68 protein-coding genes and 1 riboswitch are annotated in these 93,865 nt (G+C 66.6%); of the genes, 29 read left to right on the forward strand and 39 right to left on the reverse strand.

The genetic code is table 11. The features are described from left to right. Window positions 1-156 precede the first annotated feature (156 nt). Window positions 157-3,684 carry a two-component regulator propeller domain-containing protein gene (locus AC07UW_RS18890; RefSeq protein ID WP_495212653.1) on the reverse strand — a complete coding sequence of 1,176 codons (3,528 nt, stop codon included), beginning with the start codon at window positions 3,682-3,684 and terminating at the stop codon, window positions 157-159. A gap of 96 nt (window positions 3,685-3,780) precedes the next feature. Continuing rightward, window positions 3,781-7,326 carry a sensor histidine kinase gene (locus AC07UW_RS18895; RefSeq protein ID WP_495212654.1) on the reverse strand — a complete coding sequence of 1,182 codons (3,546 nt, stop codon included), beginning with the start codon at window positions 7,324-7,326 and terminating at the stop codon, window positions 3,781-3,783. A gap of 164 nt (window positions 7,327-7,490) precedes the next feature. Here AC07UW_RS18895 and AC07UW_RS18900 point away from each other — a divergent pair, with 164 nt between their 5' ends. Genes AC07UW_RS18900 through AC07UW_RS18910 form a run of 3 tightly spaced genes read left to right on the forward strand, consistent with a single transcriptional unit; the run spans window position 7,491 to window position 9,280 of the window. Next, window positions 7,491-8,135 carry a YceI family protein gene (locus tag AC07UW_RS18900; protein ID WP_223496183.1) on the forward strand — a complete coding sequence of 215 codons (645 nt, stop codon included), beginning with the start codon at window positions 7,491-7,493 and terminating at the stop codon, window positions 8,133-8,135. Beyond that, the gene (locus tag AC07UW_RS18905) at window positions 8,132-8,704 is read left to right on the forward strand and encodes a cytochrome b (protein ID WP_223496184.1); all 573 of its coding nucleotides are present in this window, start codon (window positions 8,132-8,134) and stop codon (window positions 8,702-8,704) included. Before AC07UW_RS18900 ends, AC07UW_RS18905 begins: the two co-directional genes overlap by 4 nt. Window positions 8,705-8,707: 3 nt before the next feature. Then, on the forward strand, window positions 8,708-9,280 hold the full coding sequence (locus AC07UW_RS18910) for a YceI family protein (RefSeq protein ID WP_223496185.1): 573 nt from the start codon (window positions 8,708-8,710) through the stop codon (window positions 9,278-9,280). A 96-nt stretch (window positions 9,281-9,376) separates the two neighbouring features. Here AC07UW_RS18910 and AC07UW_RS18915 read toward each other — a convergent pair whose 3' ends face one another. Beyond that, on the reverse strand, window positions 9,377-9,607 hold the full coding sequence (locus tag AC07UW_RS18915) for a glutaredoxin family protein (RefSeq protein WP_223496186.1): 231 nt from the start codon (window positions 9,605-9,607) through the stop codon (window positions 9,377-9,379). 101 nt (window positions 9,608-9,708) lie between these two features. On the opposite strand from AC07UW_RS18915, the gene AC07UW_RS18920 reads away from it, so the two are divergent. Continuing rightward, window positions 9,709-11,091, forward strand: a complete 1,383-nt coding sequence (locus AC07UW_RS18920) for an L-serine ammonia-lyase (protein ID WP_100460060.1) — start codon at window positions 9,709-9,711, stop codon at window positions 11,089-11,091. A gap of 137 nt (window positions 11,092-11,228) precedes the next feature. Then, the gene (locus AC07UW_RS18925) at window positions 11,229-12,224 is read left to right on the forward strand and encodes an alpha/beta fold hydrolase (RefSeq protein WP_495212655.1); all 996 of its coding nucleotides are present in this window, start codon (window positions 11,229-11,231) and stop codon (window positions 12,222-12,224) included. A gap of 88 nt (window positions 12,225-12,312) precedes the next feature. Here AC07UW_RS18925 and AC07UW_RS18930 read toward each other — a convergent pair whose 3' ends face one another. The 3 genes from AC07UW_RS18930 to metX are packed head-to-tail and all read right to left on the reverse strand — an operon-like array spanning window position 12,313 to window position 15,640. Beyond that, on the reverse strand, window positions 12,313-13,380 hold the full coding sequence (locus AC07UW_RS18930) for a homoserine dehydrogenase family protein (protein ID WP_495212656.1): 1,068 nt from the start codon (window positions 13,378-13,380) through the stop codon (window positions 12,313-12,315). Next, entirely contained in the window at window positions 13,377-14,612 is a 1,236-nt protein-coding gene (locus tag AC07UW_RS18935; RefSeq protein ID WP_495212657.1) for an O-succinylhomoserine (thiol)-lyase, read from the reverse strand. The genes AC07UW_RS18930 and AC07UW_RS18935 overlap by 4 nt, the downstream gene beginning before the upstream one ends. Further along, window positions 14,609-15,640, reverse strand: a complete 1,032-nt coding sequence (gene metX / locus AC07UW_RS18940) for a homoserine O-succinyltransferase MetX (protein WP_176019906.1) — start codon at window positions 15,638-15,640, stop codon at window positions 14,609-14,611. The genes AC07UW_RS18935 and metX overlap by 4 nt, the downstream gene beginning before the upstream one ends. Before the next feature lie 76 nt (window positions 15,641-15,716). Next, window positions 15,717-15,835, reverse strand: a riboswitch (SAM riboswitch). A 137-nt stretch (window positions 15,836-15,972) separates the two neighbouring features. On the opposite strand from metX, the gene AC07UW_RS18945 reads away from it, so the two are divergent. The 4 genes from AC07UW_RS18945 (at window position 15,973) to AC07UW_RS18960 (ending at window position 21,358) form a co-directional block, all read left to right on the forward strand. Beyond that, window positions 15,973-16,857: a M23 family metallopeptidase gene (locus AC07UW_RS18945; RefSeq protein ID WP_428704342.1), complete on the forward strand. Its 885-nt coding sequence runs from the start codon at window positions 15,973-15,975 to the stop codon at window positions 16,855-16,857. Between the two features lie 74 nt (window positions 16,858-16,931). Beyond that, window positions 16,932-18,536 (forward strand): peptide chain release factor 3, encoded by a 1,605-nt coding sequence (locus AC07UW_RS18950; protein ID WP_089236493.1) that lies wholly within the window; start codon window positions 16,932-16,934, stop codon window positions 18,534-18,536. A 96-nt stretch (window positions 18,537-18,632) separates the two neighbouring features. Further along, on the forward strand, window positions 18,633-19,271 hold the full coding sequence (gene trhA, locus AC07UW_RS18955; RefSeq protein ID WP_312107132.1) for a PAQR family membrane homeostasis protein TrhA: 639 nt from the start codon (window positions 18,633-18,635) through the stop codon (window positions 19,269-19,271). A gap of 113 nt (window positions 19,272-19,384) precedes the next feature. Then, the gene (locus AC07UW_RS18960) at window positions 19,385-21,358 is read left to right on the forward strand and encodes an AsmA family protein (RefSeq protein WP_495212658.1); all 1,974 of its coding nucleotides are present in this window, start codon (window positions 19,385-19,387) and stop codon (window positions 21,356-21,358) included. 506 nt (window positions 21,359-21,864) lie between these two features. Here AC07UW_RS18960 and AC07UW_RS18965 read toward each other — a convergent pair. The 3 genes from AC07UW_RS18965 to mtgA form a co-directional block, all read right to left on the reverse strand. Then, window positions 21,865-22,296, reverse strand: coding sequence for a CBS domain-containing protein (locus AC07UW_RS18965; RefSeq protein WP_223496196.1), 432 nt, complete (start codon window positions 22,294-22,296; stop codon window positions 21,865-21,867). Continuing rightward, a complete protein-coding gene (locus AC07UW_RS18970) occupies window positions 22,256-23,275 on the reverse strand; it encodes a glycosyltransferase family 2 protein (protein WP_223496197.1) in 1,020 nt (339 codons plus the stop codon). Before AC07UW_RS18970 ends, AC07UW_RS18965 begins: the two co-directional genes overlap by 41 nt. 105 nt (window positions 23,276-23,380) lie before the next feature. After that, on the reverse strand, window positions 23,381-24,130 hold the full coding sequence (gene mtgA / locus AC07UW_RS18975; protein WP_223496198.1) for a monofunctional biosynthetic peptidoglycan transglycosylase: 750 nt from the start codon (window positions 24,128-24,130) through the stop codon (window positions 23,381-23,383). A 77-nt stretch (window positions 24,131-24,207) separates the two neighbouring features. On the opposite strand from mtgA, the gene hslO reads away from it, so the two are divergent. The 3 genes from hslO to AC07UW_RS18990 all read left to right on the forward strand — a co-directional run bounded on the left by hslO (window position 24,208) and on the right by AC07UW_RS18990 (window position 29,211). Next, window positions 24,208-25,101: an Hsp33 family molecular chaperone HslO gene (gene hslO / locus AC07UW_RS18980; protein WP_495212659.1), complete on the forward strand. Its 894-nt coding sequence runs from the start codon at window positions 24,208-24,210 to the stop codon at window positions 25,099-25,101. A 120-nt stretch (window positions 25,102-25,221) separates the two neighbouring features. Next, the gene (locus AC07UW_RS18985) at window positions 25,222-26,076 is read left to right on the forward strand and encodes an XOO1806 family protein (RefSeq protein WP_032952038.1); all 855 of its coding nucleotides are present in this window, start codon (window positions 25,222-25,224) and stop codon (window positions 26,074-26,076) included. A 375-nt stretch (window positions 26,077-26,451) separates the two neighbouring features. Beyond that, complete coding sequence (locus AC07UW_RS18990; RefSeq protein ID WP_495212660.1) at window positions 26,452-29,211, forward strand: TonB-dependent receptor; 2,760 nt, start codon at window positions 26,452-26,454, stop codon at window positions 29,209-29,211. Window positions 29,212-29,351: 140 nt separating this feature from the next. Here the strand turns inward: AC07UW_RS18990 and AC07UW_RS18995 are convergent, their stop codons facing one another. Then, window positions 29,352-29,954, reverse strand: coding sequence for a TetR/AcrR family transcriptional regulator (locus AC07UW_RS18995; protein WP_025877807.1), 603 nt, complete (start codon window positions 29,952-29,954; stop codon window positions 29,352-29,354). Between the two features lie 142 nt (window positions 29,955-30,096). On the opposite strand from AC07UW_RS18995, the gene AC07UW_RS19000 reads away from it, so the two are divergent. The 3 genes from AC07UW_RS19000 (at window position 30,097) to AC07UW_RS19010 (ending at window position 34,028) form a co-directional block, all read left to right on the forward strand. Next, entirely contained in the window at window positions 30,097-31,014 is a 918-nt protein-coding gene (locus tag AC07UW_RS19000; protein WP_033831779.1) for an alpha/beta fold hydrolase, read from the forward strand. Then, window positions 31,011-33,488: an acyl-CoA dehydrogenase gene (locus AC07UW_RS19005; RefSeq protein WP_495212661.1), complete on the forward strand. Its 2,478-nt coding sequence runs from the start codon at window positions 31,011-31,013 to the stop codon at window positions 33,486-33,488. Before AC07UW_RS19000 ends, AC07UW_RS19005 begins: the two co-directional genes overlap by 4 nt. Before the next feature lie 72 nt (window positions 33,489-33,560). Further along, complete coding sequence (locus AC07UW_RS19010) at window positions 33,561-34,028, forward strand: hotdog fold domain-containing protein (RefSeq protein ID WP_025877801.1); 468 nt, start codon at window positions 33,561-33,563, stop codon at window positions 34,026-34,028. Between the two features lie 498 nt (window positions 34,029-34,526). Here AC07UW_RS19010 and AC07UW_RS19015 read toward each other — a convergent pair whose 3' ends face one another. Together AC07UW_RS19015 and AC07UW_RS19020 are read right to left on the reverse strand one after the other, a co-directional pair. Continuing rightward, window positions 34,527-34,877, reverse strand: a complete 351-nt coding sequence (locus AC07UW_RS19015) for a DUF1304 domain-containing protein (RefSeq protein WP_495212662.1) — start codon at window positions 34,875-34,877, stop codon at window positions 34,527-34,529. Window positions 34,878-34,953: 76 nt separating this feature from the next. Continuing rightward, window positions 34,954-36,282 carry an NTP/NDP exchange transporter gene (locus tag AC07UW_RS19020; protein WP_495212663.1) on the reverse strand — a complete coding sequence of 443 codons (1,329 nt, stop codon included), beginning with the start codon at window positions 36,280-36,282 and terminating at the stop codon, window positions 34,954-34,956. Between the two features lie 287 nt (window positions 36,283-36,569). On the opposite strand from AC07UW_RS19020, the gene AC07UW_RS19025 reads away from it, so the two are divergent. Further along, complete coding sequence (locus AC07UW_RS19025; protein WP_025877795.1) at window positions 36,570-37,970, forward strand: serine hydrolase domain-containing protein; 1,401 nt, start codon at window positions 36,570-36,572, stop codon at window positions 37,968-37,970. A 112-nt stretch (window positions 37,971-38,082) separates the two neighbouring features. Here the strand turns inward: AC07UW_RS19025 and AC07UW_RS19030 are convergent, their stop codons facing one another. Continuing rightward, entirely contained in the window at window positions 38,083-38,841 is a 759-nt protein-coding gene (locus tag AC07UW_RS19030; RefSeq protein ID WP_495212664.1) for an SDR family NAD(P)-dependent oxidoreductase, read from the reverse strand. A 112-nt stretch (window positions 38,842-38,953) separates the two neighbouring features. On the opposite strand from AC07UW_RS19030, the gene AC07UW_RS19035 reads away from it, so the two are divergent. After that, window positions 38,954-39,874, forward strand: a complete 921-nt coding sequence (locus AC07UW_RS19035) for a LysR family transcriptional regulator (RefSeq protein ID WP_495212665.1) — start codon at window positions 38,954-38,956, stop codon at window positions 39,872-39,874. 63 nt (window positions 39,875-39,937) lie between these two features. Here AC07UW_RS19035 and AC07UW_RS19040 read toward each other — a convergent pair whose 3' ends face one another. The 7 genes from AC07UW_RS19040 to AC07UW_RS19070 all read right to left on the reverse strand — a co-directional run bounded on the left by AC07UW_RS19040 (window position 39,938) and on the right by AC07UW_RS19070 (window position 48,741). Beyond that, the gene (locus AC07UW_RS19040) at window positions 39,938-40,465 is read right to left on the reverse strand and encodes a hypothetical protein (protein WP_025877789.1); all 528 of its coding nucleotides are present in this window, start codon (window positions 40,463-40,465) and stop codon (window positions 39,938-39,940) included. Between the two features lie 776 nt (window positions 40,466-41,241). Continuing rightward, complete coding sequence (gene gcvH, locus AC07UW_RS19045) at window positions 41,242-41,637, reverse strand: glycine cleavage system protein GcvH (RefSeq protein ID WP_025877788.1); 396 nt, start codon at window positions 41,635-41,637, stop codon at window positions 41,242-41,244. A 94-nt stretch (window positions 41,638-41,731) separates the two neighbouring features. Continuing rightward, window positions 41,732-42,844 carry a glycine cleavage system aminomethyltransferase GcvT gene (gene gcvT, locus AC07UW_RS19050; protein WP_025877786.1) on the reverse strand — a complete coding sequence of 371 codons (1,113 nt, stop codon included), beginning with the start codon at window positions 42,842-42,844 and terminating at the stop codon, window positions 41,732-41,734. A gap of 642 nt (window positions 42,845-43,486) precedes the next feature. Continuing rightward, complete coding sequence (locus AC07UW_RS19055) at window positions 43,487-43,921, reverse strand: NfeD family protein (RefSeq protein WP_495212666.1); 435 nt, start codon at window positions 43,919-43,921, stop codon at window positions 43,487-43,489. A gap of 1 nt (window position 43,922) precedes the next feature. Beyond that, entirely contained in the window at window positions 43,923-44,882 is a 960-nt protein-coding gene (locus AC07UW_RS19060; protein WP_025877782.1) for an SPFH domain-containing protein, read from the reverse strand. A 121-nt stretch (window positions 44,883-45,003) separates the two neighbouring features. After that, window positions 45,004-45,747 carry a FadR/GntR family transcriptional regulator gene (locus AC07UW_RS19065; RefSeq protein WP_025877780.1) on the reverse strand — a complete coding sequence of 248 codons (744 nt, stop codon included), beginning with the start codon at window positions 45,745-45,747 and terminating at the stop codon, window positions 45,004-45,006. A gap of 102 nt (window positions 45,748-45,849) precedes the next feature. Further along, a complete protein-coding gene (locus tag AC07UW_RS19070; protein ID WP_336031242.1) occupies window positions 45,850-48,741 on the reverse strand; it encodes a TonB-dependent receptor in 2,892 nt (963 codons plus the stop codon). 330 nt (window positions 48,742-49,071) lie between these two features. On the opposite strand from AC07UW_RS19070, the gene AC07UW_RS19075 reads away from it, so the two are divergent. Genes AC07UW_RS19075 through AC07UW_RS19095 form a run of 5 tightly spaced genes read left to right on the forward strand, consistent with a single transcriptional unit; the run spans window position 49,072 to window position 55,968 of the window. Next, window positions 49,072-50,424 (forward strand): polysaccharide lyase 6 family protein, encoded by a 1,353-nt coding sequence (locus AC07UW_RS19075; RefSeq protein ID WP_238379112.1) that lies wholly within the window; start codon window positions 49,072-49,074, stop codon window positions 50,422-50,424. Then, window positions 50,421-52,670, forward strand: a complete 2,250-nt coding sequence (locus AC07UW_RS19080; RefSeq protein WP_495212667.1) for an oligoalginate lyase — start codon at window positions 50,421-50,423, stop codon at window positions 52,668-52,670. The genes AC07UW_RS19075 and AC07UW_RS19080 overlap by 4 nt, the downstream gene beginning before the upstream one ends. Next, window positions 52,667-53,971 carry an MFS transporter gene (locus tag AC07UW_RS19085; RefSeq protein WP_495212668.1) on the forward strand — a complete coding sequence of 435 codons (1,305 nt, stop codon included), beginning with the start codon at window positions 52,667-52,669 and terminating at the stop codon, window positions 53,969-53,971. The genes AC07UW_RS19080 and AC07UW_RS19085 overlap by 4 nt, the downstream gene beginning before the upstream one ends. A gap of 45 nt (window positions 53,972-54,016) precedes the next feature. Then, window positions 54,017-54,769: an SDR family NAD(P)-dependent oxidoreductase gene (locus AC07UW_RS19090; RefSeq protein ID WP_093818692.1), complete on the forward strand. Its 753-nt coding sequence runs from the start codon at window positions 54,017-54,019 to the stop codon at window positions 54,767-54,769. 14 nt (window positions 54,770-54,783) lie between these two features. Beyond that, window positions 54,784-55,968 (forward strand): GDSL-type esterase/lipase family protein, encoded by a 1,185-nt coding sequence (locus AC07UW_RS19095; RefSeq protein WP_495212669.1) that lies wholly within the window; start codon window positions 54,784-54,786, stop codon window positions 55,966-55,968. 33 nt (window positions 55,969-56,001) lie between these two features. Here AC07UW_RS19095 and AC07UW_RS19100 read toward each other — a convergent pair whose 3' ends face one another. The 5 genes from AC07UW_RS19100 to nudE all read right to left on the reverse strand — a co-directional run bounded on the left by AC07UW_RS19100 (window position 56,002) and on the right by nudE (window position 58,938). Continuing rightward, window positions 56,002-56,304, reverse strand: coding sequence for an Mpo1-like protein (locus AC07UW_RS19100; RefSeq protein WP_223496219.1), 303 nt, complete (start codon window positions 56,302-56,304; stop codon window positions 56,002-56,004). Window positions 56,305-56,400: 96 nt separating this feature from the next. Next, window positions 56,401-56,727, reverse strand: a complete 327-nt coding sequence (locus AC07UW_RS19105; RefSeq protein ID WP_495212670.1) for a YnfA family protein — start codon at window positions 56,725-56,727, stop codon at window positions 56,401-56,403. Next, window positions 56,724-57,560 carry a nucleoside triphosphate pyrophosphohydrolase gene (gene mazG, locus AC07UW_RS19110; protein ID WP_336031282.1) on the reverse strand — a complete coding sequence of 279 codons (837 nt, stop codon included), beginning with the start codon at window positions 57,558-57,560 and terminating at the stop codon, window positions 56,724-56,726. Before mazG ends, AC07UW_RS19105 begins: the two co-directional genes overlap by 4 nt. A gap of 14 nt (window positions 57,561-57,574) precedes the next feature. Beyond that, window positions 57,575-58,378, reverse strand: coding sequence for a 3'(2'),5'-bisphosphate nucleotidase CysQ (gene cysQ / locus AC07UW_RS19115; RefSeq protein WP_312109840.1), 804 nt, complete (start codon window positions 58,376-58,378; stop codon window positions 57,575-57,577). Further along, window positions 58,375-58,938, reverse strand: a complete 564-nt coding sequence (nudE, locus tag AC07UW_RS19120) for an ADP compounds hydrolase NudE (protein ID WP_025877762.1) — start codon at window positions 58,936-58,938, stop codon at window positions 58,375-58,377. Before nudE ends, cysQ begins: the two co-directional genes overlap by 4 nt. A 77-nt stretch (window positions 58,939-59,015) precedes the next feature. Here nudE and bioA point away from each other — a divergent pair, with 77 nt between their 5' ends. After that, on the forward strand, window positions 59,016-60,407 hold the full coding sequence (gene bioA / locus AC07UW_RS19125) for an adenosylmethionine--8-amino-7-oxononanoate transaminase (RefSeq protein ID WP_313249666.1): 1,392 nt from the start codon (window positions 59,016-59,018) through the stop codon (window positions 60,405-60,407). Next, the gene (locus AC07UW_RS19130) at window positions 60,398-61,135 is read left to right on the forward strand and encodes a 16S rRNA (uracil(1498)-N(3))-methyltransferase (protein ID WP_495212671.1); all 738 of its coding nucleotides are present in this window, start codon (window positions 60,398-60,400) and stop codon (window positions 61,133-61,135) included. The genes bioA and AC07UW_RS19130 overlap by 10 nt, the downstream gene beginning before the upstream one ends. 152 nt (window positions 61,136-61,287) lie before the next feature. Here AC07UW_RS19130 and AC07UW_RS19135 read toward each other — a convergent pair whose 3' ends face one another. From AC07UW_RS19135 to pilG, 7 genes are all read right to left on the reverse strand, one after another. Continuing rightward, entirely contained in the window at window positions 61,288-61,752 is a 465-nt protein-coding gene (locus tag AC07UW_RS19135; RefSeq protein WP_312109829.1) for a chemotaxis protein CheW, read from the reverse strand. Then, window positions 61,749-63,080: a chemotaxis protein CheB gene (locus AC07UW_RS19140; protein WP_313249662.1), complete on the reverse strand. Its 1,332-nt coding sequence runs from the start codon at window positions 63,078-63,080 to the stop codon at window positions 61,749-61,751. Before AC07UW_RS19140 ends, AC07UW_RS19135 begins: the two co-directional genes overlap by 4 nt. Continuing rightward, entirely contained in the window at window positions 63,067-69,726 is a 6,660-nt protein-coding gene (locus AC07UW_RS19145; RefSeq protein WP_495212672.1) for an Hpt domain-containing protein, read from the reverse strand. Before AC07UW_RS19145 ends, AC07UW_RS19140 begins: the two co-directional genes overlap by 14 nt. Before the next feature lie 100 nt (window positions 69,727-69,826). Next, window positions 69,827-71,863, reverse strand: coding sequence for a methyl-accepting chemotaxis protein (locus tag AC07UW_RS19150; RefSeq protein ID WP_059064855.1), 2,037 nt, complete (start codon window positions 71,861-71,863; stop codon window positions 69,827-69,829). A gap of 41 nt (window positions 71,864-71,904) precedes the next feature. Beyond that, window positions 71,905-72,435, reverse strand: coding sequence for a chemotaxis protein CheW (locus tag AC07UW_RS19155; protein ID WP_223496227.1), 531 nt, complete (start codon window positions 72,433-72,435; stop codon window positions 71,905-71,907). Then, window positions 72,435-72,797, reverse strand: coding sequence for a response regulator (locus AC07UW_RS19160; RefSeq protein ID WP_025877749.1), 363 nt, complete (start codon window positions 72,795-72,797; stop codon window positions 72,435-72,437). Before AC07UW_RS19160 ends, AC07UW_RS19155 begins: the two co-directional genes overlap by 1 nt. 18 nt (window positions 72,798-72,815) lie before the next feature. Then, window positions 72,816-73,217: a twitching motility response regulator PilG gene (gene pilG, locus AC07UW_RS19165; RefSeq protein ID WP_005418455.1), complete on the reverse strand. Its 402-nt coding sequence runs from the start codon at window positions 73,215-73,217 to the stop codon at window positions 72,816-72,818. Window positions 73,218-73,457: 240 nt separating this feature from the next. On the opposite strand from pilG, the gene gshB reads away from it, so the two are divergent. Together gshB and AC07UW_RS19175 are read left to right on the forward strand one after the other, a co-directional pair. After that, window positions 73,458-74,405 carry a glutathione synthase gene (gene gshB, locus AC07UW_RS19170; RefSeq protein WP_049466293.1) on the forward strand — a complete coding sequence of 316 codons (948 nt, stop codon included), beginning with the start codon at window positions 73,458-73,460 and terminating at the stop codon, window positions 74,403-74,405. Continuing rightward, window positions 74,405-75,289 (forward strand): energy transducer TonB family protein, encoded by an 885-nt coding sequence (locus AC07UW_RS19175; RefSeq protein WP_312787528.1) that lies wholly within the window; start codon window positions 74,405-74,407, stop codon window positions 75,287-75,289. The genes gshB and AC07UW_RS19175 overlap by 1 nt, the downstream gene beginning before the upstream one ends. Before the next feature lie 531 nt (window positions 75,290-75,820). Here the strand turns inward: AC07UW_RS19175 and tsaB are convergent. The 4 genes from tsaB to mrcB form a co-directional block, all read right to left on the reverse strand. After that, window positions 75,821-76,534, reverse strand: coding sequence for a tRNA (adenosine(37)-N6)-threonylcarbamoyltransferase complex dimerization subunit type 1 TsaB (gene tsaB, locus AC07UW_RS19180; protein ID WP_495212673.1), 714 nt, complete (start codon window positions 76,532-76,534; stop codon window positions 75,821-75,823). A gap of 9 nt (window positions 76,535-76,543) precedes the next feature. Then, window positions 76,544-78,592: a DNA repair helicase YoaA gene (gene yoaA / locus AC07UW_RS19185; RefSeq protein ID WP_263930324.1), complete on the reverse strand. Its 2,049-nt coding sequence runs from the start codon at window positions 78,590-78,592 to the stop codon at window positions 76,544-76,546. Window positions 78,593-79,164: 572 nt separating this feature from the next. Beyond that, window positions 79,165-79,701 (reverse strand): hypothetical protein, encoded by a 537-nt coding sequence (locus AC07UW_RS19190; protein ID WP_080150494.1) that lies wholly within the window; start codon window positions 79,699-79,701, stop codon window positions 79,165-79,167. Next, complete coding sequence (mrcB, locus tag AC07UW_RS19195; RefSeq protein ID WP_223496232.1) at window positions 79,698-82,139, reverse strand: penicillin-binding protein 1B; 2,442 nt, start codon at window positions 82,137-82,139, stop codon at window positions 79,698-79,700. The genes AC07UW_RS19190 and mrcB overlap by 4 nt, the downstream gene beginning before the upstream one ends. Before the next feature lie 95 nt (window positions 82,140-82,234). Between mrcB and AC07UW_RS19200 the strand changes: the two genes are divergently transcribed. Beyond that, window positions 82,235-84,334 (forward strand): glycosyltransferase, encoded by a 2,100-nt coding sequence (locus AC07UW_RS19200; protein ID WP_223496233.1) that lies wholly within the window; start codon window positions 82,235-82,237, stop codon window positions 84,332-84,334. Here the strand turns inward: AC07UW_RS19200 and AC07UW_RS19205 are convergent. After that, window positions 84,331-85,896 (reverse strand): hypothetical protein, encoded by a 1,566-nt coding sequence (locus AC07UW_RS19205; protein WP_313251814.1) that lies wholly within the window; start codon window positions 85,894-85,896, stop codon window positions 84,331-84,333. The genes AC07UW_RS19200 and AC07UW_RS19205 overlap by 4 nt on opposite strands. Window positions 85,897-85,926: 30 nt before the next feature. Further along, window positions 85,927-88,083: a bifunctional (p)ppGpp synthetase/guanosine-3',5'-bis(diphosphate) 3'-pyrophosphohydrolase gene (locus tag AC07UW_RS19210; protein WP_223496236.1), complete on the reverse strand. Its 2,157-nt coding sequence runs from the start codon at window positions 88,081-88,083 to the stop codon at window positions 85,927-85,929. 130 nt (window positions 88,084-88,213) lie between these two features. Here AC07UW_RS19210 and AC07UW_RS19215 point away from each other — a divergent pair, with 130 nt between their 5' ends. Then, complete coding sequence (locus AC07UW_RS19215; protein ID WP_223496237.1) at window positions 88,214-88,750, forward strand: hypothetical protein; 537 nt, start codon at window positions 88,214-88,216, stop codon at window positions 88,748-88,750. 138 nt (window positions 88,751-88,888) lie between these two features. Here the strand turns inward: AC07UW_RS19215 and hrpA are convergent, their stop codons facing one another. Then, window positions 88,889-92,974, reverse strand: a complete 4,086-nt coding sequence (gene hrpA, locus AC07UW_RS19220) for an ATP-dependent RNA helicase HrpA (RefSeq protein ID WP_495212674.1) — start codon at window positions 92,972-92,974, stop codon at window positions 88,889-88,891. An 86-nt stretch (window positions 92,975-93,060) separates the two neighbouring features. Between hrpA and AC07UW_RS19225 the strand changes: the two genes are divergently transcribed. Further along, the gene (locus AC07UW_RS19225; RefSeq protein WP_025879374.1) at window positions 93,061-93,609 is read left to right on the forward strand and encodes a Dps family protein; all 549 of its coding nucleotides are present in this window, start codon (window positions 93,061-93,063) and stop codon (window positions 93,607-93,609) included. Window positions 93,610-93,865 lie beyond the last annotated feature (256 nt).

The following is a 93,865-nucleotide window of genomic DNA, read 5'->3' on the forward strand; positions in this document are numbered from 1 at the left end:
CGCATGGATGCGGCGACCGAGCTTACATGGACGTACTTGCAGCGTCCCCCGCCACCGGACCCACCCCGCCATCCCACGGAATGCCAGCTTTTGCTTTTGCTTTTGCTTTTGCTTTGCCGTCGATTCGGCGGGTGCAGGGCGCAGCCCTGCCGATCCCTACCTCCCCAGCACGCGGGCGATCGCTTCCACCAGCAGCTCACCGGTCACCGGTTTGCGCAGGAAACCACCGATGCCGGCTGCTTCCACCTGCTGCTGCAGGTCAGGGTCGGTGCGTGCGGTCACCGCCAGCAGCGGCAGCGTGTAACCCTGGTTGCGCAGATGCTGGGCCAGTTCGAAACCGCTCAGGCCCGGCAGATCCAGATCGAGCAGGCCGACATCGAAATCACCCGCGCTGATTTCACGCAGCGCGGCCAGTGCGTGGGCCGCGTGGACCACCTCATGGCCACGGGTGGTCAGCAGCCCACACATCACATCGGCCACGGTCGCATCGTCCTCCACCAGCAACACCCGCAGCGGCGGCATGTTGACCACAGCAGCGGCGGCATCACTGTCGGCACCACCTTCGCCGGCGGCAACCTGCTGCAGCGGCAACGGCAGGCTGACACCGAAGCAGGTACCGCTGCCCAGCTGGCTTTCCACCCGGATCCGGCCCTGCATGGCCAGTGCCAGCTCGCGGCAGATCGCCAGGCCCAGGCCACTGCCACCGTACTGCGCGGCAGTGCGCGCGCCGTCAGCCTGCTCGAAGCGCCGGAACAACCGTTGCTGCTGCTCCTGGCTGATGCCTGGACCGGTATCGCGCACCTCGAAATGCAATCCACGCGGCCCTTCCTCGCAACGCGCGTGCAGCGTGATGCTGCCGCGGCTGGTGAACTTGACCGCGTTGGACAGCAGGTTGAGCAGGATCTGCCGCACCCGCATCGCATCGCCGGTCGCCTGCAGCCCTGCAGGCAACTGGTTGTCGAGGACGAACCGCAGGCCCTTCTGTGCAGCCAGCGGCCCCATCAGCGCAGCCAGATCCTGCAGCAGGCGATTGAGCGCGAACGCATTGGACTGCAGCTCCAGGCGCCCCGATTCGATCCGCGCCAGGTCCAGTGCATCGTTGACCAGATGCAGCAGGTGCTCACCCGCGTGCCGGATCGACTGGGTGTAACCGCGCTGCTGCGGATCCAGCGGCGAGGCCAGCAGCAGTTCACTCATGCCCAGCACACCGGTCATCGGCGTGCGGATCTCATGGCCGAGATTGGCCAGGAAGCGTGTCTTGGCCGCCGACGCGTGTTCGGCCAGATCCTGCTTGTGCAGGGCGAGCTGGTAGGCGTGCTGGCGCTGCAGCCGGCGCCGATACAACCAGGCGAACCAGCTGGTCAGCAGCAGTGCGATGGAGGCCAGCACCAGCAGGCCGGACAAGCTGCGCCACCACGGCGGCTGCACATGGAATTCCAGGGTCTGCACCCGCGACCACACGTGGTCGGCCGAGCGCGCCTGCACTTCCAGCCGGTAGGCGCCGGGTGGCAGGCGCGAGAACAGGCGCTCGCCTGCCGGGCCCACCTCGACCCAATCCGGGTCGTAGCCTGCCAACCGGTAGCGGTAGGTGTTGGAAGCCGAATCGGCGAAGGACAACAGGCGCGCGACGATACGCAGGTCGCGGTCACCATCGGCGATCTGCAGCGGCGTGTCATGGGTCAGGTCCAGCAACTGCTCGTTGCGGCGTACCTCCACCCGCTCGATCACCAGCGGCGCACGCCGGGTGGACGGTCGAACCTGTTCGGGATCGAACACCACCACACCGGCGGGGGTACCTGCCACCATGCGCCCCGCCGAGGAGGCGATCAGGGTGTGTTCGCGGAACTCCTGGCTGGGCAGCCCATCGTGCACCCCGTACAGGCGTACGCTCTCGCCATCGGCACTCACCCGCACCAGGCCACGGGCACTGGTGGCCCACGCCACGCCCTGCGCGTCGACCACCAGGCCGGTAGCGGAAATCGCCGGATAGCCCTGCTCGGCGCCCACTACCGCCTGCCTTTCCAGCCGGCCCTGGCTCCAGAGATACCGCGACAGGCGACCATCCTCGGACAACCAGACCTGGCCGTCCTTGCCCACGTGCAGGGCGTACACCGCAGTGGCCGGCGCACCGGGCACCGGCTGGAAGCGCTGCGCATCCGGTTGCCATTGCAGCAGGCCCCGGCTGCTGGCCAGCCAGATCCGGTCCTGCGGGCCGCATTCCACGTCAAGATTGAGCTGACCGGCCTGCAGACCGTCCTGGCCGTTTTCCAGCCGCCGGCGCACGTGCCCGTCCAGATCACGCTGCTGCAGCCCCGATGACAGCATCAACCACAGGCTGTCGCCATCGCAGGTCATCATCGCCTCGATGTTGCCTTCCATGGTCGCGTCCGCGCCCGAGTCCCGCCCCCAGCGCCGCAGCTCGCCACGACGCGGGTCGTAGCGCATCAGGGCGTCGGTCGAGCCCACCCACACCTGGCCCTGCCGGTCTTCGCGCACCGAGGTCAGCCAGTGCATGCCGTTGACGAAGGTGCGGTGCTGCTCGATCACGCCCGTGCGCGGATTGAAGCGGTCCAGCGCGCCATGGCTGCCGACCGTCCACACCCCGCCATTGCTGGAGGGGCTGGTACCGAGCACATAGGAATTGCGCAGCGAGGACGGATCATCCTCCAGCCGCGAAAACACCGAGAACTGCCACCAGCGCGGAAGCAGGTGCCACAGGCCGGCATTGGTACTGGCCAGCCAGATGCCGCCTTCGCGGTCCTCATAGGCGCCGGTCCAGTTCGGCCGCACCAGGCCACGGGCGATGGCGCTGTACAGCGGCACGGTCTGGTAGCGGCCATCGATGCCGCGGCCCAGGCCGCTGCGCGTATCCAGCCAGTGCCCGCCCTGCTCGTCGCGCAGCATCATGCCCAGCACCTGGTCGCCGGCCGGCAATGTCCAGGGAACGGATTCGAAACGGCCATCCGGGCGCCGCACCGTGGCCCCGGCCAGCGTGCTGATCCAGAGGCTGCCGTCGGGTTCTGCGGTCAGTCCATTGATCAGCAGGCTGGGCACCAGGTCGCCGCCGATGCGTTCGAAATCGGTACCGGTCCAGCGCGCCACGCCATGCTTGGTGCCGACCCACAGGCTGCCATCGGCAAGCGTGGCCAGGTAGGGCACCGACGCGGCCGGCAGACTGCGCGGGTTGTTCGCTTCGGGCAGGAACCGCTGCAGACGGTCATTGCTGTCCAGCCGGTACAGGCCGCCCTCGTGGGTGCCGAACCAGATCGCGCCATCCGGTGTCGCAGCCAGGCTCCAGACGGTGTTGCTGCCCATCAGCGGCTGGCTGCTGCGGTCGTAGAAGCGCAGCTGGCGGCGATCGGCCGACATCCGCACCAGGCCGGCATTTTCAGTGCCGATCCACAGCTCGTTGCGGGCATCGACCAGCACGCTCCAGATGCGGTTGTCGCGCAGGCCGTCCTCGGAACGCCAGATGCGGTAGTTGCGCCCGTCGTAGCGGGCCAGGCCATCGTTGGTGGCAATCCACAGGTAGCCGTAGCGGTCCTCGGCCATGCGGTTGACGGTGTTGGACGGCAGCCCATCGAACACGGTGACCTGGCGCGGCGAAGGTGGCACCGGCTGCGCGGCAGCGGGCGCCAGGCAGCACAGCAGCATCAGCAGCGTCACTGCCCGCAGATACACCACCGATGGCCTCCTCACGCTGCTGTTGATGATGCCCACGCCGTGGGCGTCGGCATGGTAAACCGAAAGTTGCGCGATTCACGCCGCAGGATGCCGCACTCAGCTGATGATTTGGCGTTTACTGCGCGCCTGGGCAATCGCCGCCACCAGCAGATCGCCGGTCACCGGCTTGCGCAGGAAACCATCGAATCCGGCCGCAAGCACCTGCGCCTCGGCATAGGCATCCGAGCGCGCGGTAACGGCCACCAACGGCAGTTCGTAGCCCAGCGCGCGCAGCTGGCGGGCGATGGCGGTGCCGTCGAGTGCAGGCAGGTCGAGGTCGAGCAGGCCGACATCGAAGCCCTCGGTGGAAATCTCCGACAGCGCGCCCAGGCCATGCAGCACGTGCACCACCTCATGGCCCCGGCTGCGCAGCAGGCCGGCAATGACCTCGGCAACGGTTGCATCATCCTCGACCAGCAGGATCCGCAGTGCAGGCAGCGTCGGCAACGCCACCTCGCCATCGCTGGAGGCCTGCTGCCTGCTCCATGGCAGCGGCAGCCGTACGGCGAAACGTGCACCACGCCCCGGCTGGCTGTCGACATCGATGCGGCCGCCCATCGCCACCGCCAGCTCCTGGCAGATCGCCAGGCCCAGCCCACTGCCGCCATAGCGCGAGGCGGTACGCGGGCCATCGGCCTGTTCGAAGCGGTGGAACAGGCGCTGCTGCTGCTCGGCATTGATGCCCGGCCCGCTGTCGCTGACCTCGAAGGTCACCATGCCGCCGTTCTCGCCCAGGCGCGCCGCCAGACCGACATGGCCGCGCTCGGTGAACTTGATCGCATTGCCCAGCAGGTTCAGGAGTATCTGGCGGACGCGCATCTCATCGCCACTGATGCAGATCGGGCCTGGCAGGTCCCCCTCACGCTGGAAGGCCAGCCTGCGCTGCTGCGCCATCGGCTGCATCAGCGCCTGCACCTGGTCCAGCAGTCCGCCCAGGTCGAACGGCCGGATGTCCAGTTCCAGTCGGCCGGCCTCGATCCGTGCCAGGTCCAACGCGTCATTGACCAGGCGCAGCAGATGGCTGCCGGCCTGCTGGATCGAGCCGGCATAGCTGCGCTGCACCGGGTCAAGTTCGGTGGCAAGCAGCAGTTCGCTCATGCCCAGTACGCCGGTCATCGGCGTGCGAACCTCATGGCCAAGGGTCGCCAGGAAGCGGCTCTTGGCCTGCGATGCCTGCTCGGCGATCTGCTGCTTGTGCACCGTCAACTGCCACTGCTGCCGCCGCCGCAACCGCCTGCGGATCAACCACAGCAGTGCCAACAGCAACAGCGAGCCAAGCATCACATAGCCGAAGATCGCCATGCTGCTGCGCCACCAGGGGGGCAATACCTTTATGTGCAGCTGCTGCGAGGGCGTCCACGGGCCACTGGCCGATGCGGCCTGCACCTCGATCGAATAGGCCCCGGGTGGCAGCCGCGACAACGTGCGTTGGCCATCCCCGCCCTGTTCGACCCAGTTCTGGTCGTATCCCTCCACCCGGAACCGATAGCGGTTGCCCTGCGGGCTGGCGTAGGACAGCAGCCGCGCATCGATCTGCAGATCACGGTCATCGGGCCCCAGCAACAGCAGACCGGAGGTCGGCAGGGGCTGCCAGCCGCGCGCATCATCGCGACGGACGCGAACCTGCGCGATCACCAGTTGCGACGGTGGCAGTTCGGCGTCGGCGGCATTCGGATCGAAGCCCACCATACCGGTCTGGGTAACGGCCAGTACCCGGCCATCGGCAGCGATCGCCGGCGGGCGTCCGGTGAACTCGGCATCGAGCAGGCCGTCGCGCTCGTTGAAGATCTGCAGGCGACGCTGTTTCGGATCCCAGCGCAGCAGGCCACGGGGCGTCGTCGCCCACAACTGCCCGTTGCCGGCCAGGGCCAGCCCTCCCATGCTGACCGGCGGCACGCCGGCACTGGCATCGACGCGCTGGATAAGGCGCAGGCTGAGGCCATCCCACTGGTAACGCTCAAACGCGCCCTGGCGTGCGATCCACATCTGCCGGGGATCGATCCATACCAGATCGTAGATGGGCCCCTTGGAAACGCCAGGTACTGCTTCGAAGCGCTCCCCCTGTTCGCGCCAGATGCCCATCTCCCCGACCACCCAGGCCCGCCCGGCAGCATCGAAGCGGATCTGCTCGACCGGCGCATCGGTGCTGCCTCGCAGCGTAGCCCCGTCGAAACTGCGCAACAGGCGGCCATCGGCACTTCGCTGTTGCAGGCCCAGGTTCATTACCGAGACCCATACCGTGCCATCGGGCGCCTGCCGCATCAGGTCGATCCGCTGCCGAAGATCGGCGCCGCCGCCAATGCGCCAGTCGCGCAGCACACCGGTGGCCGGATCGTAGACGCTGATGCGCCCCGCGCGGCCGAGCCAGAGCCTGCCGTCGGGACGCGGCAGTACCGACCACACCGCGCCGCTGCCCAGTTCGCGGTCGCTGGCCAGCAGGCTCAACGTCCCCTGTGCATCGATCTGGTAAACGCCATGGGCAGATCCGACGTAGTAGCTGCGACCGTCGCTGGCAGCACTCAACAGGTACTGGCTGTCCAGCGGCTTGCCGTCGAACTGGTACCAGGTCGAAAAGCGTCGCCAGTCGGGCGGCAGGTAAGCCAGACCCTGGGTCAACAGTGCTACCCAGAGCCCGCCCTCATGGTCCTGCAGCAGGTCGAGCACGCCACTATGGCCGGTCAGGAAGCCACTGCCACGGTCCCCTTCCAGCCTGCGCAACACCTCGCCGTCACCACGCAGCAGGCCATCGGAGGTTCCCGCCCAGTAGCCTCCGTGGCTGTCGGCCAGGACCAGTGCCGAGCGCAGGCGGGCACTGTCGGACCAGGCCGGTCGCGTCACCCGATCCTGTGCGTCGATGCGGTACAGGCCGTCGTTCTGTGTACCGACCCAGATCGCGCCATCGGCATCGCGGCTCAGCCGCAGCACACTGACCGCTTTCAGTTCCCGCGGTGCCACGGCCTCGAAGAGGTGGCCGTTCCAACGCGCCACACCGGCTTCGGTTCCCACCCACAGCCGTCCCTGCGCGTCGACCAGGCTGCTGAAGATCGTGTTGCTCGGCAGTCCGCCGGGCTGTGCCGGATCATGCTGGAAATGGCGCAACGAGCCGTCTTCGCCGAAGCGGCAGACCCCATGGCTGCTGCTGCCGATCCACAGCGCGTTCTCGGCATAGGCCAAGGTCCAGAACTGCCCTTGGCAGCCTTCGGTGACGGACTCGAAGGTCTTGAAGCGCTCGCGGTCGGCATCCAGGCGGGCCAGTCCCTTGCCGTTGATGCCAACCCACACCCGGTCGAGCGGGTCGATCAGCAGGGTTTCGATCTCGTTGCCGGGCAGTGAATCCGGTTGTGCCGGGTCGTGCTGCCAGACCCGCAGCTCCCCACCGTCATAGCGGGCCAGGCCGCCGTCGGTGGCGGCCCACACGCGGCCCTGTCGGTCTTCGGCCAGCGCCACCACCATGCGCGAGGGCAATCCCTCGGCCGCGCCGAAACGGCGCAGGCGCGGTGTTTCACCGGCCATGTCCAAGGTCGCCGCTGCAGCCGAAAGCGCCAACAGCACCAGACCTGCTCCTGCAATGCCTTGGCACCACCGGCGCCAGCCGCTCGTCATCCTGAACCCCCTGTCCTGTGCCGATTGTCACACAGGGCTGCAGCCATCGCTGCAACAGCCTGTTTCCGGCCACATCGGCACCACGAACTGTTGCAGCCGTGCACACAGCGTTGCGCAGGGGCTGTGGGTATGATCGAACGGTCTTTTTCCCGGAGCCCCCGCCGATGCGCCACTGCCTGGCCCTGCTGCCGATGCTGCTTGCCATCGCCCCCGCCTGGGCGGGCAACGATGCCTACCGCATCGATCCGGTGCACACCCGGGTGCTGTTCGCGATCGACCATGCCGGCTACTCGCAGGCGCTGGGCACGATCTCCGGAAGCCAGGGCCAACTGCACTTCGATAGCGACAACTGGCGCGAGGCGACGCTGGACGTCGAGATTCCGGTAGCGCGATTGGACCTTGGCGATGCCAAGTGGAACCAGGCCACGCTGGCGCGCAGCCTGCTCGATGGCGACCGCTTCCCCACCGCCCGCTTCGTCTCCCGCCATGTCGAACCGATCGACGCCCGCCATGCACGCGTGCTGGGCACCCTGACCCTGCGCGGGGTCAGCCAGGAGGTCGCGCTGGAAGTGACGTTGAACCAGATCAAACGCTACCCGCTGCCACCGTTCCGGCGTACTGCGGGGTTTTCCGCTACGACGACGCTGAGCCGGCGCGCCTTCGGCATCACCGCCTGGCCTGGCGTGATCGGCGATGCGGTGCAGGTGCGGATCGAGGCTGAAGCCACCCTCGACCGCAGCGACGCTCCGGGAACTCCCATGCCTCAACCCCACTCCGACAGCCAGACGGCCACCAAGGACCCTTCATGACCGCCAAGAACACCCCCGCCGCCTGGGGGAGTGTCAGCCAGACCCTGCACTGGCTGATCGCACTGCTGATCCTCGCCCTGGGCATCGTCGGCCTGACCATGGGCGAGCTGCCCAAGACGCCCAAGTATTTCTGGGTCTATACCGCGCACAAGTCGATCGGCATCACCGTGCTGGCACTGGTGGTGCTGCGCCTGGGCTGGCGCCTGTATGCCGGTGCCCCCAAGCCGGTACCCGGCGTGCCCAGCTGGCAGGAGCGCATCGCCAGCGCCACCCATGTGCTGCTGTACGTGCTGATGTTCGCCATCCCGTTGTCGGGCTGGCTGTACGACTCGGCCAGTGGCCTGCGCCCGTTCCGCTGGTTCGGGCTGGTCGACGTGCCCAAGCTGAGCGGACCGGATCCGCAGGTCGTGGCGGTTTCCCATGCCCTGCACGAATACGGCTTCTGGCTGTTGATCGCGGTGGTGCTGGCCCATGCCGGCGCTGCCTTCTACCACCACATGTTCCAGCGCGATGCCACCCTGTCCCGGATGCTGCCGCGTGGCTGGCTTGCCCCTCCCCAGAAGGACTGACCGATGAACCTGAAACTGACCACCCCGGCCGCCGTGGCTGCCGCCCTTGCCGGCATGCTCGCCACCGCACCGGTGCTCGCCGCCGATTACACCCAGGCACCTGGTGCCGGTTCGTTCCTCGCCTTTGCCACCAAATACGATGGTGAAGTGTTCACCGGCAGCTTCCCGGGCTTTGCCACCAAGCTCAGCTTCGACCCGGCCAATCCCTCCGCAGGTTCGCTGGACGTGGTTATTCCCCTGGCCGGCGCCAAGAGCGGCAACAGCGACCGCGACTCGACCCTGAAGGAAGCGGACTTCTTCAACGTCGGCAAGTTCGCTACCGCGCGCTACACCGCAAAGGGCTTCCGCGCGCTCGGCAACGACCAGTTCGCCGCCGATGGCACGCTGGAACTGCGCGGCGTGAGCAAGCCGGTCACCTTCACCTTCACCTGGAAGCCCGGCGCGCAGCCGGTGTTGACCGGCAAGGCCACGGTCAAGCGCCTGGACTTCGGTGTCGGCGGCGGCGACTGGGCCGATACCAAGACCATCCCGGACGAAACCGCGATCAGCACGATCGTGAAGTTCGACGCGAAATGAGCAACGGGCCGGGGCACGGCCCCGGCCACCTCCTGTAGTGCCGACCGCAGGTCGGCCACTACATGGATCCAGGCAGCCGCCGGCCAGCGGCCGGCACTACCGCTCGGTGGCCAGCCAGGCCTGCACCGTGGCCGCATCGAACGGCCAGTCCAGCTCCCGCCCACCGCGCTCATCGCGCAGCACCGGCACCCGTGCCCCATAGCGCGCCTCCAGCGCCGGCTGGTCATCGAGGAACACCGATTCGAACTCGGGCGCCCGTGCCTTGGCCAGCTCGGCCAGGGCCATGTCACACAGATGGCAGTCGTCACGCTGGAACAGGGTCAACACCGGGGTTTGCTCCCTTGGCGGAAATGCTGCGCCGCAGTCATGGAAGTGCGGCGTGAACCGCTAGAATAGCGGTCTCTCCCGGTACCCGCAGTACGGCAACCATGGCTGTCAGCACGTTCGACGTTTTCAAGATCGGCATTGGCCCGAGCTCCTCGCACACCGTCGGGCCGATGAGGGCCGCCGAGCGCTTCATCCATCGCTGGCTGCTCGACCCGGGCAAGCTTGGAGAGGTCGCGCGCATCCGTGCCGATGTGTACGGCTCGCTGGCGCTGACCGGTCGCGGCCACGGCACCGACAAGGCGATCCTGCTTGGCCTGGAAGGGCAGCGCCCGAACCTGATCGACCCGGACATCATCCCGTCCACGCTGGAACGCATCCGCAGCAGCAAGCGGATCATGCTGATGGGCCAGCACGAGATCGCCTTCGACGAAAAGCGCGACCTCGGCCTGAACAAGCGGCAGAAGCTGCCCTACCACACCAACGGCATGCGCTTCACCGCGTACAACGCCGATGACGAAGTGCTGGCCACCCGCGACTACTATTCGGTCGGCGGTGGCTTCGTGGTCAACCAGGACGACGCGGCCGATGACCGTATCGTGCCTGACGAAACGCCGTTGCCCTACCCGTTCAAGAGCGGCGACGAGCTGCTGGCGCAGACCGCCCGCAGCGGCCTGAGCATCGCCCAGTTGATGTTCGAGAACGAGAAATGCTGGCGCAGCGAAGATGAGATCCGCGACAACCTGCGCGAGATCTGGAGCGCGATGCAGGCCTGCGTGGCGCGCGGCATCCGTGAGGAAGGCGTGCTGCCGGGTGGCCTGAAAGTGGGCCGCCGCGCACCGGCGCTGTACCGCGAGTTGTCGTCGAAGCCGGAAGCGGCGATGCGCGACCCGCTGACCACGCTGGACTGGGTCAACCTGTACGCGCTGGCCGTGAACGAAGAAAACGCCGCCGGTGGCCGCGTGGTCACCGCACCCACCAACGGCGCGGCGGGCGTACTGCCGGCGGTGCTGCACTACTTCGACCGCTTCTGCCCGGGCGCGAACGAACAGCGGGTGTTCGACTTCCTGCTGACCTCGGCGGCGATCGGCATCCTGTACAAGGAAAACGCCTCGATCTCCGGCGCCGAAGTGGGCTGCCAGGGCGAGGTCGGCGTAGCCTGTTCGATGGCCGCCGGTGGCCTGGTCGCGGCGCTGGGCGGCAACCCTAGCCAGATTGAGAACGCGGCGGAAATCGGCATGGAGCACAACCTGGGCCTGACCTGCGATCCGATCGGCGGCCTGGTGCAGATTCCGTGCATCGAGCGCAACGCGATGGGTGCGGTGAAGGCGATCAACGCCTCGCGCATGGCCATGCGCGGCGACGGCAAGCACAAGGTGTCGCTGGACAAGGTCATCAAGACCATGCGTGATACCGGTCGCGACATGCAGGACAAGTACAAGGAAACCAGCCGCGGCGGGCTGGCGGTGAACGTCATCGAGTGCTGATGATTGGCGCAGCCAGGCATGGCCTGGCTCTACTGCAGGGCCGGGCATCGACCTGGCTCTGCAGAGTGCTTCCTTATCGGACAACACCGTCCCCGCTTTCCGGTTAGGCTCAGACATCCCCTGCCCCGGAATGTCCCATGCGCGTGATCGCTGCTGCCTTGCTTGCCTGCGTTCCGTTGTCCGCTCTCGCTGCGCCAGCCTACGGGCCGCGGCTGGAGGGGTTCGATTACGGCTATCCGGTGAAGACCTTTGCGCTGGAATCGCAGCGCCAGGCGTTGGAAATGGCCTATCTGGATGTCGCGCCGAAGAAGAAGCCGATCGGCGTGGTGGTGCTGCTGCATGGCAAGAACTTCTGCGCAGCGACCTGGAAGGAGACGATCAAACCGCTGGTGGCGGCAGGCTACCGGGTGATCGCGCCGGACCAGGTGGGCTTCTGCAAATCGAGCAAGCCCGAGCGCTACCAGTATTCCTTCGGGCAGCTGGCCGACAATACCCATGCGCTGCTGCAGCAGCTGCAACTGGGTGACGTGCCGGTGCATGTGGTCGGGCATTCGATGGGTGGCATGCTGGCCATCCGCTACGCGCTGATGTATCCGCAGGACATGCGCAGTCTTTCGCTGGTCAATCCGATCGGGCTGGAAGACTGGAAGGCGCTGGGCGTGCCCTGGCGCAGCGTGGACGCGTGGTATGCCGGCGAAATGAACATCAGCTATGACAGCATCCGCCGCTACCAGCTGGATGTGTACTACGACGGCAAGTGGAAGCCGGCGTATGAACCGTGGGCGCGCATGCAGTCGGGCATGTACGAAGGCGCGGGCAAGCAGCAGGTGGCCTGGAGCCAGGCGCTGACGTCGGACATGGTGTTCAACCAACCCGTCGTCTACGAACTGAAGAACCTGCAGGTGCCGACCACCTTGTTCATCGGCCAGAAGGACCGCACGGCGATCGGCCGTGACCAGGCATCGCCCGAACTGAAGGCAACGCTGGGCAACTACCCGGCACTGGGCAAATCGGCAGCGGCGGCGATACCCGGCTCAACCCTGGTCGAGTTCGCAGCACTGGGCCATTCGCCGCAGGTGCAGGACCCGAAGCAGTTCAATGCGGCGTTGTTGAAGGTGCTCAAAGCGCGTTGAGGTTCCATAACCGCCGGGCGTGGTCCGGCGCTACACACGCCCTCGGTAGAGCCAGGCCATGCCTGGCTGCAGTGCGTCGATCAGCCGCTTACCCCACGATCCGCAGCACGTCATCCAGCAGCGCGGCTGCGGTCACTTCCGCGCCAGCGCCCGGTCCCTGGATCAACAGCGGCTGTGAGCGATAGCGATCGCTGTGGATGGCCACGCGGTTGTCGGTGCCCGCGCCCTGCGCCAGCGGATGGTCGGCAGCCAGCTCACGCAGGCCCACCTGCGCGCCCTCGCCATCGACGCGCCCGACAAAACGCAGCACCCGACCGTTGTCGCGCGCCTGCTGCCAACGCGCCTGCAGCGGTGCATCCAGCTGCTCCAGCGCATTCACTGCATCTTCCAGCGGCAGCGCAGCCAGCGCATCCGGCACCAGTGAGTCGACCTGCACCTGCGACGCGTCCAGCGCCAATCCGCTGCTGCGGGCCAGGATCAACAGCTTGCGGCGCACATCCTCGCCGGAAAGATCCAGCCGCGGGTCCGGCTCGGTGTAGCCGGCCGCCAGCGCTTCACGCACCGCCGCCGAGAACGGCGACTGGCCGTCATAGCGATTGAACAGCCACGCCAGTGAGCCGGAAAGCACGCCCTCGATGACATGGATGTGGTCGCCACCGGCAACCAGCGCGCGCAGGCTGCTGAGCAACGGCAGGCCGGCGCCGACGGTGGCGCTGTCGCCGTAACGCGCACCGCTATCGGCGCAACGATCGGCAATGGCCTGCGCGCGCGACAGCTGCGCACCGCGGCCAAGCTTGTTGGCGGTCACCACGTGCACACCGCGCGCCAACCACTGCACGTGGCGCGCCGCTACATCTTCGCTGGCGGTGGCATCGACCACCACGTCACCACGCTCCAGCCCTTCAGCGCTGGCCCACGGTGGCGAACTCTGCCCATCACGCGGCGCACGGCGTGCCAGTTCCAGCGGCAACGCCAGATCCCGGTCGATCGCCAGCGCCGTGCGTGAATTGGCCAGCCACTGCACGCTGGGCAGTTCCAGCCCACGCGCCTGCAGCGCCTGGTAGCGCTGTACGAAGGCCGAACCGACGGTGCCGGTTCCGAGCAATGCCAGGCGGCCGGTCCCCAGCAGCGGAATCTCGACAGGCAAAGCGCTCATGCGTCTGCCACCTGTTTGCCGCGCGCCACTGCATCGATCACCGCCTCGGCGCGCGCCAGAGCGCTGGCCAGATCGGCCAGCAGGTCGCGCTCGCCCTCGATACCGACCGACAGCCGCAGCAGGCCTTCGCTGATGCCCGCAGCGGCACGTGCTTCGGCGGTCATCGCCGCGTGGGTCATGGTTGCCGGGTGCGCGATCAGGCTCTCCACCCCACCCAGCGATTCGGCCAGCGTGAAGTAACGCAGGCCATCGACAAACGCACGTACAGCAGCGTGCGGATCATCGCCGGCACAGCTGGCCAGTTCGAAGGACAGCATCGCGCCGAAACCACTCTGCTGCCGGGCGGCAACGGCATGGCCCGGATGATCGGCCAGGCCCGGGTAGTAGACCTTGGCCACCGCAGGATGCGCATCAAGCAACGCTACGATCGCGGCAGTGTTTTCCTGGTGCGCGCGCAGGCGTGCATCCAGCGTACGCAGGCCGCGCAGGGTCAGGAACGCATCGAACGGCGACCCGGTAAGGCCCAGTGCATTGCCCCACCACACCAGCTGTTCGTGCACAGCGGGATCGCGGGCAATCACCGCACCGCCGACCACGTCGCTGTGGCCATTGATGTACTTGGTGGTGGAGTGCAGCACCAGGTCCGCACCGAACGACAGGGGTTGCTGCAATGCCGGCGACAGGAACGTGTTGTCGACCACCACCAACGCACCAGCTTTGTGCGCCGCGTCGATCACGAAACGCAGGTCAGTAATGCGCAGCAGCGGGTTGGACGGGGTTTCCACCAGTACCAGCTTCGGCTGCGTGGACAGGGCCTGGGCCAGCGCGCGCGGGTCGGTCAGGTCGGCGGTGACCAGTTCAAAATGTCCCTTCTTCGCCAGCGCGTTGAACAGGCGCCAGCTGCCGCCGTACGCGTCGTGTGGCACCACCAGGGTGTCGCCGGGCTGCAGCAGTGCGTTCAGCACCAGGTTGATCGCGCCCATGCCGGTGGCGGTCACCACACCGCCAGCGCCGCCTTCCAGTTCTGCCAGCGCTTCACCCAGCAGGTCGCGTGTGGGATTGCCACTGCGGGTGTAGTCGTACTGGCGCTTGTTGCCGAAGCCTTCAAAGCTGAAGTTCGACGACAGCACGATCGGCGGAGTGACCGCGCCGTGGGCGGTATCCCGATCGATGCCGGCGCGGACGGCGGCGGTGGTGCGACAACAGGACGGTTCAGCGGCGTGCAGGCTCATGCGGACTCTCCAGAAGTGCGGAAGGCGGTGGCGAGGATCGCGTCGATGCGATCGGTTTCTTTCAGGAAGGCGTCGTGACCGTAGGGCGAGCGCAGCACGCGCAGGCTGCCGCGTGGGCCCAGTCCCTCGACCAGGCCGACCAGGTCGGCAAGCGGAACCAGGCGGTCGCCTTCAACGGCAACCACCACGGTCGGCGGCAGGATCGCGCTCGGGTCCACGCGATGCAGGTCGATCGACTCGGACAGGCGCAGGTAGGCATTGACCGGCGTGCGCGCGACGTACTGCGCACCAGCCGCGTCGAGATAGTCTTCGGCCGCGACACGGACGCGGCCATTGACCACCTCCGGTGCTGCGTCGAAGCGTTCGCCGAATTCTTCCGGTGTGCGGTAGCTGAGCATGGCGAACTGGCGGGCCAGCGCCAGGCCGTGGTCTTCGCCACACTGCAGCTGGCCCAGCGCCACGGCACGGCGCTGCAGCGCACGCCAGGCAGCTGCATACGGATGCGGGCGATGTGCGCCGCTGACCAGCACCAGCTGGCGTACCCGGGCACGATGCCGGATCGCGAACTGCTGGCCGACCAGCGCACCATACGAATAGCCGACGAATGCCTTCAGCGCGCGAATGCCGAGGTGGTCCAACAGCAGTGCCAACGCATCGGCCTGGTCTGCGGTATCGATCGGCACATCCAGCGCACCGTCGGCACCGATGAAATCGAACGCGAGCACACGCAGCTGCTGCGGATCCAGTGCGCGGCCACTGCCGACCAGGCCTTCGGCCCAGCCCTTCTCGGTGAACTGCGCATTGGAGGCCACATGGCGGTGCGCGGAAATGCCGCCGGCCAGCACCACCACCGGTGCGTTGACCGGACCGACCCACTCATAGCGCAGGCGCACCGGGCAGGGGCCGGCATGACGCATCGACAGCACGGCGGCGAACTCGCCGCGCTCGGCGTGCACGCGGTCATCGACCGGCACGCTGACGGGGACAAAGGGTTCGGGACGAAGCACGGTGCTGGTGGCGAAGCTCATGGCGGGTTCCGGTAGGGAAATCGGCCATCGAGCCTTCGCGGGGCTCGCGTTCGAAGTGCACGTTGGGTGCAGGTTCGAACCATCTTTCGGTGGACGCCACGGTCCCCGCAGGATTTGGCACCTACGCAGGCGCTTTCGCGTCTGCGGGCTGCCCCGGCTTCAAAGGGCCTGTCCCTCTGCCGGTCTCGATGGTGGAGCCACGATGCCAGTCCTTTTCGGGCATGTCAATCCCTTCATGCGGATAAAGAGATGGATTAATGCGAAGCCCCCACCCTTCCCCCGTCCCGACAGCTTGCGTAGAGTCCCGTCGGTCCATGCCGCTGGAGCCTCCGATGCGCCGCCTGCCCCTGTCCTGCCTCCTGCTGCCCCTGTTGGCGAGCGCCTCCGCGAACGCTGCCGACTGGCGCCAGGGCTGGGGACTGGTGCCAACGACTGCAGCTGCGCCCAGTGCCGAGGCGGCGCCGCAAGCGGCGCCGATGGCCCACCTCCGCCTGCAGTCGCTGGGCAACCAGTGGCAGGCGCGGATCGATAATCCGCTGTCCGGCCCGGTGCAGATCGAGCTGCGCGCGGCCCCCGGCACACAGGTCGAGGGCCTGCCGCTGCAGTCACTGGTGCAGGCCACCGGCAGCCTGGTAGTGGGCCATCTTCCCTCTCCTGCCAACGGCAAGGCACTGGATCTTCGTCTGCAGTCGGTGCCGGGCAATCCGGCCGCGCGCGCCGAAGACGTCGCCTATCGCCTGCCGTTCGAGGCTGCCCAGCTGCGCGTGGACCAGGCGCCGCAGGGCCGGTTCAGCCACGATGACGAGGAGAACCGCGACGCCATCGACTTTGCCCTGTCCGAAGCAACGCAGGTCCTGGCCGCCCGCGAGGGTACGGTGATGCAGGTACAGGACGGTTTCCGCGGCAATGGCCTGGACCGTGAACGCGATGCCGGGCGCGCCAACTTCGTTCGCATCCTGCACAGCGACGGCAGCATGGCGATGTACGCCCACCTGCAGGCCGGCGGCATGCGCGTGCGTCCCGGCCAGGCCGTGCAGGCTGGGCAGCCGATCGGCCTGTCCGGCAACAGCGGCTACAGCACCGCCCCGCACCTGCACTTCGTGGTGCAGCTCAACCGGGGCATGGGCCTGCGTTCGGTGCCGGTGCGCATCCTCGCCCCACAGGGCGAGTTGCACTTCGCCCGCGAGGGCAGCGGCGACGCCAGCGCCGGGCGCTGACCCGCCAACGCCGGCAGGCCGGTATAATCGGGCGCTTATCTCTTTGAAAAGCGCCCCGTGCGGGCGCCACTGCCATGTCCGAAGTCGCCACCGAAGCGTCGCGTCGCCGCACGTTCGCCATCATTTCCCACCCTGACGCCGGCAAGACCACGCTGACCGAAAAGCTGCTGCTGTTCGGAGGCGCGATCCAGATGGCCGGCTCGGTGAAGGGCCGCAAGGCTGCCCGCCACGCCACCTCGGACTGGATGGCGCTGGAAAAGGAGCGCGGCATCTCCGTCACCTCCTCGGTGATGCAGTTCCCGTACGAAGGCAAGATCATCAACCTGCTCGACACCCCGGGCCACGCCGACTTCGGCGAGGACACCTACCGCGTGCTGACCGCGGTGGACTCGGCGCTGATGGTGATCGACGTGGCCAAGGGCGTGGAAGAGCGCACCATCAAGCTGATGGAAGTGTGCCGCCTGCGCGACACCCCGATCATGACCTTCATCAACAAGCTCGATCGCGAGGGCAAGGAGCCGATCGACCTGCTGGATGAGGTTGAAAGCGTGCTCGGCATCCAGTGCGCACCGGTCACCTGGCCGATCGGCATGGGCCAGCGCCTGAAGGGCGTGGTCCACCTGATCACCGGCGAAGTGCACCTGTACGAACAGGGCCGCAACTTCACCCGTCAGGATTCGACCATCTTCCCGTCGATCGATTCGCCCGGGTTGGCCGAGAAGATCGGCGAGCGCATGCTGGCCGACCTGCGCGACGAACTGGAACTGGTGCAGGGTGCCAGCCACCCGTTCGACCTGCAGGCCTACCGGGCCGGCAAGCAGACCCCGGTATTCTTCGGTTCGGGCGTGAACAACTTCGGCGTGCAGCCGCTGCTGGACTTCTTCGTCGAGCACGCACCGTCGCCGCAGGCGCGCTCCACCACCGGCCGAGAAGTCGCCCCGCAGGAGCCGAAGCTGACCGGCTTCGTGTTCAAGATCCAGGCCAACATGGATCCGCAGCACCGTGACCGCGTGGCGTTCATGCGCGTCTGCTCGGGCCGGTTCACTGCCGGCATGAAGACCCTGCACGTGCGTACCGGCAAGGACATGAAGCTGGCCAATGCGCTGACCTTCATGGCCAGCGACCGTGAAATCGCCGCCGAGGCGTGGCCGGGCGATGTCATCGGCATCCACAACCACGGCACCATTTCCATCGGCGACACCTTCACCGAAGGCGAGGCGATCACCTTCACCGGCATCCCCAACTTCGCCCCGGAACTGTTCCGTCGCGCCCGCCTGCGCGATCCGCTCAAGCTCAAGCAGCTGCAGAAGGGCCTGGCACAGTTGTCCGAGGAAGGCGCGACCCAATTCTTCCGTCCGTTGACCAGCAACGACCTGATCCTGGGTGCGGTGGGCGTGCTGCAGTTCGATGTGGCTGCCTACCGGCTGAAGGACGAATACGGCGTGGAAGCCACCTTCGAGCAGGTCAGCGTGACCACGGCGCGCTGGGTCCACTGCAGCAACGAGAAGAAGCTGGAGGAGTTCCGCGAGAAGAACGCGCTGAACCTGGCCCTCGACGCGGCCGGCCACCTGGTCTACCTGGCGCCGACCCGGGTCAACCTGCAGCTGGCGCAGGAACGTGCGCCGGACGTGCGTTTCTCGGCAACCCGCGAAGCCGCGCATACGGTCACCGGCAACTGATTGCAGCGACCATACGGTGGCGGGGGTGCACGCGCCCGCCATCGCGGCGATGATAGGGGGGTGCAGGTCCCCCTCCCTGCAGACGATGCCCATGCCATGTCCACGACTTCCGCTGTTTCGATCCGTGAAGAAATTGCCAGCGCCCTGACCCACGGGCTGGGCGCGGTGCTTGCCCTGGCCGCCAGCGCGGTGTTGATCACCCTGGCTGCGATCTACGGCGATGGCTGGCAGCTGGCCAGCGCGATCGTGTTCGGCATCGCCCTGCTGCTGCTGTACACCGCCTCCACGCTGTACCACGCCATCCAGCACCCGCAGGCCAAGGGCCGCCTGAAGGTGTTCGACCATTGCGCGATCTATGTGCTGATCGCCGGTACCTATACCCCGTTCACCCTGATCGGCCTGCGCGGCCCCTGGGGCTGGGGCATGTTCACCGCGATCTGGGCGCTGGCGCTCGGCGGCGTGGTGTTCAAGCTGTTCTACACCGGCCGCTTCAAGCTGTTGTCCACGGTGATCTACATCGCCATGGGCTGGCTGGTGGTGGTGGCAATCAAGCCGATGTGGGCCTCGATCGATGGTGGCACCCTGGCTTGGCTGTTCGGCGGCGGCCTGTCCTATACGCTGGGCACGTACTTTTACCACCGCGAATCCATCCCCTATTCGCACGCGATCTGGCATCTGTTCGTGATCGGTGGCAGCGTCTGCCACTTCGTCGCCGTGACCCGACAGGTGCTGTGATCCCGTATTGAGGGTAACGCCAGGCCCCTGGCCGGCGAGCAGGCACCGGCTCTGCACACGATGCATATGATCGCTTCGCGCCCCGTCCACCCCGACGGGGCAACCATGGCGGTGTGAATGCTGCCTCTGCTCCTGCTGATTCCAAGGCGTCGCGCTGGCGTCTGCGTCGCCCCGGTCCCCGCGGGCAGCGCTGGCTCGCCGTGCTGGTGTTCCTGTTCGCAGCACTGCTGGTCCTCATCGCCCTGTGGGACTGGAACTGGTTCAAGGGCCCGGTCGAACGTGCGGTGCAGGCGCGTACCGGGCGCGCCCTGCACATCGGCAACCTGGATGTCGAACTCGGCCGTACCACCACCGTGCGCGCCGATACCCTCACCTTCGCCAATGCGCCCTGGGCGAAACAGCCGAACATGGCCAGCGCAGACCGGGTTGAGATCGACGTGCGGGTGTGGCCCCTGCTGCGCGGCAACGTGCAACTGCCCGAGATCCGCCTGACCCGCCCTGACGTGCTGCTCGAGACGGCTCCACGCAAGGGCGACCCGGGCAACTGGAACTTCCTCGGCGAGAGCAGGGGCGGCACCACACCGCAGCTCAAGCGCCTGCACATCGACGATGGTCGCCTGCAGTTCCTCGACGCACTCGGCCGCACCGACATCCTGGTGAACGTGCGTAGCGGGCAACCGAAACAGGCCGACGCTGCACCACCGTTGCTGGTGGCCGGCAAGGGCCGCTGGCGGGGCAATCCCTTCATCCTGAGCGGCGGCACCGAATCGCCGCTGGAGCTGACCGACAGCGCCCATCCTTTCCGCATCCATCTGGATGGCCGCGCTGGCGCGACCCATGCCGTCGCCACTGGCACCCTGACCAACCCGTTCCAGCTGCAGGTGTTCGACCTGCAGTTCGCGCTGAGCGGGCAAGACCTGGCCGATCTGTATCCATTGCTGGGCATCGCCATTCCGCCCTCCCCGCCCTACGCACTGGATGGCCGGCTGAAGCGTGATCACCAGGTGTGGCGTTACGAGCGCTTCACCGGAAAGGTCGGCGACAGTGACCTGGGCGGCGATGTGCAGTTCGATGTCTCCAGGGAACGCCCCCGGATGACCGCGAACCTGGTGTCGCGCCGCCTCGATTTCGATGACCTTGCAGGCTTCGTCGGTGCCCCCCCGAAGACCGGTGGCGGCGAGACCGCCAATGCAGAACAGCGGGCCGAGGCCGCACGTGTGGCCGCCAGCGCAAAGGTGTTGCCGGCCACGCCGTATAACCTCGGCAAGCTTCGCGCGATGGATGCCGACGTACGCTGGAAGGCCCAGCGCATCAATGCGCCGAAGCTGCCGCTGGACGACATGGATGCACACCTGCTGTTGGATGATGGTGTACTGCGGCTGGACCCGCTGAACTTCGGCGTTGCTGGCGGCGACATCCGCAGCACGATCCGCATGGACGCACGTCGCCCGCAGATCGCAACCTCGTTGAAAGCCAGCGTGCGCGGCGTGCAGCTGGGCCAGTTGTTCCCCGATGCCAAGCTGGCCGAGCAGGCCAAGGGGGGGATCAGCGGCGCCATTGATCTGACCGGCAACGGCAACTCGATCGCGGCGATGCTCGGCAGCAGCAGCGGCAACGTGGCGTTGGGCATGGGCCGCGGCCATGTCGGCAACCTGCTGATGGAAGTGGCGGGGCTGGACATCACCGAGTCGCTGAAATTCCTGTTTACCGGCGACAAACAGATTCCGCTGCGATGCGCCTTCGCCGACTTCGGCGTGCGCGAGGGCCTGATGCATACCCGGTCGATGGCAGTGGACACCACCGACACGATCATCCTCGGCGAGGGCGATGTCAGCCTGCGCGATGAAACGCTGGACCTGCTGCTGAAGCCACGACCGAAGGACAGGAGCATCCTGGTGCTGCGCTCGCCGCTGCGCATCGGCGGCACCTTCAAGGACCCGTCGTTCCGCCCGGACTTCAAGGCTCTGGGTATCCGGGGTGCGGTGGCGTTGACGCTGGGCAGCATCGCGCCGCCGGCGGCACTGCTGGCCACCATCGAACTGGGGCCGGGCAAGGATGCCGACTGCGGTGGGCACTACGCGAAGTAGAGCGGGCGTTCGGCGCCTTGAATTTCAATGCGGCAAGCCGGAGCAAGGCAACAGGCAGGACACGCCGTAAACCCGTCCTTGGGGGCTCGGTCGGCGCATCCATGCGCCTCACGGTCCTGCCTGCCGCCTTGCTCCGGCTTCGGACAGTTTCCCGCGCGCGCGAAACGAGAGCAGGAATTCAAAGTCAAAAGAAAAGAAAAAAGCAGAATCCAAAGCTGTGCCAACCGAGGTTGGCATCTACCAACGGCGGATTGTCGGGATGAAAGCCACCGCGCTCGCAGGAACGTGTCCTGAGGCGGAGGGTATGGCCGTGCAGGACCGTTGGCGCCATGGATGGCGCCATCGAGCCCCCAGGGATGGGTTTACGGCGTGTCCTGCACGGCCATACCCTCCGCATCCCCGCACATCAGGCAGGCGCCGCTTTGCTTTTGCACTTGCCGTTGCCGTTGCCGTTGCTCCGGCTTCGAAAAGCGGGCCGGCGGGCCGCAGGCCCGCCAGCGACAAACTCACCCCGCCACGATGTACTGCTGCAGCTGATCCAGCTCGCGCCGCTGCGCGTCGATCACCGACTTCACCAGGTCACCGATGGAAATCACCCCCAGTACCTGCCCGCCCTCGACCACCGGCAGATGGCGGATGCGGTAATCGGTCACCAGTTGCAGGCAGTGTTCCACCTGCTCAGCGGGACTCACTGTCACTACTTTCGCGGTCATGATCTCCGACACAGCGGTATCGCGCGACGAACGATCGTGTAGCACGATCTTGCGTGCGTAATCACGCTCGGACAGGATCCCGACCAGCCGGGGTCCGTCCATCACCAGCACTGCACCGATGCCCTTCTGCGCCATCAGCCGGATCGCATCGATCACCGCCGCGCCAGGCGCGACCGCATGCACTTCAGGGGACTTGCCGTCCAACAGTTGCCGTACCGACGTCATCTGCCTGCCCTCCCAGGGTGGGTTGCAGGTCCGAGTCTGCCACGGAAGGGGCCAACCATGCGTCAACCAGGTACAACGGCCGTTGCTTGGACTCCTCGTAGAGACGCCCCAGGTACTCGCCGATAAGCCCAAGCGCGATCAACTGCACGCCCCCGAGGAACAGGATCACCGCCATCATGGTCGGCCACCCGGCCACCCGGTCGCCGTACATGGCCGCCTTGGCGATCACCCAGATGGCAAATACGAAGGCCACGCCCGCTGTGGCCAGCCCCATGTAGGTGGCCGCCCGCAGCGGGACCGTCGAAAAACCGGTAATACCTTCCAGTGCGAAGTTCCACAGCCGCCACAAGCTGAACTTGCTGGTGCCGGCCAAGCGGGCGTGCCGGTGATACGGCACCGCCACGCGGCGGAAACCAACCCAGCTGAAGAGCCCCTTCATGAACCGGTGGCGTTCGCGCATCTCGCGCAGTGCGCTCAGCGCGCGCGGCGACAACAAACGGAAATCGCCGGTATCGGCCGGAATGGGCGTGCGCGAAAGGCGGCCTATAACCCGGTAGAACATCGACGCGGTCGCACGCTTGCTCCAGCTTTCACCGTCGCGCACCAGGCGGGTGCCGTAGACGTTGTCGTAGCCCTCCCGCCAACGCTCGACGAACTGCGGCACCAGTTCCGGCGGGTCCTGGCCATCGGCGTCGAGGATCATCGCCGCGCCTTCGCGCACCTGGTCCAGGCCGGCGGTCAGCGCGGCCTCCTTGCCGAAGTTGCGCGACAGCTTCAGGGCCGATACCCGCGGGTCAGTCTGGGCCAGCGACGTGATCAACGACCAGGTCGTGTCACTGCTGCCATCATCCACGTACAGGATGTGCCCATCGATTCCGACCAGGCCATCCAGTACCGCGCACAGCCGCGGATGCAGCTGGGGCAGTGCCAGTTCCTCGTTGTGCGCGGCGATGACGAAAGTAAGGCGTTCGCGAGTCATCGCGCGATTGTACGTGGTTGACGGGCGCGCAGCCCGTCAGTCAACGGTTCCAGGCACCTGCTTGCCGTACGAATACCGAGGTACCACCAGCACCGCTCGTGCCCCTCAGTCTTCCGCCAGATACCCCGCTCCACCCAGCTGCCTTGCCTGGCGCTGGATCCACGACGCACGCCGCTGCACGTAGGGGCCTGGCTTGGCCGCGTTGTAGCGGCGCGGCGCCGGCAGCACGGCCGCCAGACGTGCACTCTCCGCAGGGCTCAGCCGCGCGGCGTCCTTGCCCCAGAATGTCTGCGCCGCCGCCTGTGCGCCATACACGCCGTCGCCGAACTCGGCGATGTTGGCGTACATCTCCAGGATCCGCTGCTTCGGCCAGAAGGCTTCGATCAGCACCGTGTACCAGACCTCCAGGCCCTTGCGGATCCAGCTGCGGCCCTGCCACAGGAACAGGTTCTTGGCCACCTGCTGGCTGATCGTGCTGGCACCGCGCAGGCGTCCGCCCCGCGCGTTGTGGTCGCGCGCCTTTTCAATGGCCTGCAGGTCGAATCCGCTATGGTCAGGGAAGCGCTGGTCCTCGGCGGCCACCAGCGAGATGGGCAGGCTCGGCGCCATCTGGTCAAGGTCCCGCCACTGGTAGTGCAGCCGGTAGGACCAGTCACCTTCACCCAGTGCCTCGCCGAAACGCCAGACCATCACCGTGGACAGCGGCGGATCGATGAAACGCAGCACCAGCACCTGCAGGCAGCTGAAAGCCACGAACAGCACCGGCAGCCACAGCAGCCGCTTCCAGCGCCAGCGCCTGCGCGGCGCCGTGTCGGCGGCGGCCACTACCTTGTCCTGCTCTCCCCCTGCCCCCATTACTGGTGCATCCTTCTTATGCCTGGTTGTCGGCGCATTATCCGGCAACCATCCCTGTTTCCGCGCGATGTGAGCCGATGACCGCCCAATCCGATTCCCTTATCCGTTTCCTGCTCCCCGACGCCGGTGTCCGTGGCGTCCACGTGCGCCTGCAGACCACCTGGCAGGACATCCAGTCCCACGGCGAGTATCCGGACAGTGCAACCGAGCTGCTCGGCGAGGCCTGCGTGGCGTCGGCGCTGTTCACCGGCCACACCAAGGTGGACGGCCGCCTGTCGATCCAGCTGCGCAGCAATACCGCGCTGCGCACCCTGTTCGCCGAATGCACCGCCGCCGGCACCCTGCGCGGCATCGTCCAGTTGGCCGAGGGCGGTGACGCCCCCCGCGACCTGACCGATCTGGGCCAGGATGCCCTGCTGGCCATCACCATCGAGAATCCGGGCCTGGATCCGCGCGAACCGCAGCGCTACCAGAGCCTGGTCGCGCTGACCGCGCCGGAACTGGATGAAGCGTTCGAGGACTACTTCCGCCAGTCCGAGCAGTTGCCGACGCGGCTGCTGCTGGCCGCCGGCCGCGACGGTGCTGCCGGCCTGCTGCTGCAGAAGCTGCCGGGCGATGAAGGCGACGACGATGGCTGGTCCCGTGCCAGCGCGCTGTTCGACACCCTGGGCAAGGCGGAGCTGCTTGCTACCCCGGCCGAGGAACTGCTGCACCGCTTGTTCCACGAGGAAAAAGCGGAGCTGGTGGGTGACAAGGCCCTGTCCTTCGCCTGCTCCTGTTCGCGTGAACGGGTCGCCTCGATGCTGGTCTCGCTGGGCGAGGAGGAGGCCCGTGCGGCTGCCGAAGACACCGGCGCATTGGACGTGCGTTGCGAATTCTGCGGACAGGAGTATCACTTTCCGTTGACGGAGTTCGGCATACTGTTCCACGGTGCCCAGGGGGCTGTACCGGCACCTGAACGTCTTCAGTAAAAACGAATGAGTCTTGTATCTGGGGAGGAACAAGGCTTGTTAAGAATTCATAAACACCCTAGGATCGAGTTCCCGCCCCAGCGGGAACTTTCACTGTCCGTCACTGTCTGAACTGGTCCGATGCGTACCTTCCTGCGTCTACCGCTGGCCCTGCTGATCGCTCTTGGCGCGATCACGGGCGTGCATGCGCAGAGCAAGGACACCCGCACCGTCATTCCGGTCTGGAACAAGGGCAGTGGCAAGGTCGAGGCCCTGCTGTACCTGGAACCGACCGGCGAGCAGGCCGTGGGCGCACGTTGGCATTTCGGCCGCAATTCGCTCGATGCTGCGTTCGGCCTGTCTTCGGGCGACTCGCTCGGCCTGCTTTGCAACAGCAGCAGCGGCTCCAGCATCAGCGGACTGGCCAGCCATTGCATGCTGGCCAGCCTGGGCGACGACGATGATGCCATCGGCTCCAACCGGCGCCTGACCGGTACCGCCGCGCTCAACCGTGGCACCGGCCGCCTGGGAATCACTGCCGGCACCGGCCGCGAGACCCTGCCCGCCTGGCTGGCCACGCCCAGCAAGACCCCGTCGCTGCGCGCCGAACAGAATGACCTGACCGTGTTCGCGCAGAAGAACATCGGTCGCGAAGGCTTTGTCTCCATCGCCGGCACCTATGCCAAGGCACGCCTGGTACCACTGGCTGACGCCTCACCGGCCATCGTTGACCGCTGGGACAGCAAGAGCCTGAGCCTGGGCGCCGGCTACGGCAATTTCAGCGGCAGCATCATCGGCCGCGTGGTGGACGTTCCCGGCAAGCCCGGCAAGTGGGAAGGCCTGGGCATCGGCCTGACCTGGCGCACCCCGTGGTCCGGTCAGCTCACCGTCGGCGCGGAAAACGTCATCAGCCGCGGCAAGAACCCGTTCTCCCCGCGCAACGAAAGCAACGATGACGGCACCGTGCCGTACGTGCGCTACGAGCAGGATCTGTAGTCGCTCATCGACTGCCAACAAACTGTGTTGAACATCGGGCGCCCAGGGGCGCCCGAATTGTTTCTGGACGCATCTGTCAAGTGCGAAAAGCACCTATCCGTTACAAACGGATACATCACGACATGCATCAACTGAAACTTTTTTGTGCGTTGAGGGCAGGCAGGCGCGGTTGCGTCCCTTCCCACATCCAGATAACTCCTTGAAATAAAAGAAATCAGAGCGCATTCATGTGTAACCACAGCGTGAATTAACGCAGCTTTAATTTTTGGCTGGGGGCCGTTACTATCGATTCAGCCTCGCGATTTTGGAGCCTTCTTTTTTGGCACCGCCGCGCAGGCACTACCCCAGCCAAGATTTCTTGGAGAGAGAGAGCCAATGAATTTCCAGTCCAACAAGCTGCGTGACGCTGTCGTCGTCGCGCTGATCGCCGGTGCGGCGACGTCCGTAACGGCCCAGGCGCAGGAAGCGACCAACCTGGATCGCATCTCGGTGACCGGTTCGCGCATCAAGAGCACCGACATCGAAACCTCGCAGCCGGTCCTGAGCCTGACCCGCGCCGACATCGAAAAGCAGGGTGTGACCTCGGTCGCCGACATCCTGCAGCGCGTCGCCGCCAACGGTGCCGCCCTGAACCGCACCTTCAACAACGGTGGCGACGGCTCTGCGGGTATCAGCCTGCGCAACCTGGGCAGCGCCCGCACCTTGGTGCTCGTCAATGGCCGTCGCTGGACCACCGGCCTGGACGGCAGCGTCGACCTGAACACCATCCCGACCGCGATGGTCGAGCGCATCGACGTCCTGAAGGACGGCGCATCGACCATCTACGGGTCGGACGCCATCGCCGGCGTGGTGAACATCATCACCAAGAAGGACTTCGACGGCGCCGAAGCGAACTTCTACAAGGGCCAGTACAGCGCTGGCGACGGCGAGCGTGAAGCGGCCGACTTCACCATCGGCACCACCACCGACCGCTCGTCGCTGACCCTGGGCGCTTCCTATGTCAAGGAAGATTCCGTCGGCGCCGGCGACCGAAAGATCTCTGCTGGCGGGCCCCCGTTCTTCGGCGGTCAGAGCAGCACCGGTCTGCCGGGCTCTTACATCCGTGACGGCAGGCGCTATGTCATCATCAATGGCGTCGAAACCCCTTTCAACAGCCAGATTCATGGCTACAACAGTTCGCCGGACAACTACCTGCTGACCCCGCAGGAACGTACCTCGTTGTTCGCTACCGGCTCGTACAACATCACCGATAACATCACCTTCCGTACCGAGGCGATGTACAACGAGCGCAAGTCCGAGCAGTTGTTGGCGGCCATGCCTGTGACCGGGCAGACGCTCAGTGCTGACAGCCTGTACAACCCGTACGGCGTAGATCTGACTGGCGTCAACCGTCGCTTCAATGAAAGCGGTGGCCGCTCGTTCAACCAGAACGTGAAGAACTGGCACTTCTACGGCGGCTTCGAAGGCTTCTTCGAATTTGCCGACCGCAATTTCGACTGGGATGTCGGTTACCGCTACGACAAGACCGATCAGAACGATCTGACCTACGGTCTGTTCAACAAGACCAACTTGGCCAACGCCTATGGCCCATCGGAACTGCGCAACGGCGTTCCTGTGTGCGTCAGCGCCCCGGGCGGCGATGTAATTCCTGGCTGCGTACCGGTCAATCCGCTCGGCCCGGAAGGCTCGATCTCGCAGGGTGCGATCGATTACACCTCCTTCACCGCGCATGACTCCTCCAATCTGGTATCAAAGGGCTACTACGCCAACATCTCCGGCGAGATCGTGCAGCTGCCCGCCGGTGCCTTGGCCTTCGCAGCAGGGTATGAGTACCGCAGCGAAAGCGGCCAGTTCGATCCGGATGCGTTCATTGCATCGGGCCTGAGCACCGGCAACGGCGCCAAGCCCACCAAGGGCAGCTATTCGCTGGACGAAATGTTCTTGGAACTGTCGATCCCAGTACTTGCTGATCTGCCGGGCGCCAAGCTGCTCGACTTCAGCGTGGCCACCCGTTACTCGAAGTACAGCAATTTCGGCAACACCACCAACAACAAGTTCGGTTTCCGCTGGAAGCCGATCGACGACCTGATGATCCGCGGCAACTACTCGGAAGGCTTCCGCGCACCGAGCATCAGCAACATGTACGCCGGTGATTCCGATTCGTACGAGACCTACGCTGATCCCTGTGCCCTGGCCAACAACCCGACCGGTGCTACGCTCGCGCTGTGCCAGGCTCAGGGTGTGCCGGCCAACTTCGTGCAGCCCAACAGCGTGGACTCCAACGAAGTCGCGCAGCCAGGTGCCTTCCAGACCAACGAGCCGTTCACCTGGGCCTCCAACCCGGATCTGAAGCCGGAAACCTCGACCAGCAAGACGCTGGGCGTGGTGTTCAGCCCGAGCTTCGTGCAGGGCCTGAACGTCACCCTGGACTGGTGGCAGATCAAGGTTGAGGACGCGATTACCCGTCCTGCGATCGGCGACATCATGGACCGCTGCTACAGGGGCAACGCTTCCGAGCAGGCGGCCTACTGCGGCCTGATCACGCGTGACCCGAACTACGGCACCACGGAAGAGAACTACACCATCACCAATGTGCGCATGCCGCTGCAGAACCTGGCGTCGTACAAGGTGGAAGGCTGGGACCTGGGTATCGCCTACCGTCTGCCGGAGACCTCGTTCGGCCAGTTCACCATCAGCTGGGACAGCACCTACCTCAGCAAGTGGGAAACCAAGGCAACCAAGGATTCGGCTGCCGTGGGCTACCAGGGTCGCTATCTTGATCAGGATCCGTACTGGCGCATCCGTTCCAACCTGTATGTTGACTGGAGCTTCGGCGACTTCGGCGTGAACTGGGGCATGCGTTACAAGTCGGGTATCACAGAAGAGTGCGATCTGGGCTCGCTGCAGAGCTACTGCTCGGATCCGGACGGCAGCGAAAACCGCCTTCCGACCACCGTCTACCACGACGTTCAAGTGCGCTACAACACGCCGTGGAAGGGCACGATCATGCTGGGTCTGAACAACGCGTTCGACAAGCAGCCGCCGGTTTCCTACCAGGTCTCGTACAACATGTTCGACCCGCAGTACGACCTGCCGGGCCGCTACATGTACATGCAGTACAAGCAGAAGTTCTGATCGATCCACTGATCAGCTGATGCAGCAACGGCCCCGAAAGGGGCCGTTGTTTTTTGTACGTTCGCTGCTGGCGTCAACGCCAACGAAAAAAAGGCCGCGGCACTGCCGCGGCCTTTCAGCATCCAGCGATGAAGAACGCCTCAGCCGTTCGGAATCAACGTATCGATCAGATGCTCGACATACGCTTCGAAATCCTCGCGCGCCTGCTTGGGCTGCTGCAGCTGCAGCGACAACTGCAGGAAGCCCACATACGCTGCATACGCAAGGCGTGCGCGATGGCGTGCATCTGTCGAGCTCAGGCCCGCCTGGCGGAACGAAGCGATCAGGTAATCAAGCCGTCGCTGTGACACACGGTCGATCACCGGCCGCACCATCGGATGGTCCAGCGCCTTCAGCAGCTCGCTGTAGATGATGTGCGGCTGCACTTCGTGCGCCACCATCTGGAACAGCTGGCGCAGGCGCACGCGCGGATCCGGCACGTCTTCCAGGCTGCCGAACACCTGTTCCTGCTCGAACAGTTCCCAGCGTTCCAGTGCGGCCTGCAGCAGCGCATCACGCGAAGGAAAATGCCAGTAGAAACTGCCCTTGGTCACGCCAAGGCGGCGCGCCAGCGGCTCCACCGCGACGGCGCTAACACCTTGCTCGGCAATCAGATCGAGGGCCGCCTGGGCCCAGTCTTCGGCACTCAGGCGGCTGTTGCGGCCGGCACGCGGTTCGCCGGCGGAAGCGTCAGGTTGATTCATTTGCTGATTTAACCATACGCCGGGGTTCGTTGCAGTACGCGGTTGCGGCCGAAACCGTCGGCAGCCGGGCCGGGAGGCATTCCCGCCGCGCACCATACCGTGCAGTATTGACTTCCTGCCGAAGCAATCCATACTAGCGAGTATGGTTATGTCCCCTACTCCCGCTGCGTTCCATGACCTGCGCCTGGAGGCTGCCCACGGCGCCTCGCTGGCTGCAACCGCCAGCACCTCGGGCCGTCGCGGGCGCGTATTGTTCGCGCATGGGTTTGGCCAGACCCGCCATGCCTGGACGACCACGGCCAAGGCATTGTCCGCTGCCGGCCTGCAGACCCTGGCTTACGACGCCCGGGGTCACGGCGATTCCGACTGGAATGCGGCCGATCTGGCCTACCACGGTGAGCAGTTCGCCGATGACCTGATCGTGCTGGCCGGCGAACAACCGCGGCCGCCGGTGCTGGTGGCTGCCTCGATGGGCGGCCTGTTCGGCCTGCTGGCCGAATCACGCTGGCCGGGCCTGTTCTCGGCCATGGTGCTGGTGGATATCACCCCGCGCTGGGACACCGCTGGCGTCGAGCGCATCCTCGCCTTCATGACCGCGCATCCGGAAGGATTCGCCTCGCTGTCGCAGGCTGCCGATGTGATCTCGGCCTATGTGCCGCATCGCCCGCGCAAGTCCGAAGACTCACTGCGCGCCCTGCTGCGCGAAGATGGCCACGGTCGCTGGCGCTGGCACTGGGACCCGCGCCTAGTGGCCGAACTGGCACGTGACAGCGAGCAGCACCAGGACGCACTGGCCGAAGCCGCGCGCCAGGTGAAGTGCCCCCTGCTGCTGGTCAGCGGTGGCCGCAGCGATCTGGTCACCCCGCAGACGGTGGCCGAATTCCTGGCATTGGCGCCACACGCGCGCCACGTACAGTTGCCGCAGGCCACGCACATGGTCGCCGGTGATGACAACGACGCCTTTACCGCTACTGTGTTGGACTATCTGGACGTGTTGCCCGCAGCGGATGCTGCAGCTTCGTCCGCCATAAACGAGCACGTCACCGGAGCACGCTCATGAGCCTCGTCATTCCCTTCCTCGCCCTGCTGCTGGCAGGCGCGTTCGTCGCCTACCACCGCATGCGCCTGCTGACCTGGACGCTGATCAGCGTGGCCCTGCTGTTGGCCTGCTGGTTCATCCCCTACGTCAACCAGACCGCCACGATCGTCGCCGCCGCGATACTGGCCGTGATCGTCGTGCCGCTGCTGCTGCCGTTCATCCGCAAGCCGCTGCTGACCGGCCCGATGATGAAGGTGTTCCGCAAGGTGCTGCCGCCGCTGTCGCAGACCGAGCGCATCGCCTTGGAAACCGGCTCGGTCGGCTTCGAAGGCGAACTGTTCACCGGTGATCCGGACTGGAACATCCTGCTGAACTACCCCAAGCCGCAGCTGACCGCTGAAGAACAGGCCTTCCTCGATGGCCCGGTCGAACAGCTGTGCACGATGGTCAACGACTGGGAAATCACCCACGTCCATGCCGACCTGCCGCCGGAACTGTGGGCCTTCATCAAGAAGAACAAGTTCTTCGGCATGATCATTCCGAAGGAATACGGCGGCTTGGGCTTCTCCGCGCTGGCCCACCACAAGGTGATCCAGAAGCTGGCCTCGGTGTCTTCGGTGGTCAGTTCCACCGTCGGCGTGCCCAACTCGCTGGGCCCGGGTGAACTGCTGGTGCATTACGGCACCCAGGAACAGAAGGACCAGTACCTGCCGCGTCTGGCCGATGGCCGTGAAGTGCCCTGCTTCGGCCTGACCGGTCCGTTCGCCGGCTCCGACGCGACTTCGATTCCCGACTACGGCATCGTCTGCAAGGGCGAGTGGAACGGCGAGCAGGTGCTCGGCGTCAAGCTGACCTTCGACAAGCGTTACATCACCCTGGCGCCGGTCGCCTCGCTGATCGGCCTGGCCTTCCGCATGTACGATCCGGATGGCCTGATCGGCCAGACCCGCGACATCGGCATCACCCTGGGCCTGCTGCCGCGCGAGACCGCCGGCGTTGAAATCGGCCGTCGCCACTTCCCGCTGAACTCGACGTTCCAGAACGGCCCGATCCGCGGCAAGGACGTGTTCATTCCGCTGACCCAGCTGATCGGTGGCGCTGCGATGGCCGGCAAGGGCTGGAACATGCTCAACGAGTGCCTGGCCGTGGGCCGCTCGATCACCCTGCCCTCCACTGCCAGCGGCGGTGCCAAGGCTGGTGCCGCGGTCACCGGTGCCTATGCGCGCATCCGCAAGCAGTTCGGCCTGTCGGTCGGCCGCTTCGAAGGCGTGGAAGAAGCGCTGGCCCGCATCGGTGGCAAGGCGTACAAGATCAGCGCGCTGTCGCAGGCCACCGCCGCTGCTGTGGACCGCGGTGACGTGCCGTCGGTGCCGTCGGCGATCGCCAAGTACCACTGCACCAACATGAGCCGCGAAGTGATCTCGGACATGATGGACGTGATCGGCGGCAAGGGCATCATCCTGGGGCCGCGCAACTTCGCCGGCCGCAGCTGGCAGGCCGCGCCGATCGCCATCACGGTGGAAGGCGCCAACATCATGACCCGCAGCCTGCTGATCTTCGGCCAGGGTGCGATCCTCTGCCACCCGTGGGTGCTGAAGGAAATGAAGGCCGCGCAGGACCCGGACACCCGTGCCGGCCTGCAGGACTTCGACCGCAGCCTGTTCGGCCACATCCGCTACGGCATCTCCAACGCCGTTCGTTCGTTCTGGTTCGGCCTGACCGGCGCACGCTTCGGCGCTGCCCCGGGTGATGCCTATACCCGCCGTTACTTCCGCAAGCTGGACCGTTACTCGGCCAACCTGGCGCTGATGGCCGACATCTCGATGATGACGCTCGGCGGCAAGCTGAAGTTCAAGGAATCGCTGTCCGGCCGTCTGGGCGACGTGCTGAGCCATGTCTACATGACCAGCGCCATGCTCAAGCGCTACCACGACGAAGGCGCGCCGCAGGCCGACCAGCCGCTGCTGGCCTGGGCCTTCCATGACAGCGTGCACAAGATCGAGGAATCGCTGTCGGCTGCCCTGCGCAACTTCCCGATCCGTCCGATCGGCTGGCTGATGTGGGCACTGATCTTCCCGCTGGGCCGTCGTGCCGAGGCCCCCGGCGACCGCCTGAGCCGTCGCGTGGCTGCGCTGCTGATGGCCCCGAACGAAGCCCGCGACCGCCTCGCCAGCGGCGTGTTCCTGACCCCGTGCGAGAACAACCCGGGTGGCCGCATCAACAGCTACCTGAGCAAGGCGATCATGGCCGAGCCGGTGGAGCGCAAGTTCCTGAAGGCGCTGAAGAGCAAGGGCATCGAGGCGCTGGACTTCAACAGCCAGCTCGACGAGGCCGTGGCCGAAGGCGTGATCACCCAGGACGAGCGCAGCCTGCTGGAAGAGCTGCGTACGCTGACCCTGGACACCATCACCGTGGACGACTTCGACACCCACGAACTGCGCGCGGCCAGCTACTACGACCGCCAGAACAAGGACCCGCACTCGCAGGCGGCCTGATCGCCCGCGACACGCGTTGCCTCGACGGCGGGCCTGGCCCGCCGTCGCTTTGTCCGCCAACCGGGAAACGCCATGTCCACGCCCCTGCTTTCGCTCTACCACCGCCTGCAGCGCTGGCCTGCCGGCACTTGGCTGTTCTCGCGCGCGGTGTGCTTCAAGGCCCCCTATTTCGCCAGCATCGCCCCGCGCATCACGCGCCTGGAGAACGGCCGCTGCGAGGGCACGCTGGCCGACCGCCGCAAGGTGCGCAACCACATCGGCACGGTGCACGCGATCGCGATGTGCAACCTGGCCGAACTGACCGCCGGGCTGATGGTCGATGCGTCGCTGCCCAAGGGCATGCGCTGGATCCCGAAGGGCATGCAGGTGCAGTACCTGGCCAAGGCGCGCGGCACGCTGCAGGCGACGGCATTGCCGGCGCAGCCGATCGTGGTGGCGACCGAAGGCTATGCGTTGCCGGTGACGGTGAGTGTGCGCGACCGCGCGGGGACGGAGGTGTTCAGCGCGGTCATCGACATGTGGGTGTCGCCGGCGAAGTGATGTTGCCGCGAACGGCGCAGCCCCTCGTGGGTGGACGGCGAAAGCGGTTTATCGGTTGGGCCGGAGGGGTGGGATGCCCAGGGGACGCCGTGAATACGTCCCTGTAGGCTCGGGCGCGCCATCCATGGCGCTTACGCCCCTGCGCATCCCACCCCTCCGGCCTCTGACAGATCTCTGCGGCGTCCACCCACGCAAGAGAAAAAGAAGAGCAAAAGCAAAAAAGCGGCCCGGAGGCCGCTTTTTTCATGCGCGCAGAACCCACGAGCGCAGCGACCCGCTGTTGCTCTTGATCTTCTTTTCTTCTCCGTGGGCTGGCCGCGCACGGAACCTGTCAGGGGTGGGACGGGTGGGCCGTGCAGGGGCGTTGGCGCCATGGATGGCGCCATCGAGCTTACAAGGACGTACTTGCAGCGTCCCCTGCACGGCCCACCCGTCCCACCAAACATATGAACTGCTCTACGCGACCCACCCACGAGGGGCTGTGCCGTTGGCCGGAAATCACGCCAGTGCGCGAAACACCAACGCCAGGATCGCCGGCACCGCCTGGATCATGAAAATGCGCCGGCTCACGCTGTACGCGCCATAGCACCCCGCCACCACCACGCACACCAGCGAGAACGTCACCAGCACCGGCTGCGCCAGCATCAGCCCCACCACGATGCCCGCCGCCAGGAAGCCGTTGTACAGGCCTTGGTTGGCCGCCAGCACGCGCGTGGTCTCCGCCTTCTCCGGTGAATTGCGGAACGTCTTCAGGCCCAGCGGACGGGTCCACAGGAACATCTCCAGCACCAGGAAATGAACGTGCAGCAGGGCGACCAGCAGGGTCAGGACGAGCGCGATCCAGTACATGTGCGGTTCCTTGGACAGGGATGGAGAATGGGGTCAGATCCCTTCCCCTGCGGGACAGGGATCCGCCCCCGGAAAATCAACGGTCGCGCGGCAGCTTCTTCTCTTCGCGAAGCACGCCGAACGCCGCCAGTGTCATCAACCCGGCGACGGCTACACCACCGATAAACACCACGTGCGAACCGAACAACGACAGCCCCTTGTGCAACCAGGCGAAGCTCAGGTCGGCGCCGCGGTACACCACCGTGTCGATCGCCGCGCCGGCCTTGTAGCGCCACTGCCGGTCTACGCGGGTGTAGATGGTTTCGCGGGCAGGCTTGGCCAGGGCGAACTCGCTGGCGCGGGTCATCACCTGCACCACCGCCACCATCAGCGGCATCGGCGATGCGGCCAGCACCGAGAAGCCGAGCAGGATCGCGAAGCCCGGGATCAGCAGCGCTGGGGCGATACCGTGGCGCGACAGCAGCCAGCGGGTCAGCCCGAGCTGCATCAACAATGCCAGCGCATTCACCGCCAGGTCGATGCGCGAGAAGAAGGCTGTGGCAGCGCCTGCATCAGTGAACGAGGCACGCACGATGGTGGCCTGCTGGTTGTACAGCAACGTGCCCACCCCCACGCCGAACAGCACCATGATCGCCAGCCAGCGCAGCATGGGTTCGCGCGCGATCAGCTTCAGGCCATCAAGCACGCTGCCGCCCATCGGCTGCTCACCCGACACCAAACGCTGCTCACGCTCGCGCAGCACCGCCCAGTACCGAAGCCGCCAGATGCACAACAGGCAGATCATCAAGAAGCCAGTCGATACCAGCATCAGGTTGGCGATGCCCACCCGCTGCACCAGCACACTGGTGATGAACGGGCCGAGGAAGGCGCCAATGGTGCCGGCCGCACCGATGTAGCCGTAGTACGCCCGCGCCTGCGCGTTGGAGAACACATCGGCCATGAAGCTCCAGAACACCGCGACTGCAAACAGGTTGAAGACGCTGATCCAGAAGAAGAAGGCCATGCCGCGCCCGGGCACGTCGCTGTCGAACAGTGCATAGAAGCCCAGCAGGGTGGCGATGAAGAAGCCGTACACCGCCGGCAGGAACACCCGCCGCGGGAAGCGGCTGACCAGCCAGCCATAGACCGGCTGCAGCACCAGCATGATCACGAACACGCAGGAGAACAGGAACTGCAGGACGAAGTCCTTCAGGGCGATGCCATGGCTGGCGAACCAGGCGATCAACGCCGCCGGGAACACCGTCTCCAGGTCGGCCGAAGCAGCCATCGCCTCGCGCACCGGCCGCAGCACGTAGTAGCCGCTGAGCAGGCAGAAGAAGTACAGGAACGACCACCACAGCGCCGGCGACTCGCGCAGCGCGGCCACCAGGCCCTTGAGTGCCCTGCTTTCACGCGCCGCGCTCACGCGGCTCCCCTCGCCCGCAAACGGCGGTTGGACAGCGGCATGGCGGGCTCCGGGGGCAGTGAAGCGCGTACGTTATCCAATGCACTGCAACATCGCCAGCGCAGGCGGCGCCGATGGCTGCAACGCAGTGTCACGGACCGGCCCGACGGACACCTTGTGATACACGCTTTTCTGGCGTCAAAAATCCAACTTTTTCAACGAGATGCGCATTCATCTTCGCTTTGTTTGTGCACAGGCGAAAAGCGGCGCTAGAATCATCCCCAGCAGTCGCGCACGGGTTCCAACCGATGAAAAAGAACAGCCTGCGTCGTCCGATCCGTTCGGCGGCCACCGGTTTGCTGGGCATGTTGATGCCCCTTGCCTTGTCCACCACCGCGCAGACCCCGCCGGCGTTGCCGCCGATGCCGACCAACATCGAAACCGCTGCCGGTGGCGCGGTCGCCCACACCCAGCCTGCCGCCTACCGCACCGGGCTGGTGCCGCAGGTGCAGTTGCCCGCCGCCGGTTTCAACGTCGCCAACATCGAATCGATGGCGCAGCAGCTCACCTATGGCGAGCGCGTGCCGGGCATGGCAGTGGCCATCGTGCAGGGCGGCCGCGTGCTCAGCGCGCGCGGCTACGGTGTCACCGATGTCAACAACCCGTTGCCGGTCGACGCCCACACCGTGTTCCGCCTGGCATCGCTGTCCAAGGCGTTCGCCGGCACCATGGCTGGCCTGCTGGTCAACGATGGCACCCTGCGCTGGGACAGCAAGGTCACCGACTACGTGCCGGGCTTCCGCCTGAACTCGCCGGAGGCCACCGACCGCCTGACCGTGGCCGATGTACTCAGCCACCGCGTCGGCCTGCCGTACAACGCCTATGACCGCGACATCGAAGGCAATGCCGAGTACTACGCGCTGACCCAGAAGCTGGCCAACACCAGCCTGAAGTGCCTGCCGGGCGACTGCTACGCCTACCAGAACGTGGCCTTCAGCCTGATCGGCGACGTCGTGTATGCCGCCTCCGGCAGCTTCTACGAGCAGTCGGTCGAACGCCGCATCTTCAAGCCGCTGGGCATGAACGATGCCAGCCTCGGCCTGGCCGGCATCCAGGCCAGCTCGCGCTGGGCGCGCCCGCACGTGCGCAGCCGCAACGGCTGGGTGTCGCTGACGCCGAAGCCGACCTATTACCGGGTCGCCCCTGCTGCTGGCGTCAACGCCAGTGCCAGTGACATGGCGCAGTGGCTGCTGGCCCATACCGGCCACCGCCCGGACGTGCTGCCAGCGCCGCTGCTGGCCACGCTGCACTCCAGCCTGATCAACACACCGGGCGAGATGCGTTCGGGCTGGCGCCGCGAACGCCTGCATTCGGCCGGCTACGCGCTGGGCTGGCGCACCTTCGACTACGCCGGTCACGATGTCGTGTTCCATGCCGGCGCGGTGCAGGGCTACCGCGGCCTGGTTGCACTGGTGCCCGAGCGCGACCTCGGCATCGCCATCATGTGGAACGGCGAAAGCGGCCTGCCCAGCGGCCTGCTGCCGACCGTGCTCGACGCAGCCCTCGGCCTGCCGTCGCAGCGTTGGCTGGACGTGGACACCGACTTCGGCAGCGACAACCTGATGGCCGAGGGCGCCACCCCGGCACAGCAGGACAAGCGCAAGGGCAAGGGCGCTTCGGGCAACCGCGCGGTGGCTTCGCCGCGCTGAGCTGAGCTGGCGAGCTGGACCGTAAACAGAAGGGCGGCCCTCGGGTCGCCCTTTTCGTATGCGCTTGCGCGTCCTCCACGTGGCGCCACGCCCTGACGAATCGTGCCGGAGGCTAGTGGGCGAAGTAGTGCATTCCCCCATCCACCGGAATCACCGCCCCGGTGATGTACCCCGCCAACGGCGACGCCAAGAAGGCAACAAGGTGCGCCACCTCCTCCGGTTCGCCGAAACGCCCCATCGGAATGTTGCGGGCGATGAACTCACGTCGGCTCTCTTCCGTGGGATGCAGCCGATCCAGGATCTGCGCGCTGTTGATCCGCCCCGGCGCGATCGAATTGACGGTGATGCCCTCGCCCGCCACGTCGCAGGATAATCCCTTGCTCCACAGATGCAGCGCCGCCTTCGCCGGGCTCGCGGCATTCACCGCACGCGGCTCCATCGACCCGCTGAGGTTGATCACACGCCCCCAGCCATTGGCCCGCATCGACGGCAGCAAGGCCTGCGTCAGCCGTCGTGCCGCCGAGAAGTTCAGTGCCATCGCCTCGTCCCACACCTCGTCTGCTGCGGCCACCCCGGCCAACCGTGCGCCACCGGCCGCGTTGACCAGGATGTCCACGTGCTGCAGCGCCTGCAGCGAAGCGCTGGCGATGCACTGCACATCGTCGGCGTCGGTCAGATCGCCCATCAACACGACGGGTGCCGGTCCACCCGCCGCCTCGATTGCGGCCGCCACCGATTGCAACGGCGCCTGCCGCCGCGCGGTGATCGCCACGCGCACACCCTGCCTCGCCAGTACCCGCGCAACACCTGCGCCGATGCCACTGCCTGCGCCGGTGACCAGCGCGGTACGTCCTTCAAGATCCAGTTTCATGTGTTGCCCTGCCAGGTTCTGCCGGCCCATCTGGCCGTGCGGACATGCTCTTTGAACACCCTCGATTGATAAACTCCGGCGAGGTTTCAACATTCAGAACCCGGGGTGTCAGATGAACCTGTTGGAGAGCATGCAGGTCTATGTGCTGGCCGTGGAAAAGGGCAGCCTCAGTGCCGCGGCATCGGCACTGGACATCTCCGCGACGATGGCCGGCAAGCACCTGCGCGCCCTGGAAGAACGGCTGGGCATGCAGTTGTTGAACCGCACGACCCGTCGGCAGCACATGACCGCTTTCGGTGAGGCCTACTTCGGCCGCTGCAAAGAGATCCTGCGCCTGGTGGAGGAAACCGATGCGCAGGCCCAGCATCACCACCTGGCACCGGCGGGCACGCTGCGGATCAGTGCACCGGTGATCTTCGGCACCCATGCGCTGGTGCCGGCACTGTCGACCTACATGGACCGCCACCCCGAGGTCAGTGTCGAACTGGTCCTGACCGATCGCGTGGTCGAACTGGCCGATGAGGGATTCGAGGCCGCCATCCGCATCGGCACGCTTGCCGACGCCACGCATCTGGTGGCGCGCCCGCTCAGCCCCTACCGGCTGACCCTGTGTGCATCACCGGCCTATCTCGCACGGCATGGCACGCCGCACAACGCGCAGGAGCTGCAGCAGCATCAATGCCTGTCGCTGGATCCGGCTGCGCTGTCGCACTGGCTGGGCAACGAAGCGGCATTGCCAGCGCCGCCTTCGGGACGGTTGCAGATCAACAACGGCGAAGCGTTGCGACTGGCCGCGCTGCAAGGCCAGGGCATCATCCTGCAGTCGAGCCTGCTGCTGGCAGCAGACATCGATGCGGGTAGCCTGGTCCCGTTGCTGCCGGAACATGGCCGGCACGGTCGGCCCATGCACGTGGTCTATGCGCACGACCGCTATCACTCGACCCGGCTGCGCAGCTTCGTGGATTTCCTGGTCGAGCGGTTTCCCTGTGAAGCAGCTGACCATCGCAGCTGGCCAGGCGCAGACGGCCCATAAAAAAACCCCCTCCCCGCTGGGCAGTCGGGGAAGGGGTCTCAGGGTACGGCTATCGGGAAGTACTTAGATCAGCGGTGCCGGAGTTGCCGGAAGGGCCACCGGAGCGGCCTTCTTCTTGCGGGCGGCCGGCTTGCGCTTGGCAACCTTCTTGGCAGCCTTCTTCGGGGCAGCCTTCTTGGTCGCCTTCTTCGCAGTCTTCTTCACTGCCTTCTTGGCGGTCTTCTTTGTCGCCTTCTTCACTGCCTTCTTGGCGACCTTCTTGGCCGGCTTGCGGGCAGTGGTCTTCTTGGCGGCTTTCTTGGCAGTCTTCTTGGTGGCCTTCTTGGCTACCTTCTTGACGGCCTTCTTCGCGGTCTTCTTGACGGCCTTCTTGGCAGCGGACTTCTTGGCTACCTTCTTGGCCGCCTTCTTCACTGTCTTCTTCGCCGTGGCCTTCTTGGCGACCTTCTTGGCAGCCTTCTTCACTGCCTTCTTGGCGGTCGCCTTCTTCGCGACCTTCTTCACTGCCTTCTTGGCAGCGGCCTTCTTGGCGACTTTCTTCACCGCTTTCTTGGCGGCGGGCTTTTTCTTCGCAGCTTTCTTGGTTGCCATGGTGATGGCTCCTCGTCAGTGATAGGGAGTTGAAACGCCCAGGTGGATCAAACCCGCCCATGCTGCGTGCGGGGACCGCCGGCGCGTCGGGCGCGCCGTTACGGATGCGGTGATGCCCGCCACTATCGGCGGAGCAGGCATCGGAACAAGGGTCGCCTTGCATTTCTCCGGGGGAAGCGGAGCCATGTCCACCGTCTTGAGGATCGCGGTGGTCTTCGAGGGGCTGCTTCGCATCGGACGATTGATTCTGCGCACTCGGTTTGGCAGGCAAGGTCTGCTGAGGCGAAACCTAATCACGGTTTTTTTTACTGTCAACAACCCCCGCGAAAAATTTTCACATCCGCCGCGTCCCGGAAGCCCTTCCCGCGCCTGCCGATGTTCCTCCGCGAGCGCCGGCAAACACTGCATCGCTCATCGTCGCTGCCATCAACTGCGCACGAACAGCGAAGAAAAAACACTTGAAATAAGCACTCTGCGTCATGTAGGGGCCTGAAGCGGAACGCTACGCGGCGGCGCAGCCATGCATGGCAACGCACGCGCCAACGCCACCACAACGGACCTGCAACAAGGCCAAAAACTTTTCACATCCGGGCGCGCCGCCGCGGGGGTGGAAACGCGGATTTGCGCAAAACTGCGCACGCCTTTTGGCCGCGCTCAACACCGACTGATGCCATGGCGATGGCATGCGGCGAACCGGCCGGCATAAGTTCGAAGTCTCCTCCAAAACGAAAACGGCCACCCGAGGGTGGCCGTTTTCGTACCGGGGAAACGACGACTCAGTGCTCTTCGTCTTCCAGGCCTTCGGCGTACGCGTCCGGGTCCAGCAGCTCGTTGAGCTCGTCGCTGTTGGAAACTTCGACGACGAACATCCAGCCATCGCCGTAGGCGTCTTCGTTGATGGTTTCCGGCTTGTCGGCCAGTGCCGAGTTGACCTCGACGATGGTGCCGCTGATCGGGCTGTAGACGTCGGAGGCGGCCTTCACCGACTCGACGACCGCGATCTGCTCGTTGGCCTTGGCGGTCGCGCCGACTTCGGGCAGCTCGACGTAGACCAGGTCACCCAGCAGGCCCTGGGCGTGGTCGGAAATACCGACGGTCACGCGGCCATTGCCTTCGACACGGGCCCACTCATGGGACTTGAGGAACTTGAGGTCGCCGGGGATCTCGCTCATGGGACTGCTCCAGAGATATGCAGGGGGTGGAAAAAACGGGGCTAGTGTAACCAACCGGCCGCCACTGCTGGCAGTGACGACCGGCATGTTTGGATCAGGCGTCGCCAAGCACGCCGGGCTGGGCCTGGCCTTCGCGCACGAACGGGAACTTGACCACCCGCACCGGCACCTGACGGCCGCGGATGTCGACGGTGACCTGGCCGAGTTCACCGGCCGGCACGCGCGCGAATGCGATGCCCTTGGCCAGGGTCGGCGAGAAGGTGCCGGACAGGATCTCGCCCTGGCCGCCGGCAGTGGTGACCGCCTGGCCATGGCGCAGCACGCCCTTCTCATCCATCACCAGGCCGATCATCTGACGTGCGTTGCCAGCCGCTTTCTGCGCCTCCAACACGTCGCGGCCGATGAAGTCGCGGCCCTCGTCCAGCGACACCGTCCAGGCCAGCGCCGCTTCGTAGGGGCTGATCGCTTCGTCCATGTCCTGGCCGTACAGATTCATGCCGGCTTCCAGGCGCAGGGTATCGCGCGCGCCGAGACCTGCCGGCTTCACGCCGGCAGCAAGCAGGCGGTTCCAGAACGCGACCACGGCATCCTGCGGCAGCAGGATCTCGAAACCGTCTTCGCCGGTGTAGCCGGTGCGGGCGACGAACAGTTCAACGCCGTCGTCGGACTGCACCTGCAGCGCGGCGAAACGGCCGAGCTTGCCAAGCGACTCACGGTCGGCTTCGCGGGCCAGGCCGATGACGATGTCGCGCGCCTGCGGACCCTGCACAGCGAGGATCGCCAGGTCTGGACGCTGTTCGACCGAGACGTTGAACGGCGCAGCCTGCTCGCGCAGCCACGCCAGATCCTTCTCGCGGGTGGAGGCGTTGACCACCATGCGGAAGAAGTCCTCGCCCAGGTAATAGACGATCAGGTCGTCGATGACGCCGCCCTGCGGATTCAGCATGCACGAGTACAACGCCTTGCCGGTGGCCTTGAGCTTGTCGACCGAGTTGGCCAGCAGGCGGCGCAGGAACGGCTTGACCTGGTCGCCGCGCAGGTCGACCACGGTCATGTGGCTGACGTCGAACACGCCCGACTCACGACGCACCAGGTGGTGCTCGTCCAGCTGCGAGCCGTAGTGGATGGGCATGTCCCAACCCCCGAAATCGACCATCTTGGCGCCAAGGGCGCGGTGGGTATCGTTGAGCAGCGTCTTCTGGGTCATGACCGGGTCCGGCAGCAGAGGAAACAAGAACGCGCATTATCCCAGATCGGTCGGCCGCAGGTCGCGCCGCAGCGCAGCGGGGAGATGTTGGCCGGCCTGCGGCCGGCGGGCGCTTTCTACAAGCCAGGGCGCAAAGCGCAAAGCCGAAGCGTGTCGGCTCTGGGTTCTCTCGGCTTGGTCGGAGCAGCGTGGGTACGCGGGGGACGCCGTAAACCCATCCCTGGGGGCTTGGCCGCCGCATCCATGCGGCGGACACCCCCGCGCGCCCACGCTGCCCCTCCCTTCCGGAGTTCCCGATGACGGGACGGAAGGCAAGAGCGGTTGTGGGTGTCGACACATATATGGAGAGAAGGGTCGGAGCCCTTTCCTGCGGAAAGGGATCCGCCCCCGGGCACACAGAGCGCAGCGACCGGCGTTTGCTTCCCGCTTTTGATTTCTTTTCCGTGCTCTGGACGCGCACGGAAACTATCAGGGGTCGGGCGGGCTGGGTTCGCGGGGGTGTCCGCGGCATGGATGCCGCGGCCAAGCCCCCAGGGATGGGTTCACGGCGTCCCCCGCGAACCCAACCCGCCCGACCCAACAAACAGACCCCGACGCATCAAGCGGCCAATCCACGAGGGGCTGCGCCGTTGGCTGGAAAACCTAGGCGACCGCCTCGACCACCAGCGCACTGCCCTGCACCGCCACCACCCGCACCAGCGTGCCGGCCGGCAGCTCCGGCCCACTCACCTGCCACGACGCGTCGTCGATGCTGACCCTGCCCTGCCCGGCAACGATGGCCTGCGGCAAGGGCACCACCCGCCCGACCAGTTGTTCAGCGCGGCGGTTCAGCAGCGGCGCGTCGCTCTGCCGCGCACGCGGCTTGCCCCAGTGCCGGTAGCACTGGATGGACAACACGCTCAGCACCACGAAAGCGACCACCTGCCACAGCACCGGGATATCGGCGAACACCGCTACCAGCGCGAACACCGCCGCCGCACCGATGCCGATCCACAGCATGAACGCGCCGGGCGCCAGCGCTTCGGCGGCGAACAGCAGCAAGGCCAACGCGCCCCAGGCAACGACTTCCCAGCGCATGTCAGCCTCCGATCGGTGGCGGCCGCTTTGCCGGCGGCCGGGTTTCCTGGTTGGACAGGGCCTGCTTGGCCAGCTCGGCCACGCCGGCGATCGAACCAATCACTCCGCTGGCCTCCATCGGCATCAGCACCAGCTTCTGGTTCGGCGACGTGGCCAGTTCCTTGAACGCTTCCACATACTTCTGGGCGATGAAGTAGTTGATCGCCTGGACGTCGCCGTCGGCGATCGCCGCCGACACCACCTGGGTCGCCTTGGCTTCGGCTTCGGCAAGACGCTCGCGTGCCTCGGCGTCGCGGAATGCGGCCTCGCGCCGCCCCTCCGCCTCCAGCACCGTAGCCTGCTTCTCGCCTTCGGCACGCAGGATCTCAGACTGCCGCGAACCTTCCGCCTCGAGGATCTGCGCGCGCTTCTCGCGCTCGGCCTTCATCTGCCGTGCCATCGCATCGAGCAGGTCGCGCGGCGGCTGGATGTCGCGGATCTCGATGCGGTTGACCTTCACGCCCCACGGGTTGGTCGCATGATCGACCACGCTGAGCAGCTTGGCGTTGATCACCTCGCGCTGGCTGAGCGATTCATCCAGGTCCATCGAGCCGATCACGGTACGGATGTTGGTCTGCACCAGGGCGATCATCGCCACTTCCAGCACCGATACCTCGTAGGCGGCCTTGGCCGCGTCCAGTACCTGGAAGAACACCACGCCATCGACGCGCACGGCCGCGTTGTCCTTGGTGATCACTTCCTGGCCGGGCACGTCCAGCACCTGCTCCATCATGTTCACCTTGCGCCCCACCCCGTAGACGATCGGGATCAGGAAATGCAGGCCGGGCGACATGGTGTGGGTGTAACGGCCGAACCGCTCGACGGTCCATTCATAGCCCTGTGGCACCATCCGCACTGCCTTGAACAGGATGACCACGGCCACGAAGGCCAGCACCGCGCTGAAGAACATGGTCGGGAACATCGCGCTTTCCTTATGGGAGACGTCCGGAGCCCAGCATAGCGCGTGGATGCAGGCGATGCGGGTACCGCACGTTCCAGCCGAAAGCAGCCGAGCGTGGCCCGGCGCTGCAGGATGAACCCGCTCAGATCCGGGTTGTGGCCAGGAAGCGCTCGCGGTCCTGCTGGGTCTGCCGGCGGATCTCGGCCAGCGCCTGGCTTTCGGTCGCCTCCAGCATCGCCTCGAACAGGCGCTGGAAGTGATGGCGCATCGCATTGCGTGCAGCGACGGGATCGCGCGCGCGCAGCCCCTCGAAGATCGCCATGTGCTCGTCGGCGCGGCTGGCACCATCGTCATGGCACACCCGTGCGTAGACCTCGGTCACCCGCGGCAGCTCGCTGCGCATGCGCCAGATCTGCTGCACGAAATACTCGACCACCGGGTTGCCCGAGAGGCGGGCGATGGCCAGGTGGAAGCGACGGTCGTAGTCGCCGGCCTCTTCATCGGTAAGGTCACGCCGGCACAGCGCTTCAGCCAGCACCTGCAGCTCGGCGATGCCGGCCTCATCGATATTGCTTGCCGCCAGCGCTGCGGCTTCCGCCTCGAATACGGCACGCGCCGCGGTCAGGTCGAAGGCGCTGATATCGGGCAACCCGCCGGCAGCCTGGGCCGGGCGCGGCTTCACATAGACGCCCGAACCGATACGGATCGCGATCCAGCCCTGCGCTTCCAGGGCGATTTCCGCCTCACGGATGGTGACCCGGCTGACGCCGAAGCGTTCGGCAAGTTCACGTTCGCCCGGCAGGCGCGAACCCGACGGATATTCGCCATCCTCGATCAGCTTGCGGAGCTTGGCGGCGATGGTCTGGTAGAGACGGTTGGCGGACATGCGGCTGACCCTTGGCGGTTCCCTCCGGGCCCGTCCCCGGCCACCGGGCACGGTGCGGGTCCGGTTGGAGCGACGGCGCGACCATTGGCCGCGCCGCCCTGTTCAGAACTTGTATCGTACACCGAAATACGCGCGCCGCCCGTAGCTCACCACCTCGCGGAAATTCCCGTAAAGCGGCTGGTACGCCACGCGTGGCTCGTCGGTCAGGTTCATCAGTTCCAGCGACAGCGACAGCTGCTTGTTCACCCGGTAACGCAGGCGCAGGTCGACGCTGGTGTTGTCATCGTAGTAGCGGTTCTGCTGCGCCGTGTTGCCGGTGAAGTCCTGGTAATAGTGCGAACGGAACTTGCCGATGGCCTGGATGTTGAAGCGGCCCACATCCCAGTAGAGGGAACCGGACAGCACATGCCGCGAGAAGCCGCTCAGGCCGGCCGGCGGAACGATGGCCGGAATGATCGATCCATCGGCGGCCAACTGCTCGCCCAACCGCGAATCCTGGGTCTGGTAGTCGGCGTCGGCATAGTTGTAGCTGACCTTGAAGCCAAGGCCATCGAACGGCTTGGGCAGGTACGAGAACCGGTGGGTGGCACTGAGCTCGATACCGGTCAGGGTGCTGTCTTCATCGGTGGTCACCTGCTGGCGCACCGGTACGGTCACCGTCTGTCCGTTGAGGGTGTAGGTCTCCGGCACCAGCGCGGTGGCGGTGCCGCCGTTGAACTGCTTCCAGTACACCGCACCGGCCAGCAGCGTATCCGGGTTCGCATACCACTCAAGCGAGACATCGCCGTTCCAGGACATAAGCGGCTGCGCAGCAGGATTGCCGCTGGCACTGATGTCGTCCAGCGCGTCGGCCAGGCCGGTATAGGTGGCATCGCTGCTGACATTGATGGTTCGCCCGGCACCGAGTGCGGCGATATCCGGGCGTGACATCGCCCGGTACGCGCCCACCCGCAGCAACAGGTCCGGCTTCAGCTCGAACGCGGCATTCAGGCTTGGCAGCAGCTTGTCGTTGCCCGCCTTGAACACCTGGGTGGTGAAATCACCAGTGGGTTGCAGGCGGATCGTGCCGTCGCCGTTGTCGATGACCGCCAGGTCGGTGCGCACGCCTTCCGAACGCACGTCGGTCTTGACCCAGCGCAGGCCGACATTGCCGGTGACCGGCAGGCCGAACAGCGTGCTGCTGAATTCACCCATCAGGTACAGCGCGCGGGTTTTCTCGGTCACATCGACGTTGTTCGGGTCCTGGAAGTCCGGGTCCAGGCCACTGTCGCTGGTGCCGCGGAAGGACTCGTAGAGGCAGCTCGGATCGAAGTACGCCCACGAGGAGATCGTATTGCCGCTGGCCGCATCCATGAAATCGTCCTGCGGGAACGGTGCACGGCAGGCACGGTTGGCGGCAATGATCTTCGCCTTGTCGGCCGCTACGCGCTGGTCGTAGTCGGTCACCAGGGTGTTGTCGCGCAGGCGGTAGTCGGCCTGGCTGGCGCGCACGCCGCCCTTGATGCGGGTGAAGAAACCGGACTCGGGCATGAAGCTGGCATCGAAGCGGCCGGCCTTGATCTTGTGGTCGTTCTCGGTCGCGCTGGAGGTCACCCGCGCCGCGCCGGTGTAGGCATCCCAGTTGTTCGGGTCGAAGTTCGGCGCCAGCGCCACGCTCGGCACCTCGCCATGCCAGTCCCAGTCGTAGTCGACATAGCCGGTGGCGCCGCTGCTGATGCCCGGCACGATGGCATTGTTGACGTCGCGCTGGTTGGCGCGCAGCCGGGTCATGCGCTCGCTGTCCAGGCGATTGGTATGCGAATAGGAAAGATCGGTGGACAGCTCCCAGGCCGGGCTGGGGCGCAGGATCAGATTGAGGCCACCGCCGGTGTATTCCTCGCCGCGCCAGTAGCGGTTGGAGGTCGAATCGATGGAAGTGCTGCCATGCAGGTGGCGGACGATGCCATCCTCGTCCACCTCGCGCTGGGTGATGCCGCGTCGTGCATTGGACAGGCTCAGGTCGCTGCGGTCCTCGTCCCAGTTGCGCTCGGTATGTTCGAAATCGAGGTTGACCTCGACCACGTCGTTGGGCCGCCATTGGATCGCCGCGAATTCGCTCTGGCGGTCATTGCGTTCCTGCTTCAGGCGATAGATGCGGCTGCTCGGCACCAGGTAGTACGGCGCGCCGTTGGCGATGGCCTGGGCGCTGACCTCATTGCAGTTGGCATTGGCCACGTTCTGCCTGCCATCGCAGGCATACCAGGTGGAGCCGCTGGTGATGCTCTCCTCCGGATCGGTGCCCTCCAGCCGCTGGATGCCCAGCGAGATGCCGAGCTTCTGGCCGTTGCCGAATTCGAACTGGTCGATGTAGCTGGCGGTACCGCGATAGCCGATGCCATCGTCGTCGCGGTACTTCTTGTCATACTCGGCCCAGCTGCCGCGCAGATCGATCTGCGCCGAGCGCTTGCCGTACTCCAGCGGCTTGACCGTTTCCAGCCCGATGGTGCCGGCGACACCGCCTTCGATGATGTCGGCACGCTGGGTCTTGTAGATCGCCACCGTATTGATCAGCTCGGCCGGGAACATGTTGAAGTTCACCGAGCGGTCGCCGCTGCCGTTGGTGATCTCGCGGCCGTTGAAATTGGTGCTGCTGAGGAAGGCGCCGAGACCACGGATCGAGATTTCCGATGCGCCGGTCTTGTCGCGGGTCGAGGCGGCACCGGTCAGCGTTTCGATCGCATCGGCCAGTGATGGCGCGGGCAGGTCGCCGATGTCATCGGCCGACAACACATCGGCGATCACCGTGTCGTCGCGCTTCTTGTTGATCGAGCTCTGCATCGATTCGCGGATGCCGGTGACCTGGACCTGGTCCAGGGTGGTGGCGTCCTGCCCGGAACCGCTGCCGGCAGACTGCGCCTGCACGGCCGGTGAAGCCGCCAGCGCAGCGAGCAGTGCCACGATCAGCGGTGTGGGTGACAACGGTGTACGACGTACAACTCCGGCTGGTTGCCGCATGGTTTTCCTCCTCCCAAAGGATCGCCCGGACGGTAGGCGTGGGACGCAGCTTCGACACGCCGACACAGAAATGTCAACCAACTGGACTGGATTTTTCGTAATACCTTTGATTCAGACCGGTTGCCCGGCATTTCATGTGCTGATGCAGCATGACTTTGCGCGCAACGTGGCTTACAACACAGCTACCAAGTGGTATGCACACCCACTCCGAAACCGCGGCATCGCCGTCTCTGGAAGGACTTCATGCGCATTCAACCGACTTCGCACCGCCTTTCGAAACCCACCCTTGGATATTGCCTGGCAATTGGACTGGCAACCTGCCTGACCAGTTTGCCGGCGAATGCTGCAAGCTGGCTGGTCCATGATGCCGCCGAGTTCGCCACCGCCGCTGCCGCCCTGCAACCCGGCGATGAAATCGTGCTGGCCGATGGCACCTGGACCGATGCGCGCCTGCTGCTGAAGGGCCAGGGCACCGCCGCCGCCCCGATCGTGCTGCGCGCGCAGACGCCGGGCAAGGTGATCCTCAGCGGGGGGTCGGACCTGCGCCTGGCCGGCAGCTACCTGCAGGTCTCCAACCTGGTATTCCGCAACGGCTACACCCCGGGCGACGCCGTGGTGGCGTTCCGCGAGTCGAGCAAGGCAGTGGCCAGCCACAGCCGCGTCACCGGCCTGGTCATCGATGACTACAGCAACCCCGATGGCAGCGACCAGGACTACTGGGTGTCGCTGTACGGCAGCAACAACCGCCTCGACCACAGCCAGCTGCGCGGCAAGACCAACGCTGGCCCGACGGTGGTGGTGGTGCGCGATGCCACCCAGGGCCTGGACAACCAGCACCGCATCGACCACAACTGGTTCGGCCCGCGGCCAGCGCTGGGCGTCAATGGCGGAGAGACGATCCGCGTCGGCACCAGCGACACCTCGCTGAGCGATTCCAACAGCACGGTGGAGAACAACTGGTTCGAGGGCTGCGATGGCGAGACCGAGATCGTCTCCAACAAGTCCGGCGGCAATACCTTCCGCGGCAACGTGTTCTATCGTTCGGCCGGCGCGCTGACCCTGCGCCATGGCAACGGCAACCGGGTGGTCGACAACCTCTTCCTCGGCGACGACAAGGCCGGCACCGGCGGCGTGCGCATCATCAATGCCGACCAGACCGTCAGCAACAACTACTTCGAACGGCTGGCCGGCTCCAGCAACCGCTCGGCACTGGCGGTGATGGATGCACAGGCCAATCCGCCGTTGTCCGGCTACGCGCCGGTGGTCAACGCGACCATCAGCCGCAACACCTTCGTCGACGTGGCGAAGATCAGCTTCGGTGTGGGCCATGACGAAACCAAGGGCATCGTGGTCGCCGCCAGCAACAGCCACTTCAGCGGCAACCTGATCGTCAACCGCACCAGCAAGAATCCACCGAATGCGGCCAGTTCGCTGGCCGGCATCGCCTTCAGCAACAACGTGCAGTCGCCGCAGGCCAGCAGCGTATTCCCGGGCGGGGTGAGCAGCGCCAGCATTACCCTGCAGCAGGCCGCCAGCAGCCTGTGGGTGCCGGCAACGCCCCTGCCCACCATCGGCGCCGATCCGGCGCTGGCAATGACCCCGCGCGAACAGACGGGGGTGGACTGGTATCCCAAGGTGGGCGAGGTTGCCCTGTCACGCACCAGCACCGGAGTTGATCGATGAGGTTGCAGCCGCTGTCCCTTTGTTCCCAACGTCTGGCGCTCGCCCTTGCCCTGGCCGCTCCCTTCGCCCTGTTGCCGACGGCACCGCTGCATGCGGCACCTGCTGCAGCTGCGCGACAAGGCGATACCGCGCCGGTACTGGTGACCGCCGCACAGTGGCAGCAGATGGCCAGCGAAGGCAGCCGGTATCCGTGGTTCGCCAAGGAACAGGCGCGTACGCAGAAATCGCTGCAGAAGATGATGAAGGCCGGCATCGACGTGCCGGTGCCGAAGGACAAGGGCGGCGGCCGCACCCATGAGCAGCACAAGCGCAACTACCAGGCACTGCTGGCCGCCGGCACCCTGTATCGGCTGACCGGCGACAAGGCCTATGTCGCCTATTCGCGCGACATGCTGCTGCAGTACGCCAAGCTCTACCCGACCCTCGGCCCGCATCCGGAAGGACGCGGACAGATTCCCGGCCGGGTGTTCTGGCAGGTGCTCAACGATTCGGTCTGGCTGGTCAACGCCATCCAGGGCTACGACGCGATCCGCGATGCCCTGTCGCCGCAGGATCGGCAGATCATCGAGTCGCAGGTGTTCCGGCCGATGGCCGAGTTCCTGGCCAGCGAGCCGAAGAACTACGACCAGATCCACAACCACGCGACCTGGGCGGTGGCCGCCACCGGCATGACCGGCTACGTGCTGCGTGATCGGGAGTTGGTGGAGAAATCGCTGCGCGGCAGCCGCAAGGATGACCAGTTCGGTTTCCTGCGGCAGATCGACCTGCTGTTCTCGCCCGATGGTTATTACGAGGAAGGCCCCTACTACCAGCGCTATGCGCTGGCGCCGTTCCTGCTGTTTGCCAACGCGATCGAACGCAACGAGCCGCAGCGGAAGATCTTCGCGCGCCGCGACGGCGTGCTGCTGAAGGCGGTGGACGTACTGGTACAGACCAGCTACGACGGCCTGTTCTTCCCGATCAACGATGCGATCCTGGACAAGGGCATCGATACCGAAGAGCTGGTGGCTGGTATCGGCATCGCCTATGCGCAGGCCGGCGATGACCGTCTGCTGTCGGTCGCGCAGCAGCAGAAACGCCTGCTGCTGTCGCCGGAAGGGCTGCAGGTAGCGCAGGCGTTGGCAGCCAACAAAGCCAAACCGTTCGACTACCGGCCGATGCTGCTGCGCGACGGTCCGGACGGTGAACGCGGCGGTCTGGCGATCCTGCGCATGGGCGGCGAACGCGGCCAGGCGCTGGTGCAGAAGGACACCATGCAGGGCATGGGCCACGGCCACTTCGACAAGCTCAACTGGCTGTTCTACGACAATGGCAACGCCGTGGTGACCGACTACGGCGCGGCGCGCTTCCTCAACGTGGAAGCCAAGCGTGGTGGCATCTATCTTGCCGAAAACCGCAGCTGGGCCAAGCAGACCGTGGCCCACAACACGCTGGTGGTGAACGAGCAGAGCCACTTCAAGGGCGACTGGAAGCGCGGTGAGGAACTCGCCCCGCAGGTGCGCTTCTTCCAGGTCGACGCAGATACCCAGATCGCCTCGGCGACGATGCGCGATGCCTATCCGGGCGTGGTGTTCACCCGCACCCAGGCACTGCTGCGCCACCCCGAACTGGGCCTGCCGGTGGTGCTGGACCTGCTGCAGGTGCACGGCGACAAGGCTGCACGCTACGACCTGCCACTGCACTTCAACGGCCATATCGTCACCACCGGTTTCGAGGCGGAGCATTTCCCCACCCAGCGCCCGGTGCTCGGCAGCGACAACGGCTACCAGCACCTGTGGCTGGACGCACGCAGCAAGGCCGGCAGTGAGCCGCGCACGCTGGCGTGGCTGCTCGACGGACGCTTCTACACCTACCGCTTCGGCAGCAGCGCGCCGGCGCAGGCGTTGCTGGTGGAGAGCGGTGCCAATGATCCCGAGTTCAACCTGCGCCGTGAACCGGCGCTGCTGCAGCGCGTGGAAGGACAGAAGGATGTGACCTTCTTCAGCGTGCTGGAGCCGCATGGCGAGTACAACGGCACCGCCGAGTACGTGCATGGTGCCGACAGCCGCATCAAGCAGATCATCCGCACCCGCGGCAATGATGCCGAGGTGCTCGAGGTGCGCCTGGCCAGCGGCGCCCGCATCGCACTCGGCGTGGCCGACGACAGCGACGCGAAGGGCGAACACAGCGTGACGGTGGATGGCCATGTCTACCGCTGGAGCGGCAGCCATGCGCGCATGGACCGCAGCAAGGGTGATGCACAATGAACGGCCCCTCGGCCGTGGCCACGCTGCGCAAGGTGCCGGTGCGCTCGGCCGTGCGCTGGCTGATCGTCGGCCTGATCGCGGTGGCCACGGTGATCAACTACATCGACCGCAATGCACTGGCGGTGATGTGGCCGGAGATCGCCAGGGAAGTCGGCGCGACCAAGGACGATTACGCACTGCTGGTCACCGTGTTCATGCTCTTCTATGCCGCCGGCCAGTTCCTGTTCGGGCGCCTGTTCGACATGATCGGGACGCGGCTGGGGTTCGCGTTGTCGATCAGTGTGTGGTCGATCTCGATCGCGCTGCATTCGGTCACCCATTCCATGCTCTCCTTCAGCGTGGTGCGGGCGATGCTGGGCATCAGCGAAGCCGGTGCCTGGCCCGGCGCGGTGAAAGCCAACGCCGAGTGGTTCCCCGCGCGTGAGCGTGCCCTCGCGCAGGGCATCTTCAACGCGGGCGCGTCCATCGGTGCCATCGTTTCGGCGCCGGCCATCGCCGGCCTGTACCTGTGGCTGGGCTGGCGCGGCACCTTCGTGCTGGTCGGTGCACTTGGCTTCCTGTGGCTGCTGCCTTGGCTGTTCGTCTATCGCGCCGGCCCGGACAAGCATCCGTGGGTGAGTGACGCCGAACGACGCCTGATCATGGAAGACCAGGCTGGCCAGCAACGCGTGGATGCACCGAAGGTCAGCGTGCGTTCGCTGCTGGTCCACCGGCAGAGCTGGGGCATGCTCGCCTGCCGTTTCCTGCTCGATCCGATCTGGTGGCTGTTCGTATCGTGGCTGCCGATCTATCTGGCCGAGACCTTCGGCTTCGACATCAAGCAGATCGGCCTGTTCGCCTGGGTGCCCTTCGTCGGCGCCATGCTGGGCAGCCTGAGCGGCGGCTGGCTGTCGGGGCGCCTGATCAATGCCGGCCAGAGCGTGGACCGTGCGCGCAAGCTGTCGATTTCGCTGGGCTGCGTGATCATGGCACCGGCCCTGCTGGGCGCGGTACTGGCCAACCAGCCGCTGTTTGCGGTGCTGGCGATTGCAGCAGTGCTGTTCGGTTTCCAGATCGCCATCGGCAACATCCAGACCCTGCCCGGCGATCTGTTCGACGGCCGCTCGGTGGGCACGCTGGCCGGTCTCGGCGGCCTGGCCGCCGTAGCCGGAACGTTGATCACCACCTGGCTGGTGCCAGTGCTGACCCGCCATTCCTATGCACCGATCTTCATCCTCGTTGCCGCACTGGTGCCGCTGTCGCTGGCCGCACTGTGGTGGTGGACCGGACCGATCCACAAGCTCGACCGCACCGACGGTTGAGCCCCCATTCCCTCGCATTCCCCCGCAAACCAAGGAGTTTCCCGCATGTCGTTCCAGGACAAGGTGGCCATCGTCACCGGTGGTGGCCGTGATATCGGCCGTGCCGTCTCGATCAAGCTGGCTGCGGCCGGTGCACGCGTCTGCCTCAACTACGCCAACGACGAAGCCAGCGCGCAGGAAACGCTGGCGCTGATCAAGGCGGCCGGTGGCCAGGCTATCGCCCACCGCGCCGACGTCACCGATCCCGCCGCCGTGGCCGGCCTGGTCGCGGCGACGCAGGCTGCATTCGGCCAGCGCATCGACGTGCTGGTGAACGTGGCCGGCGGCATGGTCGAGCGTCGTCCGCTGGCCGACATCGATCCGGCGTTCTTCCACAAGGTCATCGACCTCAACCTGACCTCCACCTACCTGACCACCCACGCCGTGGTACCGCACATGGGCGAAGGCGCGGCGATCGTGAACTTCGCCTCGCAGGCCGGTCGCGATGGCGGCGGCCCCGGCGCGGCGATCTACGCCACCGCCAAAGCGGGCGTGATGACCTTCACCCGGGCCATGGCCAAGGAGCTGGGGCCGAAGGGTATCCGCGTCAACGCACTGTGCTGCGGCATGATCGCCACCCGCTTCCATGACGAATTCACCAAACCGGAAGTGCGTACGGCGGTGGCCGGCGCGACGCCGCTGCGTCGCCAGGGCCTGCCGGACGAAGCCGCCGATGCGGCGGTCTACCTGGCGTCGGCAGCGGCAGCGTTCATCACCGGTGCCAATCTGGACGTCAACGGCGGCACCTACTTCTCCTGACCGGACCGAAGCCCATGCAGCGCTGGATCACCCTGCTTTCCCTGGCCATCGGCACCGCCGTGGCCGCCCCCGTGGCGCTGGCCGCACCGGTCTGGGTCACCGCCTGGACCGCTTCGCCCGCGCCTGACCGCAAGGATGGCAGCGCTGACGCGCCCGTGCAGTTCGCCGCGCAGACCGTGCGCCAGGACATTCGCCTGGGTAGCAGGGGCGATGCGCTGCGACTGCGCATCAGCAACGAACTGGGCACCACGCCGCTGCATGTGGAAGACGTACGGGTGCGCCTGAAGGATGGCAAGGCGGCAGCGCTGCCGGTCACCGTCGATGGACGCACGTCCATCGACGTACCGGTGGGCGCAGCGCTGCTCAGTGATGCACTGCCCTTGCGGGTTGCCGCCCTGCAGGAGATCAGCGTGACCGCGTACTTCCCGCAGCCCACCCGCCCCGCGGTGCGCCGTACGGTGGTGCGGGTGGCCGACGGAAAGCAGGACGCGGTGGCCGACAGCGTGCGCGTGGGCTACCAGCAGAACGTGTTCTCTGCGGTACTGGTGCAGCGCGCGGACCGGCCGCAGGTGATCGTGGCCCTGGGTGATTCCATCACCGAGGGCGCGACGGCTTCGCGTGGCTCGTTCAACCAATGGCCCGAGCGCTTGGGCCAGCGCCTGCAGCAGGCGTGCCCTGACCGCTTCGTGGTGCTCAACCAGGGCATCAGCGGCAACAAGCTGCTGGACCACGGCCGCAGCCACAGCGCGCTGTCGCGGCTGGATCGCGACGTGATCGCAGTGGCCGACGCCGACCAGGTGATCCTGTTCGAAGGCATCAATGACATCCGCCACGGTGGCGGCGCACAGCCGCTGTCGGGACGCAGCGCGGCAGACATGCTGCTGGGCTACCGCCAGGTGGCCACCCGGCTGCATGCACATGGCATCCGCGCTCATCTCGGCACATTGACGCCCTTCGGCGATTCGGAGCGCTACGAGCCGGTATCGGCCGCCACCCGGACCGCGATCAACCAGTGGGCGCGTGGCCAGGACACCGGCTTCGATGGCGTGGTGGATTTCGATGCGGCGCTGCGTGATCCGAAACAGCCGGAATCATTGCCGGCGGACATCACCCGCGATCATCTGCACCCGAACGACGAGGGCTACCGGCGCATGGCCGACGCGATCAACCTGGCGGCGCTGGGCTGCAACGCGCGTTGAGTCGTACGGCGCCGGCCGGCGCGCACGGCGAGATCACCACTTCACCCTGCCACGCAGGATGTCGGCGAACATCACCCAGTCACCGATGAACGAATACAGTGGATGACGAAATGTTGCAGGGCGGTTCTTCTCGAAGAAGAAGTGACCGACCCAGGCAAAGCCGTAGCCGCAGGCCAATGCCGCCAACAGCAGCAGCGGCTGCCCTCGCAGCACGGCGATGGTGACCAGCAGCAGTACGCCGCAGCTGCCGATGAAGTGCAGCCGACGCGAGACCGTGTTGCGGTGCTCGCTGAGGTAGAACGGGTAGAACTCGCGGAAGCTGGCGAAGCGGGACATGCGCGTGCTCCGTTCGTTGAGGGTGGTACCGAGCCATGCCTGGCTGCTGTTGCCACAACAGCGGCCAAGCATTGCTCGACTCTACACCTGCCCGGCTTACCCCGGTTGCCGCGGCCCGAACATGATCACTGCCATGCCGACCAGGCAAAGCGCAGCCCCCAGCATGTCCCAGCGGCTGGGACGAATGCCGTCGACCAGCCACAGCCAGAACAGCGCCGTGCCGATGTACACGCCACCGTACGCTGCGTACACGCGTCCGCTGGCGGTCGGGTGCAGGGTCAGCAGCCAGGCGAACAACGCCAGGCTGGCCGCCGCCGGCAACAGCAGCCAGATGCTGCCGCCCTTGCGCAGCCACAGCCACGGCAGGTAGCAGCCGATGATCTCGGCCAGCGCGGTCAGCAGGAACAGACCGAGCGTTTTCACGCCTTTTCCGTGGTCTTGGCGTGCTGCCAGAGCGCTTCCTGCGCATCCAGATCGAGTGCGGCCAGCGAATCGCCTTGTGCCTCGGCCTGCGCCTCCATCGAACGGAAGCGACGTTCGAACTTCTGGTTGGCCCCACGCAGCGCCGCGCCCAGATCGATGTCCGCATGCCGCGCCAGGTTGGCGCACACAAACAGCAGGTCACCCAGTTCCTCCTGCAGGCGCGCCTTGTTGCCGGCGATATCGCCGCGCTCAAACTCTTCGCGCAGTTCCTGCAGTTCCTCGGCCGCCTTGTCCAGTACCGGCAGCGGACCGGGCCAATCGAACCCCACCTTGGCCGCGCGCGACTGCAGCTTCACCGCCCGCTGCCATTCCGGCAGGCCACGGGAGATCCCGGCCAGTGCCGAGGTGTCCTGATCGCCCTTTGCCGCGCGTTCGGCGCGCTTGATCGCGTCCCAGTTGCGCATCACGCCGTCCGCATCGTCGACGCTGACATCGGCGAACACATGCGGGTGCCGCCGCTGCATCTTGTCGCTGATCGCGCGCGCGACCTCGGCGAAGGCAAACGCGCCCTGCTCTTCGGCCATGCGCGCATGGAACACGACCTGCAGCAGCAGGTCGCCCAGTTCATCGCAGAGGTCGTCGAGGTCGCCGCGATCAATCGCGTCGGCCACTTCGTAGGCTTCTTCGATCGTATAGGGGGCGATGGTGGCGAAGTTCTGTTCCAGGTCCCAGGGACAGCCCCCCTGCGGGTCACGCAGGCGCGCCATGATGGCCAGCAGGCGCTCCAGCTCCGCGCTGGCAGTGCCGGTGGCAGGGGTGTCGTGCGTGCTCATGCGTTTCTCCTGGATCAATCGGACAACCAGTCCCGCCACGGCAGGCTGGTATCGCCCAACGCCATGAAATTACCGTTCAACAGCGTCGGCCGGCGGTTGTAGCGGAACGGCTTGCCGGTCCCGACCGAGAGCACCGCGCCACCGGCCGCGTGCAGCACGCACTGGCCAGCAGCGGTATCCCATTCGGAGGTCGGGCCCAGCCGCGGATAGACATCCAGTCCGCCTTCGGCGATCCGGCAGAATTTCAGCGAAGAGCCCTGCACCACGGTCTCGATGTCGCCCATACGGGCCAGCAAGGCATTGGTCTCCGCTGAACGATGCGAGCGGCTGGCGGCGACGCGAAGGGGCGCAGTCGCGGGTGTACGGGTACGCAGCACGGTGTCATGTACACCCTGCCGGCGATACGCCAGCTCGCCCCGCATCGCGTGCCAGACAATGCCGGTGACCGGCGACTGGACCACGCCGAAGGCCGGGGCGCCCTGGTAGATCAGCGCGATGTTGACGCTGAACTCGCCATTGCGCTTGACGAAATCGCGGGTGCCATCAAGCGGGTCGACCAGCCAGTACGCGCCCCAGTGCTGACGCTGCTCCCAGGGCACCAGCGGCGACTCTTCCGACAGGATCGGCAGGTCCGGGGTCAGCTGGCGCAGCCCCTGCTGGATCACCCGGTCGGCAGCCAGGTCAGCAGCGGTGACCGGGCTGTCGTCGTCCTTGAGTGTCACATCGAAACCGTTGCTGTAGACCTGCATGATCGCCTGCCCGGCTTCCTGGGCGATGGCGATCGCGGTTTCGCGCAGTTCCGTGGTCAGCTTGATCATCGTGCTCCCTGCAGCCACTGGCGGGCGATGAACAGCGCCGCCAGCGAACGCCCTTCGGAAAAGTCCTCGCGCAGCATCAACTGGTCCAGATCGGCCAGCTTCCACGGCACCACTTCCAGTTCCTCCGGCTCGTCGCCGGCCAGCTTCTCCGGATACAGGTCGCGCGCGACCACCAGCCAGGACTGATGGCTCATGTATGTCGGCGCCAGGGTCATCGCGCGCAGCACGTCGACCCGCCGAGCGCCATAGCCGGCCTCTTCCTTCAGCTCACGGTCGGCGGCCTGCTCCGGCGTTTCGCCGGCATCGATCCGGCCCTTCACCAGGCCAAGCTCGTAGCGGTGCATGCCGGCCGCGTATTCACGTACCAGCAGCACGGTTTCTTCATCCAGCATCGGCACCACCACCACCGCGCCATGGCCACGGCTGACCAGGCGCTCGAAGCGGCGGCGTTCACCATTTGAGAACTCCAGGTCCAGGTGCTGGCGCTGGAAGGGCCCGTTCTCCTCGTCGGTGATCCGATGGATGATCGGCAGAGGACGCCTGGCGCGGTCATCGTTCATGCGGAATCTCCGTGGCAGCCGGCGCGTGCGCCGAGGCCGATAGAATGTGCAGGCAGCAACATGTTCATGAGCCCGAAATGCTAGCAGACCCAACCCCCTCTCCGCTGGTCCAGCACTGGCGGCAACGCGACCTCAAGGTCCTGTGGCACCCGTGCACGCAGATGCGAGAGCATCCGGACACGTTGCCGCTGGTGCCGATCGCCCGCGGCGAAGGTGCCTGGCTGATCGATCACGACGGCAACCGCTACCTGGATGCGGTCAGCAGCTGGTGGACCAACCTGTTCGGCCATGCCGAGCCGCGCATCGGCGGTGCCATCGCCGCCCAGGCCGGACAGCTGGAACAGGTGATGCTGGCCGGTTTCGGCCACGAGCCCGCGATCACCCTGGCTGAGCGCCTGTTGGCCCTCGCGCCGCGCCAGCCCGGCCGCGCGCCACTGGCCAAGGTGTTCTACGCCGACAACGGTTCGGCCGGCGTCGAAGTGGCGCTGAAGATGGCCTTCCAGTATTTCCAGAACCGCGGTGAGACCCGGCGCACGCGCTTCGTCTCGCTGGAAAACGGCTACCACGGCGAGACGCTGGGCGCCCTCGCACTGGCCGACATTCCGCTGTACCGCCGGGTCTATGCACCGCTGCTGGCCGAGGGCCTGTTTGCGCCCTCGCCCGACGCCTACCTGGCCGAGCCCGGTCAGAGTGCGGCCGACCGCGCACGCCAGGCCGCCGATGGCCTGGCCACGCTGTTCGACCAGCATCCGGGCGAGATCTGCGCCGTGATCCTGGAGCCACGGCTGCAGTGTGCCGGTGGCATGCGCATGCACGATCCGGCCTATCTGCAGCGCGTACGTGAACTGTGCGATGCCCATGGTGCGTTCCTGATCGCCGACGAGATCGCCACCGGCTTCGGCCGCACCGGCACGATGTTCGCCTGCGAGCAGGCCGGGGTGATGCCGGACCTGCTGTGCCTGTCCAAGGGCCTGACCGGTGGCTTCCTGCCCTTGGCTGCGGTGCTGGCCACGCAGGCGCTGTACGACGCCTTCCTTGATGATTCGCGCGAACGTGCCTTCCTGCATTCGCACAGCTACACCGGCAACCCGCTGGCCTGTGCGGCGGCGCTGGCCACGCTGGACATCTTCGGCGCGGACGATGTGATCGCGCGCAATCGCGGCATCGCCTCGGTGATGGGCACCTTGGCCGCGCCATTCGCCGACCATCCGCACGTGGCCGATGTGCGCCAGGCCGGGATGGTGGTGGCCTTCGAACTGACCCGCAACGGCGACAAGCGCACGCCCTTCGATCCGGCCCTGCGGCTGGGGCTGCACGCCTACAAGGCGGCGCTGAAGCGCGGCGTAGTGCTGCGCCCGCTGGGCAACGTGCTGTACTGGATGCCACCGTACTGCGTGGACGACGAACAACTGGAGCTGCTGGCGCATACCACGCTGGCGGCCATCGACGAGGCGATTGCATGCGCGTGACCCGCTGCCCCATCGACCTGGCGCTGCACAGCGGCCAGACCGTGACCCTGCCGGAAGAGACGGCCAATCACCTGGTACGGGTGATGCGCCTGCGCGAGGGTGACACCTGCGTGCTGTTCAACGGCGATGGCCATGACTACACCGCGACGCTGACCATGGCCGGCAAACGCGAGGTACAGGTACGCATCGACGCGGTGCAGCCGATCGCCAACGAATCGCCGCTGACCATCACCCTGCTGCAGGGCATTGCACGCGGCGAAAAGATGGACCTGATCCTGCAGAAAGCCACCGAACTGGGGGTGAGCGCCATCGTGCCGGTGAATGCCGAGCGCACCGAAGTGAAGCTGGATGCAGCACGTGCGGAAAAACGCGTGGCGCACTGGAACAACGTCGTACAGTCGGCCTGCGGGCAGTCCGGTCGTGCGCGCATTCCACAGGTAGGAGCGCCGCAGTCGCTGGCACAGGCCAGCGCGACACTGCCAGCCGATACGTTGCGGTTGACCCTGGATCCGCTGGGAGCGCACCGGTTGTCGACACTGCAGACGGCACCGGCCGGCGGCGTGGTGATCGCCATCGGGCCGGAAGGCGGCTGGTCACCGCGTGACCGTGAGCAGTTGGCCGCCGCAGGCTTCCAGGGCCTGCAGTTGGGCCCCCGCATCCTGCGCACGGAAACCGCAGGCCTGGCTGCGATCGCGGCGTTGCAGGCAAGGCTGGGTGATCTGGGGTAAGCGACGGATCGCGCGACCACTGCGTTGACCGTTTACCGGGCATGGCCCGGGGCCAAGGCGTGCGCCTGACGACCTGGTAGTGCCGGCCGCTGGCCGGCATCGTCATGATCCCGCGGATGCCGGCCAGCGCCCGGCACTACCGATGGCGGGATTCAGGGCGTCAGCGAATCCAGCGCAGCTTCCAGCGCGTCGAGATTCGGCAACAGCGCGCTCTGTTCACCCAGCAGCACGCGCATGTGCACGATGTCGGGCAGAGTTTCTTCGGACGCGTCGGCCAGCAGGCCGTCGCGCGGAACCGAAATCAGCTGCGGGAAACTCTGCGTCAACAGTGCGTAGTAAGGGCGCTGTGCATTGCCGTTGAGGGTCTTGAGCACCACCACCTTGTTGTGGCCGGCCACCGTCTCTTCGCCCAAGCCGGAGAGCCGTGCGAACGACACCAGGGGCACCTGCCAGCCGTGCCAACCGATCTCACCCACCAGCCAGCGCGGCGCGTCGGCGACCGCCTGCACCGGCACCCGCGACATCATCTCGGCCACGGTCGCATTGGGCAGCAGAACCCGTTCGGCACCGGCCGAGATCAGGACGCCGCGGATCTCATCATTGCTGGCGTAACTCATGCGGCATCTCCGTCATCATCCAGGCCCCAGCGCGCGGCGATCACCTGTGCCAGTTCCTGCGGTTCACCGGCCACCATGCCGGCAGCGACCACGGCCGTCGCCGCAGCCGGGTCGTAGCAGCCTTCGCCCACCTGCCCGGCTACCCAGGCGCCGGCGGCGGCGAGGTCCAACGCCGGGCCCACATGGGCCAGGTCAGCACCACTGAGCAGCACCAGCGCGCTGTGCTCGGCCGACAACGCGGCAATCGAGATGCCCTGCGCTTCGCTCTGGAAATACAGGCCATCGGCAGCAGCGTGCACCCCGATGTCATCGGCCAGCACGTGCACTTCGCCAGCGGTGGCGCGCTGGCCGGCTTCGGCCAACTGCACGGGCAGCGGCGATACGCGCGCCATCTGCTTGACCAGGTTGCCGTAGCGGCCGCCGTCCAGGCGCATGTGCACCAGCACCGGCACGGCCAGCCCGCTGGGGAGCGCCGCGAGCAGGCGGCGCAACGCATCGGGACCGCCGATACCGGCCAGTACCAGCAGCGCACCGGCGCGACTGCCTGCCGGCGCGGTGGCGTCCAGATCGACCAGTGAAAGATGCTCGGTGTCGAATGCCGGTTCCGGCGCGGCGACCGTCGCAGCAGCGCGCGGCTCTGCTGGCGCATCGCTGGCCTCGTCGACCAGCGACCAGGCCGTGTGGTCGGTGAATACCGACGGCGCAGCTGCCGGTACCGGTGGCGGTTCCGGTGCTGCTTCCACAGGCGCTGCCGTTTCCGGCAGCACCGGCTGCAGCGCTGCCAGTGCCTGCTCCAGCGCTATCGGCTCATGCAGATGTGCCGGCGGCGAATAGAGGCCATCCGCCGGCACGTCGTCGGCCCAGGAACGGGCCTGTTCCAGGTGCGGCTGCAGCGCGGTTTCCTTCGGCACTGGAGGCGTCGACGGGCGGCCTGGCTCAAGCTGCAATGTCGGTTCGTCCTCGGCCCCCGGCGGCAGCACCTGCTGGTGGCCGTGCAATTTAGCGGCCAGGTGACGGCCCCAGCGCTGCGCTTCCCAGCCGTCGCGACGTGCGGCCAGTTCAGCCTCGTCGAACACAAGCGTCAATCCGGGCGCCGACAGCGCTGGCTCCAGACGCTCCAGTGCATCTTCAATCGCCGCTTCCAGCGCAATCACCACGAACTGCGGGCGTGCATCATGCAGCGCCTGCGGCTCGAGCGACATGGGATCGTCTTCCAGCACGATCTGCACATCGGCATGGGCCAACGCCTCGCGCAGGCGCTCACGCGCCGCGCCCGGGCGGGCCAGCAGGGCTACGGCCGGAACCGGATCGAGGTCACTCACGGACACGGGCAATCCCCAGCAAGTCGTACACGTTGCGCATCAGGTCCAGCTCCTGGTACGGCTTGCCCAGGTAGCGCTGCACACCGATTTCGAAGGCGCGCTGGCGATGCTTGTCGCCGCTGCGCGAGGTGATCATCACGATCGGCACGTCCTTGTAGCGCGGGTCGGCACGCATCGCGGTGGCCAGCTCGTAGCCGTCCATCCGCGGCATTTCGATGTCCAGCAGCATCAGGTCCGGCACGCGTTCTTCCAGCTGTTCCAAGGCTTCGACGCCATCGCGGGCGACGCTCACCTCGAAGTTGTGACGCTCCAGGATGCGGCCGGTGACCTTGCGCATGGTCAGCGAATCGTCCACCACCATCACCAAGGGCACCTGCCGTTCCTGGCGCGGTGCATTGATCAGCACTGGCGCGGTCGGGTTGGCCAGGAAGCGGCGCACCAGCGGGGCCACGTCCAGGATCACCACCACGCGGCCATCGCCGGTGATGGTGGCACCGTAGATGCCCGGTACCGAGGCGATCTGCAGGCCCACCGGCTTGACTACGACTTCGCGGTTGCCCAGCACCTGATCGATCGCAACGGCGGCGCGCAGGTCACCGGCGCGGACCAGCAGCAGCGGCACCTGGGCCTGGCCGTCTGCGCGCGCCGGGGCCTGGCCGACCAGACTGCCGAGGTCATACAGCGGATAGTCTTCGCCGCCGTAGCGGTAGCTGCTGTCGGCCGCTTCGAAGCGTTCGTGCGACAGCCGTCCAATACCGCTGACCGACGCCACCGGTACTGCGAAGGTGGTTTCGCCGATCTGCACGAACACCGCCTGGGTGACCGCCAGCGTCTGCGGCAGGCGCAGGGTGAAGCGCACGCCCTGGCCACGCACCGACTGGATGTCGACCGAGCCGCCGAGCTGGCGCACTTCGTTGCCGACCACGTCCATGCCGACGCCCCGGCCCGCCAGCTGGCTGACCTGGTCGGCGGTGGAGAAGCCCGAGGCGAAGATCAGGTTGTCCAGTTCCTGCTCGCTCGGCTGCGCATCGGCAGGCAGCAGGCCGCGCTCGATGGCACGACGTCGGATCGCCTCACGATCCAGTCCAGCGCCGTCGTCGGCCACGTCCAGCACGATTTCCGAGCCTTCGCGGTGCAGGCGGATGGCGATTTCACCTTCTTCCGGCTTGCCGGCTGCACGACGCTGCTCCGGTGCTTCCAGACCATGGGCAACCGAGTTGCGCAGCATGTGCTCCAGCGGCGCGACCATGCGATCAAGCACGTTGCGGTCGAGTTCGCCGTGGGTACCTTCCAGGGTCAGGTGGACCTGCTTGCCGGTGTCCATGCCGGCCTGGCGGACCACGCGGCGCAAGCGCGGCACCAGGCCGTCGAACGGCACCATGCGCGCGCGCATCAGGCCATCCTGCAGTTCCGAACTGACACGCGACTGCTGCTGCAGGAGCGAATCGTACTGGCGCGACAGATCATCCAGCACACCCTGCAGGCCACCCAGATCGGCGGCCGACTCGTTCAGCGCGCGGCTGAGCTGCTGCAGGGTGGAGAAACGGTCCAGTTCCAGCGGATCGAACTTCTGGTCGGCCTGATCCTGCTCGCGCTGGTAGCGGGCAACGATCTGCGCCTCGGTTTCCAGGTCGAGGCGACGCAACTGGTCGCGCAGACGCGCGTTGGTGCGCTCCAGCTCGCCCATCGCGCCGCGGAAGGCGCCGAGCTGCTGTTCCAGACGCGAACGGTAGATCGCCACTTCACCGGCGTGGTTGACCAGGCGGTCGAGCAGGTCGGCGCGCACACGCACCTGTTCCTGCTGCGGACGGGCAAGCGGGTCTTCCTCGCTGGAACCTTCCACCGGCAACGGTGCCGACAACGGGGCGTCGACCACGGCCACGGCCGGAGTCGCCTGCGGGGTCTGCTCTGCCACGGCGGCGGCAGCAGCAGCGCCGGCAGCGGCGATGTCGGTTGTGGTGCGTGCTTCAAAGGCATCGAGCAGATCCTGTGCCGGCTCGACAACGCGGTGTTCGCCAGTACGGGTCAGCAGCTGGTGCAGGCGGTCGAAACCGCGTTCCAGCAACTGCACGTCACGACGTTCGATCTCGGTGCGCCCGCCAGCGACGGCCTCCAGCAGCGATTCGATGCTGTGGCCGAGATCGCCGATGGGGTTGATGCCCGCCATGCGCGCGCCGCCCTTGAGCGTATGCAGATCGCGCTGCAGGCCGGCCAGGGCTTCGCGATCCTGCGGCGCTTCGCGCAGTTCGCTGATCAGCCCATCGCAATGATCCAGCAGGTCCTTGCCTTCCTCGACGAAGATGTCGACCAGCTCGCGGTCATAGATGCTGAAGTCGAGCAGGTCGGCGCTGTCTTCGGATTCGGGGTCGGTCTGGGCTTCTTCGGTCTGGGCTTCGGGCAGGGGCGCATCCGCCGGCACCACCGCATCGGCGCTGTCGACAGCAACAGGTTCGGCGTTGATTGCCGCTGCCTCCGCCGCGATCGGCACCACGATCATGCCGCTGTCCGCCGCGGCATCCTGGCCCGGAGCATCTTCCAGTTCGAAGAAACGCGAGGGCGAAATGGCGTCCTGCGCCGTCTCCGCGGGCCCGACGTCTTCCACCGTCGCCGGGGACGGCTGGTCGGTGCTCTCTCCTTCACCGACCGCCGCCTCCCCGCCGACGTCCGCATCCTCGGCAAAGGCTTCCGCCTCGCCAGGCGCGAGTTCGCTGGCCTGCAGGCCGAGCACGGGCCATTGCCCGTCTTCGTCCTGGCCCTGCTCCTCGTCGATCACGTGCAGGCCGGCCTCGAGCGCGGCTTCCAGCGTGACCGGGTCTGCGAAGCCCGGCACAGCCATTTCATCCTGCAGGCTGGACAGCTCGCTGTCGAGCGGCACTGCAGCAGCGTCATCATCCACCGCCGTTTCAGATGTAAACGGCAGCGACGTATTCAGGTCGTTTGCGACATCCAGATCGCGGTCGTCAACCGGCAGTGCGCTGGCATCCAGATACGGCGACAGATCATCCACCGCAGTCAGCGCGGCGTCTTCCAATGCGGTGTCTTCCGATGTCGCCACCGCCTGTCCGGCTTCAATCTCCGCGGCAACGATCGTGGAAGCAGCCACTTCCAACGTCGACTCCGGCGCCGGGGCGTCCGGCATCGAAGGCCACCCTGCATCGAAGTAGCGCGACAGATCATCGCTGCCCGTCAATTCAGCGGACTCCAGGCCCGCATCGCTCAACGCGTCCTCGTTGAGCTGCAGCGCCTCCAGCACCTCGGCATCGGTGACATCGGCGCCATCGGTGTCACGTCCGGCTTCCGGCTCGATCTCAAGCCCATGGGGCGACTCGACCACGTCGGCATCGGCGACCAGCGAAAGCAGCTGGTCGTCTTCGTCTTCATCGAGTTCCAGCCCGGCCATCGGCCAGCGTGCTTCCGGCAGTTCACCGGCCAGCGCCTGCAGGCGCTGCGCCAGTTCAGCCTGCGGCGCAATCCGCGGCTGTTCGGCCTGCAGCGCGTCCATGGTCGCGTTGATCGCCTGTGCGGTCTCGTCCAGTGCCGCCACGGCGTCATCACCGGGCACCACCTCGGCGGCCAGGGCGCGCTTGATGTACGACTCGGCGCCGCCCGTAACGGCGGTGATTTCCGGCACTTCGGTCATCGCGAAGGCGCCATTCATGGTGTGCACCGCACGCAGCAACGCGTCGCTGACCGGCTGGGGCGCCTGCTGCGCCGAGCGCAACCAGCCCTGCAGGGTAGCCTGGTGCAGTTCCACCTCGGCCTCCAGGATCTCGCGCAGCACGCTGTCGATGTTGGCCGGAGTACCTGCCACTTCGACAGCGTTCTCTGCCGGGACATCCACAAGCGGCTCAGTGCTGCCCAGCGGTTCGACCGCATCGACCGCATCGGCCGCATCGGCCGGTGCCACGGCCATCGGTGCAGTGGCGCCCGGCAACGCAACGTAGAACGTCTCTTCGCCTGCAGCCACGCGATCGGCGATGGCCTGCATCGCCTGCAGGTCGACGCTGACCCGCTGGCCATCGCGCAGTGCCGCGTTCAACTGCGGCAGTGCCGCGTATGCGTGATCGACCATCGCCAGTACCGCCGGCGTGGGGGCGCGGGTGCCATCGAGCACGCGGTTGAGCATGCCCTCGATCTTCCACGCGAACTCACCCAGGGTACGTGCGCCGACGAGGCGGCCACTGCCCTTCAGTGTGTGGAAAATACGGCGGATAGGCCGCAGCCGGTCCATGTTGTCCGGTTGCATGCGCCATGCCGGCAGCAGCGTGCCGAGATTGCCCAGTTCGTCGTCGAATTCCTCCAGGAACACCTCGCGGATGTCCTGGTCGATATTCTCGGCATCGTCGTCGAAACCCGCATCGAACCCGCCCTCGGCCACGGTCGGCGGCACGGTTTCAGTCGCCACGACGGCGGCCGGCATGGCCTGGGGATTGAAACCGGCGGCGGCAGCATTCAGCTCTGCGAAGAACTGCGCATCGGCTTCACTGAAGTCGATCGGCGCGATGGTATCCACATCGACCAGGGCCACGGTCGGCACAGCCGCCGATGCCGGCAGGTCTTCGGACGCGCGCAGATCAGCGGTCGGCGCGACGTAAGCGTCAGCATCGGTCCCAGCGCCGGCGTCGGTCAGCTCTGCGATGGCCAGGCCATCGTCGGCCTGGGACACGGCAACTGCGTCAATGAGCTCCACCGCCGCAGGCGACTCCTGTTCGTCGTCCAGCGACAGGGTCTCCATTGCCTCCAGCGACAACACGTCATCGGCGTTGTGCAACAGGCTGCTGTCGAAACGGAACACCACGTCGTCGCTCAGCGACGTCTGGTCGTCCTGCTCTGCGGCAACCGGATCGAATGCCGGTGAAACGACTGCATCCAGCGGCGCGGCAAACGTCGACTCATCCAACGACGTCGCCAGCAGGGCGTCATCGTTGCCGTCTACGGCGGCTAGCTGCGTGTCGCCCTCATCCAGCACCGGCGCTTCGGACAACGTCCAGGCAGCGGTGTTGGGCTGCTCGGCGGACACCGGATCGAAGCTGTCGAACGTTGGTGCGCGCTCGTCGCTGCGTTCCGCAGCCATGCCTGCCGATGCGTCGAATCCGCCCAGTTCCCACTGCGGCACTTCCGGCGCGGGTGCGCTGGAGGCAGCGAACAACAGGGGCGTCGGGGTACCGTGTGGTTCGGCCGACAACGCCGGCGTAACCAGCGATCCGAACATCAGGCCGTTGTCGGCGGGCGGCGCCTCCGGCAGCGGATCAAAGGTGAAATCGGGCAGTGAGGCCGGCACATCGCCCGGAACCGGCGCGGCGGTCTGCACGGTGACGTCCAGCGGTTCGATCTGCAGCGGCGCGGCCGGCACGGCCACGGCCTCACGCACGACCGGCTGCACGGCGTCGGCAGTGACCACGTCACGCTCGGGCAGCGGCCAGTAGCGCAGCGCCTCCAGGCTGCTGCGGGTGATGTCGAGGATGTCCTCGCGACCCGGACGGCGGTCACGCAGGGCCTCCAGGTAGTACTCCAGGCTGGCCATGGCGTCGGCCAGGGTGTCCAGCTGGCGTCCACTGGGCACGCGCTGGCGGCCGATCAGCTCGGCTTCGATGTACTGCTGCACGCCGCGCAGGTAGTCGGCAGCGGTGCCCAGGTCGAGCATGCGCAATGCGCCGGAGACATCCCCAAGCAGGCGCGGCACGTCCTGCAGTTCGGCATGGTTCCAGCTGGTTTCAATGAAAGCGACGAAATGCTCGCGGGCGGCGGCGAAATTGGCGATCGCCTCGTGCGCCAGTACCTCCACCGTGCGCCGGTTCTCCACCGCGCTCGGATCATCCTGGCCACTGCCACTGGCACCCAGGTGTGCAACCTGGTCGTCCAGCGATGCATCGACATAGAGCAGCGCACCGGCGATATCCAGCAGCATGTCTTCGTCGATCTGCTGGCGGCCTTCGACGACTCCGCGCAGCGCGTCACGCTGCTGCACGACCACGCCCCGCGCGGCCCCCAGGCCGAGCATGCCCAGCGTATCGGCCACCGAGCCCAGCTTGGTCACCTGCTCCTGCAGCTGTTGCGGCGCGCCGTCGGTACGCAGGTGCAGGTCCAGCGCGTCCTTGACCTGCAGCAGTTCTTCCTTGACCGCGTTGCCAACGGTATCCAGCAGTTCGCGGTTGCGGCCGCTGAGGCTGCCGCGTGCATGGTCCAGTTCCGCTTCGGTGGCGGTCACCGAATCGGGCGCGAACGCGAACAGCACGCTGTCGTTGATTAGCGCTTCGCCACGGGCGGCGCGGATCTCGTTGAGCAGGGGCTGCAGCACGATCGGAATGTCACGGTGTCCGTTCTGCAGGCGCTCCAGGTAATCCGGCAGCAGCACGCTGCCGCGCATCAGAGTGGCGCAGGCCTCATCGCGCTCGGCGACCTCGCCCTTGCCGACAGCAATGGCGAGCTGTTCCAGCTCTTCGGCCACCATCGCCGGTGCATACAGTTCAACCATGCGCAGCGTGCCCTGTACCTGGTGCAGGTAGCCGGCGCAGATGCGCATGCGGCTGCTGTCGCCCGGGTCTTCGGCAAAGTACTCGACCTCGTTGCGCACCAGTCGCAGGGTCTCGTCCAGCTCGGGCTTGACCCAGCCCAAGGCTGCGTGGCTCATCGCATCGCGCAGGCTGCTCATGGATGCGCTCCGGTCGCCGCCGCGCGACGGTCGCGCGGATCCTGGCGTGGGGAATGGAAATGCTTCATCGACTGGTTCCTTGCTCGCCGCCCTGCCCGTGTCACGCCGGCAGCTTGAAGTCGGCGACCGAACGACGCAGGTCGGCCGCCAGCTGCGCGAGGTGGCCGATCGACTCGGCGGTCTGCCCGGCACCCTGCGAGGTCTGGCCGGTGATCTGGCGGATCACGCCCATCGTGCGGGTGATGTCCGACGCCGCCGACGACTGCTGCTGGGCGGCGATGGAGATGTTCTTGATGAGGGTGTTGAGCGCGTTGGACACGCGCTCGATCTCGGTCAGTGCGGTACCGGCGTCTTCGGCCAGGCGCGCACCGGACACCACTTCGGCGGTGGTCTGCTCCATCGAGGTGACCGCTTCATTGGTATCGGCCTGAATGGCCTGCACCAGGTTCTCGATGCGTCGGGTCGCACCGGAGGTACGTTCTGCCAGGCGCTGCACTTCGTCGGCCACGACCGCGAAACCACGACCGGCTTCACCGGCCGAAGCCGCCTGCACGGCCGCGTTCAATGCCAGGATGTTGGTCTGCTCGGAAATGTCGTTGATCAGTTCCACGATCGAACCGATCTCCTGCGAGGATTCGCCCAGGCGCTTGATGCGCTTGGAGGTCTCCTGGATCTGGTCGCGGATCTGGTCCATGCCCTGGATGGTCTCGCGGACCACGCCGGCACCTTCGGCGGCGATCACCACCGAACGCTGTGCCACGTCGGCCGACTCGGCCGAGTTGCGCGATACCTGCTCGATGCTGGCGGCGATTTCGCCGATCCGGTCCGACGCCGAGGTGATCTGGTTGGCCTGGTGGCCGGCCGCTTCGGCCAGCTGCATCGCCGTTGCCTGCGTTTCCTGGGTCGACAGCGCGACCTTGGCCGAGGTGTCGTTGATGGTGGTCACCAGGTGGCGCAGTTCATCCACCGCGTAGTTGATGGCGTCCGCGATCGCGCCGGTCATGTCCTCGGTCACCGAGGCTTTCACCGTCAGATCGCCCTCACCGAGCGAGGAGATTTCGTCCAGCAGCCGCATGATCGCCTGCTGGTTGCGGCTGTTGAACTCCACCTGGGTCTGGTAGCGCAGTTCCTGCTCGCGCGAGCGGCTGCGCACGTTGGTGGAGACGAAACCGATGATCGCGATCAGCGACAGCGCACCGGACACCACGCCGATCCAGAAGTTCGGGAACAGGCGGGTGTCGGACACCGAACCGAACGAGGAGAAGGCTTCGAACAGCTTGCGGCTGTCGGTCAGCATCTTCGCCGAACCCTGGCCCAGTGCGGAGGCAGCGGACTGCGCGGCGAACAGCTGGCGCGAGCTGGCCAGGATCGCGTCGGCGTCCTGCTTCATCGCCTGCCACTTCTGCTGCGACTGCTCCAGCGCAGCGACGGCGGCAGCGCCGCGCACCGCGGTGATGCCTAGATCCTCGTTGCCATTGCGCAGCGCATCGAGCACCTGCGAGAACACGGTGATGTCGCGGGCCAGCGCGTCACCGGCAGCGGCCGCAGCCGTGCCGCCGGCGCGGATTTCAGTCACGCGACGCGCCATCGAACCGGCGACCACCACCTGCTGCAGGGCGCTGTAGACCTGCGACGCCGGGGCGCCGGAGGCGGACATCGCACGCACCAGTTCGTTCAACTGGGCCTGCAGGCCCGGCACCGCACCGGAGAAGTTGTTGGCGTTGCCGGCCAGGGCCAGCACTGCCGGTTCACTGGCCACCAGCTGGCCTGCCTGCTTGCCCAGCGGCGCCCAGGTGTCGGCCAGGGTCGAGATCGCCCCGGACACGCCCGGCTCGTTGCCGTAGCGGCCCTGCAGGGTCGACACGTTCTGTTCGATCGCGTTGCGGGTGGCCTTGAAGGCGGTGAAGGCCTGCGCGTTGCCGCCGACCGCGTCACGGCCCTGGTTGGCCAGCTGCTGCGACAGTACCTGCAGGTCCGCGGCCTTGGAACCGGCATCGGCCAGGCGGCTGCCCTGCCAGGTGGACACGCCGGTGTTCACACCGAACAGGATCATCGACAGGGCCAGCAGCGCCAGCCAGAGGTTGCTGCCGCCCAGCCGCAGCTTGCCGGACTTGGTGGCATCCGAAGCAGTACTCATCGTTCAACCTCGATTTTCAATGCAGGGGGCGAAGCCCGGCCTCAGGCCGCGGCTTGCCGGAATTCAGGGGTACGCGACAGCAGCGAGAGCGAAAACACGCCCCAGTCGTTGCCATCGGCATGGAAAGCGCGATCGACGAAGTGGCCGTAGCGTCCGTCGGCCAGTGAACCGGCCTCGATCTGCTGGGTCAGCTCGAAGCTGCGCTGGCCGAACAGTTCATCGATGGTCAGGGCGACGTCGCCACCGGCCTGGCGCATGATCAGCACGCGCTGGCCTTCCTGCTGGACGGTGCGCGCCCCTTCCAGGAAGTACTTCAGGTCGACCACCGGGAACAGGTTGCCGCGCAGGTTGCCCACGCCCAGCAGCCACGGCTGCGCGCATGGCACCGGGGTCACCGGCGGCATCGGCACGATCTCCACCACTTCGCGGAAATCGGACACCAGCCGACGCTGGCCAACACGGAAACCGACGCCACGCCACAGGTCCTGGGCGAACTGCCGCCCGGGCAGCTGCACCGCGTGGGCCAGGCTGCGCCGTTCGTAGGCTTCAAGAATGTCGAAGGGCGAGCGCATCAGGCCACCAGCTCGTTGATCCGGGCGATGAGTTCTTCCTCGCGCGGCGGCTTGACGATGTAGTCGGCGGCGCCCTGGCGCAGCCCCCAGGCCTTGTCGGTTTCCATCGCCTTGGTGCTGACGATGATGACCGGGATGTGCTTGATCGCTGCGTCGCGGGCCATCGCCCGGGTCGCCTGGAAACCGCTCATGCCCGGCAGCACCACGTCCATCAGGACCAGCTGCGGCACCTGGTCGCGGACCAGCTGCAGGCCATCTTCGGCATTGTCCGCTTCCAGCACCTCATGGCCGGCACGGCGCAGCCATTGGGTGAACACCGCGCGGTCGGTCGGTGAATCCTCGATCAGGACGATACGAGCCATTGTGCCTTTCCCCCCTGGTCAGGCGTTGACGTACGTGCGGATGGCACCCAGCAGTTCTTCGCGCGTGAATGGCTTGGTCAGGTATTGCTCCGAGCCGACGATGCGCCCCCGCGCCTTGTCGAACAGACCATCCTTGGACGACAGCATGATCACCGGGGTCGCCTTGAACAGCTGGTTTCCCTTGATCAGTGCGCAGGTCTGGTAGCCATCCAGGCGCGGCATCATGATGTCGACGAAGATGATCTGCGGCTGCTGGTCGGCAATCTTGGCCAGGGCCTCGAAACCGTCCGTCGCGGTCACTACTTCGCAGCCTTCGCGCTTCAGCAGTGTTTCCGCAGTCCTGCGGATGGTCTTCGAGTCATCGATGACCATCACCCGGAGTCCTGCGAGCTCCCCGCCCGCAGTCGTGTTTTCAGTCATTGCCATTCCCCAAGCGCACGGCCCAATCTTTGGCGGGAGCCGCTGCGAAAGCGTATCTATATCGCACTTCCCGCGCCCGCTTCAAGGGCGGTCCGTGGCGCGGGGCGTGGCGCCGGGCTGAACGTGACCGGATTGGCAATCACTGCGCAGCCCGGCAAGGGACGCTGCGTTGCACATCGCCGGGGAGGCGCACGGCCGGCGTTGCCGCTACCATCAACGCCTTGCCTGACAGGTGCACCCATGCCGTTGAACGTCATCGTGGTGATGGACCCCATCGCCCACATCAAGATCGCCAAGGACACCACGTTCGCCATGCTGCTGGAAGCCCAGCGCCGGGGCCATGCCCTGCACTACGTGCGCCCGGGCGGGCTGGCGCTGGAAGGCGGGGTGGCCGTGGCCTGGACCGCCCCCCTGCAGGTGCGCGACGACCCGGCCGGCTGGTACGAGCTGGGCGCATTCAGCCGGACCGAATTCGGTCCCGGCCAGATCGTGCTGATGCGCAAGGACCCGCCGGTCGACGCCGAGTATGTCTACGACACCCAGGTGCTGGATGTCGCTGCCGCCGCCGGTGCGTGCGTGGTCAACAACCCGCAGGGCCTGCGCGACTACAACGAGAAGCTGGCCGCGCTGCTGTTCCCGCAGTGCTGCCCACCGACCCTGGTCAGCCGCGACGCCAAGGCACTGAAGGCCTTCGCGCTGGAACACGGCCAGGCGGTACTGAAGCCGCTGGATGGCATGGGCGGCCGCTCGATCTTCCGCAGCGGACAGGGCGACCCCAACCTGAACGTGATCCTGGAAACGCTGACCGACGGCGGCCGCAAGCTCGCCCTGGCCCAGAAGTTCATTCCCGACATCACTGCCGGCGACAAGCGCATCCTGCTGGTCGATGGCGAGCCGGTCGATTACTGCCTGGCGCGCATTCCGCAGGGCGATGAGTTCCGCGGCAACCTGGCCGCCGGTGGCCGTGGCGAAGGCCGCCCGCTGAGCGAACGCGACCGCTGGATCGCCGCCCAGGTCGGCCCGGAAATGAAGCGTCGCGGCATGCGTTTCGTCGGCCTGGACGTCATCGGCGACTACCTGACCGAGGTCAACGTGACCAGCCCGACCTGCGTGCGCGAGCTGGACGCGCAGTACGGCCTGAACATCGCCGGCACCCTGTTCGACGCGATCGAGGCCGATCTGCGCTGATGGATGCCGCACCTGCCGTCCTCGCCCCGCCGCCGCGCGAAGCGCAGCGGCTGGGCGCCACCATCGCCCTGTCGGTGCTGGTGCACGCCCTGCTGATCCTCGGGGTCGGCTTTGCCGTGAAAGGCGACGCGCCCTTGGTGCCGACCCTGGAAGTGATCTTCAGCCAGACCCGCACCGCGCTGACCCCGAAGCAGGCCGATTTCCTGGCCGCCGCCAGCCAGGAAGGCGGTGGCGAGCACGATCGTGCGCAGCGCCCCCGCGACAACCAGGCCGGTATCGTGCCGCAGGCCCAGTCCGGCATCAGTCCGGTACCCCAGCAGCAACAGTCGGCAGCACCGGTGCCACCACCGCAGGCGCGGGTGGTCAGCAGCCGCAATGGCCAGGACACCGTGGCCGTGGCGCAGTCGCGCCCTACCCCGCTGCAACCAACACCGGATGCTCCGATGACCGCGCGCGAACAGCGCGATGCTGAAATGGCGCGGCTGGCGGCGGAAGTGCACCTGCGTTCGGCGCAGTACGCCAAGCGCCCGAACCGGAAATTCGTTTCGGCCAGCACGCGCGAATACGCCTACGCCAATTACCTGCGTGCGTGGGTGGACCGCGCCGAGCAGGTCGGCAACCTGAACTACCCCGACGAAGCACGGCAGCGCCGGCTGGGGGGACAGGTGGTGATCAGCGTGGGGGTACGCCGCGACGGCAGCGTGGAAAGCAGCCGGGTGTTGAAGTCCAGCGGCACGCCGCTGCTGGACGAGGCCGCGCTGCGGGTGATCCAGCTGGCGCAACCGTTCCCGCCGTTGCCCGACAGCGAAGACCAGATCGACATCCTGCAGGTCACCCGCACGTGGGTGTTCCTGCCCGGTGGCGAACTGCGCGACGACCGGTGAGGTTTTCTGCCCGGGCCTGCGGCCCGGGACCCGCTGCAAGCAACAGCAACGGCAACTGCAACGGCAAGATCAAGAGCGGCGGTTGGGCTGTTCGGTTTGGCGGGGCGGTGTGGGCTTGCAGGACACGCCGTAAACCCATCCATGGGGGCTCGATGGCGCCATCCATGGCGCCAACGGTCCTGCAAGCTCACACCGCCCCACCCCTGACAGATCGCGGCGCATCTTTGCTGTTGGTAGCTGTCGACCTTGGTCGACACGATGCATCCACGCCATGCCTGCACGGTAGATCCACGCCATGCGTGGATGCGAGCGAAGCGATCGGCTTTTTGACTTTGATTTTGTTCTTGATTTTCCGTGGCGGACGCGCACGGAAACTGTCCGTGGCCGGGCGGGGTGGGTTCGCGGGGGTGTCCGCGGCATGGATGCCGCGGCCAAGCCCCCATGGATGGGTTCACGGCGTCCCCCGCGAATCCACCCCGCCCGGCCAACCCACGGCTTTTGATCTACGCGACCAACCCCGCCACAAGGGGCTCAGCCGTTGGCCTTCGCCTTGGCATCCCGCGCCGCCTGCTGCTCGACCAGCGTCAGCGCCACGTTGTCCCGCAGGTACGCCGGCTCGACCTTCTCCGGCGCAATGCCTTCGCCGCGCGCGAACGCCGGTACCGCCAGTGCCAGCACATCCGCTGCACGCGGCAGCGCCGTCGCATCGAAGCGGCGCAGACCAGCCCCCAGTTGCGCGACCAGCGCGCCCTCGCCCGCGGCAAACCCGGTGCCGACGCCGTAGACGGACGCGGCTTCCGGCAACGACACCGCCGCCGGCACGCACACGCGCTCGGCATCCCGCGCCACCGGCAGTCCATCCACGCGCTCGAAGCGCGCCACGTACAACTCGCCCATCCGCGCATCGATCGCCGACAGGATCTGGTTCTCTTCCACCGGCGCGCGCAGCGCCAGCACCTGCAGCGTCGACACCGGCAACAACGGCCGATCCAGCGCCAGCGCGATGCCCTGCGCCAACGCGATCGCCAGGCGCACACCGGTGAACGCACCGGGACCCCGACTGAGCGCAATGCCGTCCAGCTGGCGGCGGCTGATGCCGGCCTCGGCCAGCAGCTCCTCCGCCCACGGCAGGCTCAGTTCGGCATGCCGACGCGGGGCGATCTCGAAGCGTTCCAGTACCTGCCCATCCACATGCAGGGCTACGGAACAGGCTTCGGTGGCGGTTTCAAAGGCGAGCAGTTTCATCGGATCGGGTCAGAACAGGGGGAACGTGGCGCCGGGAGCCGGCTCCGGCCCCGCCACGGCGGCGGTCGGGGCAGCGGCATCCGCCACGGGCGCCCATTGTGGCGCAAAGAAGGCCTGCACATCGGCCAGGGCCCGGGTTCGCCGGAACGGCGGCAGCGACTGCAGGAAGACCTTGCCATAACCCCGGTTGAGCAGGCGCGGGTCGCACAGCACCAGCACGCCACGGTCGGTCTCGCTGCGGATCAGGCGGCCAACGCCCTGCTTCAGGGCAATCACCGCCTGCGGCAACTGCTCGTCGCGGAAGGGATTGCCGCCCTGGGTGCGTATGGCATCCAGCCGCGCTTCGTACACCGGATCATCGGGCGTGGCGAAGGGCAGCTTGTCGATCACCACCACGCTCAATGCCTCGCCGACCACATCCACGCCCTCGCGGAAGCTGGCCGAGCCCAGCAGCACGCCATTGCCGGATTCGCGGAAACGCTGCAGCAGGGTCGCGCGCGGCGCTTCGCCCTGCACGAACAGCGGCCAGGGCCCATCACGCAGCGCCTCGGCCGCCTCGCGCAGCGCACGATGCGAAGCAAACAACAGGAACGCCCTGCCCTGCGACGCCTGCAGCACCGGACGCAGCACCTGGATCAGCGCGGTTCCGAAACCGCGTGCTGCCGGATCCGGCAGGCCTTCAGGCAGGTAGCACAGTGCCTGCTCGGGCCAGTTGAACGGACTGGGCTGTACCAGCGTCTGTGGATCATCCAGGCCCAGGCGCGTGGCGATGTGCTCGAATCCGCCGCCAACGGTCAGCGTAGCGGAGGTGAAAATCCATGCGGCATGGCTGCGCTCGCGATGTTCGCGCAGCGGCGCGGACACATCCATCGGCGTGCGCTGGCAGCGGAAACCGCGCGCGGTCAGTTCATACCAGAGCACGTCACCAGCGGCGGCGGTCGCTTCTGCAGGATCGGCATCGAAGTCGAGCGCGGGTTCTTCATCCCCCAGCCAACGGCCCAACCGCGAAATCGCCTCACGTGCGCGCGCATGGCAGGCATCCAGGCCAGCAGCGGCTTCGCGCAGCGGTTGCAATGCCTGCTCCAGCACCACCAGGCTGGACATCACCGCATCGAAACCCTCGCGTACCTGCGGCATCGCCAATGCCCGCCACTGCGTGCCGCGCGCGGGCAGCCCCTCCATCGCTGCTCGCAGTGCAGACAATGCCTGCTGCAGATGATCGACCGGTTCCTGCAGTGCCGACTGTGCGCCACCCACGCCGCGCGCTTCAACCAGGCAGTCACGGCCCAGTTCCTGCCAGGGGCGCATGCCGAAGCCTTCGCCGAAGAACTGTGCGGCCAGTTCGGGCAGCTGATGGGCCTCGTCGATGACGAAGGCCTGCGCACCGGGCAGCAGTTCACCGAAGCCCTCCTGCTTCAGCGCCAGATCGGCAAGCAGCAGGTGATGGTTGACCACGACCAGATCGGCGGCCTGTGCACGCTGGCGGGCCCGCACGACGAAGCAGTCATCCCAGAAGGGGCACTCGTTGCCCAGGCAGTTGTCGACGGTGGAAGTGACCATCGGCAGCAGCGGCGAGTCGTCGGCCAGGCCATCGAGCTCGGCGATATCGCCCGAATCCGAACGCCCCGACCAGGCCAGGATGCGCTGGAACTGCGCCGCCTGTTCGGGGCTGGAAAAACGCGGCTCACCGCGTGCCTGCTGCAGGCGATAGCGGCACAGGTAGTTGCTGCGTCCCTTCAGCAGCGCGCTGCGCAGGCCGACGCCCAGCGCTTGGCGCACGCGTGGCAGGTCACGGTGGTAGAGCTGGTCCTGCAACGCACGGGTACCGGTGGAAATGATGGTACGCATTCCGGACAGCAGCACCGGCACCAGATAGGCGAAGGTCTTGCCGGTGCCGGTACCGGCTTCGGCGAGCAGCAGGTCGCGCTGCTGCATCGACGCGGCAATGGCCTCGGTCAGGCGCAGCTGCGCAGGACGCGGAACGAACGCGTCCAGATGGGAGGCGAGCGCGCCGCCTTCGCTGAGGGCTTCGCGGCTGGCATGGACAAGGTCGGACATCAGATGGAAAGGATACCCGGCCGGGCGCTGCCCGGCACCCGTTTCAGGCCAGAGCACAAGCAAAAGCAACGGCAACAGCGTTTGTTCATGGCTCTGGGTTGTACTGAGGGCTGGCGGGGGGCTGTGGGTTTGCGGGGTGTCCGCGGCATGGATGCCGCGGCCAAGCCCCCAGGGATGGGTTTACGGCGTCCCCGCAAACCCACAGCCCCCCGCCTTCGACAGTTTCCCGGTGACGGAATGCAAAGGCTGAGCGGAAGCGGTTGGTGTAACGGAGAAAGTAGAAGGGGTCGGATCCGTTCTCCTGCGGAAAACGGATCCGACCCCGCAGCGAGTGCGCGCAGCGCGCGACCCGCGTTTGAATTTGATTTTGTTCTTGCCTGCGGCGGCCGCAGGAAACTGTCCGTGGCCGGGTGGATGGGCTGGGCAGGGGCGTGAGCCGCATGGATGCGGCGACCGAGCTTACATGGACGTACTTGCAGCGTCCCCTGCCCAGCCCATCCACCCGGCCAACCCACGTCAGACCATCAGCCCGCCCGCCGCAGAGGGGGCAGCGCCCGATGGAGGGGAATACCTCAGTACCGCTTGATCCCCGGCACCGTGCAGCCTTCGATCTGCGCGTGCGCGGACACCGCATTCTCCTTCTCGCCCCGCGCCAGGCGCGCCTGCTCGATCGTCGCCCAGTGCCGGCGGCACAACGGCCCCGTCTTCGAGCCAAGGTCCACAGCCTTGCGTGCGAACGTTTCCGCCTCCGCCCACTGGCCCTGCAGCAGCGCCAGTTCCGCGCGTTCCTGCAATACCGACGGATCACCGGCCACGATCTGCAACGCCTGGTCCAGGCTGCCGGCCGCGCCAGCCAGATCATTGGCCTTGCGCTGGGTCAGCGCCGTCTGCCGCAGATCCTCAACCTGGGAATCGCGCAGTGGCTGCACCGACAGTTCCTTGTCATCCGGCCCGGCTGCGGCTTCCACGGCTGCCAGCCGCTGTGCGGGCGTAGTGGTATCCACCGGCTTGACCACCTGCGGCGCGCTGCTCACGCAGGCCGCCAGGGCCAGGCTGAGGCCACTCAGGACCAAGGGCTGGAACAGCGAACGGATAGTCATCGGCATCATCGGCTTGGAGGAGGAGTCGCTGCAGCGGGTGCTGCGGCAGGTTCAGCAGCGGGTTCGGGCTTACGGTCAAGGCCGAACCAGCTGCGCCAGCCGCCGCCCTCGCCTTCCGCACCGCCCTGCGCGTCCGGCAAGGGCGCCGGTGCACACGGTTCATACGCAGGCGCATAACCCACCACGAACGGGAATCGCCGCGCGCCCGGGCACCCTTCATCGGTGCTGTTGGTTCCCGTAGCGGCAACCGGCTGCCAGTCGAGGCCCTTGTTGCTGACCTTCAACGGTGCCGTCGGCAGGCGCTGGAAGATGCCCGACCACACCCGCATCGCGCCGGTGGCACCATACAGGCCTGCCTGTTCGTTCTGGTCGTTGCCCATCCAGATCACCGCCAGATGATCGCCGGTGTAACCGGCATACCAGCTGTCGCGGCCATCGTTGGTGGTGCCGGTCTTGCCGGCCGGCTGCAGGCGGCCCAGGCCATCGGCGTTCAAACGCTGCGCGGTACCACTGGCCACCACCTGCTGCAGGCCGATGCTGATCAGGTTGGCGGCAATCGAGTCACCTTCCTGTGCCGGTGCAGGGGTCTTGTCGTAGCGCTTGAGCAGCTTGCCCTGCGGATCAAGGACGCCACGCACCGCGTGCAGCGGCTGGATCTCGCCGCCCGATGCCAGGAACTGGTACAGCTGCGCCATCGCGTACGGGCTCTGGTCGGTCGAGCCGAGGATCACCGCCGGGTTCGCCTCGGCCTTGATGCCGGCCAGCACGTGGATCAGCTGCGTCACCCGTTCCGGGCCGACCTGCATGCCCACCCGTACCGTCGCCTGGTTGTAGGAGTGGGCGAGCGCATCGATCAGGCGCACGGTGCCGTGGCTGCGGTTGTCCGCATTGCCGGGGTTCCAGTTGCGGCCGCGGCTGAGCTGCACCGTCACCGGTGAATCATCGACCCAGCTGGCCAGCGAATAGCGGTCCGGCTGCGCGAGTGCGAGCAGGTACACGAACGGCTTGAGCAGCGAGCCGACCGGGCGCTGCGCCTCGATGGCACGGTTGAAGCCGACCTCGGACACTTCGCGGCTGCCGATCACCGCCACCACGTCACCGTTGTGCACGTCGGTCATCACCAGGCCGGCCTGCAGCTCGGGGCGACGCTTGCTTTCCAGCGACTTGATGGTGCGCGTGACCGCGCCTTCGGCATAGGCCTGCGCGGACGGCGACATACCACTCATCACGCTCAGGCCGGCGCCCTGCAGGGCCGATTCCGGATAGTCGTGGGCAAGCTGGCGACGCACCAGGTCGACGTAGGCCGGGAAGCGGTTGGCCGCCACCAGGCCCGGGGTCTTGGGCACGCCCAGCGGCGCCTTCAACGCACGCTGGTACTCGGCATCGTCGATCAAGGTCGCCTCGTGCAGTTTGCCCAGCACGAAGTTGCGACGGTCCAGCGCCCGCTCGGGATTACGCCGCGGGTCGTAGTAGGACGGCCCCTTGACCAGGCCGATCAACAGCGCGATCTGCTCGGTTTCCAGCGAGGAGAGATCGCGGCCGAACCAGAACTCGGCACCGGAGGACATGCCGTGGATCGCCTGGCTGCCGCGCTGGCCCAGATACACCTGGTTGAGGTACGCCTCGAAGATGGTGCGCTTGTCATAGCGCGCTTCCATGATCAACGCATACAGCACCTCGTTGAACTTGCGGGTGACGGTCTGTTCCTTGCCGATTCCCAGCAGGCCGCTGCGGGCCAGCTGCTGGGTCAGGGTGGAAGCACCCTGGCGGCTCTGCCCACCGGAGCGGACAGTCACCCAGACCGCGCGTGCGATGCCGGACAGATCGATGCCGTGATGGCGGTTGAAGTCCTTGTCCTCGACCGCCTGCAGGCCAGTGACCAACAGGTCCGGGGCCTCGTTCATGCGGATCAGGCGGCGTTCTTCCTGCTTCTGCCCATACAGCGTGGCGATGCGCGCAGGATCCATGCGGGCTGCCTTCAGCGCCTTGCGGCTGTCGGCGTCGCGCAGCGAGGCGATGCTGCCGCCGGACAGCGACAGCTCGACCCGGCGCGCAGCAACGTGGCCATCGACATCGTTGTAACCGCGGCTGGAGATGACGAAGCGCCCGCCCTGCACCGCATAGGTTGCCGGATCCTTGCCCTGGCCATCATCGCGATAGGCCGAGGCGGCCAGTTCGGTCTTCAGGGTTGCCGCATCCATCGCCTTGCCGGGCAGCAGCACCAGCGGGCGTGCATAGACGCGCGTCGGGATCTGCCAGCGCAGTTCACCGAAGCGCTGCGTCACCTGTTGGTTCAGGTACAGCGTATAGGGGATCAGGAAACCTAATCCCAACGCGACCGCCGCCATGCTCCAGGTGATCAGCCGGCGGCGCCAGAGCGGACCGGTGTCCTGCTGGTCGTCGTCGTCGAAATCGTCGATATCGTCTGAATCGTAGCGTCGGGGCACGGGAATGCGACAATGTAGGGTCTGGCGAGTCTACCCCAGCCGCTGCGGCAGGCGAATTCTCCCGGCCCCCCTGCTTAAGCTGGAGTTGCAACCGGATGGCGATGTCCCTGGCCGAAATCCGCTACCTGATCAATCGCCTGACCGGCTTGGCCCGCCGCAGCCTGGCCAGCCTGCGCACCCGCGGCTGGCGGGCCACATGGCAGCGGATCCGGGTCCACGCCCAGCGCGCGGTGCCGGCACCGCGCAAGCCGCTCTACCTGGCACCGGCACAGCCGTTCGCTCCCTTTGCGGTGCCCACCAGCGATACCCCGGACGTCAGCATCGTCATTCCGGTGTACAACCACGTCGACCATACCCTGGCCTGCCTGCGCGCCCTGGCCGCGCACCCGCCGTCGGTGGCCTGCGAAATCCTGGTGGTGGACGACGGCAGCAGCGACGCAACGGTGCAGTGGATGCCGCAGATCAGTGGCCTGCGCTACGAAGTCCGCGAGCACAACGGTGGTTTCATCGAGGCCTGCAACGATGGCGTGTCGCGCACGCGCGGCCGCTATGTGGTGCTGCTCAACAACGATACCGTGCCGCAGCCGGGCTGGCTGGAGGCATTGCTGGACACCTTTGCCACCGTCGCCGATGCCGGTCTGGTCGGCAGCCAGCTGCTGTACCCTGACGGCCGCCTGCAGGAATCGGGCGGGGTGATCTTCAGCGATGGCAGCGGCTGGAGCTACGGCCGTTTCGAAGCCGCCGATGATCCCCGCTTCGCCAGCCTGCGCGACGTCGATTACTGCTCCGGCGCCGCGCTGATGCTGCCACGTGCCCTGTGGCAGCAGCTGGGCGGTTTCGACACCCGCTACAAGCCCGCCTACTACGAAGATACCGACCTGGCCTTCCGCGTGCGGGCACAGGGCCTGCGCGTGCTGGTGCAACCGGCCAGCCGGGTGATCCACGATGAAGGCACCAGCAATGGCACCGATACCGGCAGCGGCGTGAAGGCCTACCAGGTACGCAACCAAGGTATTTTCGCAGCCAGATGGGCCGCTGAACTGGCCTCCCATCCGAAGCTCGGCGAGGTACCTTCGCCGGCGCTGCTGCTGCGCGGCCGTCGCCAGGTGTTGATCCTGGATGAGGAAGTGCCGCGCCCGGAGCGCGACTCCGGCTCGCTGCGGCAGGTCAACCTGATCCGCCTGCTGCTGCAGGGCGGCGCCCACGTGGTGTTCGTGCCCACCCGGCGCGAACACGGCGGCGTGGCGACCGAAGCCCTGCAGCGGATGGGCGTGGAAGTCTGGTATACGCCCTTCCTGGACGGTGTTGCAGGCTGGCTGCGCAGCCACGGTACCCGCTTCAACGTGGTGATGATGGTGCGCCACCACGTCGCCAATGAATGCCTGCCGCTGCTTGAGCGCTATGCGCCGCAGGCCCGCACCGTGTTCGACACCGTCGACCTGCACTACCTGCGCGAACGCAGGGGTGCGGAAGTGGCGGGCGATGCTGGCCTGCTGCGCAACGCCGAACGCACCCGCGCCAGCGAACTGGCAGTGATGGACCGGTGCGACATCACCGTGCTGGTCAGCGCCGCCGAGCGCGAACAGCTGCAGGCCGATGCGCCCCAGGTCCGGGTGGAGCTGATCTCCAACCTGCATGAGGTCGCCGGCACGGGTGCACCGTTCGCGCAGCGCCACGACCTGGTGTTCGTCGGCGGCTTCCGCCATCCGCCGAACCTGGATGCGATGGAGTGGTTCATCGGCGATGTGTTCCCGCACGTCCGCGCGGCGCTGCCGCAGGTGCGCCTGCATTGCATTGGTGCCGGTGCACCGGACACGCTGCTTGCCCTGGCAGCCAACCAGCCGGGCGTAGTGATGCATGGCTTCGTCGAAGACATCGTTCCGTACATGGACGGTGCCCGGATCGCCATCGCGCCGCTGCGTTTCGGCGCCGGCGTGAAGGGCAAGATCAACCTGAGCATGGCCCATGGCCAGCCCGTGGTCGGCACCACCTGCGCGGTGGAAGGCATGCACCTGCGTGCCGGCCAGGACGTGCTGGTGGCCGACGATGCAGCGGGCTTTGCCGATGCGGTGGTCCGCCTGTACCAGGACCCTGTGCTCTGGCAGCAGCTGGCCGCCGCTGGCTTGGCCAACGTGGCCGAACATTTCTCGCTGGATGCCGCATCGGCAACCGTGCAGCGGGTGTTCTTCGACTAGTCGATGTGGCCGCCTGCGTGCCGCAGGCGGTCCTCGAACGCGGCAAGCTCGGCCAGATCCGGCTGCAACCGCCGCACCTGCTCCACGGCCGAGGCGGCAAATTCCACATCACCGCGACCCAGCCGTTCGCTGCCGATCGCCAGCCAGCGCTGGGCCAAGCGGGAACGCGCATCGGGCAATCCTGCGGCCGTCGGCGCCAGGGTCTGCCACGCTTGCAGGCAGGCACCTGCGGCCTGCACCCGGTTCTGTCGCAGGTTGTCATCGAAACAGGACCTGCTGGCGGGCAGCAGGCGCGCTGCCGCCGCCTTGACCCGGCTGTCGCGCGGTGCCAGTGCCTGCGCTTCGCGCAGCGCATCGAAGGCGCTGTGCCCGGGGGGGCTGATCCACTGCCCGGCACGCTCGGCGCGATCGATCTGGCGCAACCGATCACGCAGCTGGCGCTCACGCTGGGCAGCGCTGATGCCAGGCTGCTGCAACGACTGGCGTGCCTGCCGCGCACGCTGCAGGCGCTGTGCAAGCTGCTGCTGCGCCGCTTGCGAGGCACCCAGACCTGCCGCCAGCGCAGCATCCTTGTCGGCCGCCTCGAACTGGAAATCGTCGGCCCGCTTCTGGCTGCGCGCCAGCAATGCCTGCACGGTCTGCTCGCGCCCACGCAGTGCAGTGGGATCATCGGACGTGACCGCCAGCACGGCCTGGAAACTATCCGCAGCCGTCTCAAGCTGCTGCCGTTTTAGCGCACGCTGACCCTGCTGCAGCCGTTGATCGACGGCCTGGGAGAGCGCTTCCTGGCTGGCAGGAAGCTCGGAATGACCTGCATCGAACTGACGTGCGCGCTGCAGGATCGCAGCCGCCGTGGCCAATTCGCCGCGCGCGGCCTGTGCACGCGCCTGCTGCAGCAGGTCGCTCAATGCATCCTCGCGACCTTCCAGCGCAGGCAGGTTGTCCGGCTGCAGCGTCAGCACCCGCTGGAACAACGGCAACGCACTGCTGTCGCCGTCGTCCAGCCGCCCCGCTGCAAAGGCATTGCGGGCCTGCGCAAGCAAAGCGCCGATGCCAGCCCCGGCACGACGACGCGCCTGCAGTTGCTGGGCCACCGCGTCTGCCTCGGCACGCGGCACCTGCAGCTCACGCGCCAGCGCCAGCGCCTGCGCGCAGCCGTCCAGGTCGCCCGCCTGCAGCCGCTCGCGTGAGTGCTGCAGCGCTGCCGCACCGGTGCGGGCCAAGCCCTGTCGTGCCTGCGGACGGTCGCCATCCAGGGCCAGTACCGCCTGGTAGCGTTCTCGCGCGCCGCTGCCGTCGCCCGCGGTCAAGCGACCTTCTGCCAGCGCGCGATCGCCCTCGGCCAGCAGTTGCTCTATCTGTGGCTCATCCCAGAACCAGTCCGCCAGCGGTTTGCGCACCAGTACCAGCAGCACGAACACGGCTGCAGCCGCCAACAGCGCCCAACGCCACACCCGGCGTGCATGCCGCGCCTGCAGCCACCACCAGCGGCTTTCACGGCGAACGCGATCGAGCGCCGGATGTGCGGCGCTGTGTGAGCGATGCAGGGGCTCGCGTTCCATGCGTGCAGGGTAGCCGGGGCAGCGTGAAGCTCAGCCCAGACGACGCGCCTCGCTGACGCCCGGCAACGCATCGAGCTTGCCCAGCAGATTCGACAACTGGCCGTAGTCGCTGACCTTCAGCCGCAGGCGCAGATGCGCGCGGCCGCTGTTGCGGACGTTGTCGCTGTGGATGTCCAGCACGTAGGCGTCTTCCTGTGCGATCAGATTGGTGATGTCCTTCAGCAGCCAGCGGCGGTCGACCGCATCGACCACCACGTCCACTTCATAGCCACCGCCGGCCTGGCCCCATTCCACCGGCAGGATCCGCTGCGGACTGGACGCAGCCAGCCGTGCCAGTGCCACGCAGTCTGCACGATGTACCGTGACACCACGGCTACGGGTCAGGTAGCCGACGATCGGTTCGCCCGCCACCGGCTGGCAGCAGCGCGCCAGCTGCACCAGCAGATTGCCCACGCCCTGTACGGTGAACTTGGACTTGCCCAGGTTCTCGCGGCGCGCGGTCGGCCGCGGCAATGCCGACGTCGGCGCCGGCTGGCTGGCCGCACGCTCGGCCTCCAGCAGCGAACGGCTGACCTGGTTGGGGCCGGTATCGCCCAGGGCAACCTGGATGTAGAGGTCGTCGACGCTGTCGGCGTGAAACTTCTTCGCCGCTGCGGACAGGTCCGAATGCTGCAGGCCCAGCCGCTTCAGTTCGCGCTCCAGCAGCTCGCGCCCTGCCTGCACGTTGCGCGCACGGTCCAGCTTGTGGAACCAGCTGCGCACCTTCTCGCGCGAGCGGTTGCTGGCCAGGAAGCCGTTGGCCGGCATCAGCCAGTCGCGGCGCGGGTCGGCCTCCTTGCCGGTGAGGATCTCGACGCGATCCCCGCTGCGCAGACGGTAGGTCAACGGCACGATGCGGCCGTTGACCTTGGCCCCACGGCAGCGGTGCCCGACCATGGTGTGCACCTGATAGGCAAAATCCAGCGGCGTTGCGCCCTGCGGCAGGTCCAGCACCTCGTCCTTCGGGGTCAGCGCGTAGACCCGGTCTTCGGTCAGCTCGGCATCAAGCGCCCCGGCCAGTTCATTGCCCTGCCCGTCCTGCGCCTGCTCCAGCAGCTGCCGCATCCAGGTGATCTTGCGATCAAACGACTTCTCCGCGCCCTTGCCGCCTTCCTTGTACTTCCAGTGCGCGGCCACGCCCAGCTCGGCCTGTGCGTGCATGTCGTGGGTGCGGATCTGCACTTCGATGGTGCGCCCCTCCGGGCCAACCACCGCCGTGTGCAGCGAGCGGTAATCGTTGGCCTTGGGCCGGGCGATGTAATCATCGAACTCGCTCGGCACCGGTGCCCACAGCGCATGCACCACGCCGAGCGCGGCGTAGCAGGCGGCGACGTCGTCGACCATCACCCGTACCGCACGGATGTCATACAGCTGGTCGAAGGCCAGGCGCTTCTTCTGCATCTTCCGCCAGATGCTGTAGATGTGCTTGGGCCGGCCGCTGACCTCGGCGCGGATGCCCTGCACGCCCAGTTCGCGCGACAGTACCTTCTTCACATTCTCGACATAGCGCTCGCGGGCGATGCGGGTCTCGTCGACCTCACGCGCGATGCGTCGGTAGGTTTCCGGCTCCAGGTGGCGGAAGGCCAGGTCTTCCAGTTCCCACTTCAACTGCCAGATGCCGAGCCGGTTGGCCAGCGGCGCATGGATGTCGCGGGTCAACTGGGCCAGCGCGCGGCGCTGCTCCTCATCGAGCTTGTCGGCTGCGCGCATGCGCGCCAGCTGCCGGGCCAGCAGGATCGGCACCACCCGCAGGTCGCGGATGATGGCCAGCAGCAACCGGCGCAGGCCTTCGCTGTTGCGGCCCGCCTCGCGCCCGGCATGCAGGGCCCAGACGGGATCAGCCGCATCCTGTCCATCGAGCAGGCCGATCACCGCCGCTTTGTGGCTGCCCAGCGGCAGTGCATCGAGATGGACGCGCAGGCCCGGCAGATCGAACAGCAGGGCCGCCACCACGGCACCCTCGTCTGCCGAGAGCATCGCCAGCGCGTCCAGGGTATCGCCCAGCACCGACCAGCTGGCACGCATCTGCGGGTCGCAGTCGGGCGCTTCCCAATGCCCGCGCAGGGCCTGGCGCAGCGGAGCCGGCAGCACGGCTGCCGAGGGGCGGTTCAACAAGGCATCCAGGCCGGGGACGGAAGCGCGGTTCACAGCATCGAGCAGGCAAGACAGAAGCCCCTACACTAGCGCCGCAGCCGTTCAGGAACAATCGCCGCGGCCAGCATCGCCGGGAATGTGGACATGCCGCTACACTCGCCGACATCCACGGGAGAGTTCCGCCATGCCTTCGATCACCCTGTCTTTCCGCCCTCGCCTTCTGGCCTGTGCCGCCGTGCTGCTGTCCCTGTCGGCACCCGCGCTGGCCCAGCGCGTAATGCAGGGCGACCTGCAGCAGCAGATGTCGCCGGCCGAATTCAAGGCCGCAGGCTTGGACAAGCTCAATGCCGCCGAGCTGGCCACGCTCAACCGCTGGCTGCAGGGCAAGGTTGAAGCCGCCACCACCGAGGCGGTCGCTGCGGTGCGCGAAGAAGCGCGCGAGGAAGGCCGCCAGGAAGTGATCGTGAAGAACCGCGGCTTCTTCGACTTCGGCAGCAGCGAGCCGATCAGCGGCGTGCTGCAGGGCGAGTTCCGCGGTTTCGGCAAAGGCCGGGTCTACGTGCTGGACAATGGCCAGCAGTGGGAACAGACCGATGCCACCTCGATTTCCGGCGTACGCAAGCAGTCGCCGAAGGTCAGCATCAGCCCCGGAGTGATGGGCGTGTGGTACCTGAAGGTCGAAGGCGTGAACACCCAGCCCAAGGTGCGCCGCACCAAGTAACGGCCTGGCTTTGCTGCAGAGCCAAGCCAACGTCTGGCGGCAACCGTCTGCGCCACCATCGGCTGTAGATCCACGCCATGCGTGGATGCCATTCCGCTTGACCCCGCCGGCGAGTGCCCGGCGGGGCCAGCCCAGGGATTACGAGGCCTGGCGCAGTGCGGTCACCCGCTGCGCCAGCTTCTTCGCCGAAACGCCGGTGCGTGCGCCCAGTTCCTGGGCGAACAGCGATACCCTCAGCTCCTCCAGATCCCAGCGCAATGCCTGCCACTGCGGCCGCTCGCGCAGGCCCTGCTGCTCGCCCACCTGCAACGCCTCCAGGAACGGGTGCAGTTCCAGCATGCGCGCCTGGTCACGCGGGGGATCGCGCTTGGCACGCTCGGTGCGCAGGATCATCGCTTTGAGGTAGCGCGGGTACTGCGCCAGGACATCAGCCGGCGTGTCGCGCAGGAAACCCGGATGGATCAGCCCAACCAGCTGCGCTTCCATGTCATCCAGATTGCCGCGCGCCCAGCCCATCAACGGCGCCTCCAGCATCGGCTTCAACTCGGCCACCAGGGCAAGGATCGACTCGGCCAGCTTCAACCGCTGCATGGCTTCGCCGAACAGCGTTTTTGCGGCGTGTTCGCGACGCTGCTCGAATGCAGCTGCATCGCGGATATCGCCCAGGCCGTCGGCCAGCACGGCATTCAGCGCCGCATCGACCAGATCGCCACGCAGGCGTTCCTGGGTTTCGATCGAGGCATACAGCAGCCCGGTCTTCGCCGCTACCGGCAACTGCTTGCGTGCCTGCTTGATCTTCTCGCCCAAGCCGATCTCCAGCAGTCGACGCACGCCCAGCGGGTGTGCTTCCTCGGCCTGTTGGCGATCAGCAAAGATGCGCAGTGCAACGCTGTCACCCTCATCCTTCAGCGCGGGATAGGCCGGCACACCGGCCTCGCCCGGCACCTGCAGCGGAATCGGCGTGGCCGGGAACGTGCGCAGTCCATCGGCTGCCATCTCGCGCCCGGCACGCGCGGCGAACGCATCGCCGGCACGGCCGCCAAACTTCGCACGCAGGACATCGAGATCGCGCGACGTCGCCAGCACCTTGCCCTGCTCATCGCGCAGGCGCAGGTTCATGTGCAGGTGCGGCTCGATTGAACCGGGCTCGAAATCGATCGCGGCCACCGTTGCCCCGGTTGCCCGTGACAGGAAGCGCGCCAGCTCACCGGTGATCGCATCGGCACTGGGCTGCGGGAACGCTTCGTAGAACGCGCGCGCGAAATCCGGCGCCGGCACGTAGTTGCGCCGCATCGCCTTGGGCAGGCTGCGGATCAGCGCGGCCGCCTTGTCGGCAACGAAACCGGGCGCCAACCATCCCAACTGCACCGCATCCAATGCATTGAGCAGGTGCAGCGGGACGTCCAGTGTCACGCCGTCATCTTCGGCCCCGGGTTCGAAGCGGTAGTGCAGCGGCAACCGCGCCTGGCCCAACGCCAGGTACTTCGGGTAGCGCTCCTGCTCGCTGCCTTCGCCCGGCAGCAGATCCACCAGCGACCAGTGCAGGCCCTTGCGCTGTTCCGGCGGCAACGCCTTCCACCACGCATCCAGCCCTGACGCGGAGTGGATCAGCGGCGGCACCCGGTCCAGGTACCAGCGTGCCTGCCAGTCCTCGTCGGCAACGATGCCGGCACGGCGCAGCTTGGCTTCTTCCTCGCGTGCCTGCTCCAGCACCTTCTGGTTGTCGGCCACGAAGCTGGCGCGGGTGTTGATCTCACCGGTCACCAGTGCCTGGCGCACGAAGATGTCATGCGCCTCGCCGGCGTTGATGCGGCCGTAGTGCACCGGCTTCTTAGGTGCCAGCACCAGCCCGAACAGGCTGATCTGCTCGGAGGCCAGCACCTGGCCCTGCGCACGCGACCAATGTGGGTCGAAGTGCTTGCGCAGCAGCAGGTGCGGCAGTTCGGCAATCACCCAGTCCGGCTCGATCGCCGCCAGGGTCATGCCCCAGACCTTCTGCGTATCCAGCAGGTTGGCGGCCAGCAGCCAGGGTGGCGGCCGCTTGGACAGCGTCGAACCAGGGAACGGCAGGAAACGGCGTTGGCGCGGCGCCTGGAAATCACCTTTCTCGCTGCGATGGCCGATCTGCGTGGGCAGACCCGCCACCAGGGCCCGATGCAGGGTCTGGTAAGCCGTGGCGCGAACGCGCTCGCTGTAACCACCACCGTCGGGCGCCTGGTCCTTCTGCGCACGGGCGGCGACCGGTGCGGGCGCCGTTTCGGCCTTGCCCTCGCGGGCCAGGCGCGCGGCACGGTGCAGCTGGCCACGGGTCGCCTTCACCGCAGCAGCATCATCGCGCGCCGGAGCCGGCGCACTGCTGCCGGCCAGCAGCGGGGCCATCGATACCTCGGCGGCCTCCTCCTTCCAGCCCAGTTCCTCGCACAGCAGGCGCAGCTGGCGATGCAGCTCGCGCCATTCACGCATGCGCAGGAAGCCGAGGAAGTGGCGGCCGCACCAGTCGCGCAGCTTGGACTGGGTCAGATCCTCATGGGACTGGCGATAGGCGTCCCACAGGCGCAGTACACCGACGAACTCGGAGCGGCCGTCAGCGAACTGCGCATGTGCGTTGTCGGCCGCGCCGCGCGCCTCGGGCGGTCGCTCGCGCGGATCCTGGATGCCCAGGAACGAGGCGATCACCAGCATCGGTCGCAGGCAGCCCGCGGCCTGTGCCGCCACCAGCATGCGCGCCAGTTTCACGTCCACCGGCAGGCGCGCCATCTGCTTGCCGATCGCGGTCAAGTGGCGCTCGCTGTCGATCGCCCCCAGCTCGGTCAGATGCTGCCAACCATCGGCGACGGCCCGCTCATCCGGCGCCTCAAGGAACGGGAAGTCCTCGATGCGGCCCAGGCCGAGCTGCAGCATGCGCAGGATCACCCCCGCGAGGCTGGAACGACGGATTTCCGGATCGGTGAACTCCGGCCGTGCCTGGAAATCGGCCTCGGCATACAGGCGATAGCAGATGCCCTCGGCCACGCGGCCACAGCGGCCCTTGCGCTGGTTGGCACTGGCCTGCGAGATCGGCTCGATGTGCAGCCGGTCCAGCTTGTTGCGCGGGCTGTAACGCTTGACGCGGGCGAAGCCGGGGTCGACCACATAACGGATGCGCGGCACCGTCAACGAGGTCTCGGCCACGTTGGTGGCCAGCACGATGCGCCGGTTCGGGCCGGGGTTGAACACGCGGTCCTGGTCCTGGTTGGACAGCCGCGCGTACAGCGGCAGCACTTCGGTATTGCGGTACTTGCGCCGCTCCAGCGACTGGTGCGCATCGCGGATCTCACGTTCGCCCGGCAGGAAGATCAGCACGTCGCCACGGGAATCCAGGCGGGTGATTTCGTCGATGGCCGCAACGATGGCATCGTTGACCGTGCGTTCGCCCTGGTCTTCGCCCTCGCCTTCCAGCGCGCGATAGCGCACCTCGACCGGATAGGTACGGCCTTCGACGCTGATCACCGGCGCATTGTCGAAATGCTGGGCGAAGCGCTCGGTGTCGATGGTCGCCGAAGTGACGATCAGCTTCAGGTCCGGGCGCTTGCGCAGCAGCTGCTTGAGATAGCCAAGCAGGAAGTCGATGTTGAGGCTGCGTTCGTGCGCTTCGTCGACGATGATCGTGTCGTAGTTCGACAGCCAGCGATCACTGGCGATCTCGGCCAGCAGGATGCCGTCGGTCATGAACTTGATGCGGGTGTCTTCGCCGACCTTGTCGTTGAAGCGCACCTGGTAGCCCACCAGCTGGCCCAGCTCGCTCTGCAGCTCCTGCGCGACACGGCTGGCCACCGCACGTGCGGCGATCCGGCGTGGCTGCGTGCAGCCGATCATGCCGGCCTGGCCACGGCCGGCGGCCAGGCACAGTTTCGGCAGCTGCGTGGTCTTGCCCGAGCCGGTTTCACCTGCGATCACCACCACCTGATGGTCGCGGATCAACTGGGTGATGGTCTCGGCTTCACGCGCAATCGGCAGCTGTGGGTCCAGAGTAATGGCCGGCTGTTGTTGCGCCCGCGCCTGCCGGCGCTGCACCGAAACCTGCAAGGCCTGCTCGAAACTGGCGGCCAACGCCGCATCCTGTGGCTTGGCCTGGCAACGCGAGAGCATTCCCAGCAATCGTCCACGGTCGCGGCTCATGGCGCCGTCGATGGCGGCACGCTGTTGGCGCTGGCGGGACTGCGGCATTTTGTCGATAGCGTTCATCAATCGGTTCGTTTAAAACTTTGAATGCGACCAGTCATCAAGACTGATTTATTGTGAAGGCCAACGATTCCACAAGGAGGAACCCCATGGCGAAGACCAAGAGCACGACCAAGCCCAAGACCGGCAAGCAGAAGCTTGCGGCTTCCGCGCCGTCGGCCCCCAACATCGATATCGGGATCACCCAGGGCGACCGCAAGAAGATCGCCGACGGATTGGCGCGGTTCCAGGCCGATGCGTTCACGCTCTATCTGAAGACCCACAACTTCCACTGGAATGTCACCGGGTCGATGTTCAACTCGCTGCACACCATGTTCGAGACGCAGTACACCGAGCAGTGGGCGGCACTGGACGATGTGGCCGAGCGCATCCGCGCACTGGGCTTCAATGCCCCGGGCTCCTACCGGGAATTTGCTGCGCTGACCTCGATCGTCGAGGAGCCGGGCCTGACCGACAGTGCGGACTGGCGTGAAATGGTACGCCAGTTGGTGGTCGCCAACGAAGCGGTATGCCGTACGGCACGTGAAGTGCTGGATGTGGCCGACGACGCTGACGACGCCCCGACCGAGGATCTGATGACCCAGCGCCTGCAGACCCACGAGAAGTACGCGTGGATGCTGCGCTCGCTGCTCCAGTAAGGTTTTTGGGTGGTTCAGCAGGGCTGCGCCCTGCACCTGCAGAGGCCTTGAAGCCAAGGCCAGAGCCAGAGCAAAAGCTGGCTTCCTGTGGGTAGGCGGGGTGGGTCCGGTTGCGGGGGACGCCGTGAATACGTCCCTGTAGGCTCGGTCGCGCCATCCATGGCGCTCACGCCCCCGCAACCGGACCCACCCCGCCTTCGACAGTTCTCCGCGATCTGTCGGGCCAGCTCTTGGGGTCGGATCCGTTTTCCGCCGG

It is taken from the genome of Stenotrophomonas sp. GW821-FHT02D01, assembly GCF_059421765.1.

What these genes read in the sequence shown, in the direction of transcription:
- AC07UW_RS19160 (WP_025877749.1), bottom strand. Translation starts at nt 72,797, where the DNA reads ATGGCTCGTATCGTCCTGATCGAGGATTCACCGACCGACCGCGCGGTG.
- AC07UW_RS18900 (WP_223496183.1), top strand. Translation starts at nt 7,491, where the DNA reads ATGCGCCACTGCCTGGCCCTGCTGCCGATGCTGCTTGCCATCGCCCCC.
- AC07UW_RS19215 (WP_223496237.1), top strand. Translation starts at nt 88,214, where the DNA reads ATGCCTTCGATCACCCTGTCTTTCCGCCCTCGCCTTCTGGCCTGTGCC.
- cysQ (WP_312109840.1), bottom strand. Translation starts at nt 58,378, where the DNA reads ATGATCAAGCTGACCACGGAACTGCGCGAAACCGCGATCGCCATCGCC.
- gcvT (WP_025877786.1), bottom strand. Translation starts at nt 42,844, where the DNA reads ATGACCCAGAAGACGCTGCTCAACGATACCCACCGCGCCCTTGGCGCC.
- AC07UW_RS18905 (WP_223496184.1), top strand. Translation starts at nt 8,132, where the DNA reads ATGACCGCCAAGAACACCCCCGCCGCCTGGGGGAGTGTCAGCCAGACC.
- AC07UW_RS18985 (WP_032952038.1), top strand. Translation starts at nt 25,222, where the DNA reads ATGCGTACCTTCCTGCGTCTACCGCTGGCCCTGCTGATCGCTCTTGGC.
- metX (WP_176019906.1), bottom strand. Translation starts at nt 15,640, where the DNA reads ATGAGCTTCGCCACCAGCACCGTGCTTCGTCCCGAACCCTTTGTCCCC.
- AC07UW_RS19150 (WP_059064855.1), bottom strand. Translation starts at nt 71,863, where the DNA reads ATGAGTACTGCTTCGGATGCCACCAAGTCCGGCAAGCTGCGGCTGGGC.
- trhA (WP_312107132.1), top strand. Translation starts at nt 18,633, where the DNA reads ATGTCCACGACTTCCGCTGTTTCGATCCGTGAAGAAATTGCCAGCGCC.
- AC07UW_RS19155 (WP_223496227.1), bottom strand. Translation starts at nt 72,435, where the DNA reads ATGCGCTCGCCCTTCGACATTCTTGAAGCCTACGAACGGCGCAGCCTG.
- AC07UW_RS18935 (WP_495212657.1), bottom strand. Translation starts at nt 14,612, where the DNA reads ATGAGCCTGCACGCCGCTGAACCGTCCTGTTGTCGCACCACCGCCGCC.
- AC07UW_RS19010 (WP_025877801.1), top strand. Translation starts at nt 33,561, where the DNA reads ATGTCCACGCCCCTGCTTTCGCTCTACCACCGCCTGCAGCGCTGGCCT.
- AC07UW_RS19070 (WP_336031242.1), bottom strand. Translation starts at nt 48,741, where the DNA reads ATGCGGCAACCAGCCGGAGTTGTACGTCGTACACCGTTGTCACCCACA.
- AC07UW_RS19055 (WP_495212666.1), bottom strand. Translation starts at nt 43,921, where the DNA reads ATGCGCTGGGAAGTCGTTGCCTGGGGCGCGTTGGCCTTGCTGCTGTTC.
- AC07UW_RS19085 (WP_495212668.1), top strand. Translation starts at nt 52,667, where the DNA reads ATGAACGGCCCCTCGGCCGTGGCCACGCTGCGCAAGGTGCCGGTGCGC.
- AC07UW_RS18995 (WP_025877807.1), bottom strand. Translation starts at nt 29,954, where the DNA reads ATGAATCAACCTGACGCTTCCGCCGGCGAACCGCGTGCCGGCCGCAAC.
- gshB (WP_049466293.1), top strand. Translation starts at nt 73,458, where the DNA reads ATGCCGTTGAACGTCATCGTGGTGATGGACCCCATCGCCCACATCAAG.
- AC07UW_RS19035 (WP_495212665.1), top strand. Translation starts at nt 38,954, where the DNA reads ATGAACCTGTTGGAGAGCATGCAGGTCTATGTGCTGGCCGTGGAAAAG.
- hrpA (WP_495212674.1), bottom strand. Translation starts at nt 92,974, where the DNA reads ATGAACGCTATCGACAAAATGCCGCAGTCCCGCCAGCGCCAACAGCGT.
- gcvH (WP_025877788.1), bottom strand. Translation starts at nt 41,637, where the DNA reads ATGAGCGAGATCCCCGGCGACCTCAAGTTCCTCAAGTCCCATGAGTGG.
- AC07UW_RS19100 (WP_223496219.1), bottom strand. Translation starts at nt 56,304, where the DNA reads ATGTCCCGCTTCGCCAGCTTCCGCGAGTTCTACCCGTTCTACCTCAGC.
- AC07UW_RS19225 (WP_025879374.1), top strand. Translation starts at nt 93,061, where the DNA reads ATGGCGAAGACCAAGAGCACGACCAAGCCCAAGACCGGCAAGCAGAAG.
- pilG (WP_005418455.1), bottom strand. Translation starts at nt 73,217, where the DNA reads ATGACTGAAAACACGACTGCGGGCGGGGAGCTCGCAGGACTCCGGGTG.
- nudE (WP_025877762.1), bottom strand. Translation starts at nt 58,938, where the DNA reads ATGAACGATGACCGCGCCAGGCGTCCTCTGCCGATCATCCATCGGATC.
- AC07UW_RS19090 (WP_093818692.1), top strand. Translation starts at nt 54,017, where the DNA reads ATGTCGTTCCAGGACAAGGTGGCCATCGTCACCGGTGGTGGCCGTGAT.
- AC07UW_RS18950 (WP_089236493.1), top strand. Translation starts at nt 16,932, where the DNA reads ATGTCCGAAGTCGCCACCGAAGCGTCGCGTCGCCGCACGTTCGCCATC.
- tsaB (WP_495212673.1), bottom strand. Translation starts at nt 76,534, where the DNA reads ATGAAACTGCTCGCCTTTGAAACCGCCACCGAAGCCTGTTCCGTAGCC.
- AC07UW_RS18990 (WP_495212660.1), top strand. Translation starts at nt 26,452, where the DNA reads ATGAATTTCCAGTCCAACAAGCTGCGTGACGCTGTCGTCGTCGCGCTG.
- mtgA (WP_223496198.1), bottom strand. Translation starts at nt 24,130, where the DNA reads ATGGGGGCAGGGGGAGAGCAGGACAAGGTAGTGGCCGCCGCCGACACG.
- AC07UW_RS19025 (WP_025877795.1), top strand. Translation starts at nt 36,570, where the DNA reads ATGAAAAAGAACAGCCTGCGTCGTCCGATCCGTTCGGCGGCCACCGGT.
- AC07UW_RS19130 (WP_495212671.1), top strand. Translation starts at nt 60,398, where the DNA reads ATGCGCGTGACCCGCTGCCCCATCGACCTGGCGCTGCACAGCGGCCAG.
- AC07UW_RS18920 (WP_100460060.1), top strand. Translation starts at nt 9,709, where the DNA reads ATGGCTGTCAGCACGTTCGACGTTTTCAAGATCGGCATTGGCCCGAGC.
- yoaA (WP_263930324.1), bottom strand. Translation starts at nt 78,592, where the DNA reads ATGTCCGACCTTGTCCATGCCAGCCGCGAAGCCCTCAGCGAAGGCGGC.
- AC07UW_RS18895 (WP_495212654.1), bottom strand. Translation starts at nt 7,326, where the DNA reads ATGACGAGCGGCTGGCGCCGGTGGTGCCAAGGCATTGCAGGAGCAGGT.
- AC07UW_RS19145 (WP_495212672.1), bottom strand. Translation starts at nt 69,726, where the DNA reads ATGAGCAGCCTGCGCGATGCGATGAGCCACGCAGCCTTGGGCTGGGTC.
- bioA (WP_313249666.1), top strand. Translation starts at nt 59,016, where the DNA reads ATGCTAGCAGACCCAACCCCCTCTCCGCTGGTCCAGCACTGGCGGCAA.
- AC07UW_RS19205 (WP_313251814.1), bottom strand. Translation starts at nt 85,896, where the DNA reads ATGGAACGCGAGCCCCTGCATCGCTCACACAGCGCCGCACATCCGGCG.
- AC07UW_RS19190 (WP_080150494.1), bottom strand. Translation starts at nt 79,701, where the DNA reads ATGATGCCGATGACTATCCGTTCGCTGTTCCAGCCCTTGGTCCTGAGT.
- mazG (WP_336031282.1), bottom strand. Translation starts at nt 57,560, where the DNA reads ATGAGCACGCACGACACCCCTGCCACCGGCACTGCCAGCGCGGAGCTG.
- AC07UW_RS19000 (WP_033831779.1), top strand. Translation starts at nt 30,097, where the DNA reads ATGGTTATGTCCCCTACTCCCGCTGCGTTCCATGACCTGCGCCTGGAG.
- AC07UW_RS18910 (WP_223496185.1), top strand. Translation starts at nt 8,708, where the DNA reads ATGAACCTGAAACTGACCACCCCGGCCGCCGTGGCTGCCGCCCTTGCC.
- AC07UW_RS19060 (WP_025877782.1), bottom strand. Translation starts at nt 44,882, where the DNA reads ATGTTCCCGACCATGTTCTTCAGCGCGGTGCTGGCCTTCGTGGCCGTG.
- AC07UW_RS19175 (WP_312787528.1), top strand. Translation starts at nt 74,405, where the DNA reads ATGGATGCCGCACCTGCCGTCCTCGCCCCGCCGCCGCGCGAAGCGCAG.
- AC07UW_RS19080 (WP_495212667.1), top strand. Translation starts at nt 50,421, where the DNA reads ATGAGGTTGCAGCCGCTGTCCCTTTGTTCCCAACGTCTGGCGCTCGCC.
- AC07UW_RS18965 (WP_223496196.1), bottom strand. Translation starts at nt 22,296, where the DNA reads ATGACGTCGGTACGGCAACTGTTGGACGGCAAGTCCCCTGAAGTGCAT.
- AC07UW_RS19015 (WP_495212662.1), bottom strand. Translation starts at nt 34,877, where the DNA reads ATGTACTGGATCGCGCTCGTCCTGACCCTGCTGGTCGCCCTGCTGCAC.
- AC07UW_RS19005 (WP_495212661.1), top strand. Translation starts at nt 31,011, where the DNA reads ATGAGCCTCGTCATTCCCTTCCTCGCCCTGCTGCTGGCAGGCGCGTTC.
- AC07UW_RS19065 (WP_025877780.1), bottom strand. Translation starts at nt 45,747, where the DNA reads ATGTCCGCCAACCGTCTCTACCAGACCATCGCCGCCAAGCTCCGCAAG.
- AC07UW_RS19200 (WP_223496233.1), top strand. Translation starts at nt 82,235, where the DNA reads ATGGCGATGTCCCTGGCCGAAATCCGCTACCTGATCAATCGCCTGACC.
- AC07UW_RS18945 (WP_428704342.1), top strand. Translation starts at nt 15,973, where the DNA reads ATGCGCCGCCTGCCCCTGTCCTGCCTCCTGCTGCCCCTGTTGGCGAGC.
- AC07UW_RS18970 (WP_223496197.1), bottom strand. Translation starts at nt 23,275, where the DNA reads ATGACTCGCGAACGCCTTACTTTCGTCATCGCCGCGCACAACGAGGAA.
- AC07UW_RS19095 (WP_495212669.1), top strand. Translation starts at nt 54,784, where the DNA reads ATGCAGCGCTGGATCACCCTGCTTTCCCTGGCCATCGGCACCGCCGTG.
- AC07UW_RS18925 (WP_495212655.1), top strand. Translation starts at nt 11,229, where the DNA reads ATGCGCGTGATCGCTGCTGCCTTGCTTGCCTGCGTTCCGTTGTCCGCT.
- AC07UW_RS18930 (WP_495212656.1), bottom strand. Translation starts at nt 13,380, where the DNA reads ATGAGCGCTTTGCCTGTCGAGATTCCGCTGCTGGGGACCGGCCGCCTG.
- AC07UW_RS19135 (WP_312109829.1), bottom strand. Translation starts at nt 61,752, where the DNA reads ATGAGTTACGCCAGCAATGATGAGATCCGCGGCGTCCTGATCTCGGCC.
- AC07UW_RS19040 (WP_025877789.1), bottom strand. Translation starts at nt 40,465, where the DNA reads ATGGCAACCAAGAAAGCTGCGAAGAAAAAGCCCGCCGCCAAGAAAGCG.
- hslO (WP_495212659.1), top strand. Translation starts at nt 24,208, where the DNA reads ATGACCGCCCAATCCGATTCCCTTATCCGTTTCCTGCTCCCCGACGCC.
- AC07UW_RS19030 (WP_495212664.1), bottom strand. Translation starts at nt 38,841, where the DNA reads ATGAAACTGGATCTTGAAGGACGTACCGCGCTGGTCACCGGCGCAGGC.